We start from the raw sequence: 115343 nt of genomic DNA, 5'->3' as shown, positions 1-115343 counted from the left end.
AGCCCCACCAGTGCACGGATGTCTGTCAGCGAACTCAGATTCTTCAGCCATACCGACGCCAACGCGGCAAGTGTCTCGATGCCATCGAGGCTTTTGAGCTTCGTGCCACCCAACAGTCCCAGGCGTTCGAGGCCACCAGCCGATGCAGACAGGATGTTGAAGATCTCACCATCCACGGGGACATTCAGAATGTTCAGTTCTTCCAGAGGCAGGGCCAGGGCCTGCCTGAGATTCTTCAATGACTTGTCTGGATAGAGCGAGAGTACTTTCAACGCGGGGAAGCTTGATGTGTCGAAGCGCACCGGCACGTCGACATACAGCGTCCTGAGATTGGGTAGCACAACGCCCGGCCAGGCCAACGTCCCCGTGCCAAGATGGATGCTCAATGCCTCGATGCTCTCAGGCAGAAGTCCTTCCTCGAGTCCATCCATGATCGACGGTGCGATTGATCCCGGCCCAATGCTGAGCGTCTTGAGACCCCGCATTTCCTTGAGGATCTCCGGAAGCGCTTCGAGCTTGTCGCCGGGAGGTGACCAGAGGTGAACCCGCTCGATCCGGGCGAGCCTCTCAGTGTTGAAAGGGGCGTTGAAGAACACCAGCTCAGCACCCGGAGTCGGGAATGCTGCTTCGTGTCTGCCATGCATCAGAACAACTTTCTGCACGCGCTTTCCGATCTGGCCGATGCCCACGTGCTGCAGCCGCGTCTGCGCGCCAGCGGATGCTGCCGGTGCGCACCCGGCAACTAGCGCCCAAAGAATAGTTCGTCGTACTGGCCATTCATCGCCGCAGTGAGAAATTCGTCGAATGTCTCGGCAAGCCTAGTAACACTTTCAAACTCGGGCTCAACGCCGTGCACAACCGCCCCAGAGCTCCGGCCCAGCCCAACGAATTGATAGTCTCCGTCGACCGCCATAAAAATCGGCAAATACTCTGCCCAGAACTTTCGAACATCCTCGCCATCAGCATCCGTCATTGCAGCGTCAATGCTCATCTTCTCAAACTCATCCCAGGAGAACGCGCCATCCGAGACACCCGCAAACTCCTCGATTGAGACGAACCACCGTGACTCATCCTTGTTCGAGAGCGATGTGAAATTCGAAAGAAACTCCAAGTAAAAGGCCGGAACATCTGCATTTATCGAATCATCGATAACAGGTGGCGATCCATCACCACCATCCCTACCAACCAAAATCCAGCCCTTTCCCACAAGAAAATCCAGGAAATTCGAATACAGAATATTCATATCAGCTCCTACACTGCGCCTTTATCACATTTATTATTCTTCTCTGCAATCCAGTTGCAGCACTATGATTCGGATTCTTAATCTTTCTCGTTTCATTCGTAATCGTTAGTACCTGCCCCTCTGGCCCACCCAGCGCCAAGCCGTGAGGATGATGGCCACCGGATTCTCCAGGTTTAGCGCGAATAACGTCCACTTCCGATTTCGGCCGATAGAACACGGGCGTACTATCCGGGTCGATGCCCTGCCACTCAGGCGCGCTCTTGAATTTATCCCTAGCCTCCTGCAATAGATCTGGGTAATCCTTCAACCACTCAGCAAGTGTTTTTGTTACATAGAGCCCCAGCGCATCAAACCAGCGGAACGGATTCCTTGCATATCCATATATGTTTACTCCACCAGCAATAGAAATTGGATCCTCTGAAACATACGAACCCGCGTGCGGATCGTAATAGCGATATCTATTGTAGTGGAGGCCGGTTTCAAGGTCCGCGTACTGCCCTTGGAATCTGATGAAGTTGTGAACCCCGTCATCGAAGCGTTCCTCATGCAACTTGCCCCAACCATCATACGAGCCTGACCAGCCGCACCTCCCGTCGCGACAAAGCAGCCGGATGGGCCGTCCATTAGGATCAACTTGATAGACCCATACCTCCTTGCCCGGTTGGTTTTCCTTGACCTTGGCACCCGAAGATCCCAGCTCGTCCACTAGGCTTGAAACGGGATCGGCAAATGCCGCTTCACTGTGAAGCGGCTCGGGTGGCTTTTCACCGCGCTCGACCACCTCGGCGGCAATGATTAACCCACTTGAGCCCAATGATGCTCCACCGCCCAACAAACCGATACCGCGTTTACTGGCCCCAACTGTGGAACTCACTGGTATTGAAGCACGATTACGATGTAGCAGAGCATCTGCGCCGCTCGCTGCGGGAGTTGGAGCACTGCTAGTTGCGCTTACGCCCCTGCTGGAGCGCTCTACAACCAACGCCAACGGCACAAACGTACCCGGGTAGTACACATACTCCCGCACCCGCTCATGCAGCCTCTCCAGCTGCCGCTGCCGACGCCGTACCTCGACCAGGCTGCCCACATTCCCCACCCACACCGGCGCCGCCTCTTCGGCGTCATTGGCCTGCTGCACTTCGCCCAGCAACGCATCACCATCCCAGAAGAACCACGTCGTCTGCGTCGGGTTGCGCTTGAACACCCGCCGCCCCAGCGGGTCATAGCCGTAGTACGTTGACTGCCCGTTGCGGCGGCTCTCCGCCAACCGATGGTTGGCATCCCAGATCAGCGTCAGGTCATCCGGCGCATCCCCTTGCGGTGCGCCCTTGCGCACCAGATCACCCGCCCGGTCAAACACGTAGTGCACGCCCTGATAGGTGCCTTCGCGCGTCCAGGTGGTCAGGTCGTCGTCGTCGCCGCCTACCACCTTGCGCGCCTGCACCTGCTTCACTTCGGTGCGCAGCCGGTCGCCGGCCGGATCGTTGAAGTAGCGCTCGACCCTTCCCTTCGGGTCGATATGCTGCAGCAGGCGCCCGATCGCGTCGTAGCGGTACTCATCGACGCCCTGTGCGCTGTCGCTACGTTTGGTCAGGTTGCCACTGCGGTCGTAGTCGTAACGCGTCTCGAACAACGGGGCGGCATCTTTCAACACCGACTGTGAGGTCAGCAGGTTGCGGCTGTCGTAGGTGAACTCGCGTTGCAATTGCGGGCTCAGCTGCTCGCGCGTGGTGCGGCCCAGCGCGTCGCGCTCCATCGAGATCGGCGGCTCGTCATTGATGGCCACCGATACGGTCTGGTCGCGCAAGTCGTAGCCGAACGCTAACCGATTGCCGGCAGCGGTCTCGCGCAGTACGCGGTTGCCTACTTCATCATAGGCATAGCCGACGCGGAACCCGTCCTGCAGTTCCTCCAGCAATTGCCCCAGCGGGTCATACCGGCGCTTCACTGTACGCACCGGATTGCGCAGCTCGACAATCTGGCCCTGCACGTCGTAGACAAAGTGTTCCTGTACCTGCTGTCCAGGATGGCGTACATCCGGCAGCGTCTTGCGGGTGATGCGCCCGAGCTTGTCGGTGGTGAAGGCGATGCGCTGGCCCAGCGGATCCACGGTGGCGGTCAGTCGTCCGGCCGCGTCATAGGTATAGCGCCGCGACTGCCCCCAGTAGTCCACTTCCTCGACGATGCGGCCCAGCGCGTCGCGCACCAGCTGATAGGTTTCGCCGCGCTGGTTGATGACCGCGATGAGCTGCTCTTCGGTGTCGTAGCGGTACTCCACGCTGTGCCCATCGGCCTGCAGGCGCTTGCTGATCTGTCCGATGCCCACGTACTGCAGCCGCGTCTGCGCGCCCGCTTCGTCGGTATAGCGCAGCAGCTGATCTTCGGCATCATACTCGCAACGCACACCGTTGCCGTCGGGGCCAGCGGTGGCCAGTAGGCGTCCCTTGGCGTCGTACTCGTAGCGGCTGACCTGCCCCAGCGGGTCGACCTGGCGCAGCAGGTTGCCGAGTGGATCATGCTCAAACCGGCTCTGATGGCCCAGCGCATCGATAACCGCGGCCACCAGTCCATGACGGTCATAGCGCAGTTGCGTGACCGCGTGCCGTGCGTTGGTCTGCGCCTGCAACTGGCCCTGTGCGTCGTAGTCGAAGCGGGTGGTTGCACCCAATGGATCGGTCTGGCTGACCAGCAGGCCCTGGCCATTGTAGGCCTGCTGCCAGTCGACACCATCCGGCGTACGCAACGACACCATGTGGTCGTCCAGGTCGTACTCCATCTGGATCGACGTGCCATCGGCGCGGGTCAGGCAGACCAGGTTGCCATGCGCATCATAGGCAAACGCCGTGCGCAGCCCCTCCGGGTCGGTCACCGCCACGGTGCGCCCGAAATCGTCGTACTCGAACAGCGTCACGCCATCGAGCGGGTCGATCTCGCATAGCGGCAGCTGGTTCTCGTCGAACTTGACCACGCTCAGGTGCCCCAGCGAGTCGGTCACCCGGGTCTCGCGCAGCAGCGCGTCGTACTCGAAGTGATAATCGTAGAGACCACCATCGCCCCACGAATGCACCACCCTGCCCTGCGCATCGAACGCATAGTGGAACGACAGGCCCACGCGGTCGGTATGCCGCACCATGCGGTGACGTTCATAGGCAAACGTGCGTGGCGCCCCCAGTGCGTCGACTGCCGCCAGCAGGTCACCTTCGGCACTGTACCGGTAGCTCACCAGCGGATGCACCAGGCCGGTGGCCGGGTCATGCAGCGCCATGCGGTCGATGCGACCGTGCCGGGCCTCCACTTCGATGAAGCGGCCCTGCAGGTCACCGATACCGCTCTCGACGATGCGCACCAGATGGCCGTCGCGACGCTCGAAGCGCCAGTGGTTGCCATGCGCATCCTCGATGCGCTCGATCGGCCAGGACTGCGGACCCGGCAACGCGCTGACACCTGCAGGCAGCTCGCCACCGAACACGTACTGCAGGCCGTTCTTGAAGCGCACCCGCCACTGCCCGCGCCGCCTCAGCAGGCGCGCGCCATCGACGAAATCGAGAATCGCCCCGGCCTCTCCCTCGGCGGGCGGCAGCTCGGGGAAGAACGCGACCTGGTCGGGGCCGGACAGCCAGACGCTGCCGTCGGCCAGCAGCTCCAGGCGGATGTCTGCCGGCGTCTGCCAACCCGCGCCGCACAGACCCGGCGCGCCCGCGTGGCGCGAGCCGTAGCTGCGTTGCCAGGTGAGTGGCAAGCGGCCCGGAACATCGAAATCCTGGTGGTTGACCACCACGCTGCCATCACGGATGTCCACCGGCTCGGCGCGAAGCACCTTGCACTTCAGGAAACCCGAGGGCAGGTTTCCCCACTTGCCACGCCGCCAATTGGCAAAGGCATCCATCTTCTTGCGGAAGAACGCACTCTTGCGCAGCTTGCCCAGGCCTGCGAACGCCGCGCGGAACGCGAGCGCGGTCCATGACACCGTCGGTGGTCCTCCCACCTTGACGCTGGTGGGAATGGCCACGTTCAGGCCGGTCGGCAGTGACATCGCCCGAAGTGGCTTCTTCGGCTTCTTCACCCGGAACGGGTTGATCATGCCGGCCAGATTGCAGTCCAGCACCGGCATCGCCAGCCGCGAGAACGGCTCGCCATCGGCCGACACGGTACGACTGCCCATGAAGATCTCTTCGCCGTCGAACTGCGGCCCCATCGGTGCCGCCAACGGCGGCCCCCACACACCGAGCGGGATGTGGATGTCCAGGCCGCCGGTACCGGCGGTGCCGCGATGCACGCCGTTGACCTTGATGGTCGAACCGATGAACGGGATGTAGTCGAACGGATCGAGCACCAGGCCGATGTGCGGCGTCGGCAGCGGGCACGGCGGCACCGCATACATGTGGATGTCGATACCCAGCTGCGGATCGAAATGCTTGGCGGCGATGCTCACGGCAACACTCCCTGTTGCTTTACAAGGCGCGGAACAACGCGCGCAGGAACGCCTTTACTTCGTCACGGTACTCGGCGCTGATCCAGGTCACGACGATGATGCCAAGCACGATGGCCACCAGCATCACCACGGTCTTGTTCGACTTCATGCAACAGCCACTCCTGTAACGGCGGGCCCTGCAGGCGCCGCCACGGGCGGCTGCAGCAGGCCACTGGGATCGGGCAGCGGCTGCATCGCCGGGGGCTCGCTCCACACCGGAATCTCGTGGTCGAGCGGGTGTTCGATCGCCGGCAGGCCGTTCCAGCCCGGGTCGAGGAAATCACGGCCGACGGCCACGATCTTGCGGAAGAATTCGTCACCGCCCTGGATCAGCCGCTCGCGTTCCTGCTGCGCACGATGAAAACCGCGCTCCAGCGCGGCATCGAGCTCGGCGTCGATGGCATCCAGCGCCGGACGCGGAGGACGCGGGCCGAGTGCGCGCCCCTGCGCGTCCGCCTTCTCCAGCAGGCCGGTGCTGGCCTGCAGGTAGTCAGTGGCGACCTGCTGCAGTTGCTGGCAGCGTCGTGCGTCCTGAAGCTGCAGCAGATCCCACAATGCCTGCGGCAGCGTCGTCGCCTTGCGGTCGGCCGGCGCCAGCGGCTTGGCGATGCGGATCGCCTCCAGCAGCTGCGTGCGCGCAGCCTCTCGCTGGCCCGCCTGCACATGACACCAGCCCGCCATGCGCTGGCCCTCCAGTGCGAACATGGGGTGCGGAATGCTGGCTGCGGAAGCGGATGCCTGCAGGTAGGTCTGTGCCGCACGCTCGGGTTGCTTGGCCGCCAACCAGCAGCCCGCTTCACCGAACCAGCTCTGCATCACCAGTTCCGGCGCGGCAGGATTGCCGCTGGCACGTGCACCTTCGGCGGCGCTGCGTGCCTGCCGGTAGCTGTTGATCGCCTGACTGTGATCGCCATGTTTCAGCCAGGCACCAGCCACCATCATCTGCACCACCGACTGCTGGTCCTGCCAGCCATGCCGCTGCGCCAGGCCCTGCGCGCGTCCGGCGCGGGCCACCACCTGCGACGGACTGCCTCGCTCCAGCAGCAGCATCAGGTCCGCCAGCAGCTGCCGGTACAGCACTTCCGGACCGCGACCACCGGATTGCGCGGCGGTATCCCGGGCAATCGCAAACATGTCGACCGGTGCGGTGACCACCCGTGCGGTCCTGGCATGACGCTCCAGCAGCGGCTGCCAGCGCGGGTCCTCTTCGGTATCCACCAGCACCAGTCGCAGGCGCTCTCCCGGCGCAGCGGCCAGCGCCGCATCCAGCCAGCGCTCGAAGCCTTCACCGGGCACGCAACGCTCCGGTTCCAGCACGGCAGCCAGCAGGCGCAGATGCTCGCCGTGATGGTCGATGAAACTCTCCAGCACATCGACCACACCCTGCGCGCTGTCCGGATGCGCTTCGCTCGGGCCACGCCAGCCCAGTGGCACCTGCTGCGCGCGCAGATCGTCCTGGCTGGCCAGATAACGGTCGAGCAGATCCTGCTTGACCTGCCGGCTGTAACGGAAGCCAAGCTCATAGGCGGTATCGATGCGCAGGAAGCAGTCCGGCGTATCACGCCCTGCGTCGTTGCGCTGCATCTCGAAGAACGCGGCCAGCAGGCGGCTGGCGGCAGCCGGCAGACGCCATACCAACAGGCGCCTGCTGCTGTCGGCGCTGGCCTCCAGCCAGGCGTCGCGCAATGCGTTCAGGCCGCGCAGCATGGGGGTGTCCTGCATGGTGTATCTCCCGTGCTGTTCAGCAGTTGAGCTTGATCTCGCTGCCGTTGACTGACACACCGCCTGCGTCGATGACCACTTCCGAGCCACCGGCGGTGATCTTGATGGCGCTGTCGGTGATCTCGATGACCGAGCCACCCACCTTGGTGGACAGCTTGACCGCCGACTCCAGGCTCATCGCGCCATCCGAGCCCTGGCTGTGCGTACCGGTCACGTCCTGGCTGAAATTGCCGGTGACGTCGATCACCCGCTCGCCGACATTGCTGTCGTCGACCTTGCCCTGCACGCTGCGCTTGTCATGACCGGTAATGGTCACCTCCCGCGCGGCGTTCAGCGTCTCCGTCACCAGTCCGCCAACCGTGCGACTGGAGGTCGAGGTGACGGTCTCGGTCCACGTGCCGGTGCGCTGGCTGGTGAAGTTGCCGGTCAGGGTGGTCTTGAAGTCGCCGGTGATGGTTTCGGTATAGCCGGCCGCAGAGATCGTCTTGGTTTCCCCTGCTTCGTACTTCTCGGTCACCGCGCCGGTCACATTGGTGGTGCGGGTGCCGGTAACGCCGAGCGTGTCGGTGCCGGTGACCGTGATGCCACGGTTGCCGCCGACGCTGATGTCCTGGTTGGCGCCGACGTCCATTCGATGGTTGACCGACACCGATGTGGACTTGTTGTTCTTGACGCTGGCGTTCTGGTCGTTGAGCACGGTGGTGACCATGTCACGCTGCGCCCGCATGTTCAGCAGCTCGCCACCGGCGCCATCATGCATGGTGATCTCATTCCAGCCCGCGCCCTTGACCGTCTTCGACTTGAGGCCGCTCACCTCCATGCCGAACGGCGGCATGTTGTCCTCGTTGTAGACACGACCGGTGATGATGGGGCGGTCCGGGTCGCCATCGAGGAAATCGACGATCACCTCCTGGCCCACGCGCGGCGGCGACACGCCACCCATGTCGGCGCCTGCCCACGGACTCGCACTGCGGATCCAGCACGAGGCATTCTCGCGGCGATCCAGCTGGCGGTCCCAATGGAACTGCACTTTCACCCGGCCGTAGCGGTCGGCATGCAGCTCCTCCCCCGGCGGACCAACCACGGTGGCGGTCTGCGGACCCGGCATGCGTGGCCATGGCGTCCGCCGCAGCGGCCTGTAGGGGATGCGACGGCGCAGCACCTCGGCCTGCACTTCGACACTCGGGGCTTCAGCGCTGCCGAAATCGGCAGCGAAATTATTGTGGCCTTCCCGCTGCACGCTCACCACGAAGAAGCTGCGGTCGGTATCGTCACGTCCGATGAAATCCGGGTGCCGCTCCAGTTCGAAGCAGGCGCCGGCATCGAGCTCACCGGCGTTGCCCGCGCACTCGAACAGCTTGGTCGGCCACGCGACTTCCTCGTTGCGCACCGCCGCCAGCGCCTGGCCAATGCGGCTGTTGGTGAAACGCGCCGCACCGTCGTAGCGGTACTGCTCGAGCGGCGGCAGCAGGCCCAGCGGCACCTGGTTGCCCTGGTTGCCATCCAGCGTCTGGCCCGGCTGCTTGAAGTCGAAACTGCGCAGGGTCTGCACGCTGGGCCCGACGCGTCGGCGTGCACCCCAGCGGTGCAGACCGGTGCTGGCCAACGTGCCCTGGTCGGACACGAACGCGATGGGCTGCGGTTCGCCGTGCGCGGTGCTCAGCGTTGAATCGTCGCTGATCACCATCGTATGGCCCTCTTCGTCATGGACGAAGCTGTAGTACAGGCCGGCATCTTCCAGCAGGCGACTGACGAAGGCGAAATCGGACTCGTTGTACTGCACGCAGTACGGCAGCGGCGGCAGCTTGCCGGCATTGAGGTCGTAGCGGAACTTCGCCAGCTGTGCGTAGCCCTGGAACACCTCCTCGATGATCTGCAGCACGTTGCGGTCCTGGAAGATCCGGCAGTTGCAGGTGTAATCGAGGAAGGCGAACCAGGGCGCGAGCTCGGCCCGGTAGGCACTGAACTGGGCCTGTTGGCCGGTACTGGCGAACTCGCGAACGTAGCCGTGCACGCTGCGGTTGCCGAATTCATCGCCCAGCTGCAGGCGCAGCGGCTGCCCGACCAGCTGTTTCAGCTCCAGCCGCGGCTGGACCGACAGCAGTTCGATACGGTAGGCGAACGGGCTGGACACCGCCTCGCTGCCCTCGAAACGCTTGACCAGGAAAGTGTCCGGATCCAGAGCGGTTTCGACGCGGATCAGGCGTCGGTCCTGGTGCAGGCGCTGCAGTGCGGCGCCGGGAAGCAGTGATTCGGCGTACATCGGGCGTTCCGTCGTCCCATGTTGGTCGTGGCCCGACTTTGCCACCGGCAGGTGACATGCGCCAGCTTTTTGACGCTTTTGCCTCTGGATAAAGAGATGAATTCATTAAGGAAATTCAAGGAACTGCGAATTTCCTCACATTTCCTTCCCCGCGACCCCGTCGCCAACGCTGGCCCCGGCGTGAGTGCGCGAACGCTGCCTCACGCCGGCAGGCAATGCTCGACAATCAGCTGGATGGCGCTACCACCGCGATAGTCGTCGCAGGCCAGCCGGTAGGCCAGATGCACATGGCGGCTCGGCGCATTGCCGTGCCAGCCGCCAAAATGGATCGCGTTGATCGTGCCAGGCACGCCAGGCAGGCGCAGTTCCAGCTTGAGGTGGCGTTCCTTCAGCACGCGCCAGTTGGCCACTTCGAAATGGCCATCGAACAGCGGCTCCGGGAAGCCCTGCCCCCAAGGACCGGCCAGGCGCAGCGCATCGGCATGGCGATGGTCGAGCTCGTCCGCTGCCAGTTCGCCGTCGCTGAGCACCTGCTGTTGAAGTGCCGCTGGGTCGAGCATCTCCAGCACGACGGCAACGAAGGCCGCCTTGAAGGCGTCGACATGATCGAGCCGCAGGCTGAGGCCGGCCGCCATGGCGTGACCGCCGAAGCGTTCGATCAGGCCGGGATGTCGTGAATCGACCAATGCCAGCGCGTCACGGATATGCAGGCCCGGAATCGAACGCGCGGAGCCACGCAGGGTGTCGGCACCGGGCTCGGCCGGCGCGAAGGCGATCACCGGCCGGTGCAGGCGATCCTTCATCTTCGAGGCCACCAGACCGACCACGCCCGGATGCCAGTCCGCATCGAACAGGCAGGCGGCCACCGGACGCTGGCCGGAGGTATCCAGCACGACCCGCGCCAGCGCCTGCTCCGCGTCGTCGGTCATCGACTGCTGCACGGCGCGGCGCTCGCTGTTGATCTGCTCCAGCATCTGCGCGATGTCGCGCGCCTGCCGCGGGTCCTCGGTCAGCAGCAGCGCGATGCCCAGCGCCATGTCTTCCAGCCGACCGGCGGCATTCAGGCGTGGGCCCAGGGCGAAGCCGATGTCGGTCGCGGTCAGCCGCGCGGCGTCGCGCCCACTGGCTTCGATCAGCGCCTTCAGGCCGACACAGCCCTGCCCCGAACGCAATCTGCGCAGGCCCGCACTGACCAGTGCGCGGTTGTTCGGATCCAGCGCCACCAGGTCGGCGACGGTGCCGACCGCCACCAGGTCCAGCAGCGTGGTCAGGTCCGGGCCCTTGCCATCGGCGAACACGCCGGCCTCGCGCATCCGCCGGCGCAGCGCCATCAGCACGTAGAAGATCACGCCGACACCGGCCAGCGACTTGCTGGGAAATGCGTCGCCATCCAGGTTCGGATCGACGATCACGTCGGCCGCAGGCAACTGCGGGCCCGGCAGATGATGGTCGGTGACCAGCACCTGCCAGCCACGCGCCTTTGCGGCCGCGACGCCGGCATGGCATGCAATGCCGTGGTCGACGGTGACCAGAAGGTCCGGCTTCAGCGCGGCCAGTTCCTCCACCAGCGAGGGCGACAGTCCATAGCCGTGCACCATCCGGTTGGGCACCGCATGGAAGACATGCTGTGCGCCGAGCATGCGCAGGCCGCGCACGCCGACCGCACAGGCGGTAGCGCCATCGCAATCGAAATCGCCAACCACCAGGATGCGCTTGTCGTTGGCGATGGCTTCGATCAGCAGATCGACCGCAGCGTCGATGCCGGTCAGCAGTTCGGGGGCATGCAGATTGCCCAGCTTCGGCAGCGCCAGTTCCGGCGTCCCCGCGCCACGGCTGGCATAGAGACGTGCGAGCAGTGGCAGCGTTCCCTCCGGCCATGCAGCCGGCGTAGCTGCCTCACGGCGTCGGATTGTCGGCGTATCGGAAGACGGCAGCGCTGGATCGGCGGCAAGGGACATCGGCATCGCCGGTTACGAAAGACAGAGGGATGATACCGCGCGTGGGAGAGGCTGGCGGGATTGCGCCCGGCACCTGCGGTAGTGCCGGCCGCTGGCGGCAACCCCGGCAAACATCGGGGTCAGAGCCGTTCTCCGATGGAAAACGGACCCGACCCCGCTCGACCGAGGCCCCGCTCAATCGTGCAGCTGCCGCGGCTTCTTCCAGAAGTGCCAGCGCTGGCCACGGTCGAGCTGGAACTGCAGGCCGTCCTCGAAATCGAGCACCAGCCGCCGCAGTTCGCCACGCTTCAACGCGGCCAGCAGCGGGCGGATCGCCTCGTTGCCCAACTGCTGCAGCGAACGCAGCTGGCGCAGGTCAACCAGCGCATCGACAGCCTGCTCACCATCCACCGCCACGCCAGCGGCCTGCGCCAGGCTCTGCAGCAGCGCATCGCGGCTGCGCACCTGCGCATGCACCGTGCTGACCGACACCGGCATCACGCCACCGCCCCAGAACCACAGCGAATTGATCGGCTGCTGGCCCTGCGCGGCACGCTGCTGGTTCCAGGAGTGGTTGTGCAGCAGCACCTGCGCCTCGGTCATCAGCGCCCGCCAGCGGCGGCCGCCCTCGCCTTCCGGCAGGTGCGAGAACAGGTCATCGCCGAGCACCTCGTCGGGACCGTCGAACGCCGGCAGTGCGGTATCGATCGGCAGCCGCAGATACCAGCGCGACGGATCAGGCGCGTCGAGCACGAAGCCGGCCTCGGCGAACAACGGCTGCAGCACCGGCAGCAGGGCGAGGCTGTCTGCCAGGGTTGGTCGCAGGGTTTCGCCGTAGGCCATCATCCGCGCGCCATGCATGTCCGGCACCATGCAGGCCGGATCGGCGCGCAGCCAGCTGGCACCGGCCGCATCGCCCACGTCACGCTGGCGGGTCAGCGCGGCCACCGGCCAGTGCGGCGCGGCGACCTTGAAATGGCGCATCAGCTGCGCCCGTTCACCCGGCTCGACCTGCACCGCTGTGGCACGGCCGAGCGCACGTGCCACATCGTCCGGCAGCGCAGCCGCGGCAAAGCGGCTGCGTGCGGGCAACAGCAGGGTCGCCGTCGCCACGTGCTCAGTCCACGTAGCTGACGCTGACGATCTCGTACTCGCGCTGCCCAGCCGGGGCGTCGATCACGATCGAATCGCCTTCCAGCTTGCCGATCATCGCGCGCGCCACCGGCGAGGAAATCGCGATCAACCCCAGCTTGATATCCGCTTCGAGGTCACCCACGATCTGGTACTTCTTCTCTTCGTCGGTTTCCACGTCGGCCAGGGTCACGCTGGCGCCGAACACCACCTTGGAGCCGGCATTGAGCTTGCTCACGTCGATGATCTCGGCGTGCGACAGCTCGCCTTCCAGCTGCTTGATGCGGCCTTCGATGAAGCCCTGTTCCTCGCGCGCGGCGTGGTACTCGGCATTCTCCTTCAGGTCGCCATGCTCACGCGCTTCGGCGATCGCGGCGATCACCTTCGGCCGCTTGACCGACTTCAGGTGATCCAGTTCGTCGCGCAGCTTCTGCGCGCCCTTCATCGTGATGGGGGCTCTCATGCATTCAACTCCTTGTGCAGCTCCTGCAGCGACCAGACGGGGCCGGTGCCGCGGAATTCCAGTGAATCCACCAGCGCCTTGGCGCCGGCAATGGTGGTCGAGTAGGTGACGCGGTGCTGCAGCGCCTCGCGACGGATCGAGAACGAGTCGTTGATCGCCGAGCGACCTTCGGTCGTGTTGACGATGTAGACGATCTCGCCGTTCTTGATCGAATCGACGATGTGCGGACGACCCTCGACCACCTTGTTGATGATCTCGCACTGCATGCCATGCTGCTGCAGCCAGGCGGCGGTGCCACGGGTGGCCACCAGGCTGTAGCCGCGCGCCAGCAGCGCCTTGGCGACCGGCAGCACGCGCTTCTTGTCCGGGTCGCGCACCGACACGAAGGCCTTGCCGATCGGCGGGGCCTTGATGCCGCCGGCTTCCTGCGCGCGTGCGAAGGCGGCGTTGAAGCTGCGGCCGACGCCCATCACCTCGCCGGTGGAGCGCATTTCCGGCCCGAGGATCGGATCGACGCCCTGGAACTTGGCGAACGGGAAGATCGCTTCCTTCACCGAGTAGTAGTCCGGCACGATCTCTTCGGTCGCGCCCTGCTCGGCCAGGGTCTTGCCGGCCATGCAGCGTGCGGCGATCTTGGCCAGCGGCATGCCGGTGGCCTTGGACACGAACGGCACCGTGCGCGAGGCACGCGGGTTCACTTCAAGCAGGTAGACGGTGTCGTCGCCCTCGTCGCTGGTCTGGATCGCGAACTGGGTGTTCATCAGGCCAACCACGTTCAGCGCCTTGGCCAGTTCCACCACCTGGCGACGCAGCTCGGCCTGGGTCTCGGCCGACAGCGAGTACGGCGGCAGCGAGCACGAAGAGTCGCCCGAGTGCACGCCGGCTTCTTCGATGTGCTCCATCACGCCACCGATCAGCACGTTGCCATCCTTGTCGGCGATGATGTCGACATCGCACTCGACAGCGTTGTCGAGGAAGCGGTCCAGCAGCACCGGCGAATCGTTGGACACCTTCACCGCATCACGCACGTAGCGGGCCAGATCGGCTTCGCCGTACACGATCTCCATCGCACGGCCACCGAGCACGTAGCTCGGACGCACCACCAGCGGGTAGCCGATCTCGCGGGCCAGCAGCAGGGCTTCCTGGTCGTTGCGGGCGATACGGTTCGGCGGCTGCTTCAGGCCCAGCTTGTCCACCAGCTGCTGGAAACGCTCGCGGTCCTCGGCCAGGTCGATGGAGTCCGGGCTGGTACCGATCACCGGCACGCCATTGGCTTCCAGCGCGCGCGCCAGCTTCAGCGGCGTCTGCCCGCCGTACTGCACGATCACGCCCTTCGGCTGTTCCAGCTCGACGATCTCCAGCACGTCTTCCAGCGTCAGCGGCTCGAAGTACAGGCGGTCGGAGGTGTCGTAGTCGGTCGAAACGGTTTCCGGGTTGCAGTTGACCATGATGGTTTCATAGCCATCCTCGCGCAGCGCCAGCGCCGCATGCACGCAGCAGTAGTCGAACTCGATGCCCTGGCCGATGCGGTTCGGACCGCCGCCCAGGATCATGATCTTGTCGCGGTTGCTCGGCGCGGCCTCGCACTCGTCCTCGTAGGTCGAATACAGGTAGGCGGTGCCGGTGGCGAACTCGGCAGCACAGGAGTCCACGCGCTTGTAGACCGGGCGCACCTTGTGGGCACGACGCAGTGCGCGGATGGCCGCTTCGTTGGTGCCGGTCAGCTGGGCCAGGCGGGCGTCGGAGAAACCGGCACGCTTGAGCCTGCGCAGGCGGGCGGCGTCCAGTGCATCGATGCCATCGGCAGCGACTTCACCTTCGGCAGCGATGATTTCCTCGATCTGGTCCAGGAACCAGTGGTCGATGAACGACAGCGCATGGATCTCTTCCACGCTCATGCCGGCGCGGAACGCGTCGGCCACGTAGAACAGGCGCTCCGGACCCGGTGCCTTCAGCTCGCGGCGCAGGGTCTGCAGGTCTTCCTCGTTGGCCAGGTCCAGGCCGGTCGGGTCGAAGCCGACCTTGCCGGTTTCCAGGCCGCGCAGCGCCTTCTGTACCGATTCCTGGAAGGTGCGGCCCATCGCCATGACTTCGCCCACCGACTTCATCTGGGTGGTCAGGCGTGCATCGGCGGCCGGGAACTTCTCGAAGGCGAAGCGCGGGATCTTGGTGACCACGTAGTCGATGGACGGCTCGAACGACGCCGGGGTCAGGCCACCGGTGATCTCGTTCTTCAGTTCGTCCAGGGTGTAGCCCACGGCCAGCTTGGCGGCCACCTTCGCGATCGGGAAGCCGGTGGCCTTGGAGGCCAGCGCCGAGGAGCGCGACACGCGCGGATTCATCTCGATGACGACCACACGGCCGGTCTTCGGGTTGATGCCGAACTGCACGTTGGAGCCGCCGGTATCGACGCCGATCTTGCGCAGCACGGCGATGGAGGCATCGCGCAGGCGCTGGTATTCCTTGTCGGTCAGGGTCTGCGCCGGGGCCACGGTGATCGAGTCACCGGTGTGCACGCCCATCGGATCGAGATTCTCGATCGAGCACACGATGATGCAGTTGTCGGCGGTGTCACGCACCACCTCCATCTCGAATTCCTTCCAGCCCAGCACCGACTCTTCCACCAGCACTTCGGTGGTCGGCGACAGTTCCAGGCCGCGGCTGACGATTTCCACCAGCTCTTCGCGGTTGTAGGCGATACCACCGCCGCTGCCGCCCAGGGTGAAGCTTGGACGGATGATGGTCGGGTAGCCGACGCGGGTCTGGATCTCCAGCGCTTCGTCCAGCGTGTGGGCGACGGCGGCGGTCGGGCACTCCAGGCCGATCTCGCCCATCGCCACGCGGAACAGCTCGCGGTCTTCGGCCATGCGGATCGCTTCGCGCTTGGCACCGATCAGCTCGACGTTGTACTTCTCCAGCACGCCGTTGTCGGCCAGGTCCAGCGCGCAGTTCAGCGCGGTCTGTCCCCCCATGGTCGGCAGCAGCGCGTCGGGCTTCTCCTTGGCGATGATCTTCTCGACCGTCTGCCAGTTGATCGGCTCGATGTAGACGGCGTCGGCCATCTCCGGGTCGGTCATGATCGTGGCCGGGTTGCTGTTGACCAGCACCACGCGGTAACCCTCGTCGCGCAGGGCCTTGCAGGCCTGGGCACCGGAGTAGTCGAACTCGCAGGCCTGGCCGATGACGATCGGGCCGGCACCGATGATGAGGATGGTCTTTAGGTCAGTGCGCTTGGGCATTTTCTTCTCTAAGTCAGTACAGCGTGACAAGGGGGAGTGATCGCACGCTGTCGATCAGGAATCTCGATCCGCAGCGCCGCGCCGGGAGGCAGCAGCAATGCGGGGGCTTACGGTCCATCGCGGTGCCACCGGTGGCCGGTGGCCTGCGGATCACGCCTTGGCCTGTTCCATCAGGGTCACGAAACGGTCGAACAGCGGACCGACGTCGTGCGGGCCCGGCGACGCTTCCGGATGGCCCTGGAAGGAGAACGCCGGCACATCGGTGCGTGCGATGCCCTGGTTGGTGCCATCGAACAGCGACCGGTGGGTCACGCGCAACGTCGCCGGCAGGGTGGCTTCATCGACCGCGAAACCATGGTTCTGCGAGGTGATCATCACCCGGCCACTGTCCAGGTCCTGCACCGGATGGTTCGCACCATGGTGGCCATGGCCCATCTTGACGGTCTGCGCGCCCGAGGCCAGGCCCAGCAGCTGGTGGCCCAGGCAGATGCCGAAGGTCGGAATCTTCACGTCGATGAAGGTCTTGATCGCGGCGATCGCGTAATCGCACGGCTCCGGGTCACCCGGGCCATTGGACAGGAAGACACCGTCGGGCTTCAGCGCCAGCACTTCAGCCGCCGGGGTCTGCGCCGGCACCACGGTCACTTCGCAGCCGCGTTCGGCCAGCATGCGCAGGATGTTGGTCTTCACGCCGAAATCGTAGGCCACGACCTTGAAGCGGGCCGGCACGCTGACGAAGGCGTTGGCATCCAGGTCCAGCTGGCCCTCGGTCCAGACATAGGTCTTCTCGGTAGTGACGACCTTGGCCAGATCCATGCCCTTCAGGCCCGGGAACTTGCGGGCGGCTTCCAGCGCCTTCTCAACATCGATGTCACCTGCCATCAGCGCACCGTTCTGGGCACCGTTCTCGCGCAGGATGCGGGTGAGCTTGCGGGTATCGATGCCAGCGATCGCCACCACGCCACGCTGGATCAGCCAGTCCTGCAGCGACACCTGGCTGCGCCAGTTGCTGGGGCGGCGCGGCACATCGCGCACGATCAGGCCGGCCGACCACACCTTGGAGGCTTCGTCGTCCTGGTCGGTCATGCCGGTGTTGCCAATATGCGGATAGGTCAGCGTGACCATCTGCCGGGCGTAGGACGGATCGGTCAGCACTTCCTGGTAACCGGTCATGGCGGTGTTGAACACCACTTCACCGACGGACAGGCCGGGCGCGCCTACGGATTCGCCCTCGAATACGGTGCCGTCTTCGAGGACGAGGATTGCGGCTTGGGTCACGGAAATCTCACTTTGGCTACCGAGGGGGTGCCGAAGTCACGCCTGTGCTTCACGGAAATCCGGTTGCAAAAAAGCGCGGACGTACGGTTCAGGACCGGTCCGGCTTTGGTGATTCGGCGAGTGCGAATTGTAGCGCTGCCGGAGCGCTCGCGCCAGCGGTTGAATCGTTTCATGAACAGGCGACTGCGTATTCATTTCAATACGCCCGCGTGTGCAAAGCGCGATGGCCGGGGTCGGATCCCTTTTCATGCGGGAAAAGGGCTCTGACCCCAATCGCGGCGAGGGGTCAGATCCCTTTCCGTGGGAAAGGGATCCGACCCCGTGAATCAGCCCGCCGGGGTGTCCAGCAGGTCGCGCACCCGGTAGCTCCCGGGCGCCCGCCCCTGCAGCTGGCGGGCGGCAAACAGCGCACCGCGGGCGAAGATGTCGCGGTTGGTCGCCCGGTGGACCAGTTCGATGCGCTCGCCCAGGCCGGTGAACTGCACCAGATGCTCACCCACGATATCGCCGGCCCGCAGGCTGGCGTACTGCGGATCCGCCCCACCCCGCTGCGCGGCTGCGCCCAGGGTCAGTGCCGTTCCCGAGGGCGCATCCTTCTTCTGCGTATGGTGCGATTCCACGATGTCGCAGTCCCAGCCCGACAGGGCCTGCGCAGCGCGCTCGACCAGCTCGTCCAGCACCGCGACACCGAGGCTGAAGTTCGAAGCCCACACCAGCGGAATGCGCGCCGCGGCGGCGTCCAGCGCCTGGCGCTGCGCACTGGAGATGCCGGTGGTACCCGATACCAGGCCTGCGCCACGTTCAACGCACAGGGCCAGCATCGCATCGAAGCCTTCCGGCAGGCTGAAGTCGATGGCCACATCGAATGCCGGCGCCCCTGCCAGCTCGCTGGCGGCAAAGAACGGCACTCCGTCGACCACCCGCTGGGCCGGCGCGCGGCCGGTCACCGCCGCCACGATCTGCAGGGTTTCGGGATGATCGGCGGCCAGCCGCAGCAGGGCCTGGCCCATGCGCCCGGAAGCGCCGTGAATGAGCAATCGCAGGGGAGTCTGGTTCATGCCCCGCAGGCTAGCGGCAGCATGCCCGGTCCGGCAAGCATCATCGCTGCTACGCTGCAGGACTCTTCATGCGATGGACCGCATTTCCCATGCAGATCAGCGAACAGCTGGTACTGGTCACCGGCGCTGGCCGCGGCCTTGGCCAGCATATCGCCCGCGCATTCGCCGCGCAGGGTGCCCGGGTCATCATCAACTACCACCGCAGCGAGGCGGCCGCACGTGCATTGGCGGTGGAGCTGGGCGGGCAGGCACTCGCGCTCCGCGCCGACGTCACCGACCGGGGCCAGATCGAGGCACTCCTGCAGCAGGCGCTGGCGCATTTCGGCCAGGGCGTGACCACTGTGGTCAACAATGCATTGGCCGACTTCTCCTTCAATGGTGATGCGCGCGACGGCGCTGCCGACATTGGCTGGCCGGCGTTCCAGGCGCAGTTCGAAGGCAGCGTGCGCGGCGCGCTCAACACCGTGCAGGCCACCCTGCCCGGCATGCAGGCGCGCGGCTTCGGCCGCATCATCAACATCGGCACCAATCTGTTCCAGAACCCGGTGGTGCCCTATCACGACTACACGGCCGCCAAAGCCGCCCTGCTTTCGCTGACCCGCACCCTGGCCGGCGACCTGGGGCCGCAGGGCATCACCGTCAACATGCTGTCCGGCGGCCTGCTGCGCAGCACCGATGCCAGCGCGGCGACACCGCAGGCGGTGTTCGATTACATCGCCGCCAACACGCCACTGCGCAGCGTGACCACGCCGGCCGAGTTCGCCGACGCCGCGCTGTTCTTCGCCAGCCCCTGGGCGCGCGCGGTGACCGGCCAGAATCTGGTGGTGGACGGTGGGCTGGTGCGGGATTGACGCTTCGGCGAGCGCAGCAGCCCCCGCTCTCTCCCGCCATCGTCAGTGCTGCTTCGGCGGCGTCGGCCCGCAGCTGTCGCAGCCACCACAGGCACCGCCGCCGCCACTGACAGGGGGCGCGATCCTGCGGCCCAGCGCCTGCAGCCAGCCGGCGCGGCCGGGCTTGAGCAGCGCCAGTGCCAAGGCACCGCGCATCCTGCGCACGGTGCCGGGGAACTGCTTTTTCAGTACGACCCACGCGCTGACCAGCACGGCCAGCGCAACGAGCAGGTACTGGAGCAGCAGTCCTGCGTCCATCAGCCGCCTCCCAGCGCCACGGTCACCTGGTAGGTGATCAGCGCTGCAACGTAGGCCGCTGCGAACAGGTAGAACGCCGCGAAACCCATCTTCTTCCACGAGTTGGTCTCACGCTTGATGGTGGCCAGCGTGGAGATGCACATCGGCGCATAGATGAACCACACCAGCAGCGACAGGCCCGTGGCCAGCGACCAGCCATCGGCCACCACCGGCGTGAGCGCCGAGATCGCCGCATCGTCGTCGGCCGCGGACAGCGCGTACACCGTCGCCAGCGAGGAAACCGCCACTTCACGCGCGGCCAGGCCCGGAATCAGTGCGATGCAGATCTGCCAGTTGAAACCCAGCGGGGCGAAAACCGCGGTCATCGCATGGCCGATGCGGCCGGCGTAGCTGTAATCGATGGCCGGCAGCGTGGCGTCGGCGGGCGCACCGGGGAACGACAGCAGGAACCACAGCAGCACGGTCAACGCCAGGATGATGCCGCCCACGCGCCGCAGGAAGATCATGCCGCGCTCATACAGGCCGACTGCCAGATCACGCGGATGCGGAATACGGTACGAGGGCAGCTCCAGCATCAACGGATGCTCGCTCTTGTCGCGGCGCCACTTCTTCATGACCCACGACATCGCCAGCGCGCTGAGGATGCCGGCCACGTACAGTCCGAACAGCACCAGGCCCTGCTGGTTGAAGATGCCGACCTTGCCATCGGGAATGAAGGCGGCGATCAGCAGGGCATACACCGGCAGGCGGGCCGAACAGGTCATCAGCGGCGCCACCAGGATCGTCGCCAGCCGGTCGCGTGGATCCTGGATGCTGCGGGTGGCCATGATGCCCGGCACCGCGCAGGCGAAGCTGGACAGCAGCGGGATGAACGAACGCCCCGACAGGCCGGCCGCGGCCATCAGCCGATCGAGCAGGAACGCTGCACGTGGCAGGTAGCCGGACTCTTCCAGCGCGAGGATGAACGCGAACAGGATCAGGATCTGCGGCAGGAACACCACCACGCCTCCCAGGCCGGCGATGATGCCGTCGGTCAGCAGGCTGGTCAGCGGCCCCTCCGGCAGCGCGCCACCGACCACCTCGCCCAGCCAGCCGAAGCCGGCCTCGATGCCATCCATCAGCGGTGTCGCCCAGGCGAACACCGCCTGGAAGATCAGGAACATCACCACGACCAGCGTCACCAGTCCGAACACCGGATGCAGCAGCCAGCGGTCAAGCGTGTCGTCGATCTTCGCGGTGCGTGCCGGCATGCGCACGGCCACCGCCAGGATGTCACGTACCCGGGCGTGGTAGTCGATGCCGTCCTCGGCCGGCGGCATCGGCGCATCCAGGTGCGGCACCATGCGGTCCAGGCGCTCGACCAGCGCACGCGCGCCCTGCTTGCGTACCGCCACGGTCTCGACCACCGGCACGCCCAGCTCGCGCTCCAGCGCTGCCACGTCCAGCTGGATGCCACGGCGCTCGGCCGCATCCACCATGTTCAGCGCCACCACCATCGGTTTGCCCAACTCGCGCAGTTCCAGTGCGAAGCGCAGGTGCAGGCGCAGGTTGGTGGCATCGATCACGCACAACAGTACGTCCGGCGCGGCCTCGCCCGGATAGAAGCCGCGGCACAGGTCGCGGGTGATCGCCTCGTCCAGGCTCGCCGGGTGCAGGCTGTACGCACCCGGCAGGTCAAGCACGGCGAACTCGCGGCCGGAGGGTGCGCGCAGGCGTCCTTCCTTGCGCTCGACGGTCACGCCGGTGTAATTGGCGACCTTCTGCCGGCTGCCGGTCAGCTGGTTGAACAGGGCGGTCTTGCCGCTGTTCGGGTTACCGACCAGCGCGATGCGCAGGGGGGCAGCAGTGGCGGATGCGGTCATGCACGTCTTTCCTGGCTGGCAGCGTCGATCACGACGCGCTTGGCTTCACTGATACGCAGTGCGAAACGGGTGAACCCGACCTGCACCAGCAACGGCTCTCCCCCCAGTGGGCCCTTGGCCACCAGGCGGACCTCCTCGCCCTTGACGAAGCCCAGCTCGCGCAGGCGGCGGGCAATGGCATCGTTGGCATGCAGGTCCTGCACGGAGTCGACCACGGCCGAGGTATGCAGGGGCAGTTCGGACAGCGTCATCTAGCCTGTTCTCTGCTGGATGTAAATGGTTCTCGATTCTAACATTCCCGCGTCGCGTCATGGCCCATGACCAATGGCCCGCTATGATCCATACAGGTATGGAGTGACCCTGGAATCCCATGAACGATGCTTTGCAGATCGAGCGCAGTGGCGCCGTCCTCACCCTCTGGCTGAACCGGCCGGAGCTGCACAACGCCTTCGATGCCGGCCTGATCGCCCGGCTGACCGCCGCGCTGGAGGCGGCCGGGCGGGAAGACGCGGTGCGCGCGGTGGTGGTGGCCGGCCACGGCGCATCCTTCTCGGCCGGTGCCGACCTGCAGTGGATGCGGGGCATGGCCGCTGCCAGCGAGGCTGACAACCGCGAGGATTCGCTGGCCCTGGCGCGCCTGATGCGCACCCTGGACGAACTGCCCAAGCCGACCCTGGCCCGGGTCCACGGTGCCGCCTTCGGCGGGGGTGTCGGCCTGGTCGCCTGCTGCGACATCGCCATCGCCAGCACCAGCGCCCGGTTCGGCCTGACCGAAAGCCGCCTTGGCCTGCTGCCGGCCGTGATCTCACCGTACGTGATCGAGGCGATCGGGCCGCGTCAGGCCCGCCGCTGGTTCGCGACCGGCGAGCACTTCGACGCCGACACCGCGCTGCGCATCGGCCTGGTGCACCAGCTGGTGGAACCGGAGCGGCTGGACGAGGCGGTGCAGCGCCAGCTGGCCCTGCTCGACAAGGCCGGCCCGATCGCCTCAGCGTCGGCCAAGCGCCTGGTCCGGCAGGTCCGTGACAGCCATGACCGCGATGCGCTCGACCGCGACAATGCCGCCCTGATCGCGCGCCTGCGGGTCTCGGCCGAGGGTCAGGAAGGCCTGGGCGCCTTCCTCGACAAGCGCGCCCCCCATTGGGTCACGGAGGCCTGAACATGCTCGATCATCTTGGTTTGACCAGCGCCGACCTGGCGCGCAGCAGGGCGTTCTTCAGCCAGGCACTGGCCCCACTGCAGATCGGCGTGGTGATGGAAGTCACCGCGGAGCAGACCGGCACCCATGACCAGGTCGGCTTCGGCCGCGATGGCAAGCCGTTCTTCTGGATCGGCAATGGCGGCAGCGTCAGCCATGGCGTGCACGTCGCCTTCGCCTGTACCGGCCGCGCGCAGGTGGACGCGTTCCATGCCGCCGCCCTGGCCGCCGGAGGACGCGACAATGGCGCTCCCGGCGTGCGTCCCTGGTATCACCCGAACTACTACGCCGCCTTCGTGCTCGACCCGGACGGCAACAACATCGAGGCGGTCTGCCAGCGCCCCGCTGCGGAGACGGAGGCATGAGCGACTACGTCCGCATCGTCGAGGTCGGCCCGCGGGACGGGCTGCAGAACGAAAAGCAACCGGTCTCTACGGCCGACAAGATCGAGCTGATCAACCGCCTGTCGGCCACCGGCCTGCGCAGCATCGAAGCGACCAGTTTCGTCAGCCCGAAGTGGGTGCCGCAGCTGGCGGATGCCGCTGAGGTCTATGCCGGCATCCAGCGCCGGCCCGGCATCCACTATCCAGTGCTGGTACCGAATGAGCAGGGCTACGAGCGGGCGCTCGCGGTCGGCGTGGAGGAAGTGGCGGTGTTCACGGCCGCCTCCGAGGCGTTCAACCGCACCAACACCAACGCCGGCATCGACGAGTCGCTGGCACGCTTCGAGCCGATCCTGCGCCGCGCCGCCGCCGATGGCGTACGGGTGCGCGGCTATGTCTCCACCGTGCTGGGGTGTCCCTACCAGGGCGAGGTCCCCCTGGCCGATGTGGTGCGGGTGGCGCGCGCCCTGCACCAGATGGGCTGCTATGAGATCTCGCTGGGCGACACGATCGGCGTCGGCACGCCGCGCAAGGCGCGGGCGATGCTGCAGGCAGTCGCCGCGGAGATCCCGATGAGCGCGCTGGCCGTGCACTTCCATGACACCTACGGGCAGGCCATTGCCAACATCGCCACCTGCCTGGAAGAAGGCGTGCGCGTGGTCGACAGCGCCGTCTCCGGCGCGGGCGGCTGCCCTTACGCGAAAGGCGCCAGCGGCAACGTCGCCAGCGAGGACGTGGTCTATCTGCTGCAGGGCCTTGGCCTGGACAGCGGGGTGGACCTGCCGGCGCTGGCGGAAACCGGTCGTTGGCTGGCCGGCCTGCTCGGGCGTGCGACCGCCAGCCGCACCGGCCAGGCCCTCGCGGCCGTCTGATCCATCAGGGCGCGTCGCCCGGGCTCCGGGCGGCGCGGTGCACAACGGCAGCGGTCGTGGCTTCCGTTAGAATCGGCGGTTCTCGAACCTGCAGGACCGTGCAATGCAGCTGTCTTCCGTACGTGCCGTGATCACCGGCGGCGTTTCCGGCCTTGGCCTGGCCGTGGCCGAGCACCTCGTCGCCCAAGGCGGCAAGGTGGCCCTGTTCGACCTCAACGACGACAAAGGCAGCGCCGCCGTCGCCGCGCTGGGTGCCGACAACGCCCGCTATTTCAACGTCAACGTCAGTGATGAAGCTGCCGTGGCGGCGGCCATCGACCAGGCCCACGATTTCCTCGGCGGCCTCAACGTGGCGATGAACTGCGCCGGCATCCTCGGCGCGGGCCGTGTGCTCGGCAAGGAAGGCCCGATGCCGCTGGCCGGCTTCCAGGGCACGGTGATGGTCAACCTGGTCGGCAGCTTCAACGTGGCCAAGGCCGCCGCCAACCGCATGCAGCACAACGAGGCCGGCGCCGATGGCGAACGCGGTGTCATCATCAACACCGCCAGCATCGCCGCCTATGAGGGCCAGATCGGCCAGGCCGCGTACGCCGCCAGCAAGGGCGGTGTGGTGTCGATGACGCTGCCGATGGCCCGCGAGCTCTCGCGCTTCGGCATCCGCGTCAACACCATCGCCCCGGGCGTGTTCTGGACACCGATGGTCGATGGCATGCCCGAAGCCGTACAGCAGTCGCTTGCCGCCTCGATCCCGTTCCCGTCGCGGCTGGGCAAGCCGGAGGATTTCGCCAGCCTGGTCGGCTTCATCCTCGGCAACACCTACCTCAATGGCGAGACCATCCGCCTGGACGGCGCTACCCGCCTCGCTCCGAAGTGATTCCCCCGGGCGCCGGGACGGCGTCCACCCCCAACGACCCAGATCACCATGAAAGCCAACGACATCAAGAAGGGCAACGTCGTCGAGTACAACAACGGCGTCTACCAGATCCGCGACATCGAGCGCAGCTCCCCGCAGGGCCGGGGTGGCAACGTCCGCTTCCGCTTCATCATGTACAGCGTGCCGGGCGGCAACAAGCTCGATGCCAGCTTCGATGCCGACGACAATCTGGTCGAGGTCGAACTGCTGCGCCGCCAGTCCACCTATTCGTACAAGGATGGCGATGCGTTCGTCTTCCTCGATGACGAGGACTACACCCCCTACACCCTGGATGCGGACGTCATCGGCGACGACGCCGGCTACATCACCGATGGCCTGACCGGCATCTACGTGCAGGTGATCGACGAGCAGCCGGTGGCCATCCAGTTGCCGGCCTCGGTGGTGCTGGAAGTGATCGAGACCCCGCCGGAACTGAAGGGCGGCACCGCCACCAAGCGTCCGAAACCGGCCAAGCTCAATACCGGGATCGAGATCATGGTGCCGGAGTACATCGTCAATGGCGAACGCGTGCTGGTGAACACTGCCACCGGCGAGTTCGCAGGCCGCGCGGACTGAGCTGACCGCACGCGCCTGGCAGAGCCGAGCCCCGCTCGGCTCTGCCGACCAACTTACGGCTGCCTGGCGCCGAAATTGCCACACCCATGGTACTGGCGCGTGCCGACGGTCAGCATCGCCTTCGCCTCGAACGGCTCGCCGCTCATGTCGTCCGTGCACGTCGTGCGCTGGAAGGTGAGCTTGATGTCGGTACCGTCCGCAGCCTTGCCACTCCACCCGTCCGCCCCCTGGTTGGGCGCGCCCACGTCGAAGTGCCGCTGGCCATAATCGACCTGCACCTGCAGGCCCGGCGTGTCACCGTCGACCACCGCCAGCCAGCCCGGTTCGTTGCCGGTCGCCCTGAACGCGGCAGCACCGGCACGGCCGTCGCCTTCCGTGGTCTCCACCGCGCGGCACTCGCGGTCCACTTCGCCCTTCAGGCTGAGCAGCCCGTCGTCGTGGCCCTTCGTCCAGAAACTGTTGCCCTGCCCGTCGCCGTACTTCGCCCCCGAAGCAGCACGCTCGGAGGTCATGGCGAACGTGCGATCCCCGATCACCACGGTGGCTGCGTCCTCGCCGTTGAACGTCGCACGCACGGCCAGATCGCCACACTGATAGGCCGTCTGGCTGGCGGTCGAGTTCGTGGACAGCGGCTGCGGCTCCGGCGGCGCCGGGTCAGCCGTGCCACCTGCTGCGGCAGGCGGCGTCGATGGCTGGCAGGCCGCCAGCACCAGGGCCAGCGAAGCCGACGACAGACTGGAAACTACACGCATGACTCGACTCCTTGTCGACCGTACTGAAGATAACCACCCTATCATCCGGCGATGAGCCGGCGCTGAAACCGATGTGATCGCGTTCACGCCGCGAGCACCGTCATCGACAGCAGCTGCGCGCCCTCCCCGCCGGAACTACAGGCCCAGACCCGCAACAGACGCATCCGCAATGCCTGCTCCTTCCCGTGCCGGACGACCACCATCTGCACCGGGCTGGACAGCAGCGCCAGCCGACCGCACAGCAGGGTGTCCACCGCCTGCAGATGCAGCGCCCGCACCTGCAGGTGCCCGCCCAACCAGTCATCCAGCCAGGGCAGATCAAACAGACGCCCACCATCGCCATCCATCATGAACATCGCCGGCGACAACAGCAGCGACAGTGCCTGCCCATCACCATCGATCAGGGCCTGGCACAGGCGCCGTTCCAGCGCCTTCAGCTGTACGTCGTGCAGCGTTTGACCGTTATCCGTTCCCATCCACAGATCCTTCCGGCAGTGGCCGGCGCCTGCGCAGGCGCCGCGCGATCCATTGCCGCACCCCCTGCACCACCACATAGAACACCGGCACGAAGAACACCGCGAGCACGGTCGCGCTGACCATGCCACCGAACACACCAGTACCGATTGCCTGCTGTGTTTCCTTCGAGGCACCCTGCGCCACCATCAGGGGCACCACGCCGAGCGCGAACGCCAGCGACGTCATCACGATGGGCCGCAGGCGCAGGCGCGCTGCCTCCACGGCCGCTTCCACCAGCCCGCGTCCCTGCTGCTGCAGCTGTCGCGCGAACTCGACGATCAGGATCGCGTTCTTCGCCGACAGGCCGATCACCGTGATCATGCCGACCTTGAAGAACACGTCGTTGGGCATGCCCCGCAGCAGCACCGCCGCTACGGCTCCCAGCAGGCCCAGCGGCACCACCAGCATCACCGCCATTGGTATGGACCAGCTCTCGTACAGCGCCGCCAGGACCAGGAACACCACCAGCATCGACAGCAGCAGCAACCACGGGGCCTGCGCGCCGGACTCGCGCTCCTGCAGCGACTGACTGGTCCACTGCAGTGCGAAGCCCGCCGGCAGCTGCCGGGCCAGGCGCTCCATCTCGTCCATCGCCTGCCCGGTGGAAACGCCCGACGCGGGCGCGCCGGACAGATTCAATGCCGGGAAGCCGAGATAGCGCTGCAGCTGCAGGGGCGCTTCCGTCCACTGCGGATCGACCAGCTCCGACAGCGCCACCATGCCCCCTTCGCTGTTGCGGACATACAGCTTGAGCACGTCGCCCAGCTCCATCCGATACGGCGCATCGGCCTGGACGATGACCTGCTGCAGCCGTCCCTTGTTCGGAAAGTCGTTGACGTATTGCGAGCCCATTGCCGCCGACAGCGTTCCGCTGATCTCGCTGAACGCCACGCCCATCGCCTCGGCCTTGGCGCGATCGATGTCAAGCCGGACGCTGGTACCTGCGGGCATTCCATCGGCATGCACATCGGACAGCAGTGTGCTGGACTGGGCCAGCTGCAGCAGCTGCTGGAGGGCAGCGCGCAGCTCGGCCTGGGTCTGCCCGGTCCGCGCCTGCAGCGCCAGCGAGAAGCCTGACGAGCGGCCGAGGCTGTCGATGGCCGGCGGCATCACGCTCATGACTTCGCCCTCGACCAGCGTCGACATCGCCTTCCGTACCGCCTCCACTTCGCCGGCAGCCGTCGCACCGGCACGCTCCCCCCAATCCTTCAGCATCGTGTAGGCCAGTGCAGCACTCGGCCCCGAGCCGGAGAAGCTGTACCCGAGGATCGACTGGTTGGATGCAACGCCGGGGCGCGAGGCCACGTGACGTTCGTACGCTTCAACGACGGCAAGCGTGCGCTCGGTGGTCGCCTCGGCCGGCAGCTGGATCGAGGTCATGAAGTACCCCTGGTCCTCCTCCGGCAGGAATGCCCCGGGCAACCCGTTCAGGCCCAGCAGAAGCGCTGCCACCAGTGCGACGAACACCCCCATCACGCGCCCGCTTCGCTGCAGCACAGCGGCCACGCCACGCTGGTAGCGGCCGGTCATCCGCTCGAAGCCGCGGTTGAAGGCGCCGAACAGGCCACTGCGGCCATGATGCCCGCGTGTACTTCCGCGCAGCAGCGTGGCGCACAGTGCAGGCGTGAGGCTGAGCGCCAGCAGTGCGGAGAACAGGATCGATACCGACATCGCGACGGTGAACTGACGGTAGATCGCGCCTACCGAACCACTGGCGAACGCCATCGGAATGAACACCGCGGTCAGTACCAGGGTGATGCCGATTACCGCGCCGGTCAGTTCGCGCATTGCCTTGATCGTCGCCTCGCGGGGTGGCAACCCCTCCTCGGCCATGATCCGTTCCACGCCTTCGACCACCACGATCGCATCATCGACGATGATGCCGATCGCCAGCACCATGCCGAACATGGTGAGGACGTTGATCGAGAACCCCAGCGCCAGCATCGCCGCGAACGTACCCAGCAGCGCAATCGGCGCGACCATGGCAGGTATCAGCGTATAGCGCCAGTTCTGCAGGAACAGGTACATCACCGCGAACACCAGCAGCATGGCCTCCAGCAGTGTCTGCACTACTTTGCGGATCGAGATGCTGACGAAGGGTGCGGTATCAAACGGAATGCTCGCCTCGACACCACGCGGCAGCAGCGGCGCCAGCTCGGCCATCCTTTCGCGCACCGCTGCCGCAGTGCGTACGGCGTTCGCTCCGGGCCGCAGCTGGACGCCCGCCGCCGTCGCAGGCTGACCATCCTCTCGGGTACCCCAGGCGTAGCTCTGCGCCCCCAGTTCGACCCGGGCGACGTCACCCAGCAGTACCCGCGAGCCATCCGCCCGCGCACGCAGCACGATCGAAGCGAACTGCGCGGGCGTGGACAGCTGGCCATCGGCGGTCAGCGGCACGGTCAGGCGCTGGCCGGGCAGACCGGGGGAGTCGCCGATGCGACCCGGTGCGATCTCCAGGTTCTGCTGCTCGATGGCGCTGGCAACGTCACCGATGGTCAGGCCGTACCCGGTCAGCCGCGTGGGATCGAGCCAGACGCGCATCGCCTGCTCCGCGCCGAACAGCTGCACGCGCCCGACACCGTCGATGCGGCGCAGTTCCTCGATGATGTTGCGCGCCATGAAGTCACCCAGCGCGGCCTCGCTGACGCTGGCATCCGGCGAATGCAGGCCGACCAGCATCAGGAAACCGGAATCGGCCGCCTCCACGTACAGCCCGTTCTGGCGCACGCTGCGCGGCAACCGCGGCTCGATCGCCTTGATCCGGTTCTGCACATCGACCTGGGCCAGTTCGGGGTTGGTTCCCGGCTGGAAGGTCGCCGTGATCGACGCCTCCCCGGAGGTATCCACCGACGATTCGAAGTACAGCAGGTGCTTGACGCTGGACAGTTCGCGCTCGATCAGCGCGACCACCGCATCGTTCAATGTCTGCGGGCTTGCGCCTGGATAGCTCGCATAGATGCTGACACTGGGCGGAGCGACTGCCGGGTAACGCTCCACGGCCAACCGCGGAATCGCCAGGACACCGGCAAGGATGATGAAGATCGCCAGCACCCAGGCGAACACCGGGCGATCGATGAAGAAACGTGCCATGTTGGATTTTCCTGGATCGGCCGGGTCCTGGCGGACTCAGCCCTGACGACCTGACGGTGCAGCCCCGGCAATGGCGACGGGCCGTGACCAGTCGTGCATCTGGACCACCACGCCCTCCTGCAGGCGCTCCTGGCCTTCGACGACCACCTTCTCGCCCGCCTTCAGGCCATTCCGGACCAGCCACTGCCGATCCACGCTGCCATCGATCTCCAGCGTGCGGATCACCGCCTTGCCGTCACTGCCGACCACCCAGGCGTAGGCCTGACCACCGGCACTGCGCAGTACGGCCTGCTGCGGCAGAACCAGCGCACTGGACGGAGCACCGCGCGGCACTCTTGCCCGTACGTACATTCCGGGCAGCAGCTGGCGCTGCGGGTTGTTCACCAGGATGCGCAGCATCACATCGCCCGTACGCGCATCGACGCTGATGCCGGAGAACAGCAGCTCGCCACGTTCCGACAACGGCCGGCCCGCCGGGCCGATGATCGCCACCGACGACTGTCCACCGCTCGCGGCGCTGCGCTGCAGCGACTCCAGCTGGGACGCAGGCTGGCGAACATCCACGTAGACCTGGTCGATCTGCTGCACCACCGCCATCGGCTCGGCATCGGCCACGCCGACCAGCGCTCCCTCGGTCACCCATGCCTGATCGATGCGTCCGCTGATCGGCGCGCTGACCGTCGCATAGCGCAGGTCCAGCTGGCGGCGGGCAAGAATCGCCCGGGCTTCATTCACCGCGGCGCGCGCCTGCTCGTACTCGGCGCTGGCGTCGTCGCGATGCTGCTGGCTGACGGCCTGCGCCGCCGCCAGGGCGTGCAGCCGCTGCGACTGCACACGGCTGCGGGCAAGCGCCGCCTCGCTGCGCTGCAGGGCCGCCAGCGCCGAATCGACGTCCGCACGGAAGGCCGCCGGATCGATCTGGAACAACGCCTGCCCGGCGGTGACTTCGGCCCCCTGCTCGAACAGGCGACGCTGCACGATGCCGCCGACCTGCGCACGGATCTGTGCGGTACGCACGGCCGTCACGCGGCCCGGCAGCTCATCGTCGCGCTGCACGACCTGTGGGCCGACGGTGACCACACTCACGCGCGGTGCGGGTTCGGGGCTGGCTTCGGGCGAGGAACAGGCCGTCATGGCCAAGGCGAGGACCGCGATCAACGCGGCCGGGGTCCTGAAGGTTCTCATTGCTGTGCACAATGCCGCGGGCGCGGCGGATAGGTCATGAAGCGCGCAGTCTGCGCGGCGATGATGGGGTTTCGATGGAGGAAGTGTGGAGATACGATGGAGGCAAGCACCTTATGGCCTGATCCACGCATGCACGCCTCCACTGCCCTCGCCGCCCTGGTCCTGATCGTGGAGGACGAGGCCGAGATCGCCGACATCCTCACTGCCTATCTTGAACGTGAGGGCCTGCGCACCCTGCGCGCCGGCGACGGCCACAGTGCACTGGACCTGCACCGCAACATGCGTCCGGACTTGGTCCTGCTGGATGTACAACTACCGCGGCTGGACGGATGGAGCGTGCTGAGCCAGCTGCGCCAGCGCGGGGAAACGCCGGTGATCATGCTGACCGCGCTCGACCAGGACCTGGACAAGCTGACCGCGCTGCGCATGGGTGCCGACGACTACGTGGTCAAGCCGTTCAACCCGGCCGAGGTGGCTGCGCGCGTGCGCGCGGTGCTGCGGCGGACGCTCAGATCCTCACGCGTGGATGCACCGGCGGCACTGCGCATCGGGCAGCTGCTGATCGATCCGGCAACCCATGCCGTGCATGTGGAAGGCGATGGCTACAGCCATGAAGTCCTGCTGACGCTGACCGAGTTCAAGCTGCTGCACTGCATGGCTCTGGCACCGACCCGCATCTTCAGCCGCAGCGAACTGATGCATGAATGCCTGCCTGAGAGTGAAGCGCTGGAGCGCACGGTCGACAGCCATGTCAGCAAGCTGCGCCGCAAGCTGGACGACGTGGGCATGGTCAACATCCCGGCCAGCGTGCGCGGCGTCGGTTACCGCCTGATGGCCGACCGCTGATGCGCCGGTCCGGGCTCAGCCGGCACATCGTCGTCTCGATGTCGCTGATGGTGATCGGCGTCATCGTGATGATGATCCTCTCGTCCTGGCTGCTGTATGCGGTGCTGGTCGAGTTTTCGCCGGCCAGTACGGTCGAGCCGGAAAGCTGGCTGCCCACCGGTCCCGAACTGGCCTGGATGGTCGGTGTCATCCTGACCGGGCTGGCCCTTGCGATCGCCGCATCGTTCCGCCTCGCCCACCGTATCCTGTCCCCGTTGAATTCGCTGGTCGACAGCGTGCGCGCGCTGGCCAGCGGCGACCTGGGCGCACGTGCCAGCGCCGACGGCAACTCTCCCGGCGAGGTCGCCGCGCTGGTCGACGACTTCAACGCGATGGCGCGCCGCCTGCAGCACATGGAAAGCGAACGGATGATGTGGCACGCCGCCATCGCCCACGAACTGCGCACGCCGGTCACCATCCTGCGCGGTCGCCTGCAGGGCCTGGCCGAAGGCGTGTTCCACCCCGACGAATCGCAGTTCCGCAGCCTGCTGGCGCAGGTGGAAGGGCTGTCGCGGCTGATCGAGGATCTGCGCGTGCTGAGCCTGGCGGACAACGCCCGGCTGGACGTGCGCCGCGCCCGTACCGATGTGGTGGCCGAAGTGCACTCGGTGATGACCCTGGTCGATCCCCAGTTCCGCGCGGCCGGCTTCGTGCTGGAACTGGAGACCAGCCGCGAGGAGCACAACGCCCACTGCGATCCGACCCGCCTGCGGCAGGCGCTTCTTGCGTTGCTGGAGAACGCACGCCGCTACGCCAGCCCGGGCCGGGTGCGGATCGCCGTGCATGACACCCCGGGACACGTGCAGGTTGCCATCGAGGATGAGGGCCCCGGCATCGATCCGGCACTGCACGCGGACATCTTCAGCCCCTTCATGCGCGCCGACGGTTCACGTTCGCGCCAGGGCGGTGGCAGCGGCCTGGGCCTGGCCGTGGTCAAGGCCATTGCCGATGCACATGGCGGAAAGGTCTACTGCGCGCCCGGTGGCAGCGGCGGCAGCCGCTTCGTCATCGAACTGCCGCGTCAGTAGGCGTCGCCTGCCGTCGCAGACGCTCACCCAGCGCCGCCAGGTTCGCGTCGATGTCATCGAGTTCCCCCCGCTGCGACGCCGGCAGCTGCTGTCGCAGCTGCATGCGCAGGGTCCGCCATGCCGGCACCGCCTGGGCGCTGGCCAGCGCAACGCGGTCGGCCAGCAGTACCTGTTCCTCGGGCAGCGGCAAGCCGTAGCCGCCGTCCGCCAGCAGCTCCCCAGGACGCAGCCACTGCCCGCTCAGGTCCAGCAGTTCACGCAGACTGCGTGCCTCAGCGCTCTCCGGCGCCGCCAGCAGACTACGCTTCAGCACGTCACGCGCGCGCAGCTCCGCGCGTCGCTGCGCGGCCTGTTCCAGCAGCAGCAGGCCAGCACTTGCGCGCAGATCACCCTGCAGCAGCCAGGGGCCGCGCTCGCGCGCGGGCAGATTCAGCCATGCGCGCACGTCGCGCGCCGGCAAGGCGAGCTGGGTGGCAGCCACGGAAAAAAGCTGCTGGTAATGATCACGCGCGGAAGCAAAGTAATACCCCTGCGCCTGCGCACCCGCCCGATCCGCCAGGACCTGGTCGTCCAGAACATGCAGCCGTGCCAGCCGACGCCGCAGTCCCCGCGGGGTGAGCTGGGCGAGCCCGGCCTGGCCGAGCCGGGGCACGCCGGCCTGCAGCAGTTTCGCAGTCTCCACCGCGCAGTTGTTGCTGACGAAGTAGTAGCGTCCATCATAGGTCCAATGCACCTGCGCGGTGCGTTCCAGCAGGCTGGCGATTTCTTCGCGCTGCAGGCGCAGGGGCAGCGACTGCAGGCCACGCAGCTCGACCTTGGTGTATTCATCCACCACCTGTTGCAGCGGCAGCACGAACAGGCGCGAAGGATAGTCGCCGGTCAGGCCACGCCAGTTGGAAATCTGCACATCGCCCACGAACGCGCGGAAGGACAGCACGCGGTGATGTTCGAGATCCAGCCGGCACGCCGGTCCCGGCGTCCGGCCCGGCCGGCAGATGACAAGCCGCAGCATGCTGTGGCCCCAGCGGCTCATCGGCTGCCGGCTGCCTTCGGCGAACAGGTAGTCCACCGCATAGACGCGCGCGGGATCCAGCTGCAGCAACGAGGCTGCCCCCTCCTCCGCTTCGGCCTGCAGCAGTGGGAGGGTTGCCTCACAGTGCGGGCGTGGCAGCGATGGCGGCGTGCCGAAATGCGCCCGGTACCACTGCGCCAGGGCTGGACGGCGGCAGGCGAACGCACCATCGAGCACGAAATGCTCGGCATTCACTGCCAGGTACTCGGCCGCATCCGTCAGCTCGTAGGGATCCGGGCTGCGGTCACGGAAATCATTGTCACCGCGGCCCAGATGCCACGGCCTGCGCTGCCAGCCGGACAGATCGCGCCAGCGCGCGCTGCGCGACCAGCCTGCACCGTTGCGGTCGGCAACGTGGGCCAGTTCGTGCACCAGCGCGCTGCGTCGCGCGCGGCGGGCGCCGGGCACCTCCTCATCCAGCAGGTCGCGACGCAGCGACACGCGTCCGCCAAAGGCCCGACCGTGCACATCGGCCGGCAGGGCCTCACTCCAGCGCACCTGCACCTGCGGCGGCAACGCGCGCAGCAGCCCCTCGGGCAGCAGCGACTGCACGTCGGCCAGGGTCTGCCGGGCCAGCCGTTGTTGTGTTGGGTCCAGGCCTGCGGGGTCCAGCTGCAGGCGGTCGGTCGCATGCGCCACCGGTATCGCCAGCCACGCCAATGCGATACCCCATCCTGCATGCAGGGCACGCTTGGACAGCGCCGGGTCGCGGCCGGCATCTGCTGCTGCCCGCGTACGCAAGACGTTCAGCCGTGCATCGGCCGGCGCCACGGCAAGCGAAACCGCGGGCGGCATGCGGCCCGGATCAACGCGCCAGCAGGGCGCGCGCCAGTTCCAGATCGCTCTGCTGCTGCGCGGCAGCGTCCTGCTCTCGCAGATGGACCAGCGCGGCCTGCAGGCGCGCGCCACGGATCTGGCCGTCGCTGGCGACAAAGGCCGCGGCATCATCGCGCGCTGCGCGCACGACCTTGTCGTCACCCGAGCTGCTGCCCGACGAGCCGGACGATGCACCGGTTGCCGAACCGGCCGAGGTGCCGGCGAAGCTGGAAGCGAAGCCGGCCAGCGGCAGGGACAGCAGGGCAATCAGCAGGAACGGTCGGATCATCGGTCGAAGGCCGGTTGAAGGAATGGGTGGAGCGTAACGGGTGCGTGAAGGGTTTGCCCAGATCAGGCGTCGAACAGCTTGCCCGGGTTCAGCCGCCCTTCGGGATCGAACGCACGCTTGACCGCCTTCATCAACGCGATTTCCGCCGGTCCGCGCGTGCTGTCCAGGTAACCCTTCTTGACCAGGCCGATCCCATGTTCGGCCGAAATGCTGCCATCGAAACGCGCCAGCACCTGCGCCAGCAGCTTGGTCACCTGCTCGCACTGGGCAAGGAACTCGGCGTCGCTGGTGTCGTCCGGCTTCAGCACGTTGATGTGCAGGTTGCCGTCGCCGATATGGCCGAACCAGACCACATCGAAGTGTGGATAAGCCTGGCCGATCAGCGCCTGGGTCTCGGCCAGGAATGCCGGCATCGCCGAGATACGCACCGAGACGTCATTCTTGTAGGGCTTGTAGCGCGCCAGTGATTCGGTGATGCCCTCCCGCAGGCGCCACAGCTGGGCCGCCTGTGCGTCGCTGGCGCTGATCACGCCGTCGCTGACCCAGCCGTTGCCCATGCAGTCCTCGAAGGCCGCCATGGCCGCGGCTTCCTGTGCCTCGTCATTGGCAGCGAACTCGGTCACGACATAGTACGGATGCACTTCGTCGAACGGCGCCTGCGCACCATGTGCCAGCACGTGTTCCAGCGCCCGGTCGGTGAAGAACTCGAACGCCTGCAGCTGCAGGCGCGCACGGAAGGCGGCGAATACCTGCATCAGCACCTCGAAGCTGGGCAACGCCAGCAGCATCACGTTGCTGGCCGGCGGGGGATCGGTCAGCTTCACCGTCGCCTCGACGATCACGCCCAGCGTGCCTTCTGAACCGATCAGCAGCTGGCGGAAGTCGTAGCCGCTGGAGTTCTTGATCAGGCCCTTGTTCAATTCCAGCAGTTCGCCGCTGGCAGTGACCACCTTCAATCCGGCGATCCATTCACGGGTGTTGCCGTACCGGATCACGCGGATGCCGCCGGCATTGGTGGCGATGTTGCCGCCGATCGAACACGATCCGCGCGCGGCGAAGTCGACCGGATAGATCAATCCATGCTCCAGCGCGGCGTTGTGCAGCGCTTCGAGCGGCATGCCGGCCTGTACCACCAGGGTCCGGTCGACCGCGTCGTAGGCCAGGGCCTTGTTCATCCGTTCCAGGCTCAGCACCAGTTCGCCGTGGGCGGCTACCGCGCCGCCGGACAGCCCGGTACGGCCGCCGGAGGGCACGACCGCAACCGCTTCGGCCGCGCTCCAGCGCATCACCGCCTGCACCTCCTCGACCGTGGCCGGCAGCGCGATCGCCAGCGGCGCCGGCGTCCAGCGCCGGGTCCAGTCGCGACCGTAATGCTCCAGGTCGGATGGGTCGGTCTTCAGCTTCAGGCCGGGACAGGCCTGCAGCAGCGAGGCAATGCGGGAATCGGTCATGACGGTCCAGCGCGGTGCGTGACGAACGGGCAAGCGTGCCAGTGGCACGCGCCAGCGTCCAGCCCCGCAGTGCCGCACAGATAGCTACGGATGCAACCAATTGCGCACTGCACCATGGGCGGTCCGATCTGGCATAGTGGTCAGCCCCTGTCCCACTGGCCGTGTTGCCCCATGTCGCCGAAGAAGACCTCGTTCCCGAAGCAGGATATCCGCGTGCTGTTGCTGGAGGGGGTCAGCCAGACCGCCGTGGAGGTATTCAGCGCCGCCGGCTACAGCCAGATCGAGGCGCACACCAAGGCGCTGCCCGAGGACGAACTGAAGGCGCGCATCGCCGAAGCGCATATCGTCGGCATCCGTTCGCGCACCCAGCTCAGCGCCGAGGTGCTGGCCGAGGCAAAGCGCCTGATCGCGGTGGGCTGCTTCTGCATCGGCACCAACCAGGTCGATCTGGACGCGGCCGAGCTGGCCGGCATCCCGGTGTTCAACGCGCCCTATTCCAACACCCGCAGCGTGGCCGAACTGGTGATCGCCGAGGCGATCATGCTGACCCGTGGCATCCCGCAGAAGAACGCTGAATGCCACCGCGGCGGCTGGTCGAAGTCCGCCAGCGGCAGCCATGAGGTACGGGGCAAGACGCTGGGCATCATCGGCTACGGCCACATCGGCACCCAGGTCGGCGTGCTGGCCGAATCGCTGGGCATGCAGGTGATCTTCCACGACGTGGAAACCAAGCTGGCGCTGGGCAATGCGCGTGCCGCGGCCAGCCTGGACGACCTGCTGGCACGTGCCGACATCGTTACCCTGCACGTGCCGGAGACCCCGGCCACGCAGTGGATGATCGGCAGCACCGAGCTGGCGAAGATGCGCAAGGGCGCGCACCTGATCAATGCGGCGCGCGGCACCGTGGTCGACATCGATGCGCTGGACGCAGCGCTGGCCAGCGGCCATGTCGGTGGGGCTGCACTGGATGTGTTCCCGGTGGAGCCGAAGGGCAACGGCGACATCTTCGAATCACCGCTGACCCGCCACGACAACGTGATCCTGACCCCGCATGTCGGCGGCAGCACGCTGGAAGCGCAGGACAACATCGGCGTGGAAGTCGCCGCCAAGCTGGTGCGCTACAGCGACAACGGCAGCACCCTGTCGGCGGTCAACTTCCCGGAAGTCACCCTGCCCGAACACGAAGACAGCCTGCGCCTGCTGCACATCCACCAGAACGTGCCGGGCGTGCTGTCCAAGGTCAACGAGATCTTCTCGCGCCACAACGTCAACATCGACGGCCAGTTCCTGCGCACGGACCCGAAGGTGGGTTACGTGGTGATCGACATCACCGCCAGCGAGGAGCAGGCCGCCGCGGTGCGCGAAGAACTGGCGGCCATTCCGGGCACGTTGCGCACCCGCATCCTGTATTGATTGAAGGTTCGCCGGGCACGGCCCGGCGCTGTCCACGCGATCACGGTAGCGCCGGGCGATGCCCGGCGGCCCGCGCATGAGGTGGACGTCCCCGTCAGCGCGCCAACCACCGGCGCGCCATGCGCTGCATCGATTCGTCCGATTCCGGGTCGGCCGCGACTTCGGTCACCGGCCGCCAGGCCAGGTCCAGCGATTCCTCGCTGAGCACGAAGTCCTCGCCCCCCAGCGCCCGGATCACGAAGCGCACGTCGTAGTGCCAATGCCCCGGCACCTCCCCGCGTTCGGGGATCCAGTGCTTGTCCAGGTCGAAGATCGCCGGATCGTCCAGCACCAGCCCGGACAGCCCCGACTCCTCCTCTGCCTCCTTCAGCGCCACCCGGGCCAGGTCGCGGTCGCCGTCGGCGTGGCCGCCCAGCTGCAGCCAGCGCTGCAGCTTGCGGTGGTGGGTCAGCAGCAGGCGCTGGCCATCGGCGCTGACCAGCCAGCAGCTGGCGGTGAAGTGGCCGGCCAACCGCTCGCGCCGGAACGGATCTTCCGGATCGTCCAGCAATGTGCCGAATTCGGCAGCCAGGGCGTCGTGGGCGGGCTCGAGGCGCGCATGGTCCCGCAGCAGACTGCGCAGGCGATCATCAAGCGCGGCAAGGGTTTCGGCGGTGTGGCTCATGAATGGGGGTGGTTCGGAAAAATACTGTTCATTATCGCCGCTCATTGTTGCGATTGCGCTTGTGCGTTGGCTTCAGCTTTGGCTAAGGTACAGCGGGCCGTTCGCGCGGTCTTCACCATTCAGGGCTGCCGGCAACGTATCGACGGCCCCCAAACCGATCATTAGGGAAGTACTGCATGCTGAAAGCTCTGTTGAGGGTCAAGCCGGTGCAACCGGCCGGGCACGTCGATGCCGGCGAACCCATCGAAGGCAGCCTGGACGGCGAAGCCACGCTGAAACGGACCCTCACGGCGAAACACCTGATCCTGCTTGGCGTAGGGGCGGTGATCGGTGCAGGCATCTTCGTACTGACCGGTCAGGCCGCGGCCAACCACGCCGGCCCGGCAGTGATGCTCTCGTTCGTCTTCGCCGGCATCGCATGTGCACTCGCCGGCCTGTGCTACGCCGAGTTCGCCGCGATGATGCCGGTATCGGGCAGCGCCTACTCCTACTCCTACGCCACGCTCGGCGAGGGCATGGCCTGGTTCATCGGCTGGTGTCTGGTACTGGAGTACCTGTTCGCCTCGGCCTCGGTCGCGGTGGGCTGGTCGGCCTACCTGATCAGTTTCATCACCACCACGCTGCACATGCCGTTCCCTGACGCACTCAGTGCGGCACCGATCGCATGGACCGACAGCGAGTTCATCTCTTCCGGCAAGCTGTTCAACCTGCCGGCGGTCCTGATCGTCGCTGCGGTCTCGGGCCTGCTGTATGTCGGCGTGACCCAGTCGGCCTTCGTCAACGCCATCATCGTGGCCATCAAGGTCACCGTGATCTGCCTGTTCATCGGCTTCGGCGCCGCCCACATCGATCCGGCCAACTGGCAGCCCTTCATTCCGGAGAACACCGGCGTATCCGGCGAGTTCGGCTGGAGCGGCGTGTTCCGTGCCGCCACCATCGTGTTCTTCGCCTATATCGGCTTCGACGCGGTTTCCACCGCAGCCGGCGAAACCAAGGACCCGCAGCGCAACATGCCGATCGGCCTGCTCGGGTCGCTGGCCGTGTGCACCCTCGTCTACATCATCGTCTGCGCCGTGCTGACCGGCATGATGCCGTATCACCTGCTGGGCACCGACAAGCCCGTGGCCACCGCGCTGGAGCCCTATGCCAGCCTGTCCTGGCTGAAGACCGCAGTCGAGATCGGCGCCATCGCCGGCCTGTCCTCGGTGGTGCTGGTAATGATGATGGGCCAGACCCGCATCGCCTACACGATCTCCCGCGACGGCCTGCTGCCGAAGTTCTTCGGCAAGGTCCATGCCCGCTTCCGCACCCCATACTGGGCCACGATCGTGGTCGGTGTGATCGCTGCGGCACTGGCCGGCCTGATGCCGCTGAACGTGCTGGGCGAACTGGTCTCGATGGGTACCCTGCTGGCGTTCGCGACCGTATGCATCGGCGTGCTGGTTCTGCGCTATACCCGCCCGGAGCTGCATCGTCCGTTCCGCGTACCGGTGGTGTGGATCATCTGCCCGCTGGGCGCGGCGGCCTGCCTGTTCCTGTTCTGGCAGGCCTTCGTGGTGCACTGGCATCTGTTCGTCGGCTGGACCGTGCTGGGCCTGCTGATCTACTTCGGCTACGGCATGCGCAACAGCAAGCTGGCCAAGTCCGCCTGAACCTGCGGGCCGGCCCTGCGCCGGCCCGTCTGCTCCTGCCAGTGTTTCCGCCCGCGCGCCCCCCGGCGCGCATCGACAAGATCCCCACACATGTTCAAGCAACTCTGGGCCACCAAGCACCCGCATGCCGCCCATGAAGACGCCAATGGCCTGAGCCTGCGCCGCCACCTCGGACCCTGGGGGTTGACCGCCCTGGGCATCGGCGCAGTGATCGGCGGCGGCATCTTCGTCATCACCGGGCAGGCCGCAGCCAACCATGCCGGCCCGGCCATCATGCTGTCCTTCGTGCTGGCCGCCATCTGCTGCGCGTTCTGCGCCATGGCCTACGCCGAGTTCGCCTCGATGGTGCCGGTCTCGGGCAGCGCCTATACCTACACCTATGCCACCTTCGGCGAGCTCTCGGCCTGGTTCATCGGCTGGATGCTGGTGCTGGAGTACGGCGTGTCCGCCTCGGCAGTGGCGGTCAGCTGGACCGGCTACTTCCTGAGCCTGCTCAGTCACTTCGACATCCACCTGCCGGCCGCACTGGTCAGCGCACCGCTGGACGGGCAGCTGCGCCCGACCGGCGCGATCGCCAACCTGCCCGCGGCCATCCTGGTGCTGCTGCTGACCTGGCTGTGCTACGTGGGCATCAGCAAGTCCTCGGCCATGAACATGGCCATGGTGGTGCTCAAGACCGGCCTGATCGTGCTGGTGATCGTGGTTGGCTGGAAGTACGTCGATCCGGCCAACTGGACCCCGTTCATTCCGGAGAACCAGGGGCCCGGCAAGTACGGCATGGAGGGCGTGCTGCGTGGCGCTGCCATGGTGTTCTTCGCCTATATCGGTTTCGAGGCGGTCTCGGTGGCGGCACAGGAGTCACACCGTCCGCAGCGCGACATGCCGATCGGCATGATGCTCTCGCTGGTGGTCTGCACGGTGCTGTACATCGCCATGGCGGCCGTCATGACCGGCCTGGTACCGTACACCCTGCTCGGCACCGATGAGCCGGTGGTCACCGCCGTCGCGGCGCATCCCCAGCTGGGCTGGCTGCGGGTGGTGGTGGAAATCGGGGCACTGGTCGGCCTTTCTTCGGTCGTACTGGTGATGGTGATCGCGCAGCCGCGCATCTTCATGATCATGGGTCGCGATGGCCTGCTTCCGCCCGTGTTCACCCGGATCCATCCGAAGTACCGCACTCCGCATATCAATACGGTCATCACCGGAATCGGCATCGCCCTGCTGGCTGCGCTGTTCCCGCTGGACGTGCTCGGCGAACTGACCTCGATGGGCACGCTGATCGCCTTCGCGGCGGTGTGTGCGGGCGTGCTGATCCTGCGCCGCACCCAACCGGACCTGCCGCGCCCGTTCCGCATGCCGATGGCGTGGCTGATCTGCAGCCTGGGCGTGCTCAGCTGCCTGGCGCTGCTGTCGGCGATGACCATGCACAACTGGATGCTGATGGGCGTGTGGACGTTCTTCGGGTTCGTGATCTATTTCTGCTACGGCTTCCGACACAGCCGCCTGCGGGGTAAGTAAGAGGATTGCGGGGCCTGCGGCCCTGCACCCGCCGTTGAAGCCGGAGCAACGGCAACGGCAACAGCAACAGCGGGGCCGAGGGTTTGGCGGGACGGGTTGGGTTCGCGGGGGACGCCGTGAATCCATCCCTGGAGGCTTGGCCGCGGCATCCATGCCGCGGACACCCCCGCGAACCCAACCCGCCCCACCTCCGACAGTCTCCTGGCGCGTCTGGTTGGTCCACGTCTTGCGTGGATGAATTCGTCCAGGGAATGAATTTTCGTAGGTCGATGAATCCTCTGTAGAGCGGAGCCATGCTCCGCTCCGAGCAAGCGCAGCGAAGCGACCCGCTTTTCGCTTTTCCTTCTTCACTCCGTGGCTGACGCGCACGGAACCTGTCCGTGGCCGGGCGGGTGGGTTGTGCAGGGGTGTCCGCGGCAGGGATGCCGCGGCCAAGCCCCCAAGGATGGGTTTACGGCGTCCCCTGCACAGCCCACCCGCCCGGCCAAAGCAAGAAATCCCGCCCGGCGAGACAGCCACGAGGGGCTCAGCCGTTGGCCGAATCCAGTAAAATCGCCCGCATGAACGCCGCCCCCCTCCCCTACGACACCGCGCGCCTGAGCGAGCTCGCCCAGCTGCTGATCGACAACGTCCGCGAACTGGCCCAGGCCGGCTGGACCCCGGCCACCAGCAGCAACTTCTCCCATCGCCTCGACGACCGCCATGCGGCAATCACCGTCTCCGGCAAGGACAAGGGGCGGCTGATCGAGGACGACATCATGGTCGTGGACTTCGATGGCCAGGCCGTCGGCCGTCCGCTGCGCCCGTCCGCCGAGACGCTGCTGCACACGCAGCTGTACCGGCGTTTCCCGGAAGTCGGCTGCGTCCTGCACACGCATTCGCCGGTGCAGACCGTCGCCTCGCGCCTGTATGCACCGCAGGGGCACATCCGCCTGGAAGGCTATGAGCTGCTGAAAGCCTTTGCCGGCAACAGCACGCACGAGATGGCCATCGACGTTCCGGTGTTCGCCAACACCCAGGACATGAACGTGCTGTCGGCCCAGGTCGAGGATCTGCTGGACCGCCAGACGCTGTGGGGCTACCTGATCGATGGCCACGGCCTGTACGCCTGGGGCCGCGACATGGCCGAAGCGCGCCGCCACCTTGAGGCATTCGAGTTCCTGCTGCACTGCGAACTGGAACTGCGCAGGCTGCGTGGCTGAGCAGATTCCAAACCGCAATCTGCGCCCGCCCGCCACCCTGCTACCCTGTCCTCCCCCCGAGACGTTCAAGCTGCCGCCATGAGCCGACTGCGCATCTACGACGACACCCGCCCCGAATCCCCGCTGCTGGACAGCCAGGACGGCGCCATCATCGCTGCCGAGCTGCAGAAGATCGGCGTGACCTTCGAGCGCTGGCAGGCCACCGCACCGGTCGCGCCGGGCGCCAGCCAGGACGAGGTGTTCGCCGCTTACCGCGCCGACATCGATCGCCTGGTCGCCGAACGCGGCTTCAAGAGCGTGGATGTGGCGTCGATCGCGCCGGACAATCCCAACCGCGCCGAGCTGCGCAGGAAGTTCCTCGACGAGCACTTCCACAAGGAAGACGAAGTGCGCTTCTTCGTTGCCGGCTCGGGGCTGTTCACCCTGCACGTGGGTGACAAGGTCTACGAGATCGAATGCGTGAAGGACGACCTGATCGCCGTGCCCGATGGCACCACGCACTGGTTCGACATGGGCGAGGAGCCGAGCTTCGTGGCCATCCGCTTCTTCACCGAGCCGGATGGCTGGGTCGGCCACTTCACCGGCACCGACATCGCGCAGAAATTCCCCCGTTACGTTCCGACCCAGGCATCCTGATCCATGCAGCCCCGCGTCATCCTGACCGACATCGAAGGCACCACCAGCAGCATCTCGTTCGTCAAGAACGTGCTGTTCCCCTATGCGCGCCAGGCCCTGCCCGGCTTCGTGGCCGAGCATGGCCAGCGACCGGACGTGCGCCGCTGGCTGGATACGGTGGCCAGCGAAATCGGCGGCGCCTGCCAGGACAGCGTGGTCGCCGAGACCCTGCAGGGCTGGATCGACCAGGACCGCAAGCACACGGCGCTGAAGGCGCTGCAGGGCCTGATCTGGGACGCCGGCTATCGCCGTGGCGACTACACCGCGCACTTCTATCCGGAAGTGGCGCCGGTGCTGAAGGGATGGCAGGCCTCGGGCCTGCCGCTGTACGTCTACTCCTCCGGTTCGGTGCCGGCGCAGAAGCTGTTTTTCGGTTTCAGCGACGCGGGCGATCTCAGCCCGCTGGTGTCAGGCTGGTTCGACACCGAGATCGGCGGCAAGCGTGAGGCCGACAGTTACCGCCGCATCGTCCAGTCCATCGGCGTGCCGGCAGGCGAGATCCTGTTCCTGTCCGACGTGGTGGAAGAGCTTGATGCCGCGCGCGAGGCGGGTCTGCAGACCCGCCTGCTGGACCGTCTGGACGACTACCCGATGCCGCGCGTCGGCGACGCCGCCCACGGTCACGAGCGGGTCGAGAACTTCCAGCAGATCCAGCTGTAACACGATCCCTTTCTGGTCGCAGCCAACCCGGGTTGGCTGCGGCCCAGGCCAGGTACCGCCGACGGCGCCCCTCAACGATCGTTGAGGCTGCGCACCTCCAGCGCCTCGCGCAGCGTGGCCAGATCCACCGGGCCGCGCACGCTGATGTCGCGGCTCTCGCCCGGCAGCAGATCGAGCAGGTTGTCCTCCAGTTGCACCTCCAGGGCACCGAAGTCCACCCATGCCGCGCGCACGAATGCCCTGCTCTGCAGCCGCAGCCGGTAGTGGTCCCCCTCGATGTCCAGCGTGGCCCTGAGCGCCTGGCGGGGCAGCACCTGATCCTTGGCCTCGACGAATCCCACGACCTGACGTGCAGTCGTCTTCCCTCCCTGCAGCACCTCGAACACGGCAATCGTGCGCTTCGGATCGGCACCCGCCAGCAGTTCGGCATCACTGAAATCGCCGACCGCCGTCACGCCCGCGGCCGCCAGGGTCACCGCCTGCTCGCGACGACGTAGCACTTTGCCGTCGACATCCATCACCCGCAGCCGCCAGCGCGCCTCGCCGGCGTCGCCATCGTTGAGCAGACGCACGCGTGTCGTGCCCTCGTCACGCAGCGCCGCCACGGCAACGGGAGCGAAGAAGCGCCGCGCCTGGTAGTGCAGCGCCTTCCAGCGCCCGAAGTAGTCCACACTCGACCAGGACGCACCCGGCCATACGTCATTGAGCTGCCAGTAGAGCGAGCCCATCGTGTAGGGGCGTGAGGCGCGATGGTGCAGCGCTGCCAGAGCGATGCCATCGGCCTGCATCACCTGGCTGAGATACACGAAGTCCCCGAAATCCTTCGGCGTACCGTAACCCTGCTCGATATAGTGCAGCAGACGGCTGTTGCCCTCGCCCGCCATGAATTTCTGGTGCGCGCGAATCACCGGGCTGTCGATCCGCTGCTCGGCGCGGGTTGCGATCTGGTCCACCGTAGCCACGGCCGGCCACGCCTGCAGGCCGTACTCGGACATGAAGCGCGGCGTCTCGCGCAGATAGGCCTGCACCGGCAACGCCGGATTGCCCCACACCTGCCAGTAGTGCTTGTCGCCACGGGTGGAGTCGTTGGCCTTCTCGTCGAGGTCGTTGCTGGGCGAACTGGACCAGTACGGCACCCCCAGCCCTTCTTCACGGACCACCGCACGCAGGTCATTGCCGAACAGGTCCACATAGCCCTGCCAGACCTTTGCGGCGAAGACCGGATCCGCGGCCTTCAGGTCGCGGCCATGGCCCCAGTCCTTCCACGCGGTTTCCTCTTCGTTGTTGCCACACCACAACACGATGCTGGGGTGATGGCGCAGGCGGCGCACGTTGTCGCGCGCTTCGGCAACGACGCTGGCGCGGAATGCCGGGTCGTAGCCGGGCTGCATGCCGCCGCCGAACATGAAGTCCTGCCAGACCAGCAGGCCCAGTTCATCGGCAATATCGAAGAACACATCGTTTTCGTAGTAGCCGCCGCCCCAGTTGCGCAGCATGTTCATGTTGGCGTCGCGCGCGGCGGTCAGCACCTGGCGCACGCGCGCGGAATCCACATGGGCCGGGAACGCGTCGAAGGGAATCACGTTCGCGCCCTTGGCGAAGACCGGCACGCCGTTGATCACGAATGCGAAGCCCTGGCCGCCGTCAGCGTCCTTGTCGCGGCGCAGTTCGACCGTGCGCAGGCCGATGCGCTGCTCGCGCGCGAGCGACTCGCTATCGCCGCCGTCCAGGCGGACCGCCACCACGTAGCGATCCTGTGCCCCGTAGCCGACCGGCCACCAGCGGCGCGGCTGGGCAAGCGCCACCGGCAGCTCCACCGTATTCGCTCCCGGGGCCACCGCAACCTGCCGCTGCACCCGCGCGACACTGCGCATCTCCGGATCGAACACCTCCACATCGACGGCCGCGGTACCCGCGGCAGCGTCCTGTTCCACCTGCAGCACGACCGCAAGCTTCGCCTGCTGCGCGTCCAGCATGTCGGTGCGTACGGCCACATCGCCGAGGAGGCGCTCCCCCCAGGACTCCAGGTCGATGCCACGCCAGACCCCGGCGGTGACATAGCGCGGACCCCAGTCCCAGCCGAAATGGTAGGCCGGCTTGCGCGCGAAATTACCGACCATCGCATCCTTCGGCTCGTCACCGTAGGGCGAAGGATAATTGCCAGCAATCCTGTGCGGCATCGCCTGGACAGCGGGCAGCAGCGTGCGGATCGGCGAACGGAACACGATCTGCAGCGTGTTGCCCGTCGCCTTCAGGCGGCCGTCCACGCGCACGCGCCAGCTGCGGTGAGCGTTGTCGGCGCGCAGCAGCGGCCTGCCGTTGAGGGTGACTTCCGCGTACGTATCCAGACCGTCAAAGCGCAGTTCCGCGTTCGGCCTGGCCAGGGTCGCGGCGTCCACATCGAAGCGTGCACGGTATTCCCATGCCGCCAGGCCGATCCACTGCAGCTCGGCCTCGGCGGCGCCGACGTAAGGATCACGGATCAGTTCATGCGCCAGCAGGTCGGTGTGGATGCTGCCCGGCACCTGCGCGCTGCGCCATTGCTGCAGGCCGGGATGCGCCGCGCCCTGCGCGTCGCCCGGCAGCATGCGGAACTCCCAGCTTGCCTGTAACGGAGCGGCCGCTGCCGGGAATACGAGAGTGGCAATCCACAACAGGGCCAGAGAGGCGAATGGGCAAACGGCACGGAAAGGGCGATGCACGGGCGGGACTCCTGTTGTGTCCGCCGGGCATGGCCCGGCGCTACCGATCATGCTTCCGCCGGGCATGGCCCGGCGCTACCGATCATGCTTCGCCGGGCATGGCCCGGCGCTACCGGTCATGCTCAACGCACGACGTTCAGCACTTCGTAGCAGGCACCCATGGTGTGGTAATCCACCTTGCCTGCGGGGCTCTTTTCATCGCTGTACTTGCGGTTGTCTGCATCGAGGATGCGGAACCAGGCGCCGTAGCGGTGATCGACAAAGTGCTCCCAGGAATAGGCCCAGATGCGGTCGTACCACTGCCAGTAGCGGTCATCACCGGTGCGCGCAGCCATCAGCGCAGCGGTTGCCAGGGTTTCGGCCTGTACCCAGAAGTACTTGTCGTCGTCGCAGACGAAGCTGTCGCCGCCGATCGGCGCGCCGTCCATGCCCGGCTGCCGTCGTGACTCCGGCGCGAAACCGTAGTACAGGCCACCACGGGCCTCGTCCCAGCTGCGCTCCACGGCCACGTCGAACAGATGACGCGCCGTCGGCACCAGCCAGTCGGCCTGCACGTGCCGATCCAGGATCAGCAGCAGTTTGGCCCACTCCGTCTGGTGGCCCGGCTGGAAGCCCCAGGGACGGAACAGATGCTTGGGGTCGTCCAGGTTGTAGTTCCAGTCGATCTCCCAGTTGGAATCGTAGTGCTCCCATACCAGGCCACCGGCCTTGGCTGCCTGGCGACGGGTCATGTTGTCGGCCAGCTGCAGGGCACGTTCCACATAGCGCTGTTCGCCACTGGCCTCGAACGCAGCCAGCATGGCCTCGCACATGTGCATGTTGGCGTTCTGTCCACGGTAACCGGTGAAGTTCCACTGGCCGTCCGCCTCGTCCCGGTACAGACCGTGCTGCGGCTCCCAGAAGCGCGCCTCCAGCAGCTGCCAGGTCTCATCCATCCACGCGCGGGCCTGCTCGATGCCGGCCTTCAACGCGCAGCTGTAGGCCAGCAGGACGAACGCCACGCCATAGCAGTGATTCATGTCGTCCTCGACCTGGCCATCGCGCAGGGTCCAGGCATAGCCACCGGTGGCCGGATTGCGGTGCACCTCACGCAGATAGCGCACGCCATGCTCGACGGCCTCGCGGTACTCGGCCTTGCCGAACTCGCGATAGGCCATCGCGTAGTTGAAGACGAAACGGGTGCTGCTTACCAGATGGCGATGGCTGGCATCGTAGACGCTGCCGTCGTCACGGAAATAATGGAAGAAGCCACCGGCCGGATCGATGCAGCGCGGATGATAGAACGCCAGGGTGTCGGCGATATGCGCGCGCAGGAACGCGGGCGAACGGAAGTCGGGCGAGGTGCTCATGCGGTAATGTCCTGTGCCTGCAGCAGCTGCTGCACTTCGTCGAGCGAGGGCATCGCGGCGAACGCGCCCTTGCGGGTAACGGCCAGCGCGCCGACCGCGGCACCGAAGCGCAGCGTGGCGTCGATGGCCTGCGGATCCCGGCAGAACGCATTGAATCCCGCGCCTGCGCCACCCCGCTCCAGCAGTCCCACCAGCACACCTCCCACGAAGGCATCACCGGCTGCGGTGGTATCGACAGCCGCGACCTGGAAGCTGGTCACCGTGCCCTGCGCCTGGCGGGTGTACCAGTGCAGCGTTGCCGCACCATCGGTCACGATCACCCAGCGAGCCTGCGCCGCCAGCAGCCGCTGCAGCACCGCGTCGTCGCCGCCGTCGCCCAGGGGCGCCGCCAGGTAGTCCAGTTCTTCGCGCGACAGCTTGACCAGGTCCGCGCGTTCGAGCGCCTGCCACAGGCGCGGCGACGGATCGACATCGGCCGGCCACAGCGCCGGCCGCAGGTTGAGGTCGAGACTGACCACAGCCCCGGCAGCGCGCGCGCGCTCCATGCCCGCGAAGGTTGCGTCCGCGATGGCCGCCTCGGTCAGGCTGTTGGAGCAGACGTGGAAGCACTGCGCACTGTCGAAGCAGGCGGCCTGGAAATCACTGTCGCGGAACAGCAGATCGGCCGCCGGCGGACGGTAGAAGCTGAAGCTGCGCTCCCCCTCTGCATCGAGAGCGACGAACGCCAGCGCGGTCTTGGCGGCATCGGTGCGGACGATGTAGTCGGTACCGACACCGTGCTCGGCCAGGCTTTCGGCCAGGAAGTCGCCGAACATGTCGCGGCCCAGCATGCCGACGAACTGGGTCTTCGCGCCCAGCCGCGCGGCAGCCACCGCGACGTTGGCCGGTGCCCCGCCGGCGTATTGCAGGAACGCGCGCGGCGTGTCCGCATTGGCCGGCGGCTGCGCCAGTAGATCGATCAAAATTTCGCCGAAGCAGACAATCGCACCCATTCCGGACTCAGCCTCCCTGCGTTGCGGAGGCCGGCGTACGTGCGCCGACCAGTCCGTAGAAAATGATGTAGACGTAGCACAGCAGCGGCAGGATGAAGCTGGCCTGCACCCCGATGTGGTCGGCCAGCACGCCCTGCAGGTACGGCACCACGGCGCCGCCGACGATGGCCATGATCAGCAGGCTCGAGCCCTTATTGGTCAGCGGCCCCAGGCGCTCGATGCTGAGCGCGAAGATGGTGGGGAACATGATCGAGTTGAACAGGCCGATCGCCACCACCGAGTACAGCGCGACACTGCCGGCGCTGGCCATGGTCAGCGCCAGCAGGCCGACGTTGACCAGTGCGAAGATCGCCAGCAGGCGGCTCGGCGAGAAGCGGGCCAGCAGCGCCGAGCCGGCAAAGCGGCCGACCATCGCCATCGTCCAGTAGGCGGAAACGTAGTGTGTGGCCTCCTGCTCGCTGAATCCGCCGATGTCGGGCATCGACAGGTAGTTCACCAGGAAGCTGCCGATCGACACTTCCGCACCGACATAGAAGAAGATGCCAAGCACGCCCAGCAGCAGATGACGCTGGCGCAGCGCATCCAGATAGCTGTGGTGATGCCCCTGGTCGGCCTGTTCGGTCGCATCGCTCAGCGCCGGCAGGCGGAACAGGAACACGAACAACGCCAGCAGCACCAGCGCCACCGCGAGGCCCACATACGGGCCCTGCACGGCCTGCGCCTCGGCAGCACGATAGGCCAGCTGTTCGGCGGCCGGCATCGCCTCCATTTCATCGGCGCTCTTGACCGTATTGGAAAGAATCAGCATGCCGCCGAAGATCGGCGCGATCGCCGTACCCAGCGAGTTCAACGCCTGCGCCAGGGTCAGCCGGCTGGAGCTGGTCTGCTCCGGGCCCAGCAGCGCCACATAGGGATTGGCCGCCACCTGCAGCACGGTGATGCCGGTGGCGAGCACGAACAATGCACCCAGGAAGGCGCCGTAGATCCGCAGTTCGGCCGCCGGCCAGAAGCCCAGCGCACCCACACCTGCAATCAGCAGGCCGGCCACGATGCCCTTCTTGTAGCCGAGAGCCGCGACCAGGCGGCCAGCGGGCAGCGACATCAGGAAGTACGTACCGAAGAAGGTGAACTGCACCAGCATCGCCCGCGCGTAGTTCAGCTCGAACACCGCCTTCAGGTGTGGAATCAGGATGTCGTTGAGGCAGGTCAGGAAGCCCCACATGAAGAAGATGGTGGTCACCACGGCCAGGGCCTTGCCGTTGGTGACGGCCGGTGCGTTGCCCGGGGAACCCGACGGACGGGGCGTTGCTGAGATCGGCATGCGGAACGCGCCTCGTTGCGCGGAATCGTTGTTGCGTGGAAGGAGTAACGGCAGTGAAATCAGGTCGGCCGGGCGGCACTGCTTTCGCGGATCCGCAGCTGCACCGGAGCCACCGTGCGCCGTGGCGGCGCATCCGGTTCGTCCAGGCGCTGCAGCAGCAGTGCCGCCGCCTGCCGGCCACGCTCGCGCGGGTCGGCGGTCAGCGTCGTCAACGGTGGCACCGCCACCGAAGCCTCGGAAATATCGTCGAAGCCGGTGACAGCGAAATCGCCGCCCGGCCGGATGCCGCGCGAGTTCAGGCCCAGCATCAGCCCCAGCGCGACGGTGTCGTTGTAGCAGACCGCTGCGCTCGGCCGATGGCCATCGGCGAACAGTTCGTCGGTGCGTGCAGCCGCCTCCAGCCGGTTCGGCGCCGATTCGATCATCCAGCCGGGTGGCAGCGACAGTCCAGCCTCAACCAGCGCCTGCTGGAAGCCGGCACGGCGCTGGTGGCAGGAACTGGACGCCGCGTGGCCGCCGAAGAAGGCGATATGGCGATGGCCGCGCTCGATCAGGTGGCGGGTGGCCAGATAGGCCCCATGCTGGTTGTCCAGCGTCAGGAAGTCCCAATCAGCCCCGTCCAGCTCACGGTTGAACAGCAGGACGTTGGCATTGGCTCCCAGTGCCTGGCGCAGCTGCGTGGCATCGCTGCCTTCGGCCGGCGACAGGATCAGCCCCGCCGGGGTGTGTTCCATCAGCGTGGACAGCACCGCCTGCTGGCGTTCCGGCGATTCGCCGGTGCTGCCCAGCAGGGTCACGTAGCCACGCCCACCCAGCGCCTCGTCGACGCCGGAGGCGAATTCGGCGAAGAATGGATTGGACAGGTCGTTGATCACCAGTGCGATGCTGGAGGACGTGCGCCGCCGCAGGTTGGCTGCTGCGCGGTTGTAGACATAGCGCTGGCGCCGCAGCTCGGCCTCGACCTTGGCCCGGGTATCGACGTTGACCAGCGGGCTGCCGCGCAGCACCAGCGACACGGTCGCCCGCGATACGCCGATGGCGCGCGCGATGTCGGTCACCGTCACTGCCTTGCCGGCGCGTTTGCTGGAAGTGCTGCTGCCGTTGTCGTTCATCGTATTCCCGGGCTCCGCTGAGGGCTCAAGCCTAATGGATCGCGGCCGTCTCGTGCCGTGCCGTTCGCTGGGTCGCCGCGAACGGCACAGCCCCGATCAACGCAGCTGGCTGCCAGGTGCCGCGCACCAGGACACCGGCAGATCCTTCACCGCCGTGCCCCACCCCTGGGTCGGCGCCTGCGCGTCGAGGGCGAAGTGCAGGCGCGGGCCCTGCTGCAGGCGCTCCCAGTCCAGCCAGACCGGGGCATGCGCCTGGCCATCGACCTGCACGCCCTGCACGTACTGCAGGCGGCGGCCGTCCGCCCCCGGGGCATTGATGCGCAGGGTGCGGCCATTGCCCATGTCGACCTCGACCAGGGCAAAGCGCGGCGTATGCAGCAGGAACTGGCCACTGCCCGGTACTGCCGGGTACATGCCGATCGCACTGAACAGGTACCACGCCGACATCGTTCCAAGATCGTCGTTGCCGGTCACGCCATTGGGCGCATTGGTGAACAGCTGCTGCGCGGCCCGCACCACCGCGGCGGTCTTCCACGGCTGGCCGATCAGGGTGTAGAGCCACGGCGCGTGCAGATCGGGTTCGTTGTTCGGGTTGTAGCGGAACTGGTTGTAGTAGCTGTAGGGTCCGACCACCCATTCGCGCCGCGCGGCATTGAGCGGGTCGGCCTGCAGTGCATCCATCGCGAAGAAGGCATCGAGCCGGCGCCCGGCCTGCTCACGACCGTCCATCGCCTCGACCAGCCCCGGCATGTCCTGCTGCGCCAGCCACTGGTACTGCCACGCGGTGCCTTCATGGAAGCCGTGGTGGGAACGTGGGCTGTAGTGCCCGTCGGCCGGGGTGTACCACTGCCCGTCCTCGGTGCGAGGCCGCGGGAAGCCGCTGAAGCCGGTCTCGGCGTCGCGGACCTGCGGGTCCCACACCTTGCGCCAGTTGCGGCCGCGCTCTCGCAGCGTCGCCGCATCCCGGGCGTGACCCAGGCCATCGGCCATCTGCGAAAGCGCGCAGTCGGCCAGTGCATATTCCAGAGTGGCCGAGCCGCCGTGATGCGGATCGACGTCCATGCCCTTGGACGGGAACGCACGGTCGTAGACCACGTAGCCCTTGTCCAGATAGGTCGGATTGCCCGACCGGCCCGCATGACGGGAATTCAACGGCGGGGTGCCGAACGCATTGCGGCGCAGCGCATCCCACGCCTGCGATTCACGGCCCTTGAACGCACCGAAACGCCACAGGTCGACCATGAACGGGGTCACCGGATCGCCGGTCATGATGTTCGTCTCAAAGTTGGCGTAACCCCAGCGTGGCAGCCAGCCCCCCTGCTCGTCGATCGCCAGCAGCGTGCGGCCGATGTCACGCGCCACATCGGGGCGGGTCAGCGCCAGCCATTGGTTCTGCGCACGGTAGGTATCCCACAGCGAGAAGTACTCGTAGTAGGTCCAGCCATCCGCGCGATGGATGCCATCGTCGTAGCCGCGGTAGCGGCCGTCGGCATCGCTGCCGGTCAGCGGCTGCAGCAGCGCGTGGTAGGCGGCGCTGTAGAACACCGTGCGGTCATCAGCACTGCCGCCCTGCACGCGCACCCGGCCCAGCTCCTCGCGCCACGCCTGCTGCGACAGCGCGCGCATGCGGTCGAAGCCCATCAGCGCTCCGCCCTGCATGCCCTCGGTGCGCAGGTTGGTGCGCGCGCCTTCGGCATCGACATGCGAAATCGCGCTCACCGCCGTGACCGACTGCCCCTTGGCCAGGTCGAAGCTCAACCAGGCACCGTTCGGCTTCTGCTCGCCTTCCATGCTGTGGCGCGCCCCCGGCAGGCCACCGGCCTCGCCCCAGGTCCCATGCGCCTTGAACGGGCGATCGAACTCGATGCGGAACCACGTCGTGTACTGGTGGCCACCGCAGAAACTCTTGGTGACCAGCTTGCCCTCGACCACGCGGTCGCCGACCACGTCGATCACGCTGCCGATCACCGAATGGCGTTCATTCGCCTGGCCGACATTCACCAGCACGTGGCCATCGCCGCTTCGCTGGCTGAAGGTGTAGCGCTCGGCGGCGGCACGGGTGCGCGCGGTCGCCTCGGCATCGATGCCACCGTAGCTGGTCAGGCGCACCTTGTAGTAGCCGGCCTGGCCGATTTCGCCGTCATGCGTGTACGACGCGGCATAGGTCTTGTGGTTGAAGCTCTTGGCGTCGGCGGTGTCGAAATCGCCACCGGGACCGATGCTGCCGGTCACGGGCAGGACCGAGACCTGGCCGCCCTGCTCCCAGCACCCGGCACCGGACAGGAAGGAGTGGCCGAAGCCACGGATCTTCTCGTCGTCGTAGCGCCACCCCGAATAGTGGCTGCCGATGGGGCTGACCTGGATCAGGCCGAAGGGTGCCGAGGCGCCCGGGAACGTGTTGCCATCGTCCTTGCTGCCGATGAAGGTGTTCACCTCGCGCTCGAGTGCGGCCGGGGCGGCCTGCAGCAGCACCGGCGACATCGCCAGAGCGAGCAGCCAGGCCAATCGCGTCAACGGGCGCGGCGTCGAGGGGACAGCGGGAGCGGACGGCACTGGGCGCATGTCGGGTTCCTGTGGTCGATGGTGCGGTGGCAGACGGCTGGAGCCTGCAACGCCTTCCGCTGAGCGCTGCCTGCAGGCAGCCTGCTCCCCGTGGAATGGCGCGAGACCCGCGCAACCGTGAATTTAGATCGATTCAAGTAGAGCATGGCGATTCGCGCCAATGCATTCTGCGCCGCAGCATACGTCCCGCCGCGCGGCCTCTTGGCCGACCTGCCGGGGAATCGCGCGAGAAAACGTTTCCAGCCGATTCAGAAAAACGTCATGCCCCCGCCACGGCAATACCATATTGCGCAGCAGCATGCGCCGACGGGCAACCCATGCTAAAAAACGCCCGCCCATCGCTTAGATCGATCCAAGACGACGTTGCGGTGGCCGGGAGTTTGGGGAAGCAGCGACAGGACGGGCCGGCACAGACACAGGATGCAGTCGCAACTGCGTAGCGACCGCACCGGCATCACCACAGATTAGATCGATTCAAGTCATCCGCACCACGTCACGCGTCAGCGGATCAATCCAGGAGAGAGGGAGAGATGGGAATGAGTCACTCAAAACGCATGCATGGCCAGGACGCACTGTCGCTGGCCATCGCGCTGGCATTGGCCGCTGCCGTCCTGCCGGCGGGCGCCGCGGCGCAGCAGGCCACCACTGGCACGCCCGATGCCACCACCCTGGACAGCGTCCAGGTCACCGGCTACCGCTACGCCATCGAAAAGAGCCTTGAGCAGAAGCGCGACGCCAACGCCGTGGTCGAAGTAATCACGGCCGAAGACGTCGGCAAGTTCCCCGACAAGAACGTGGCCGACGCGCTGCAGCGCGTACCGGGCGTGGTCATCACCCGCGACGGCGGCGAAGGCAAGACGGTCAGCGTGCGCGGCCTCGCTGCAGACCTGACGCTGACCCAGTTGAACGGCAACTACGTCGCCACCTCCGAGACCAACGACGAGGCGACCCGCTCTTTCAACTACACCCTTCTGCCGTCCAACATGCTGTCCAGCGCCGAGCTGTTCAAATCGCCGGAAGCGCGCATCGATGAAGGCGGCATCGGCGGCACGGTCATCCTGCACACCCGGCGCCCTCTGGACATGGAGTCCAACTCGGGCTTCGTCACCCTTGAAGGCACCTCGTCAGACACCAGTCACGACATCGATCCGCAGGCCTCCGCACTGTACTCGTGGCACAGCAGGGACGAGCGTTTCGGCGTGCTGGTCGGCGTGACCCAGCAGAAACGCACCAGCCGCACCATGGAAGTCACCACCGAGAACTATCAGTGGTACGGCACCGATACCGATGCGCGCGACGTGCATGGCAACCCCATGCTGCAGGACGGCATCGAGTACTGGTGGGGCAACTCCGGCTTCAACAACCAGAACGGTCGCAACTACACCGACTTCTTCATGCCGACCTCGGTCAATTTCGCGGTGAAGGAGGAAACGCGCGAGCGCAAGGGCGGGCAGCTGACCTTCCAGTTCAAGCCGGTCGACAACGTGACCATGACGGCCAACTACTTCCGCTTCGAGCTGGAGGGCAACTACGCCCAGCACATGCTGAAGGTGCCGGAGTGGAGCATGGCCCGCTTCAATGGTGACGGCAACTGGGCCGGCGGCCGCATGCTCAACGGGCTGGACTTCGATCCCAGCGGCACCGTCGTCACCGGCGCGCAGTTCGAGAAGCTGGCCGGCAAGACCTATTACTGCAATGAAGCCGAGGCCGAAGCGGCCGGGCTCGAGCCGGGGGGCTGGGGCCCCGATGACTGCACCATTCCGACCCCGCAGCTCACCGGCGGCTACAGCCGCGAAAAGGCGCTCTCGCAGACCGCCGACCTCAGCATCGACTGGGATATCAGCCCACTGTGGAAGGCGTCGTTCACCGGCGGCCGCACCTGGTCCGAAGGCGGTCCCTCGATGAACTTCCGCATGTCGGCCAAACCGCGTCGGCAGACCAATGGCGTGTGGGAATCGTCCAGCAGCACCTCCTGGGACCTGACCGGCACGCCGTCGGGCACCTTCGCTCCCGACCTGCAGCAGCAGCTCATGGCCGGCATCGCCGAGATCGACACCGGTTCGACCGACTCGTCCTGGAAGCAGACCGAGATCAAGCAGAACTATTTCCAGGCCGATGTCACCAAGCTGTTCGAATCCGGCTGGCTGGACTCGATCCAGTTCGGTGCCAAGTATCGTGACGGCACGGTGCACCGCAACACCGGCAATACCTACTGGGTGTGCCAGGGCCGAGACCCGTCGGACTACGACAACAACCGCTACCAGAGCGGCTGCGACCCTACGGCCACTATCGCCCAGCCCGGCTTCTTCCTGTCCAACCCGATCAGCAACATCCCCGGCGGCTTCAATACCAACGTGTTCCCGGGCATCAACTATCCGGCCTACATCGATTACCTGAACAAGACCTACGGCGGTTCGCACAACCGTGTCGAGGACGACTTCATCTACAACGTCAACGAGAAGATCTACTCGGGCTACTTCCAGGCCAACTTCCGCACCGAGCGGGTGCGCGGCAACGTGGGCGTGCGCGTGGTGCGCACCAAGCAGCTGGCGCAGTCCACCGATTCGATCGAGCGTTTCGACGACTACTTCCTCGACAACGCCGCAGGCGCACCGATGGCGTGCTCCGACCCGGCCGCGGCGGCCTACCCGAACTACAGCTGCGAGAGCGGTTTCGTGCGCCTGCCCTACAACCTGGCACAGAGCAAGAGTTTCGAGCTGCTGGGCGTGGACCGCACCTACACCGACGTCCTGCCGAGCTTCAACATCGCCTGGGACATCACCGATACCCTGCTGCTGCGCGGCGCCGCCTCGAAGGTCATCGCACGCCCCGGCTACACCGAGATCGGCGCTCCGGGCAGCCTGCGCTACTACAGCGAGGAGTACGTCAATGACCGCCGCGTGGCCGGCGGTGCACCGACCCCGGGCTGGACCGGCGACGGCAGCAACAAGCAGCTTGAACCCTTCGAGGCCACCCAGTTCGACCTCGGCCTGGAGTGGTACTTCCAGCCTGGCGCGGTGGCCGGCGTGGGCCTGTTCCGCAAGAACGTGGACAACTTCACCGTGCCTGTCGTGCGCGACATGCAGATGCAGGTCGGTGGCGAAACCGTGACCGTGCAGGACTACGAGACCCGTGCCAACGGCCAGGACGGCGTGTCGCAGGGCGTGGAGCTGTACGGCCAGTACACCTTCGATTTCGGCGTCGGCGTGCAGGCGAACTACACCTACAACGACACCAACCTGGCCTCGATCGTGCTGGATGGGCAGAACATCGGCTCGTCGCCGCTGGTCGGCAGCGCCAAGAACCAGGCCAACGTGACGGTGTTCTACGAGAACGACAAGTTCCTTGCCCGCGCCTCGTACAACCGTCGCGGCCAGGTGGTCGGCGGACTGAACAACGGCATGACGGTCTACACCGAGCCGTACGACCAGCTTGATCTCAACGTGGCCTACAACCTCACCCCGGAGTGGACCCTGACCGCGTCGGTGATCAACGCCACCAAGTCCGAGCAGCGCGTGCATCTGGGCAATGACACCAAGGCCCGCCTGATCTCCAATACCTACGCGGGCCGCCAGCTGTACTTCGGCGCGACCTGGAAGTTCTAAGGCAGTCGCCCCGCCCGGCGCGGGGACATTCCTCCACGGCAGCCACGCTGGTACAGGTGGCTGCCGTTTTTCATGGGCACCGCGGAGGCATCACTTGACCCTGCCATCGTTGGAAGGTGCACACTGGCTGCATTCCCCGGAACCGAAGGAGCTACAGATGGACTTCCATGTTGACGGCATGACCTGCGGCGGATGCGCGCGCAGCGTGACCCGCGCGATCCAGAGCGTTGATCCGCAGGCCCGCGTGGTCGCCGATCCGCCGACAGGCCGCGTGCAGGTGCAGACCACGGCCAGCGAAGCGGAGATCTTCGCCGCTGTGAAGGACGCAGGCTTCCCGCCGCGCACCGCCTGATCGCCCGGCTCCGGGCGATGCTCACGTCCTTCTGAAGGAGCCACAGCACTCCCGCCGCGCAGGTGCGAAGGCCCCTGCGCCCCGCGGCTCAGCTCCGGCGCGCCTGCCGCCGCCGCGCCGCGACTGGCTCCGCGCCTTCCTCGCCCTCCTCCAGCCGCTGCAGGATCGGGCACTCCGGCCGCTCGTCGCCCGCACAGCAGCTGATCAGCGACTTCAGCGTATCGGCCATCTGCCGCATGTGGTCGATGCGCTGCTCGAGATCATCGATGTGCTGCTCGGCCAGGCGCTTGACGTCGGCGCTGTGGCGCGAGGTATCGTTCCACAGGCCCAGCAGATCCGTGATCTCGGCGACCGAGAATCCCAGGTCCCGCGCGCGGCGTATGAACCGCAGTCGATGCACGTCGGCGTGCGAATAGGCCCGGTAGCCGGATGCCGTACGGTCGGCAGCAGGAATCAGCCCGATCTGCTCGTAGTAGCGGATCATCTTCGCCGAAACGCTCGATGCCTTCGCGGCCTCACCGATGTTCAAGACAGTCTCCTTTTCAGTGGCTGGCGGCGTCGGCCATCGGCGCCCGGAAGCGACGCAGGCGCAGTGCATTGCCCAGCACGAACACGCTGGACAGTGCCATCGCACCGGCGGCGAATACCGGCGACAGCAGGATGCCGAAAGCCGGATACAGCACGCCGGCGGCCACCGGAATCAGAGCGGTGTTGTAGGCGAAGGCCCAGAACAGATTCTGCCGGATGTTGCCAAGGGTGGCCCTGGACAGCGCGATGGCATTGGGCACGCCCAGCAGACTGCCGGACATCAGCACTACATCGGCCGATTCCACCGCCACATCGGTACCGGTGCCGATGGCCAGGCCCACATCCGCCTCCGCCAGCGCCGGCGCATCGTTGATGCCGTCGCCGACGAAGGCCACGTGACCATGCGCAGCCTTGAGGCGTCGCACCGCCTCCACCTTGCCTTCGGGCAGCACTTCGGCCACGACCTCGTCGATGCCCAGCTGGCGTGCGATCGCCTGTGCGGTGCGCGCATTGTCGCCGGTGATCATCGCCACCTTCAGTCCCAGCTCATGCAGTGCGGTGATGGCGGCCGGCGTGCTCGTCCTGATCGGGTCGGACACCGCGATCACCGCTGCCAGCCGGCCATCGAAGGCGGCGTACAGCGGCGACTTTCCTTCACCTCCCAGACGCTGCACCAGCGCGGCAACGCCATCGATATCAACGCCCTGCGTTCGCATGAACCGGTCGGCCCCGACTTCAATGCGGCTTCCCTGCACGATCGCACGCACCCCCATGCCGGTGACCGATTCGAACGCCTGCAGGGCCGGCACGGAGATGCCCTCCTCCTCGGCGGCCATCACGATCGCGCGTGCGATCGGATGCTCCGAGCGCGATTCAACGGCCGCGACCGCGCCCAGCACCGCCGCTCGCGCAAAACCGTTGCTCAGTTCCAGATCGGTCAATCGCGGGCGGCCCTCGGTCAGGGTTCCGGTCTTGTCCACCGCCACCACCCGCGCATCCTTCAGCAGCTGCAGTGCCTCGCCCTTGCGGAACAGCACGCCCATCTCCGCGCCCCGCCCGGTGCCGACCATGATCGAGGTCGGCGTTGCCAGCCCCATCGCACAGGGGCACGCAATGATCAGCACGGCCACGGCATTGACCATGGCGAAGGTAAGCGCCGGGGACGGCCCGAGCAGCAGCCACGCCACGAAGGTGGCCAACGCGGCCAGCATCACTGCAGGCACGAACCACAGCGTGACCCTGTCGACCACGGCCTGGATCGGCAGTTTCGACCCCTGTGCCTGTTCAACCAGGCGGATGATCTGCGCAAGCACGGTCTGCGCACCTACCGCCGTGGCACGCACGGTCAGTGCTCCCTGCTGGTTGACCGTACCACCGACCACGGCCGCGCCCGATGCCTTTTCAACCGGAACCGGCTCACCGCTGATCATCGACTCATCGACGAAGCTGCGCCCCTCGACCACCTCGCCATCCACCGGGACGCGTTCGCCAGGACGTATTTCCACGAGGTCGTCACTGACCACCTCGCCCACCGGGACGTCGACCACCCGACCATCGCGTACTACGTGGGCGACCTTGGCCTGGAGCTTGACCAGCCGCTTGATGGCTTCCGACGTACGGCCCTTGGCACGCGCCTCGAGAAAGCGGCCCAGCAGGATCAGCGCGACGATCACCGCCGCAGCTTCGTAATAGACGTTCACCGTGCCGGGCGGCAGCAGCCGCGGTGCGAAGGTCGCGATCACCGAGTAGCCGAACGCCGCCGCGGTGCCCACCGCGACCAGCGAGTTCATGTCCGGTGCCAAACGCAGCAGTGCCGGAATGCCCTTCTGGTAGAAGCGCCGGCCGGGAATCACCAGAACCAGCGTGGTCAGCACGAACTGCACATACCAGCTGGCCTGCAACCCGATGGTCGACATCACCCAGTGGTGCATGCCCGGGATCAGATGCGATCCCATCTCCAGTATGAACACCGGCAGGGCCAGCACGCTGGCCAGTATCAGCGCGTGTTTGAGTTCAGCACGCTCGGCGTCCTTCTTCTCCCCGCCGTCATCGGCCTGCGCGCTGCCATCGAGAAGACGAGCGCCGTAGCCCGCCCTGTCGATCGCCGCCAGCAGCGCCTCCACGTCTGCTGCGCCGCGAACGGTGGCACGCTCGGTGGCCAGGTTGACGCTCGCCGCGCTCACGCCCGGCACGGCCAGCAGTGCGCGTTCGACCCGGCCCACGCAGGACGCGCAGGTCATGCCCTCCACGGCCAGCTCCAAGGTTGTGGCCGCAACCTCATAGCCGACCTTGTGCACCGCCTGGATCAAGGCGGCGCGGTCCACCGACCCCGACGGACGGATATCGGCACGTTCCGTGGCCAGGTTCACCGAGACGCTGCCGACCCCCTCCACCTTGGCCAGCGCGGCCTCGACCCGGCCTACGCAGCTCGCGCAGGTCATGCCTTCGATGGGCAGGCTGATCGGATCAGGCACGGAAGCGGCGGTGGTGGCGTGCGGCAGGCTCATGACTGGATTCCCGGGTTCCTTCTGGACCGGAACAGGCTAAACCTTGCCATCGTGGGAAGGTCAAATCCAGCCTGTCCTGTCCGGCGGCCCAGCGGTCAGTTCATCCGCGGGGCATGGATCCACCGGTCGAGGGTGGATCCATGGCGCGGGCTCAGAACGTGAACACGTATTCCAGCGCGAACTCGCGGCCGACCGCACCGAGCAGCCGGGTCGGCGCGAAATCGTAGTCCAGCTTGTAGGGATCCTTGTGGTTCCAGCTGGCCGAGTTGAAGACGTTGTTGACGTACACATTGACCTTGGCGCGTTCAGTCACCTGATAGCCCACATTGACGTTCCAGGTGATGAACGGTCCAACCCGGCCGTAGTAGCGCGCCGTGCGCTGGCCGGCGTTCGGATTCGGATTCGGCGAACCATCGGGACGCGTGGCAGGTTCCAGGCAGTCCAGCGAAGGACTGTCGCTGGGTACGTAGCCATCGGCGAACGGCAGGCAGCCGCCGGGATTGTCCAGGCGGTCGGTGCCCCAATGGTAACGCACGCCCGGCACCGAGCCTATGCGGTCGGCGTACACATTCGCGTTCCAGTGACCACGCTGCCAGGCCAGGCTCGCTCGCAGCTTGCTGCGCAGGTCGCGGTCACGGCGCTGCGGATTCGGATCCGCGGCATAGCGCTGCTCCTTGGTCGACAGCTGGTTGGTGTAGTTCACGCCGAACTGGAAGCTTCCCCATGCCGCGCTGTCCCACCGGTAACGCGCGGTCAGGTCGATACCGCGGACCTCCCGGCTGGCCAGGTTGAACGGCCCCCGCTCGATCGACACCAGGCGGCCATTGCTGTCGCGGTTCACGCGCGCGAGGATGCCGGCGCAGTAGTCCGCACCGGCCGGATTGGCCCACGGCGTGCCGTCGATGTTCAGGCCCGTGCGGCAGCCCGCTTCGCTGGCCAGCACCTCGTCGGCGCCGACATCGACGATCATGTCCTCCAGCTTGATCGCCCAGTAGTCGGCACTGATCGAAAGATTGGACATCACATCCCAGACGAATCCGACCGTCCATGAATCCCCCGTTTCCGAGCGCAGCAGCGGAGTACCGCGACGATTCACGTCGAACGTGTACCAGACATCGGTATTGCCCACTCCACAGTTGTTGACCAGATAGGCACCGCTTTCGATGCAACGCAGGCGGTCATAGGTCTGCACCTCGGAACTGCTGGGCTGCCCCAGCAGGTAGTGCATGTCAGGCGCGTGGAAGCTGGTGGCGTAGGAACCGCGTACCAGCAGCGACTCCACCGGCCGCCATTCCAGACCGACATTCCAGGTGGTCTCCTTCTGGCTGCCGATGTCCAGCGCCTCTACATTGGCGTCGGCCTTGTAACTGCCGTAACGGTCATAGCGTGCCGCCGCGGTGGCGATCACGCTGTCCAGCAGTGGAATCTTGAACTCCACGCCCGCCGAGTAGCGCGTGCGCTCGCCGCCACCGCGATCAACGTTCTGCAGGTCGAAATCGATGCCGGCGCGAGGGTCGGGAGCGAGGTGATATCCCTGTTGCGCCACCTCGGCCACCGCCGCGAACGAAACAGGCCCGGCCCAGCCCTGGAACAACTCACCGGTGATGTCCGCCGACGCCTGGTTGACCCAGGAAGACGCACGGTTCTTCGCCACCGTACCCATCTGCCAGTACTGGTCCGGCGTGAGCGGGTTCCACCAGCGTGCTTCGTCCAGTGCGTAGATCGCTTCACCATCCGCCGTCGTACCCAGGCGCGGGCCGAGGAAGAAGTCATAGGACTTCTGCTCGTCCACTACATTCTGCCGCTCTTCCACGCGGTAGTAGGAACGGCCGATGGTGGCACTCCAGTCGAAGCGGTCCGCCAGGCGCCCGCGCAGGCCTGCACTCCAGTCCCAGGACAGCTCCCGGTTGGTGTTGCGCAGGGTGTCCAGGCCGCCCACTTCGTTGGGCGTGAACTGGCGCACGCCCAGGATCGCGCGGTTGCGGTTGGCATCCCAGTAGTAGCCGTTGTCATCATCGATGAGCGTCACGCTGGGCGGATTGGTCCCCCAGATCGCCTCCGACCGGTACACCGCCAGGTTGGTCCAGCCCTGCAGGTCGCTGTCGAAATCGAACGTGGCATACAGATTGCCGGACACATTCTCGGCACCACCGGTCAGCAGCCAGTTGGCATAGTCGGCCGTCATGCCACACAACTGCCCGGTATTGGTGATCGTATCGGTGTTGTAGTTGTAGACCAGTCGATCGGCGGTGTAGTACTCGCCGTCGAACTTCTCGCAGGTGCCGGTCGGCGGCGCCAGTCGCTGGCCGGTACCCGGGTCGATCAGGGCCAGGCCGGCGGTAGGACGGAAACCGACCTTGCGCTGTTCCATGTTCCAGGAGGGGCGCGGCGCATCATCGGCATCATCCATCTGCGGCCGGTCACGGCCGAACAGCGGATCGCGCTTGGTGTACTGCAGCGCGTAGGTCACGCTCCAGTTGTCTCCGGTCCTGCCACCCGCCCACGACAGATCCCAGGTATCGCGACCACCTTCAGTGGAGGTGCCGCCGCGCACGCGCACTTCGTCGCCGTCGTAGTGGGTCTTCAGGATGACGTTGACCACGCCTGCAATGGCATCCGAGCCGTAGATCGCAGAGGCGCCGCCGGTCAGGACCTCGATGCGCTCCACCGCAGCGGCGGGAATGTTGCCGTAGTTGGAGAAATTGGTCTCCCCGCCATAGGGCAACGGGTAGTCGGCCACGCGACGGCCGTTGACCAGCAGCAGTGAGCGGTTGGGGCCCATCCCGCGCAGATTCAGGCCGCTGGCGTTGGGCGTGTGCGAGCCCCACTGCGACGCCGCCTCCACGGTGCCGGTGGCTTCGGTCAATGTCTTCAGCGCATCGTACACGCTGACAAAGCCTTCCTTCTGGATCTGCTGCGCGGTGATCACGTTGACGGGAGCTGGGCCTTCGACGCTGGCGCGCTTGATGCGCGAGCCAGTGACGGTGACCGCGTCGAGATCCTTGGTGGACGAACCTGAGACTTCCTGTGCATTGGCAGCCAGCGGAAGCAGGGCCAGGACCAGGGCCTGGGACAGCAGGTGACGACGATTGCGGACGAACTGAGCCATGTGGTCGCTCTCGGAGGGTGTGGTCGCACGGATGGGTGGTGGCGCGGCACTACGGAAGATCCAGGTGCCGGGTCGGTTCAAGCCGGTTCCGGCGCCCCCCTGTGGATCGATCCAAACTAAAGCACGGCTGAACCGGAGAGAGCATTCCGCGGCGCAACACGCCGCTGCGGATCCGCTGCCATCCCCGCTTGAAAAGTCGATGAATCAGTGGCTTGCGCAGGTTGGCCGCCGCAGGCCGGAGATGAACTGATGACACGCGAGCGGCAGACCCGCGCGGAACCGACTTCGCCCGGTATCAGGACAGATCGCCGTCCAGCGCCCGCCGCAGCCCCGCCACGATTGCGGCATCGGTCTGATCCCAGTGCGGGTCCAGCCCGCGCAGTGCCGGGTTGTGGAACTGCATGGCCGAGTGCCGGCGGCTCTTGGCCGACGCGTGCAGCTCAACGCAGCCGCTGTGCCGCGCCACCGCAGCGATGTTGGCCGGGTCCAGGCCAGCACCCGCCATCACGCTGATGCGCCCCGCCGCCCGGGCGACCAGGCCTTCCAGCACGTCGACACCGGCAACCGCGCTGGCCTGTCCGCCGGACGTCAATACACGGCGGCACCCCAGAGCGATCACCTGCTCCAACGCCGCCGGAAGGTCGCGCGCGGCGTCGAAGGCACGGTGGAACGTCACCTGCAGCGGACCCGCCGCCTGGATGAGCGCGCGGCACAGGGGCAGATCGATATCGCCCTGCCGGTCCAACGCACCGATCACCACGCCATCGCAGCCCAGCGCACGGCACTGTGCGATATCGCGCAGCATCAGCTCGGCCTCCAGGGCGTCGTAGTGGAAATCACCCGGCCGCGGCCGCACCAGCACGAACAGCGGAATCGACAGGCGTTCGCGGGCCATGGCGATGCTGGCGAACGACGGTGTGGTGCCGCCCTCGGCAAGGTTGTCGAACAGTTCGATGCGGTCGGCGCCACCGGCCTGCGCGGCCAACGCCGAAGCCAGCGAGTTGCTGGCGATCTCCAGGGTGAGCCGCGTGCTCACGCCTGTGTGCTCGTGTAGATCGACGGTGAATCGCGCAGGTCGTCCTGGCGCTGCGCATCGCAGACGGCATAGACGAAACCGCGATGCAGCGCATAGGCGCCCACCTCGCCCTGCTTGTTCATGGCCAGGAAGCACACCTGCAGGGTCCTGCTTGCCTCGGGACGCTTGCGTACCACGCGGTCGATCGCCTCACGGCAGGCCTGGGCGGGCGTTCGACCCTGGCGCATCAGCTCGACCACCAGGAACGAGGCCGCATTGCGGATCATCTCTTCGCCCACGCCCGATGCGGTGGCGGCACCGACCTCGTTGTCGACGTACAGGCCGGCGCCGATGATCGGACTGTCGCCGACCCGGCCGTGCAGTTTCCAGGCCATGCCGCTGGTGGTACACGCACCGGCAAGATGGCCCCGGGCATCCAGTGCCAGCATGCCGATGGTGTCGTGGTTGTCGCTGTTGCCGGGAAGGCCACGTCGCTCGGCGTTGATCTGGGGCTGGTACTTCTCGGTCTTCAACCACTCGCGCCAGGCCGCTTCGGCCTGCGGCGTCAGCAGACGCCTGCGCTCGAAGCCCTGCTGCACGGCGAACTGCTGCGCCCCTTCACCCACCAGCAACACGTGCGGGCTGTTTTCCATCACTCTGCGGGCCACCGACACCGGGTGCGGGATGTCGACCAGCGCGGCCACCGCACCGCAGCGGCCATCTCCGTCCATGATGCTGGCGTCCAGGCTCAGCACGCCGTCCCGATCAGGATTGCCGCAATGGCCGACGGTGGGATTGCACAGCTCGCTCTCGGCCCAGCGTGCGCCGGCCTCCACTGCGTCCAGGGCACTGCCGCCCTGCGCCAGGACCTTCCATGCCGCCTGGTTGGCCGGCACACCGAAATCCCAGGTCGAGATCACTTTCGCTCCGCCCTGCGGACGTGCCTGTACGCCCGGCAGGGCGGCCATGCCTGCGGCCAGCGCTCCGGCCTGCAGGAACTGCCTGCGATCCACCATGTTGCCTCCCAGTCTGCAACGTGTCGCCGGCCCGATGCCGGCAGCACCGATCAATCGTGTACGGGGTACCGCGCCGCATGCCAGACGGCGGCGCCCAGCACGCCCAGTTGGCCGTGTTCGACCCGCCATACCGGCACCTGCCGCAGCACGTCGGCCAGCACGCCCTTGTTGAGGAAGCGCTCGCGGAAGCGGCCATCGGCAAGGAAATCCTGCACGTGGGTGGAAATGCCGCCCGCCAGGTACACCGAGCGGGCCCCCACGGCGATGGCGGCATCGCCGGCCAGGCTGCCCAGCCAGGCGCAGAACACCTGCAGCGTCTCCACTGCAAGTGCGTCTTCGCCGCTGCGTGCGGCGCCGATCAGCGCTTCGGTGCTGGACCACACCGGAGTGACGCCACGCAGCTCGCACAGGCACGGATACAGATTCATCAGACCGCTGCCGGACAGCACACGCTCGTTGTCCACATGTGGCCACCGCTGCAGCAGCCTGCCCAGCACCTCCAGCTCCAGCGCGTTGCCGGCCCCCAGGGCAGCGTGGCCGATCTCGCTGGGCAGCACCGGACGCCCGCCATCGGCGAAGCGCAGCGCCGCGCCCAGGCCGGTACCGGCCCCCAGCACCAGCGCCGGGAACGCCATCGCCGGGTCGGCATCGCCGTTCAATGGAACCAGGGTGTCGGCCTGCAGGTAGGGAATGGCCAGTGCCACCGCCTCGAAATCATTGATGAGCTGCAGATCGTCCAGACCGGACTGTGCGCGGGTGGCGGACAACGACACCGTCCACGGCAGATTGGCATTGATCAGCACATCGCCATCGAGCAGGCCGGCGATGGCGACCACCGCCGACCGCACCGGCAGTGCGAGGCTCCGGGTGAAGTCGGCCAGAATCGCCGCCAGGCTGGAATGATCGGCACACGCGTAGGTGCGATGACTGCCCAGCCGTGGCGCCTGTCCCGGCAGCGTTTCAGCCAGCGCCAGGCGGGCAAAGGTACCGCCGACATCGGCGACGACCAGGCTTCGCGGAAGACCGCCGCGGGAGGAGTCGGTGGAAACCGGGGGCACTGCTGCGATGGTCACTCTGGCCTGCTTGAATCGATTGAATCGCACCGATTCTCAGGCATCAGGGTCGCTTTGCCTAGCGCGGCGCAGCGCCGGCAGCCGACCCTGCCATGGCCTTGTCCGCAGCGTCCGGGTGGCGGCAGCCGGGACGCAGCGCGCAGCGGCACCTGCGGATCAGGGCTCTGCGGTCTGCAGACTATAACGGGTGGTGGCGGTGAATACCGCACCATCCGGCTGGGTCGAACGCACGTCGATCCTGTGGTCGCCCACGGCCAGGTGGGTGGGCAGCGCGCCGCGCCACAGATGCGGCGAAGCGGTGGCCTCCGGCGAGCGATCGTAACCGCGCAGCACGCTGGACAGGTCGTCCGCCGCATTCTCCACCAGCAGCCGCGGGTCGGGCTGGCGGACCTGCTTCATCGGCTGCCATGCCCCACCGTCCACGCGGTACTCGACCACGCTCGCGTCCTCACCCATGTACACGTTGGCGTACACGCCCCACGCCGGATACGCGCCCTGGCGCAGCACCTTCGGCGCATGCAGGCCGATCTGTTCGCTGGCTGGCGCGCCGGCCACGCGATACTGCAGGCGATAGCTGCCGTTGCCAGCCACATCCAGCAACGCGTAGCCCTTTGGCGTGCCGTCGCTCATGGTGCTGTCCGGCACACCGGCAGCATCCTTCACACCGGACCAGAACGCGCCGCAGTTGGCACCGACGTTGTACTCGTGCAGCGGTTTTTCGCCGTGCCAGCCCTCGGCCTTGCCATGGTAGACATGCTGCTGGGTGTGGCTGTGGCCGCTCAGGACCAGCACGTTGCGGAAGTCCTTCAGCAGGTCGAACAGGCGCTGCCGGTCGGCGTGCCGGAAGCTCTCGCGACCCGGCGCCGCATCGAACAGCGGAATGTGCATGCCCAGCACCAGCAGGCGGTCGCGATGCAGACCCTTGAGGTAGGCGGCAAGGAACGCGAACTGATCCTCGCGCAGGCCACCGACATAGCTCGGCCTCGCCTTCGGGTCGTACACCACATCGTCGAGGAACACGAAGCTGGCACCGCCCTCCTCCACGGCGTACGTGTCCGGGCCGTAGACGTTGCGCCAGCTGTCCAGCGAATGCTCGTCGACGGCGGCATCGAAATCGAGATCGTGGTTGCCCGGCACATGGAACCACGGCACGCCCAGCTGCGTGGTGACCTTGTTGATGGCCGGATACAGCGTCAGGTCATCATTGACGATATCGCCGAGCGTCGTGCCAAGCCGCGCCCGGGTCTGGCCGACCAGCGGCGCCACGATGGACTGCTGGTAGTAGCCGATGTCCTTGAGGCTTGCGGTCTGTGAATCAGTGAACACCAGCATCTGGAAACCACGCCGGTTGTCATGACGATCCGTCTGCAGCGCGAAGTCCCAGTTGCGGGTGGCATCGCCGGTTGCGGCGATGCCACCGTACTTCAGTGCAGGCGAGCCGTTGGGCTGGAAATGACGCCAGAACGACGGCAGCCCGTCGCTCGCCTTCGGGAACGCGTACGCATCCGGCTTGATCACGAACACCGTCTGGCCCTCGCGCACGGGCAGGCTGTAGCTGCCATCGGCTGCGGTCTTCACGATGCGCTCGCCGTTGGACACCTGCACCCCGGCCAGGCCCGGGTCGGTCGCACCACGGCCGGGCCTGCCGTCGCGTTCCAGGTAGACCTTGCCGCTGACAACCGCATCCGCAGCCCAGGCCGGCGAGGTCAGCAACAGGCAGCACAGCCACGCAGCGGGCGATTTCATGGGCAATCCGGCAAAGAAGAGGACTGCCTATTGTAGAGCGGAGCCATGGCTGTCTGCCGCGCGGATGCAGCCGGGCCGGCGCCGGCGCCGAAAGCGCGTGCGGACCGCAGGCCACATGCAGCCATCAACGATGGCGCGTTTCCAGCACCCGGCGCGCGTCGTCAAGCGACAGGCCGCGTGCGCGCAGCAGCACCAGCAGGTGGTACAGCAGGTCCGAAGCCTCGCCCAGCAGCGCCGCGTCATCCTGCGCGACTGCGGCCAGAGCGGTTTCCACGCCCTCCTCGCCCACCTTCTGCGCGATACGGCGGATGCCGTCCTCGAACAGGCGGGTGGTGTAACTGCCGGGTGGACGCTGTGCTTCACGCGTGGCCACCAGTTGCCCCAGCCCGCCCAGGAAATCCTTCGGCGCCTGGTCGAAGCAGCTCTCCGCACCGGTGTGGCAGGTCGGTCCTGCCGGGCGGGCCAGCACCAGCAGCGTATCGGCATCGCAGTCCACGCTGATGGACTGCACCGCCAGCACGTTGCCGGACTGCTCGCCCTTGGTCCACAGGCGCTGCCTGCTGCGGCTGTAGAAGGTCATGTGCCCGACGGCAAGCGTCGCGGCCAGCGACTCCGCGCTGACGTAACCCAGCATCAGCACCTGCAGGGTATCGGCGTCCTGCACCACCGCGGGCAGCAGGCCGTCCCCCTTGCTCCAGTCCAGCCCCTGCAGGGCCTCCAGCGACGGTCGCACCTCAATAGACATCCCGTACCTCGATCTGCTGTTCGCGCAGGTAGCGCTTCAGGTCTGCAATGGCGATGGCGCCGCTGTGGAACACGCTGGCGGCCAGCGCACCATCCACGTCGGCGCGGTCGAAGGCCTCGGCGAAATGCTCCATCGTGCCCGCACCGCCCGACGCGATCAGCGGCACCTGGCACAACGCACGCGCCTGCTGCAGCTGGGCCACATCGTAGCCGCGGCGCACCCCATCGCTGTCCATGCAGTTCAGCACGATCTCGCCTGCGCCGCGGCGCTGTGCCTCGACGATCCAATCCAGCGTCCGTATGGGTACCGCCCGGGTCTTGTCCGGGTCGCCGCTGAAGCGGCGCACCCGCCATTCGCCATCGGCCTCGCGCACCGAGTCGACGCCGACCACCACGCACTGCACGCCGAACTCGGCAGCCAGCTCGTCGATCAGTGCGGGACGGCCCAGTGCCGGCGAATTGATCGAGATCTTGTCGGCACCGGCAAACAGCACCCGCCGCGCGGTTTCCACGCTGTCGATGCCACCGGCTACGCAGAACGGGATATCGATCAGCCGTGCGATGCGCTCGACCCAGGCCACATCGACCGAACGCGCCTCGGGGCTGGCGCCGATGTCGTAGAACACCAGCTCATCGGCCCCCTGGTCGCGGTAACGCTGCGCCAGCTCGGCGATATCCCCCATGTCCACGTGGTCACGGAAGCGCACCCCCTTGACCACCCGTCCTTCGCGCACGTCCAGGCAGGGAATGATGCGGCGACTCAGCATGCCAGCGCCTCCGCCAGGTCCATGCGCTGTTCCAGCAGCGCCTTGCCAAGGATGGCGCCGCCACAGCCGGCAGCACGCGCATCGGCCACGTCGGCCACATCGCGGATGCCACCGGAGGCCTGCACCTGCACGCCCGGCAGCAGCGACACCAGGTGCTGGTACAGGCCGATGTTCGGCCCGGCCAGCATGCCGTCGCGGGCGATATCGGTACACAACAGGTGGCGCATGCCCGCCCGTGCATACCGCAGCGCAAGGTCATCCAGGGTCACGCCCGCGTTCTCGGTCCAGCCATGCACCGGCAACTGCCACTGGCCCTGAGGGTCCTGGCGTGCATCCAGCGCGATGGTGATGTGATCGGCACCGAACGCCTGCAGCCAGCCGACCACTTCATCGGGCCTGCGCACTGCCAGCGACCCTACCACCACCCGGCTCGCGCCCGCATCGAGAATGCGCGCCACATCATCACGCCCACGCACACCGCCGCCGGTCTGCACCTGCAACGTCGTCTGCGTGCGAACCGCCGCCAGCAGCGGGGCCAGCGTGTAGCCACCGGCACGCGCTGCGTCCAGGTCGACCAGGTGCATCCAACGCGCGCCCTGCGCGGCGAATGCCTGCGCGCGCGGCAGGGGATCGTCGCCGTAGTGCGTTTCCTGCGCGTAATCGCCCTGCCGCAGCCGCACCACACGGCCTTCGCGGATATCCAGTGCGGGGTAGACGGTGAAACTCATGCAGCGGTGCCCTCGAGGAAGTTGCGCAACATCAGCGATCCGGTATCGCCGGAGCGTTCGGGATGGAACTGCGCACCGAAGTAGCGCCCCTGCTCCACCACGGCAGTGAACAGGCCGCCGTGATCGCAGGCGGCCACCGTGTGGCTGTTCAATGGCGCCGCATAGCTGTGCACGAAGTAGGCGCTTGCACGATCAGGCACATCGCGCAGCAGCAGCGAGGACCGCAGTGGCAGCAGGCGGTTCCAGCCCATGTGCGGCACGCGGATGCCGCACGCCGGTACCAGCTTGCGCACCACCCCGGGAATCAGGCCGAGCGCTTCCACGCCGGCTTCTTCCGAGCGCTCGAACAGCAGCTGCATGCCCAGGCAGATGCCCATCAACGGCACCTCGATCCGTCGCAATGGCTCCACCAGTCCCTGCGCATGCAGGCGCTGCATGCCCGGCCCTGCCGCACCGACGCCGGGCAGGATCACCCGCCGTGCGCCCGCCAGCCCCTCTGCGTCGCGTACCAGGCGCACACTGGCGCCCAGCCGTTCCAACGCATAGCGTACGGAACCCAGATTGGCACCGCCGGCATCGATCAGCGCGACTTCGCTCACAGGGCCCCCTTGGTCGAGGGCAGCGCCGTACCCTGGCGCGCCAGCGCCGGGCGCAGCGCGCGGGCCAGCGCCTTGAAACAGGCCTCCACCTTGTGGTGGTCATTGTCGCCACGCACCTGCAGATTGAGGTTCAATCCACTTGCATCGCACAGCGAGCGGAAGAAATGCGGCACCAGTTCGGTCGGCATGTCGCCAACGCGCTCACGCTTGAACTCGCCCTCGAAGACGAAATAGGGCCGGCCACTGAGGTCCAGCGCTGCGCTGGCCAGGGTCTCGTCCATCGGCAGGGTGAACCCGTAGCGGCCGATGCCGCGCTTGTCACCCAAGGCTTCGCGCAGCGCCTGGCCCAGCGCCAGCCCGGTGTCCTCGATGGTGTGATGCTCGTCGATGTGCAGGTCGCCCTCGGCGCGGATGTCCAGCGCAAAACCACCGTGCTTGCCGATCTGTTCCAGCATGTGGTCGAAGAACGGCAACCCGGTGCGGATGTTGGCGTCACCGGCGCGATCCAGATCCAGCTCGACGCGTATCTTCGTTTCCTTCGTGTTGCGCTGGACCACGGCCGTGCGCGGCGCATCGGCCAGTGCGTGGGCGATGCCCGGCCAGTCCCAGTCACCGCCGAACTGCTCCGTGCGCAGCTGGAAGCCACGGATGTTGAGGTTGTCGGCGAACTGCAGGTCGGTGATGCGGTCGCCGACCATCGCCGAGCGTGCCCAATCGATGCTGCGGTCCTGCAGGTAGGCCGTCATCAGGCCGATGCCGGGCTTGCGGGTCGGGGCATTGTCCTGTGGCCAGCTGCAGTCGATCAGCACATCACGAAACACGATGCCCTGGCTTTCGAAGATCTGCAGCATCAGATCGTTCGGTCCATCGAAGCTGGCGCGCGGATAGCCCTCGCTGCCGAGCCCATCCTGGTTGGTGACGATGACGAACTGGTAGCCTGCATCACGCAGCTTCAGCAGTGCCGGAATCACCTGCGGCACGAAGCGCAGCTTCTCGTAGGCGTCGATCTGGAAGTCGGAAGGTTCCTCGATGAGGGTACCGTCGCGGTCGATGAACAGGATCGGGGTCATGCAACGGCCCTCCGGGCCGACAGGGCCGCAAGCACGCGGTCATTCTCTTCGGGGCTGCCGATGCTGATCCGCAGCGCATCGTCCAGCTGCGGGGCTGCACGCTGGTCGCGCACCACCACGCCGGCCGCCAGCAACGCATCGAACGCGCCCTGGGCATCGGCAAAGCGCACCAGCAGGTAGTTGCCTGCGGACGCATGGACCTGGCGTACGCCAGGCAGGCCCTGCAGCGCAGTACGCAGGCGCTCGCGTTCGGTGATCACGGTGGCCACGCGCTCGCGTGTGCGTGCCAGCGCTCCCGGCTGCAGCGCCTGCACCGCCAGTTCCGCGCACGGCGTCGGCACCGGATACGGTGCCTGGCAGCGACGCAGCACCGCGATCAGTTCCGCTGCGGCGATCAACGTTCCGATCCGTGCGGCCGCCAGCGCATGGGCCTTTGAAAGCGTACGCAGCACTGCCACATTGGCGTGCGTGGCAAGCAGGGAGGTCGCCGAAGGACGCTGCGCGTACTCGACATAGGCTTCATCGACCACGACAAGCGCCCGACCGCGCAAGGCTTCGGCCACACGCTCGATGTCGGCCAGGGCGATATCGCTGCCGGCCGGATTGGAGGGCGCGCACAGAAACACCAGCTTCGCATTGCGTGCTCTGGCCGATTCGATCACCGCATCCAGGTCGGCGTGCAGGCCGTCGGCGGCATCGACCAGGGGCACTTCGATCAGAGGCGCGCCCTGCAGCCGTGCACAGACTGCATACATACCGAACACCGGCGGCGTGACCAGCACACCATCGCGCCCCGGCACGCACAGCGCACGCACCAGCAGGTCGATGGCTTCATCGCTGCCACGCCCGACCAGCACCTGTTGCGGCTGCACGCCGTACAGCGAAGCCAGTCCATCGCGCAACGCCTGTGGCTGGGGCTCTGGATAGCGCCGGCTGCGGCCCTCGGCGTCCGCGGGGTTGGCCCAGGCCGATTCGTTGGCGTTCAGCCAGACATCGCCCTGCACTGCCGCACTGCGCGCCGAGCTGTAACCTGCAAAGGCCTGCAGGTCGGTGCGCACCAGCGCCAGTACCTCGTCGATCCCGGCATTCATGCAGCCACCTCCATGCGCAGGGCAACGGCGCGCTCGTGCGCGTCCAGCCCTTCGGCGCTGGCAAGGGTGCGCGCGCAGCCGCCGATCGCCGCCAACCCGGCGGCGCTGGCACTCTGCACGCTGATGAAGTTCTGGAAGCTGGCCACGCTGACACCACTGTACGCACGTGCGGCGCCTGCGGTGGGCAGCACATGGTTGGTACCACTGCAGTAGTCGCCCAATGCCTCGGGGGTGTAATCACCCAGGAACACCGAGCCTGCAGCCTGCACCCGATCAAGCCAGCCGCGTGGTTCGCACAGGGCCAGGATCAGGTGCTCAGGGGCGTAGCGGTTGCTGATCGCGAAGGCATCGGCCAGCGTGTCGACCAGGATCAGGCGCGACGCCGAAAGCGCCTGGCGGGCGATATCCTGCCGCGGCAGCAGCGCGACCTGGCGTTCCACTTCGGCCTCGACCGCGGCCAGCATCGCGGCATCATCGGTCAGCAGCAGCACCTGCGAATCGGGGCCGTGTTCGGCCTGCGACAGCAGATCGGCAGCCACAAACGCCGGATTGGCACGGGCATCGGCAATCACCAGAACTTCCGACGGCCCTGCAGGCATGTCGATCGCCGCTGCACCGTTCTGCGCGACCTGCTGCTTGGCTTCGGTGACGAAGCTGTTGCCGGGCCCGAACAGTTTGTCGCAGGCCGGAACGCTGGCGGTGCCATAGGCCATCGCAGCGATCGCCTGCGCGCCGCCCAGCTTGAAAACGCGTTGCACGCCGGTCAGCCGGGCAGCCACCAGCACCGCCGGATCGGCGCTGCCGTCGGCGCGCGGTGGTGTGCACAGCACCACCTGCGGGCACCCGGCCAGCTGCGCCGGCACGCCCAGCATCAACGCCGTGGACGGCAACGGTGCGCTGCCGGCCGGCACATACAGGCCGACCCGGCCGATCGGCCGCAGCATGCGTTCACAGACCACGCCCGGCGCGGTCTCCACCGCATAGCCCTGGCCCATGCCTGCGCTGTGGAAGCGCGCGATGCGCCCGGCCGCTTCCACCATGGCCTGGCGCAGATCGCCTGGCACCGCCGCTTCGGCAGTCGCGAATTCGGCGTCAGACACTTCAAAAGACGGCAGTTGCACACCGTCAAAGCGTGCGGTGATCACACGCAGCGCCTCGTCGCCCTGCGCGCGCACCTGCGCGATCAGGGTCGCGACCGCATCGCGCGTCTGCTGGGCCACGGCCTGCACCGGGCGGGTCAGTGCCGCGCTGCGCGCAGCCTCATCAAGTTGCGACCAGATCAGACGATTCATGCCAGCGACCGCTCCACGCTCAACACCATCAGGCCCTGCGCGCCCGCACGCTCAAGCTCTTCCATGCGCTGCCAGCTCAGTGGTCCGGGGCACATGGTCTGCAGCCGCAGCGTGCCGCCGTCAGCCGGCAGGCGCTCCAGCGGCCCGGCATCGGCCAGCAGCTGGGCCAGGGCATCAACACGGTCTTCGCTGGCCCGGAACATCAGCAGCTTGCGGTCCTGCTTCTGTACCACGCCATCGAGACGGCGCAGCAGCATCGCGCGCAGGCCCGCTCGAGCGTCATCGGGCACGCGCACCGCACCGGCCAGCACCGCCTCGCTGTCCAGCAGGTTGTGCACCGGCACAAGCTGGTTGGCACGCAGGGTGGCACCACTCGACACCAGATCGCAGATCAGGTCGGCCGTGCCCAGCCGTGGGGCGATCTCAACCGAACCGGACAGCTCCACCACCTGCGCGTCCACGCCCTGGTCAACCAGCCATGCCTTGAGGATGGCGGGATAGCTGGTGGCGATCCGCATGCCGGCCAGCTGTGCCGGCCCCTGCCATTGCCAGTCCTCCGGCACCGCCAGCATCAGCCGGCACTGGCCGAAACCCAGCCCCCGCAGGGCCTGATAGGCATCCGGCAGGCCGATCTGGCGACGCGCGGCGGCCTGCTCGTCCAGTTCGTTGCGACCGACGATGCCCAGGTCGCAGACACCGTCGGCAATCAGGCCAGGAATGTCGTCGTCGCGCACCAGCAGCAGGTCCACCGGCAACGATTCTCCGTAGCAGAACAGCTTGTCGCGGCTTTCGCGCCAGCTCAGGCCGCAGGCACTGAGCAGGTTGCGGGCGGGCTCGGCAAGCCGCCCGCTCTTCTGGATGGCGATACGCAGCCGGTCTCGTGCCGGGGCTGCCTGGGTTGCACTCATGGGAAGGTCTCGAAGTTCGGTACGGGGCGCGGATCAGCGCGAGGCCAGACGGTCGATGGCAGCGGCATAGCCTCGATGGCCATGCTCGAGCGAGCGCGCCACCCGTCCGGTGGTGGTCACGCTGACCCCGGTGCGCTCGTGGATCTCGCGGTATGGCACCCCCTGCTGCAGCAGCGGCACCACTTTCCAGCGGTCGGCCATGGCCTCCAGCTCGGCCGGAGTACACAGGTCACGCAGGAAAGCCATGACCTGCTCCGGCTCACGCAGGGCCGCGAACGCCTGAGCCAGGGCTTCCAGATCGGCCTGGGGGTCTTTGGCGGCGATGTCGGGGCGGGCTTTCACGGGGCGGATCTCTTGCATCAATGTAATAGCGCGCTAGTACATTAGCGCATTCTTGCGCAGTGCGTCAAACCACCCCATCGCCTCCACCCGTGCATTCAGGTTCCGGAAACGAAAAACGCCCGCCAGAGGCGGGCGTCTTCCAGGTCAGCGCCGCCCCATCAGGAGAGCGGCGGCACGGCAATGTCAGTTCACACCATCACCTTCGACTGTTCCAGTTCCACCTGCAGGGTGCTGGCCAGCTCCTCGCGGGATACCTCGAACTGCTGCTCGCGGAGCAGATCCTTCACCGCCACCACCCCCCGCGCCAGTTCGTCCTCGCCGGCGAGCGCCACGAAGCGGATGCCCGCCTTGGCCGCGTACTGGAACTGCTTGCCGATCTTCTTCGGCTCCATCTGCACTTCGGTGTTGATGCCACCGGCCCGCAGGCGGCGGGCGATATCCAGTGACTGCGCCATGCCCTGCTCGTCCATCAGCGCCACCAGCGCCTGCACGCTGCTGGCCTCGATTCCGTCGATCAGGCCCGCCTCACGCAGCTGCCAGAACAGGCGCGACAGGCCGATCGAAATGCCGACGCCGGGCAGCTTCGACTTGCTGTAGTGGCTGGCCAGGTCTTCATAGCGGCCGCCGGAGCAGATCGAACCGATCTGCGGGTGGTCGGTCAGCGTGGTCTCATAGACGGTGCCGGTGTAGTAATCCAGGCCACGGGCGATGGAGAAGTTGAGGCAGTAGGCACTCTCCGGCACACCCAGCGCCTGCACCAGCTGCAGCACTTCGCGCAGCTCTGCCACGCCGGCACGCAGCGTTTCCGAGGACCCCGCAGCGTCCTCCAGCGCCGAAAGCTGGGCCAGCGCATCGGCATGCCCCTGCGAACGCACGGCCACGAATGCCAGGATCTTCTCGACCTGTCCGGCCGGAATGCCGAACCCGTCGCCCACCAGCGTCTCGCGCACGTAGTCGGCGCCCCGCTTGTCCAGCTTGTCCACTTCACGCAGCACCGCCAGCTGGCGCTCGCCCTCGGCCACGCCCAGGCTTTCGAAGAAGCCACGCATCAGCTTGCGGTTGTTCAACTGGATGCTGAAGTCTCCGATGCGCAGCTCCGAGAACACCGCGTGGATCACCGCCAGCACTTCGGCGTCGTACCGCACGCTCAGGCTGTCCTTGCCGATCACGTCGATGTCGCACTGGTAGAACTCGCGGAAACGGCCGCGCTGGGCACGCTCACCACGGTACACCCGCTGCATCTGGTAGCGCCGGAACGGGAACGTCAGTTCGTGCTCATGCTCAGCCACATAGCGCGCCAGCGGCACGGTCAGGTCGAAGCGCAGGGCCATTTCCGGAAGCGAGCGGTCACCCGACTCGGCGGCATTGGCCAGCGCACCGGTGGACTGCACGAAGTACACCTGGCGCTCGGTCTCGCCACCGGACTTGGTCAGCAGCACATCGGACAGCTCGAACACCGGCGTCTCCACCGGCAGGAACCCGAAGCGCTCGTAGTTGCGGCGGATGACGTCCAGCATGCGCTGGAACGCAATCTGCTCGCGCGGCAGCAGCTCAAGGGTGCCGGGCGGGGTACGGGGCTTGATCACGGGAGCAACTCCTGCTGGAACGGGACGTGGGAGGGGGCGACATTCTAGCGCCCTGGAGCGCGCGGCCGCCTGACGCAGGGTCGAACAGCCGCTTGAAGTATCATAAGGCCCTCCCCGCCCGCGATACGCCCACGCACCATGTCCCGGCCTTCCGGCGCCCCGTCCGCCAACAACGACACCGCCGGGCAGTCCTGCTCCACGCTGGACTGCCTGCACTGCTCGGTCCGCCACCTGGCGGTGTGTTCGGCGCTGTCTCCTGATGAAGTGCAGGCACTTGAACAGGTGACCGTCTCGCAGGCGGTGACGATGGGCAGCACCCTCGCCCGCACCGGCGAAGAGCGCCAGCATGTCTATACATTGACCGCCGGCGCACTGCGCCTGGTGCGGACGCTGGCCGACGGCCGCCGCCAGATCAATGGCTTCGTGCTGCCGGGCGACTACCTGGGCCTGAGCGGCAGCGACCATCACCGCTACGACATCGAGGCGATCGCTGACAGCCGGGTCTGCCGCGTCGCGCTGCCGCAGATGAAGGCGCTGCGCGGGCGTTATCCGCACCTGGAGCGCAAGCTGCTGCAACGCGCCTGCCAGGAGCTGGACGCTGCGCAGGATGCGGCCCTCGCCCTGGCGCGGCTGCAGCCTGCGGAAAAGCTGGCTGACTTCCTGCTGCGCCTGGCCGCGCGCGAGGCGCGACTGGGCGGCGACGGCCTGCGCGTCTCGCTGCCGATGGGGCGCGGCGACATCGCCGACCACCTCGGCCTGACCATGGAGACGGTCAGCCGCACTTTCACCAAGCTGCGTCAGCAGGCGCTGATCGCGCTGCCGCACCTGAACGTCGTGGAGATCCTCGACGAGGACGGGCTGCGCCAGCTGGCGGGCGACGTCCAGGGTTGAGCGTCGCGCCACGACCTGCGCCCGGTGGTACCGGGCGCCCCACCCTGCCCCTTGCTTCAGACGACACCGCGCCATGCCCGGCACCTGTCCGTCAGCGCAGCAGCACCTCGCGCAGCGCCGCATAGTCGGCAGCCAGCGGTTCCGCATGCGCGGGACGCTGCAGCAGCGCCGCCAGCGCCGGCGGCACCGGCACTGCTTCGCCGATCAATGGCTCCACCACCGCCTCGAACTTGGCCGGGTGCGCGGTTGCCACCACCGCCCAGTCGCCCTTCGCCCCGCCCGCGCGGAGGTCCTGCAGCACCTTCACTGCCGTCGCGGTATGCGGGCAGAACAGCTCGCCCCCGCTGGCGTGCGCACTGGCGATGGTGGCGCGGATGGTCACATCATCCACCGCGAAAGCACGGAGGGCTGCGCGCAGTTCGGCATCGTCGCCGTCGTACAGCCACCGCAGGCGCTCGAAGTTGCTCGGCGCGCCCACATCCATTGCATTGGCGACCGTGGCGACACTGGCCTGCGGCTGATACGCGCCGCCCTCGAAGTACTTCGGCAGCACATCATTGGCATTGGTGGCCAGCACGATCTGGCCGATGGGAACCCCCAGCGTGCGTGCGAGCACCGCAGCCATCGCGTTGCCCAGGTTGCCGGTCGGCACCACCAGATTGAGCCGGCGCCGATGCTGCCCATGATGGACGAGTGCCGCATGCGCGTAGTAGCTCATCTGTGGCAGAAGACGCCCCAGGCTGATGCTGTTGGCCGAACTCAGCGGCACGTCCGCCTGCAACGCCCGATCGGCCAGCGCCTGCTTGACCATGGCCTGGCAGTCGTCGAACGAACCCGCCACGCGCAGCGCCTGGATGTTGTCGCCGAAGCAGCCGAGCTGGTGCGCCTGGCGCGGCGATACCCGGCCATCCGGATACAGCACCACCACGCGCACGCCCGGTTGGCGATGGAAGGCCGCCGCCACGGCGGCACCGGTATCACCGGACGTGGCAACGACGATCGTCAGGTCGCGTCCCTTGCCCGCCTGCAGCCTCGACAGCGCGCCTGCCAGGAAACGTGCGCCGATGTCCTTGAAGGCCGCAGTGGGACCATGGAACAGCTCGAGGACGTAGTCTCCACCGCCAAGCGGACGCAACGGCACCGGAAAATCGAACGCCTCACGGCAGATCGAAGGCAGCGCCTCCTGCAGCGCGTCGCCGTCGAAGAAGGGTGCCAGCAGATCGGCGGCGGTTTCGGCGAGGGTCTCGCCCTGCTGCACATGATGCGGCGCAGGCAAGGCGCTGGGCACATACAGCCCCCCATCGGGGGCGAGGCCGGCGGCGATGGCGGCACTCAGGCCGACGGCCGGCGACTGGCCGCGGGTGGAAACGAATTGCATGGGATCGGTATCCAATGAGAGGAAAGAAGTCAGCACAGTCGTGCTCCCGCCGCGTCCAACGGCGAGACCCAGGCGTCACTGTCGAAGCCGGCAGCCGCAAATGCCGCCCGAACCTGCCCTGCGGCAGCCTGCGCCTGCATCGCGTCCTCGAACCAGGCAAACACACTGGGACCGGCACCGGATATACCCGCGCCCATCGCGCCCGCCGACAGCGCGGCGTCACGCGCTGCCTCGAATCCCGCGATCAGGCCGGCACGTCGTGGCTCGATCAGCACATCGCGCAAGCCTGCGCGCACCAGCGTGGCATCGCCGCGATGGCAGCCGCTGAGGACCAGGGCCAGATTCGCGCTCTGGGCGACAAACTCGCGCAGCTCATAACTGCCCTGCAGCGCCTGCCGTGCCCTGCGCGTTTCCAGCACGGCATGCGGATGCACCAGCAGGCTGTGCCAGCACGCAGGCACCGGTACCGACACCACCCTGTCGGCGGTGCACAGCGCCAGCCCGCCCGCCAGCAAGGGTCCGACGTTGTCGCCATGGCGACCGCCGCTGGCCACCGCTTCGCCGTCGAGCGCGTGCGGATACAGGGCGGCGCGTGGCAGCGGCGCATCCAGCAGCGCGTTGGCTGCAACCAGTGCCGCGACGCAGGATGCTGCTGAGCCACCCATGCCGGAGCCGAACGGAATGCCCTTGTCGATCTCCAGCTCGAACCCGTAGCCCAGGCCCAGGCCCTCGCGCAGTGACAGCAGTGCCGCGCCAGCCGTGTTACCCGCTGCCTCCAACGGAAGCTCGACCGCACTGCCACGGATCGCCGCGATACGCACCACAGGCTCATCGATGCGGCGCACGCTGACCGTGTCGCCGATACCGGCGATGGCATGGCCCAGAATGTCGAACCCCACTGCCACATTGGCCACTGATGCCGGTGCGAATGCACGTGCGATCACAGGCGCGCCCCTTCACCGGCCGCCACCCGCAGCAGGTCGGCAAACACGCCTGCAGCCGTGACCTCCGGTCCCGCGCCGGGCCCCTGCACCACCAGCGGATTGTCACAGTAGCGGCGGGTGCAGAACTGCACCACGTTGTCGGTCAGGCGCAGGTTGGCGAACGCGTGTGCCGCCGGCAGCTCGTGCAGACCCACCGACGCGCCGTCCGCGTCAAGCCTGGCCACATAGCGCAGCACTGCGCCGCGCTCGCGCGCGTCCTGCAGGCGTTGCTGCAGTGATGCATCAGACTCGCCCAGGCGGGCCATGAAGTCCTCGACGCTGCCTTCGCGAAGCAGCGCCGGCACCAGGCTTTCCACCTGCACCTGTTCAAGACTGAGTGCGTGGCCGGCCTCGCGCGCCAGGATCACCAGCTTGCGCGCGACATCCACGCCCGACAGGTCATCGCGGGGATCCGGCTCGGTGTAGCCCATCGAACGCGCCTGCGCCACCAGCGAGGAGAACGGCTGGCTGCCGTCGAAGCGGTTGAACAGCCAGGCCAGCGTGCCCGAGAAAATGCCTTCGATGGCCAGCACCTCGTCGCCGGTATCGACCAGGTCGCGCAGCGTGGTGATCACCGGCAGGCCGGCGCCCACCGTCGCCTCATAGCGGAAGCGCGCGCCGCTGGCAGCCGCCGCCGCACGGATCCGCTGGTAGCGCGACAGCGGGCCGGCGCCTGCCTGTTTGTTCGGGGTGACCACATGGATGCCCGCGGCCAGCCAATCGGCATAGCGCTCGGCGACCTCGCTGCTGCCACTGCAGTCGATCACCACCGCATGCGGCAGGTGCGCGGCCAGCAGGTGCTCAGTGAAGCGGTCGAGATCGCTGGCCTCACCGCCCGCCTGCAGCGCCTGCAGCCAGTCGGCATGCAGACCATCGGCCTCCAGCCGCATCCGCGAACGCGATGCCAGTGCACGCAGGCGCAGATCGACATTGGCCTTGGCCAGCAGCTGCGGGCGCGCCGCCAGCAACTGATCCAGCAGCGCGGCACCGACGTTGCCCGGCCCGATCACGCCCACCGCGAACGTCTGCGGCGACAACCAGAATCCGGCGTGGGCGGCGCGCAGCGCGCGCGTCGCGTCAGCGCTGTCCACGGCCACCGAGATGTTGCGCTCGGAGGAACCCTGGGCGATCGCCAGGATATTGACCTGCGCCCGGCCGAGCGCCTCGAACAGGCGCGCAGCCACACCGGGCTGGCCCGCCATGCCATCGCCCACCGCCGCCAGCACGCTGACCCCTTCGTGGACCTGCACGCGCTGCACCTGGCCGACCGACAGTTCATGGGCAAAGGCCTGCAGCAACGCCCCGCGGCCACGGCCCGCTTCGGCAGCCCGCACCACGCAGCAGATCGAGTGCTCCGAAGAACCCTGCGAGATCATCACCACCGACACCTGCGCCTGGCGCAACGCTGCGAATACGCGCTCGGCGGTGCCAGGCACGCCGATCAGGCCGGTCCCCTCGAGATTCAGCAGGGCCAGGTCGGGACTCAGCGTGAGCCCCTTCACCGGTCCGCGGGGCGAGCGCTCGGCGCTGATGCGCGTACCCGGATGGGTCGGCTGGAAGGTGTTGCGGATGAAGATCGGCAGCCCCAGCCGGATCGCCGGCGACATCGTCTGCGGGTGCACCACTTTCGCGCCGAAGTACGCCAGCTCACAGGCTTCGTCGTAGCTCAGCGACTCGAGCTGCACCGCCTCCGGCACCAGTCGCGGGTCGGCCGACAGCACACCATCGACATCGGTCCAGATGTGCAGCTCGTCGGCATTGAACAGCGCGGCGAAGATCGCGCCGGAGTAGTCACTGCCGTTGCGGCCAAGCGTGGTGATGCGGTCGTTGCGGTCCCGGGCAACGAACCCGGTGGCGACCACGCGCGCCTGCGGATGCTGCAGGCGCCACTTCGCCAGACGGTCGGCACTGGCTTCCCAGTCCACATCCACACCCAGCTCGCCGTGGCCGACCACGAGCACGTCGCGTGCATCAAGAACGGCGCAGTCCTCGCCGCATGCGCGCAGGTACGTACCCAGCAGCTGCGCGGAGAACACCTCGCCCAGGCCCTGCACGCGGTCGAGCACTTCACGCGGCAACTCGCCGATCACGGTCAGCGCGGCCAGTACTTCGGACAGCTGCTCGAAACGCGCATCGATCCACTCCACGGTGTCGCCCACCTGTTCGCCGAGCAGGGCCACCGCGGCCCCACGATGGCGGGCACGCAACGCATGCCAGGCCTCGCGCCACCCCTCGTCTCCCCGCGCCGCAAGCTGGGCCAGTTCAATCAACGCATCGGTGACGCCCTTCATGGCCGAGACAACGGTGACCTGCTGCGATTCGGGGCGGGCCCGCAGCAGGCTGCCGACATGGCGGTAGCGCTCGGCGTCGGCCACCGAAGTGCCGCCGAACTTGTGCACGACCGTGGACGGCGCGGCCAGCTCGGCCGGGGCAACAGGAGGGGGGAGAACGTGGGAAGACATGCAGACCTCGGCAGGAGGCCCCGTCGCATGCAGGTGTCGAGTTTCCCCGCCACCTGGATGGTGCGGGGCCGTGGTTTTCGGGAGTTACACGAAGACGACGGGCCGCACCAGGGCAGTGGTGACGGTGGTGGTGGTAATGGTGGTGATGGCGACCGGTGCAGTCGGACGCCCCGCAGTAGCGGGTGCGATCAGGCTGGCGGTGGCGGCATCAAGGACCATGGCGGACAGAAAACACTGTTCGCCCCGCTACTGTCAAGTGCTGCAGCGCAAAAATTCCCTGCGCCGATCATCTGTCAACGTGCCGTCATTTGGTTGCAACTGAGACAAAGCAGCGATCGTCGACTCTGAGATGTCCATTCAGCCGGCATGTTCGGCGATCGCGCGTGGCGCACGGTGGGCGTGCGCGCACAGCATCACCCCGGCCACCAGGAACACGATCGCCAATGCCTCCAGCACGGTTGGCCAGCGCTGCTGCCAGGCAAATGCGTACAGCAGCGCGAACAGGGTTTCGAACACGATCATCTGCCCGGTCAAAGTCAGCGGCAGCAGACGGCTGGCACGGTTCCAGAATGCGTTGCCCACGATCGACGCCACGACCGCGACACCTGCGCTGATGGCCCAGAATGCGCCCCATTGTGCGGCCGTATGGCTGCCGGCGGACCCGGCAAAGGCCATCGGTACCAGCAGCAGGGACAACCCGCCGGTGGTGACACCCGTCAGCAACGACCAGTCATGGCTGGACAGATCCGGGCGCCGCGCCAGCCAGCGGCTGTTGCCGATCGAGTACAACGCCCACGAGAACAGTGCGCCGAAGGCACACAGCAGGCCGATCAGGCGCTGCCGCCAGGGCGTCGCCAGGTGTTCGGACATCAGCGCCTCCCACCCGACCAGGGCCACGCCGAGCACGCACAGCGCCAAGGCGGGCAACAGCTGCTTCAGGGGCACCGCCCCCTGCTCGCGCACGCCCACCAGGGTCACCACGACCGGAATCAGGCCGACGATCAGCGAGGCCGCAGCGCCACCGGCCCACTGCACGGCCGTGGCCAGCAGCAGGAAGTACACCAGGTTGCCCGCCAGGCTCAGCCACAGCAGGCCGTACCATTCTGCGCGCCCCAGCCTCGGCGCCAGCCGCCTCCAGCGCGGCAGCAGCAGGATCACGGCGATGAGGCCATAGACCAGATAACGGCCGGCAGACAGCTGCAGGGCGTTGAACGTGTGCAGCACGGCAGGCGCCAGGAACACCACGCCCCACAGCGCGCCCGCGGCTACGCCATTGGCGATGCCCAGGACCATCGGATTGTTGCGCATTGCGGATTCTTCGGGGGAGAAGAGGCCGCGCAGTGTAGCCGCCCACCGGACGACCTCTCTTGACCCAGGCTATTGCTGTCCCGGCAGCGCCGGACGCACTCGGCGGCGTTCCCGCAGCGCCATGGATCAGAGGCTGCCCCGCCGCCAGGCCGCAGGGGTTACGCCGCTCTCCCGGCGCAGCGCTCGGGTCAATGCGCTCTGTTCGGAATACCCCGCGGCCAGCGCAATCTCGCTGATCGGCAGCGCAGTGGTCCGCAGCTGGTGCTTGGCCCAGCGCAGGCGGCAGGCACTGACCCAGGCCTGCGGACTCAAGCCGAATTCGCGCTGGAACAACGCATGCAGCCGGCTTTCGCTGACGCCGACGAATGCCGCCATGCGCGCGACCGGCCAGGGCTGCCCCGGGTCGGCCTGTACCGCCGTGCACAGCCCCTGCATGCGCGCGCCACTGCCTGCTGGTGCAAACACCCTCAGCAAGGCAGGCAGCAGCAACGGCAGCGGCTGCCCCTGCCGCACCTCGGCCAGCCCCTGGCGCAGGGCCAGCGGCAGATGCAGCCACCGCTGCCTGCACAGGTGCTCCTGCGTGTCGTCGTCCAGAACATCCGGACCGCAATCAACGATCACGAAACCGTTCGGACCCTCCGCCATCTGGTCATGCGCCTCGCCGGCGGCCACGAATGCGCCCTGCAGAAGGTCCAGCCGGCCGCCCCGCCCTTCCAGCTCGAACTGCAGCTCGCCCTGCAGTGGCAGCACCCATTGCGCGTAGTCGTGGCGATCCAGGCCGGTGGCCTGGCCATAGTGCCGGAGGTGGAAAATGGCGCCCATTCGGCAAGTCTGCGCGCCTGGCACCGGCGGTGCAATTGACTGCTATAGTCGGGCCGTCTATCCAGCAAGGAGTGCAGGTCATGGCATATCGACAGGTTTCCCTGGCTCTGGCCGCGAGCATCGGCCTGGCCCTTTCCGTCACCGCCAGCGGGCAGGAACGCCGGGCGCCGGCACCGCACTGCCTCGACGCCGTGGGCGTGCAGGAGGTGGAGCAGGCCTCGCCGCGCTCGATCGCCGTCCGTGCCGCTTCCGGCCAGGCCTATCGGATCGACTTCAGCGAAGACTGCCCGAACGTGCGTGCGGCCACCTCCCTGAAGCTGGAAGCGCCGGCAGGCTGGGCCTGCGGCCGCCCCAGCGAACGCGTTGTCGTGGACGGGCACAGCTGCGCGGTCAGCGCGGTCAGTCCAGTGCAGAACCGCGACTACGCCACTGTCGCCCGTGACAGTGACCGCCTGAGCACCGCGACCCTGCCTGCGGTGACCATCAGCGAGCGACGCGAGCAGCGCCGCAGCTTCGGCGGATCGCCCTCCTACTGTTTCGCAACCCGCAACGTCCGTGCCTGGTCCTCCGATCAGCAGGGACTGCTGGTGGAGACCAATCCACGCCGCAATGGCGGCCACCGCTACTACCGCGTCGAACTGGGCGGCAGTTGCCGCCAGCTGGACCGCGCGCCTCAGGTCAGCTTCCAGTCCGGGCTGCAGAACGGCCTGATCTGCGGCAATCCCGGCGATCGCATCCTCAGTGCCGAGTTCGAGCCCGGCGACGAGCGCGGCCTGGGGCCGCTGCCGCTGTACACCCGCGGCAGCTGCCAGATCCAGGCGGTCTACCCGGCCGCGACCCAGGCGTCGAACTAGCTCCCGACACCGAGGAAGGTGAACGGTGCGCTGGGAACGAAATGCTCCAGCGCATCGCCGGAGAAGGTGTTGCGCTGGTCCTTGCCCAGGTCCAGCTTGAGCACCTTGCCACCGAAGTCGATCCTGTTGAGGTCCACCCAGAACGTATTCGGCGTCATCGCGGACTCGAAGAAGTACAGGCGTCGCTTGTGGTCGGCCACGGTGCGCCAACGCGTGGACGAGATATTGGGCTCGCCCGGCGTGGTGATTCCGTACGGCACCGAGACATTGCGGATCACACTGAACACACTGGCCAGTGCCACCACGGGGTCTTCCGCCTTGGGAATCGCATTGATGTAGAACGACGCGCGTGCAAAACGGTCGGCCGATCGGTTGGTGCCCGGCAGCATCACCGTGCCGCCGATCTGCTGCCAGTAGCTGTTGAGCGCAAGCTGATGCTCGAAGATGGGCGAATTCGTCATCACCTGGTAGCGGCGATCATGATGGATGACCTGACGGCCACCGATGTATTCCACGATCGCGCTGTCGCCGCTGGCATCGGACAGAGAGAGATGCAGGGTCGCCTGCCGGTCCTCGCCGGGCACCTTGTCGGTGACGATGGAGTACGGCTCGCGCTGCAGCGCCGCCACGGCCTCTGCAACTGTCGCGAAATTATCCAGCACGTACTGCGCCCACAATGAAATGGCCAGGCCGGGCTTGCTGCCGCGCTGCTGCGGATACTCCGATTCCACCAGCCATAGCAGATTGGCGACCAGCCCCTTCTCGTTCATGCCATCGGTGGTCGACACGTCGTAGCCGGTGGCCACCACGCTGCCGTACCGTGCAGTCCAGGCCAACGACTTCGGCCCGGCCTCGCCGGTCCGTGCAATTCCGCGCGGCAACACGTACAGGTTGGTCGCCACATCGACCTTCCAGTCCATCGACCGCGCCGTGATCACATCGCCGTTGTCACCCAGATAGACCGCACGTGTGCAGGCCAAGGCAGGCATTACAGCGCCTGCCAGGGCCGCCACCAGCAGCGCGGCCCCTGTGTGCTTCATCCGTACCATGTTGCCCCCTTCCATGCCCTGGAGATCCAATCTCAGCGCATGCAGGGTGAGACAGCGGTGAAGCCCGGCGCCCCTGCCGCGACTCAGCCGGCGTGGAGCGCCGGCTGCACGATGTCGGCGAGCAGGTCCACCGCCGTCGGCGCCGCGCGGTCGCCCTGCAGCGCACGGCTGAATCCGGCCCAGTCGCCCACCGTGAGTCCATGCAGCATGGACGCCTCCACCTGCAGCACACGCATCGCCCAATAGGGAAACTGGCGCTGGCCAAGCCGGCTGCGCGCCAGCTCGACGATGTCGACATGGCTGCCGGCCTGCAGGATGCGCTCATAAACCGAATCAATGCCATCCGGCGGCCCTTCGATGTACTGCAGGAAGCGCCCGCCATCATGCAGCAGCACCCCGGTCACGCCAGCCAGCTTGTTGAAACGGGCGGCGTCGTCCACCAGCGCCTTCAGGCGATCTGCGGAAAGATCCGGCAGCGCCTGGCTGACGTAGGCGATGGCTCGCAATGGCATAGCGCTTCCCTGGCAAGATATGCAGCCACGGTAGCAGTTGCGGATGAGCCCGTCATAAGGCTGCGCCCCGCTTGCTGAAGAATTCAGGTTCAGGCCATGTCCGGTCCACCGCACCGCCGTGGCAGTGCCGCCTCCAGCACAACCTGCCCTGCGTCGTTGCGCGCGGTCAATCGACCGCCGTGAGCGCGCACGAACTGATCGACGATGTACAGCCCCAGGCCGAGGCCCTTGCTCTGGTGGAAGCTGGCCTTGAAGGGCTCGAACAGCCGCGGCAGCAGCGCCGCGTCGATGTGGCCGGCATTGCTGACCCGCAACACCACCCGCTGCGGGTCACGCCCGTCCAGTTGGACATGTGCTTCGCCGGCATGCGTCAGTGCGTTGCCGATCAGGTTCGATGCGACCTGCCCCAACCGGTCCATGTCGCCCTGCAGGACGGTATCGCCCTGCGCCTGGAAGCGGATCCGCTCGAGTCCGTGGGCACTGCCCGCCTCCGCAATGACCGCGCGGGCCAGGGCGTCGAGGTCGCAGGTCGTGGTCTGCAATCGCAGGCCGCCGCTGCGGATGCGCGAGAAGTCCAGCAGCTGCTCGACCATCCGTGCCATGCGCAGCGTGCTTGCTTCCAGGTGCTGCAATGTCTGCTGTGCAGCGGAATTGCCCGCAGGCAGTTCCAGGCTGAGCTTGTCCGCGCAGAGCAGGATGGCTGACAGCGGCGTCCGCAGGTCGTGGGTAAGCACCGCGGCCATGGTCTCGTTCAACTTCAGCGCGCGCTCCAGGGCTTCGTTGCGCACCTTCAGCAGCTGCCGCTGCTGGTACAGCTCGATGAACACATTGACCTTTCCGAGGATCACCTGCGGCGCCACCGGCTTGTGCAGGAAGTCCACCGCGCCGGTTTCGTATCCCTTGAACGCGCGCACCGGATCATCCGGCGACGCGGTGAGGAAGATGATCGGCACGTCGCGGCTGCGCAGCGAGCCCCGCATCAGTTCCGCCAGCGTGAAGCCATCGATCTCGGGCATGTGCACATCCAGCAGCGCCAGCGCCACCTCGTGCTCGAGCAGCAGTTCGAGCGCCTGGGCGCCGGAGCTGGCCAGCAGCAGGTTGACGCCCTCGCGCTGCAGCAGTGCCTGCATCGCCACCAGGTTCTGTGCAACGTCATCGACGATCAACAGGTTGACCGGGGCCTGGGCCTGCGCAGGGTCCGGTGGCAACAGGTTCATGAAAACAACTCCTTCAAGCGGCGACACATCAGTTCAAGGGGCAGCACCGCATCGGCGCCGGCATGCTGCAGGGCCGAGGCCGGCATCATCGAAGCTTCGGCCTCTTCGGGGCATTGCAGCCAGGCGCGACCTCCCGCCTCGCGCACTGCCGCCACGCCTTCGGAGCCGTCACTGCTGGCGCCGGTCAGCAGCAGTGCCAGCACGCGCGGACCAAACACCGCCGCGGCCGATTCAAACAGGGGGTCGATGGCCGGACGCGAATACAGCACAGGGGGATCGATCGACAGGGCAACCGAGGATCGGTCTTCCACCAGCAGGTGATAGTCCGGCGGCGCAAACGTCACCGTACCGCGCTCTATCGGCTGCTTGTCCTCCGCCTCGCGCACCGGCACCGCGCAATGCGGCGCCAGCACCTCGACGATGCGGCTGTTGCGGTCACGGGGCACATGCAGAACCACCAGCACCGGCACCGACAGGCCCGCCGGCAGCGCCTGCACGATGGCCTGCAGGGCAGCGACCCCGCCAGCGGATGCACCGACCACTATCACCTCCGGCAGACCGGCGTCATTCATCAGGCGACCTTCCGGTACAGCCGATGTTCGCGCGAACACACGTCGAACGCGTCGTGATGGCAACCGAACTGCAGCGACTCCTTGCTGCCCAGGCCGAGGAAGCCACGATGCACGAGCGCTTCCCGGAACAACCCCACGGCCCGGTCCTGCAGGTCCCGGTTGAAATAGATCAGCACATTCCGGCACGACACCAGGTGCACCTCGGAGAACACCGTGTCCGTCGCCAGGCTGTGGTCGGCGAACATGATGTTGCGTCGCAGGTGACGGTCGAACACGGCCCCGTCATACGCCGTCGAATAGTAGTCCGACAACGACGCCCTGCCCCCCGCCGCCAGATAATTGCGGCTGAACTGCGCCAGGCGATCGATCGGGTATGCGCCGGCCTCGGCGGTCACCAGGGCCCCGGGATTGATATCGGTGGCATAGACGATGCTGCGCTCCAGCAGCCCTTCTTCGTGCAGCAGCACCGCCAACGACCACACTTCCTCGCCCGTGCTGCAGCCCGCCACCCACAGCTTCACCGAAGGATAGGTGCGCAGCACCGGCACCACCTGCTCGCGCAGGGTGCGGAAATATGCCGGGTCCCGGAACATTTCCGAGACCTGCACGGTGAAGAACTGCATCGCCTGAGTGAAAAGCTCCGGCTCGTGGAGCAGGCGATGCTGCAGGTCCGACAGCTTCTCGCACTCGTAGCGCTGCATGGCCTGACGCATGCGCCGTCGCAGCGACGACACCGCGTAGCTGCGGAAGTCGTAGTGGTAGCGCTGATAGATCGCCTCCAGCAGCACCTTCAGCTCCAGGTCGAACAAGGCCTGCTCGTTCATTGACGCGAGCACCACACCCGGCACAGCGAGACCAGCTTGTCGACATCGATCGGCTTGGCGATGTAGTCGTTGGCGCCGGCCTGCAGGCAACGCTCGCGGTCATCGGGCATGGCTTTCGCGGTCAACGCGATGATCGGGAGGTCCTGCAGGTGGCGCTGCGCCCGGATCTCGCGCATCGCCGTCAGACCATCCTTCTCCGGCATCATGATGTCCATCAGCACCAGGTCCACCTCGCGCTGCGCCAGCCGATCGACCGCCTCCTGGCCGTTGCGCGCGATCTCGAGGTTGACGCCCAGCGGCTCGAGCACGCTCGACAGCGCGAAGATGTTGCGCACATCATCCTCGGCCAGCAGTACGGTGCGCCCATCAAGGATGGTGTCGCGCCGGCGCGCCTCGCGCAGCAGGCGCTGCTGATCGGTCGGCAGGCTCGCCTCCACGCTGTGCAGGAACAGGGTGACCTCGTCCAGCAGGCGCTCGGGAGAGCGCGCACCCTTGATGATGATGCTCTTGGAATAACGACGCAGCCGTTGTTCTTCCTCGCGGCTGAGCGCACGTCCGGTGTAGACGATCACCGGCGGGAAGCCGACGTCATCATTGCCGGCCATGTGTTCAAGCAGGTCGTAACCGCTGCCGTCCGGCAGGGAAAGATCCATCACCATGCAGTCGAACGTGACACTGCTGAGCTGCTCCAGCGCTGCGGCCAGTGTGCCGACGGCGACGATCTGCAGTTGATCACGCCCCAGCAGCAGCTCCAGGTTGCGCCTCAGCTCGCTGTCATCCTCGACGATCAGCAGGCGCCTGACATCGCGTTGGCTGGTCTGCTCGAGCTGCTCGATGGCCGCCGCCAGCCGCTCGCGCGTGGTCGGCTTGATCGCATAGCCGATCGCGCCCAGCTCACGGGCCACTTGGCTGCGGTCCATCGCCGAGACCACGTGCACGGGGATGTGCCGCGTGTCCGGGTTGCGCTTCAGACGCTCCAGCACGCTCAGACCTGACACGTCGGGCAGGCCGATGTCGAGCAGGATGCCGTTCGGCCGTAGTTCGGCAGCCAGCGCCAGCGCTTCCTCTGCCGTGCCGGCAACCACGCAGTCGAAGTCCAGTTCATGCGCCAGCACCACCAGCGCTTCGGCGAATGCCACGTCGTCCTCCACCGCCAGGATCAGGCGTCCCATGCGCTGCCGCCGGCCACGATCATCTGGAACGTGTGTGGCAGCTGCGGGCGGGGGCGCAGGCGCAGTCGGCGCCATCTGTGCAACCACCGGACGCGCTGCCGGAGTGGCCACGCGCGCGGGCTCCGCTCCCGGCTCCGGCGCGGACACGGGGGCGCCCTGCAGCGGAAGCTCCAGCACGAAGCAGCTGCCACGCCCCGGTTCGCTGTCCACCTGGATTTCACCGCCCATGCGGGCAGCCAGGTCGCGCGAGATCGACAGGCCCAACCCGGTGCCGCCATAGCGCCGGCGGGTACTGCCATCAGCCTGGCGGAAAGCCTCGAAGATCACCTGCAACTGCTCGCGCGCGATGCCGATGCCCGTATCACAGACCTCGAAGCGGATGCGGCCACTGCCGCCGGGACGCACCTGCAGGCTGACCTTGCCGTGCTCGGTGAACTTCAGTGCATTGGCCAGAAGGTTCTTCAGAATCTGCTGCAGGCGCTGGCTGTCCACCACCAGCTGACCCGGCGCCAGCGCATCGGCGCTGATCTCCAGGGCAAGCCCCTTCTGCCGCGCGAGCGGATCGAAGGTCTCGCGCAGCCGCTGCAGCGCGCTGTCGACCGCGACCACTTCATCGCTCAGTTCGACATGCCCGGCTTCGATGCGCGACAGGTCGAGAATGTCATTGATCAGCGCCAGCAGATCGTTGTTCGACGACAGGATTGCCCGTGCGTACTTCACCTGCTCTTCGGTGAGCGTACCATCCTTGTTGTCGGCCAGCAGCTTGGCCAGGATCAACGAGCTGTTCAGCGGCGTACGCAGCTCGTGCGACATGTTGGCCAGGAACTCGGACTTGTAGCGCGACGTCGCCGCCAGCTCGTTGCTATTGCGCACCAGCTGGCTCTGCGCAACCAGCAGGGCCTGCTTCTGCGCCTCCAGCTCGTGCGTGCGCTCCTCAAGCTGTACGTTGCTCTGCTCCAGTTCGGCCTGCTGCTGTTCCAGATGGGTCTGCGACTGCAGCAGGCTGCGGCTCTGCTCTTCCAGCTCCTCGTTGGCCACGCGCAGTTCTTCCTGCTGGGCCTGCAGCTCCTCTCCCTGGCGCTGCGACTCCTCCAGCAGCACGACCAGCTGCGCGCGCAGCAGCGACGCCCGCAGGGCCATGCCGATGGTGTCGCCACAGCGGTCCAGCAGTTCGCGGTCCAGATCACGCTGTTCGCCGACGCTGGATCGACCCAGCTCGACGATGCCGACCACGGCACCGTCACTGGTGATCGGTGCAAGGATCCGCTCACGCACCGGAACCCGCCCCAGGCTGCTCTGGAGTTCAAGTACCGAGGCCTCATCGCCCTGCAGGTGGCGGGTGCGCAGGTCGCGCGCGACCTGTCCGGCCAGCCCCTCCTGCAGTGCCAGCGACGCCGGCATGCCGGCCGGCAACGCCAGTCCACCCGTCAATTGCAGGCGGCCGCCCTCAAGCCGGTACACGGCGCCGACATCGGCCTGCAGCTGCGAGGCCAGGCTGGTCGCCGCCGCCTCGGCGATCTGCTCCGGCCCCAGGTCTCCCCGCAGGCTCATGGCCACGGCGTTCTCCGCCTCCTGCAGCCACAGGGCGCGCATGGCCTGCCGGCGCGCCTGGATGGCGCGGGACACGATCAGCGCGATCATCAGGAAGGCCGCACCGCCGATGGTGCGATTCACCAGCGAGAACGCCGAATTCGTGCTTGCCGGGGCAATGTGATAGCCCACCATCAGCAGCGCGCAGGCCAGCACCGCGACCACGAACGGTGCGCGTGCACTCCGCTGGAACACCGTCACGCCAACGGCCAGGAAGTAGGCCAGCCACACCGCATAACCCAGAGGCACGACAAGTTCCAACGCGATGGTTGCGGCCAGCAATGCGGCGGCAGTCATCCATATCCAGCGGTCGCGCGAGGTTGCACCGGGACGCATACGGGGCGATTCCAGAAGGCAAAGAAGTGCGTGATGGTACCCCGTGTCGTATTCAGCCGCATACGACCAATGGCACGGGCAATCCCTGCACACATCCTTCACACTGCAGTGCCTAGCTTTCCGGCCCTCACAGGGGTAATGCTCATTTCCACGTGGACGCACCCGCTTCTACGAGGTCCGCTCTGACGGACACTTCCCAACAGCTGCGCCTGCTGATAGACAGCGTGCGGGACCATGCGCTGTATCTGCTCGATCCCGAGGGCATCGTCTGCAGCTGGAACCCCGGGGCCGAACGCATCAAGGGGTATGCAGCCGACGAGGTCATCGGCACCCACTTCGGACGCTTCTACCTGCCTGCAGACCGCGAAGCCGGCGAGCCGCAGCGCCTGCTCCGGCTGGCCGCGCAGCAGGGTCATTGCTCCGCCGAAGGCTGGCGCGTCCGGCGCGACGGTGCCTCGTTCCGCGCCAGCATCGTGATCGAGCCGGTCCTGGAGAACGGCGAGCTGCTCGGCTACGTCAAGATTACCCGCGACATCACCGAACAATGGCAGGCGCAGCGCCTGCTGCGTGACGCACAGCGTGCACTCCGGCAGACCCAGCAGTTCGAGACGGTCGGCCGGCTGAGTCGTGGGCTCTCGCATGAATTCAATAATCTGTTGACCACCATCGGCAACGCACTGGATCTGCTGGCGCTGCGCGTGGGCAGTGATCCGCGGGCCCACGAACTGCTTTCCACTGCACAGACGGCGACCGACCGCGGCGCATTGTTGACCCGCCAGTTGCTTGCCTTCAGCACCGGGCAGACCCTGATCCGTGAACCGGTGGACGTCAACGAACTGATCGTCGCGTCCTTGCCGGGCCTGCGGCGCGCGCATGCCTCGGGTACACTGCTGGGCACGGAACTGGCTCACGATCTGCCGCCGGTCTGCACCGACGCGCTGCAGCTGCAGACCGCCCTGGCGAACCTGGTCGCGAACGCTGTCGAAGCCACGGCCGATGGCGGCCACGTGCTGATCGCCACCGCACTGGAGCATCGCCTTGATCCGGATGGAGAGGCTGGCCAGCAGCGCCGATACGTGACGGTGAGCGTGCGTGACCAGGGGCGTGGCATGCCCGTCGATGTGGCGGAACGCGCGACAGAGCCTTTCTTCACCACCAAGGACATCGGCAAAGGCAGCGGACTGGGCCTGAGCCAGGTGTTCGGATTCACCACCCAGAGCGGCGGCTTCGTCGATGTCTCCACCACGCCAGGCGTCGGCACCACAGTCAGCCTGCTGTTACCCGCACTAGAGGAACCCGCCCCATGACCGATGATCCGATCCGCGTGCTGATGGTGGAGGACCAGACCGACCTGCGCGAAATGATAGGGCTGGCCCTGCGCGATTTCGGCATCGACGTGGCGACCACGGCCGACGGTCATGAAGCAGTGGCCCTGCTGCGCGGCGATACCCGCTTCGACGTGGTGTTCAGCGACGTCAGCATGCCCAATGGCATGTCCGGCATTGAACTGAGCGAACACGTCGCGCGCGACCAGCCGCACGCCCGCATGATCCTCTCTTCCGGCTATGCGCGTTCGCAGCTGCCCCCCCTGCCCGAACAGGTCGAATTCCTGCCCAAACCCTATCGACTGCGGCAACTGGTGGAGCTGCTCAGGCAGGACTGAGCCTCGCCAAGTGCGTCAGGGGAGTTTTTCCCTGTCCGCACGCCTGCTGCGGCCCCTGCGCCGACGGTGAAGCCGGCTGCAGATTTCAAGAATTCCGAGCACGCAGGCGAACACCGCGGCCACTTTGCCAAGGGCGATCAGCAGGTGCATGGCGACTCCCGTCTGGACCGAAGGCGTGCAGGTGGCCGGGTACCCCTCCCGGCATTGGGGGCCACTGTAGGCCCGGCAAACCCATGCAGCCCGCAGACTGCTATGCGTTTCCGGCAAGAATCACCCGCGGACTCAGTCATCCAGAGAGTCGGCCTCGCCCGGTTTCCGGCTGATCCGTGATCTTCGCCAGCCGCCGTGGGAACGGAAGTAGCCGGTATCCCCGCTCACGGTATAGCGCAGCGCTGCCCACGCGGCGGCGACCAGGGAGGCCTGCCAGCCCCGCGCCTTGCGGAAGGCGTACTGGAAACGCCCCATCACCCGGCCGCCGGGGGGATGATCGGGAAGGCGGGGCGGCGTGCGCGTCCAGGGAAGACGGCATGGCCCACCCGGCAGCACAGGGGGACGGCGCCCGGTCCGACGCCAACGGACGTCACGGCATTGCGATTCATTCGGATCCTGCTGGTCATGGGGGAAGCGCTGCGCACGGCAGGTTCAAGGCCTGCCACGAGTCCCCCTGCCGACCCGTCACGCTGCAGTGAAACTGGGCGCTGAGCAGTTAGCCTTGTGTGAAAACGGCTTGCTTACCTGACTGGATGTTCAGGCTCCCCGCCCCTCTCGCGAACCCTCGGCCCTCACCAGAACGAAATAAGGGCTGTCAAGAACGAGAGTCTTAACAGTTCATGCTGTATGGTCACTGCATTCGGCTTCTCTTCGGCGCGAAATTCCTCGCCTCCGTGTCCAGCCCCTGACCGGCAAGACACATGACCACTCCTGTTGCATTCCGGATCCTGCGGATCCGCCCTTTGCTGCGCCTGGATGCCACCATCGAACGGCTGGATTCCGTGCAGGCCAAGTGCAAGTCATGTGGGGACGAATCACGGATGTCGCATGGGTGCGGGCTCACCGATGTGCACGGGGGTGTGCAACTGAGGTGTCCCGCCTGCGGCTCGATCGATGTCTTGACGGCGGCGGATGCCTGGGGCCACTGGGTGGAGCAGATCAGGCACGATCGAATACTCGCACTCGCTGGCCTGTTGCCAGAGGACCTGGATCGCCCCTAGGTGGGCCTGGCGGAAGGCAGGCAAGGCCGCCGCACGCCCTTTTCCAACGCACTGTGGCGGGTGGCAAGCACGCCGCAGCAAAGACAGCACGCCGCAAGCAGAAGCGGCACCCGCCTGATCATCTGCGGGCAATTGACCGATGGTGACCCCGGCCCGATTCGAACGGGCGACCTTCCCCTTAGGAGGGGGACGCTCTATCCAGCTGAGCTACGGGGCCTTGCGCAAGCGGTAAAGCATACCGCGTCCAGCTGAATGGACCAAGCCACCGACGATCGCCGCGCCATCGGCGGCAGGTATGCTGGCCGCCCCCACATCAGTCCCACCGGATGTCCGAGTTCTGGCTTTTCCTCTCCAATTTGGGCGACAGCCGCTGGCTGCTGCCCATGGCCATGGTGCTGCTGCTGGCATTGCCGCGAAGCGAATCGTCCTTGAGGCGACGCTGGGCCGTCGCCATCGCCGTGACCGCCGGGCTGACCTTGGCCTCCAAGCTGGCGTTCATGGGCTGGGGGCTGGGCATTCAGCGTCTGGACTTCACCGGCATTTCCGGGCACGCCGCCATGTCCAGCGTGGTGTACCCGGTGGCTCTATGGCTGACGGTGAGCACTGGCGAACGCAGGGACCTTCGCTGGTTCGCTGCAGGCTCTCTGCTGGCCGGTGCAATCGGGTATTCGCGACTGCCTATTCAGGCGCATTCGACATCGGAGGTCATCTCCGGCCTGGCTCTGGGCCTGGCTGCAAGCTGCGCGGTGCTGGGGACATCGGTCACCCCCTCGCGGCCGAAAGTCCGGGTGCTGTTGCTGGCCGGTCTGATGGGGCTGGCGGTTCCGGCGATCATGTCTGATCTTCGGACACACGACATCATCAAGGACGCCGCCAAGCTGCTGTCGGGACGAAGCAGCACGCATGAGCGGCATGACCTCGGCAACTGAACCCCGCGCTTGACACTGCGGGCCTTCGGCCGCAAGATTGCGGTGAAATTTTCCCTAACGGAGTAGGTGCCTCTCCCATGTTCAAGAAGACGATCGCCGTTCTGGCCCTGGCGGCATTCTCCGCCTCCCCGATGATGGCCTTCGCGCAGGACGCGCAGGCAACCACTGACGCCGAGACCCCGGCTGCCGAAGTGACCGCGGGCGCTGAAGCCGCTGGCTATTCGAACGCTGCCATTTTCGGCACCACCGTAGTCGGCATTGCAGCAGCAGCTGTGGCTTACAGCATCGGTGGCGACAGCAGCAGCGGCAGCAACGACAATGGTGGCGGCGAACCCGGCGGCCCGGGTCCGGGCGGCCCAGGCACTGGCGGTACGGGTGGCACCGGCGGCACGGGTGGCACCGGCGGCACCGGCGGCTGATACATCCCGCTGTTTGAGCAAGCCCTCGCCGGGCAGTGCACGGCGGGGGTTTTTTATGCCTGTCGGAAACTCAACACATGAACATGAAGCCTATCCGTATTTTCGCCGCTGCACTCACTGTGCTGGCCATTTCCGGCTGCGCGTTCGCGCCGGGTCAGCACCTGCGTCGAAGTGATGTCACTTCGCAGAGCAGCGACGATGGCCGACTGGAAATCATCACCATCACCTCCAAGCTGATCGCCCAGGAGGCGGCAGCCCGCAACGAACAGACGCTTCCTGCGGAACTTTTCAATTACCAGCCCTCCCCCTACCAGGTCGGCGTCGGGGACATCCTGTACGTCACGGTCTGGGATCATCCTGAGCTCACCGTACCCGCCGGCCCGCAGCAACAAGGCACGCTTGCGGGTCGTCTGGTGCAGAGCGACGGCGCACTGTTCTACCCCTACATCGGCAAGGTCAAGGCGGCGGGCAAGACCCCGGTTGAGATCCGCGAGGAAATCAGCCGGCGCCTCGCGCAGTATGTCGAATCCCCGCAGGTGGACGTGTCGGTCCTTACCTATGGCAGCCAGCGGGTGTGGGTCACCGGCGCGGCCGAGCGCTCCTCGCCAGTCGCATTGGGTACCTCGCCGCTTACCCTGACCGATGCCATCAGTCAGGCCGGGCTGAACGCAGCCCAGGCGGATCTTTCCGGCATCCAGTTCAGCCGTGACGGAGTGAGCTACACCATCAATCTGGAAAGTCTGGCCAAGGAACATGGTGGACGCCAACTGTTCCTCAAAGACGGCGATTCGATCTTCATCCCATATCTGGATCGCAAGGAGATCTTCGTCGTTGGCGAGGTCAACCTGCCAGGCGCGTACAGCTTCCGGACTGGCGACGTCACATTGAACCAGGCGCTCGGTCGTGCACGCGGGCTGCTGCAGCAGACGGCCAATGGCAATGCGGTGTACGTCATCCGCGGCAGCACCGATCTGCAGCAGGAGCCTTCGGTGATCTATCAGCTGGAAGCACGCTCACCGACAGCATTTGCCGTCGGCAGCCAGTTCAAGCTGCAGCCCGGAGACGTGGTGTTTGTCGGCGCCGCAGGTGTGAGCCGCTGGAACCGCTTCGTCAACCAGCTGCTGCCCTTCACCAATATCCTCTACACGGCCGCGCGCACCGGAACCGAAGTCAGGGACAACTGACATGGCGCGCACGGAAGCAGCCTCGGTGCGTTCATGCCGACGCACTTCAGCCTGTCTATTGCGCATGGCGTTGATCGCCGTGGCGCTCGTGCTTGCCGGTTGCACCACCGGCAGCCGGGCAACGGCGGACAGCTTCCGCCTGTTGCTGCACAAGCCCGTTGAGGTCAGCCCCGATTCCGTGGCGGCAAATCGCTTCCCGCAGGTGCTGGTCGAGACACGGGACCTGACCGCGGTGGCCGTTCTTGGCTACGTTGATGGTGGCCGGCAGCAGTGGTACGCCGGCACGCATGCCGTGATCGAGCTGGACGGCAACGGCGTGCTGCTGGGCTCAAGCGGGCTGGGACGTCAGTTGCAGACGCGGATCATCGGCGCGTCCCCCTTCGACCGCCTGACGTCGTTAAGCGGACCGGCACAGTTGCAACGCCAATACGACTGGATGTCGTCGTATCAGCTCGGCGTTGTCGTCACCGGCACGCTGACACCCGGCGCCACCGAGGAGGTCAGGATTCTCGGCCGCACCCGCACCCTGCAGCGATTCGTCGAGCATCTCCAGGGCGGCGGAATGGACGCGCAGAACATCTACTGGGCGGACCCGGCGACCGGATTCATCTGGAAGAGCCGGCAGCATCTTGCCCCCGGGTACGTCGTGGAACTCACCCAGCTCAAGCCCTACCGTGCCCCGAAGGGATGACAGGCATGAACACTCGAATTCTCTGCCTGATGCTGTCGGCGCTACCGTCACTGTGCTGGGCGCAGGCGCCGTCGGTCGTGCGCGTCGAGGGTGCGGTCGCCCATCCCGGTGACCAGGCCATCCAGCCGGAGCGGCGACTGGCCGATGCGGTTGTCCAGGCCCAGCCTGCGGCCGACGCCTATCTGCTCGGCAGCAGCTATCTTCGCCGCCAGGCGCTCGTTGAACAGGTCCGACTGCGTGCCGGAATCCTGCATGGCCTGACGCAGCTTCAGCTCAACGCGGATCCGGCCGTCGTCGAAACCGCGGCGGCCATCCAGCAATGGGTACAGGCGCACGCTGCAACCGGACGTGTACCGACGGTGATCTCGCCACGCCTGATGCAGGTGCAGCCGCAGAGCAATCCGGTGCTCATGGCCGGCGATGTACTCCGCATTCCCGTCCGACCTGATCACATCACGGTCCTCGGCGCGGTCCGAACCAGCTGCACTGTCCACCATTCCCCGCAGCGCGACGCGCGGGACTATCTGCGTGACTGCCCACCCAGCGCGGCCGCCGATCCCGACTCGCTCTACATCGTGCAACCCGATGGCCGGGTTCAGCAACAGGGCATTGCACTCTGGAACCGCGCGGATCCCCAGGCGGTCGCCCCTGGCGGTTCGATCTATGTTCCGTTGCGCGAATCGGTGCTGAAATCCATCGACCCGGCATTCAACAACGATCTTGCCACCTTCATCGCCACCCAGCCTGTCAGCCCGTAATGACCGACATTCCCCAGCGTGCACGCGTGCCGCGCCCAGCCCGCTTTGCGCTGACCGCGCTTGCCCTGTCACTGAGTGCCGCGTTGCAGGCGCAGGACGCCCCTCCGCCGACCGCCAACGAATGGGGTGGCATCGGCCTCCTGCAGACACCGACGGCACGCATGGCATCCGACGGCGACCTCAGCTTCACGGCCTCTCACAACTCCCCGTACAGTCGCTACAACCTAACGCTGCAGCCGTTCCCCTGGCTTGAGAGCACGTTCCGCTACATCAACGTGTCCAACATCCGCTATGGCCCGAGCATTGCGGGAAACCAGAACTACAAGGACAAATCGATCGACTTCAAGCTGCGGCTCTGGCAGGAGTCGCGATGGTTGCCGGAAGTGGCCTTCGGTGTACGCGATCTAGGTGGCACCGGCTTCTTCTCCAGCGAATATCTGGTTGCCAACAAGAATCTTGGCCCCATTGATGCCTCGATCGGCCTGGCCACCGGCTACATCGGAAACCGTGGCGATTTCGCCAATCCGCTGGGCGCCATCGATGACAGATTCAAGAATCGACGCCCCGTTGCCAGCAGTGACATCAACAACGCCGGTCGCTTTGGACTCAGCAACATGTTCAAGGGACCGGTCGGCATCTTTGGCGGCATCAGCTATCAGACGCCGCTGGATTCCCTGTTGGTCAAGGTCGAGTACGACGGCAACGACTACCGCCGCGAGCCGCGCGGGAACAACCTGGAACAGCGCACCCCCATCAACGTGGGGCTGGTCTATGTCCCCAACCGCAACGTGGAACTCACCGCCGCGTGGGAACGCGGTGACGCGGCGATGTTCTCGCTGACCTGGCGCGGCAATCCCGGCCATGCAGTGTCTGCGCCCAAGCCTTTCGATCCTCCGCCGCAACGGATCGTGCCTCGCGACCCGCAGGCATCCGCCGTTGCGGCGACCGCAGCGCCCGACGCCGGCGCCACGACAGCAGAAGGCGGCCCGGACTGGGCTGCCATCAGCGCCGACCTCACCCAGAACGCGGGCTTCCGGGTCGAGCGCATCTCCCGTCGCGGCGATGAGCTCTACGTGGACGGCTACCAGAACCGATACCTCCACGCCGCCAAGGGCTTGGGCCGAGCCGGTCGCATCCTGGCCAATGCGACGGGCGACGAGTACGAGTGGTTCACGCTGCGGACAACACGACTGGGAATGCCCATCGTGGACACGTCCGTCGCCCGCAGTGCCCTCGTGGGCTATCTGGATGGTCGGGTCAGCGAGGACGTGCTACGTCGCAGCACCGAGGTGCAGTCTCCCGACGACGTCACTCGCCAGACGTTGTATGAACCCAGGACACGCCCCTATGGCGGCGGCTTCAACATCGGCTACCGACAGAATCTCGGTGGCCCGGATGGTTTCATCCTTTACCAGATTGCCGCCAATTATTCCGGAAGCCTGTTCGTACGCCCCAACATGTGGCTTACAGGAACCGTCAGCGCCAATCTGATCAACAATTACGACAAGTTCAAGTACAACGCCCCAAGTCGACTCCCGCGCGTGCGCACCGATTTGCGCAGGTACATGGTGGACTCGGATGTGGTGCTGCCAAATCTGCAGTTCAATGTGGCTGGACGTCTGGGCCGCGATCTCTATGGCATCGCGTACGCGGGTTACCTGGAGTGGATGTATGCCGGCGTAGGCGGTGAACTGCTGTATCGTCCTGGCGGTGAGCGATGGGCCGTCAGCGCGAACCTGAATCGCGTGCAGCAACGCGGCTTCGATCAGCGCTGGGATCTGCGCGACTACAAGGTCACGACCGGGCACGCCACCTTCTACTACAGTTTCGACGCCCGCGAGCGCATCGTGGGCTCGCTGTCCGTCGGCCAGTATCTGGCGGGCGACAAGGGCGCAACCCTGGATGTCGCCCGCGTCTTCGACAATGGCGTCACGATGGGAGCCTATGCAACGAAGACCAACGTTTCCGCACGCGATTTCGGCGAAGGCAGCTTCGACAAGGGAATCTACATAAGCGTCCCGCTGGACGGATTCCTGCCACGGTCGACACGCGGACGAGCCGCGTTCAACTGGAATCCCCTGATCCGCGACGGTGGCGCGATGCTCAGCCGCAAGTATTCGCTGTACAGCATCACCGGCGATCGCGACGAGCGATTCTTCTACGACAACATCCGCTCGATCGACGATTGACCTGCCGGAACGCAGCAGGGCGGCCAAAGACCGCCCTGCTGCACGTTCACCCGCTGAGGACCTACAGGTATCGGACCCAGCTTTCGATGCCCTCGGCCATCAATCTGTAGACATGCTCGAAAGCAGGACGCTGCTGGCGATAGGGATCGGGGATTTCCCGATCCTGCTGCCATTTGCCCAGCAGGAAGGTCTTGCCCGACGCCTGCGGCGCAATCTCGGTGATGCGGTGAATGTGCTTGCGCTCCATGGCCAACACCAGATCGGCCGCCCCAAGGATGGCATCATCGATCTGGCGTGCGCGGTGATCCAGCCCATCCATGCCCTGCTCCGCCAGCAGCGCTTGGGCAGTTGCGTCGATGCCATGTCCGACGAGCGCCCCCAGACCTGCGGAAGACACCTGGATGCCTCTACCCTGCACTGCCTGCCGAAGCATTACTTCAGCCGAGGGACTGCGGCAGATATTGCCGACGCAAACAAAAAGTACGTTATTGAACACTGACCTGGATCCTGTGGCATTCCACGCAGGCCCACCCGCCGAGCAGACGGAGCACTGACAGCTGCACAGAGTACCCTACAGCACCGCTGTTGGCGAGAAAATAGCCATGAAATTCATGGAATTACGTCTCAGTTCCAGCGTCCGACTGTCAATAGGCCGACTTCTGACCAAGAACCTTGAACGCCGTCAGCATGATGATTCGCACATCAAGCACCGGGCTCCAGCGACGGATGTAGTCGATGTCGTACTGCACGCGCTTCTTCATCGACCGCAGTTCCGGCGTCTCGCCCCGCAGCCCGTGCACCTGCGCCCAGCCGGTGATGCCCGGCTTGACGTAATGGCGGTGCATGTAGCGTTCGATCACCCGTTCATAGTGATTGTTGTGCTGGATCGCATGCGGACGGGGGCCCACCACCGACATGCTGCCGCCCAGCACGTTGAAGAACTGGGGCAGCTCATCCAGGCTGCTGCGCCGCAGGAAGGCACCGAACCGGGTCACCCGCGGGTCGCCCCGGGTCGCCTGCGTGATCTGCCCCGTCCCTTCCTCATGCACGCGCATGGAGCGGAACTTCAGCATCCAGAACTCCTTCCCGCCCAGGCCGTGGCGGCGCTGGCGGAACAGGATCGGGCCAGGTGAACTGAGCTTCACGCCGATCGCCAGCACCACGAACAGCGGCGCCAGCAGGACGACCGCCACGCCGGCCACGAGGATGTCCTCGATGCGCTTGAACAGGCGGAAATTGTGGTCCACCAGGCCCTGGCGCACGCCGATCATCGGCACATCGCCCACCTGGTGCACGCCCGGGTTCAGTGCTCCCAGGCCCGTGGTATCGGGAATCAGGCGGATCGGCACCGGGAACCGCTCGATCTGCTTGAGCATGTCACGGATGGGTGCGGTATCTCCCAGCGGCAGGGACACCCAGACCTGGTCGAACTCCCCCCGGTGCGCATCCAGGTAGCGCGGCACATCATCCAGTGCGCCCAGGCGCTGCGGGGCATCGCCGCCACGCCGGGTGGCAATGTCGCCCTTGCTGGTGAAGTAGCCGATCACTTCCTTGCCCATCTCCGGCTTGCCGCGCAGCAGGCGATGCAGCCTGAGCGCCGGCGCCCGGAGGCCGACCAGCAGGATCCGCTCGTGATCCAGTCCCCGCGAACGCAACCGATGCAGCTGGACACGCAGCAGTACGCGCAGGCCGACCATCGAGGCCAGACCGCCGATGTACCAGCCCACCAGCCAGCGCGACGGAACGGCATCGGCCAGCCCCACCAGCACGGCATACAGGGAGAACAGGGCGAAGCTTCCGGACCAGGCCAGCAGCAGCAGCCAGAGGTCGGCCAGCAGGCCACGCAGGCGCCAGTTGCGGTAGACCGGTGCGATGGAGAAGCAGACGATGGCGCTGAGAATCACCGCACCGAAGACGATGCGCTGGGACTGGTTGGGCGCCGCCGTCCCGTAGCACACGACGTGGGCCAAGGCAGCCATGCCGGGCAGGAGCAACAGGTCTCCGAGGCGAAGCCCCAGTTCCAGGGCCGCCCGGGCTTCGACCCGGCGGCGGCCGGCGTCGGCACGCTCTGCGGGGAGGTCATCTACCGATCCATGTAGCACTGCACTTCTCCAAGCTGTTTTCCGATCCAGCACTACAATTGTGATGGCTGTCGCATACCAGGCCTCCCCAAGCCGGTGCGAACAGACGGAATTGCGTCAATAAGTCGAACGTGATTGTGGATGATGTGAAAGGCAATTGGTAGGAAGCGGCAGCCCGTCGCGCCCCCATTCACCCGCCCGACCCACCCTAAGTCATTAGAACTATTCCTATTTTTTAATATTTCAAAATGCGTCAAAATGATTCGCACTACGTCCGACAGCGTCCAGAAATTGACGTTTGATGCACGGAATCATCCCATCACGCCCCGAAGGATCAACCCGATTGGCGCCCCCGGGACGTCCCGTCCCAGCACGTCCGCCAGGCCTGGCACCCTGCACTGCACCAAGGCCGCTCATCGCCCTCTGCTACCATCGGCGGTTCTGTTCATCGCCCCCCACCCGCCCGCGATGACGCCAAACAACGTAACGAAACACAGGAGTCTGCATGTCTTCCGAGCTGCTCAAGTCCCTTGGCCTGGACGCGATCAACGCTGGCACGTACCTGGGCAACGGGGAGTGGTCGAGCGCTGCCAGCGGTGAGCTGATCACCCCGGTCAACCCGACCACGGGCGAGCCGATCGCACAGGTGCGTGCGACCACCGAGACTGAATACGAAACGGTGATCGCCCGCGCCCAGGAAGCGTTCAAGCAGTGGCGCACCACCCCTGCCCCGCGCCGTGGCGAAGCCGTGCGCCTGTGCGGCGAGGCGCTGCGCAGGCACAAGGACGCGCTGGGCTCGCTGGTTGCCCTGGAGATGGGCAAGAGCAAGCCGGAAGGCGATGGCGAGGTGCAGGAGATGATCGACATCGCCGACTTCGCCGTCGGCCAGAGCCGCATGCTGTATGGCTACACGATGCACTCGGAGCGCCCCGGCCACCGCATGTACGAGCAGTACCACCCGCTGGGCCTGGTCGGCATCATTTCAGCCTTCAACTTCCCGGTCGCGGTGTGGAGCTGGAATGCATTCCTGGCGGCGATCTGCGGCGACGTGTGCATCTGGAAGCCGTCCAACAAGACGCCGCTGACCGCCATCGCCTCGATGAAGATCTGCAACGACGCGCTGCGCGAAGCCGGCTTCCCGGACATCTTCTACCTGGTCAACGATGCCGGCACCGCACTGTCGGAAAAGCTGGTTGATGATCGTCGCGTGCCGCTGATCAGCTTCACCGGCTCCACCCAGGTCGGCCGCACCGTCAATGAAAAGGTGGCGCGCCGCCTGGGCCGCTGCCTGCTGGAACTGGGTGGCAACAATGCCATCATCCTCGACGAGACCGCCGACCTGAAGCTGGCTGTGCCGGGGATCGTGTTCGGCGCCGTCGGTACGGCCGGCCAGCGCTGCACCACCACCCGCCGCCTGATCGTGCACCGCTCGATCTACGCCGACGTGCTGGCCACGCTGGTCAAGGCGTACAAGCAGGTGGAAGGCAAGATCGGCGACCCGACCGATGCCGCCAACCTGATGGGTCCGCTGAACAGCGAAGGTGCCGTGCAGCAGTTCCTCGACGCCATTGCCCAGGCCAAGGCCGCCGGCGGCACCATCGAGACCGGCGGCACCCGCATCGACCGCGCCGGCAACTTCGTGCTGCCGGCCATTGTCAGCGGCCTGAAGAACAGTGATGCCGTGGTCCAGCACGAGACCTTCGCGCCAATCCTGTACGTGATGCCCTACGACAGCATCGACGAAGCCATCGACATGCAGAACGGGGTACCGCAGGGCCTGTCCTCGTCGATCTTCACCCAGAATCTGAAGACCGCCGAACGCTTCCTGTCGGCTGCGGGCTCGGATTGCGGCATCGCCAACATCAACATCGGCACCTCCGGTGCGGAGATCGGTGGCGCGTTCGGTGGCGAGAAGGACACCGGTGGTGGCCGCGAGTCGGGCTCGGACGCATGGAAGGTCTACATGCGCCGGCAGACCAACACCATCAACTACTCCGATTCGCTGCCGCTGGCCCAGGGCATCAAGTTCGACCTGTGATGCATCCCGGCCCGGACGTCGCCGAGAGTGGGGCCCCGGCGGGGGCTCCAATCCTCGACTTCAGCGGCCGCCGGGTGCTGGTTGCCGGCGGCAGCAAAGGCATCGGCCGTGAGATGGCCCTGGCCTTCGCTGCGGCCGGCGCCCATGTCTCGGTCTGCGCACGAGGTCAGGCGGGGCTCGACACCTTGCTGGCCGACGCAGCGGCCCAGGGGGCATCACTGCACGCCTTTGCCGCCGACCTGGCCGACCCCGGCCAGATCGACGCCTGGCTGCATGCGGCCGCAGCGTCCCTGGGCGGCATCGACGTGCTGGTCAACAATGCCACCGGTTACGGCATGGCAGACGATGAAGACGGCTGGGCCGCCAGCCTGCAGGTCGACCTGATGGCCGCGGTGCGGGCCTCGCGGCTCGCCCTGCCCTGGCTGCGCGAATCGAGCGACGCCTGCATCCTCAATCTCTCCTCGATCGCCGCGCAGCAACCCCGGCCGGGGGGCGCTCCCTATGCGGCTGCCAAGGCCGCTCTTTCGCACTACACCACGTCGCAGGCGCTAGCACTGGCGCCGGACCGGATCCGGGTCAACGCCATCGCCCCCGGCTCCATCGAGTTTGCCGACGGTCTGTGGGACCGGCGCAAAACCAGCGACCCGGCGCTGTATCACGGCACCCTGGCAAGAATTCCGTTCGGCCGCTTCGGCCAACCGCGCGAGATTGCCGATGCCGCGCTGTTCCTGTGCTCGCCGCTGGCGCGCTGGATCACCGGTCACGTGCTTAACGTCGATGGTGGCCAGGTACTGATGGGCTGAACCGCTCGGGCCGGGCACTGCCCATGGGATTGCCCGGACGGAGGCACTATCATGTGCGTACTGCAAGGAGGACCCGATGAGCGTGGCACCCCGACAGACAAGCGCCCTGGCCGTGGTCAGCCTGGTCATGGGCATTGCCGCCTGGACTGTCCTGCCCTTCGTGGCCAGCATCGTCGCCATCGTCACCGGCCACATGGCCCGCGCCGAGATCCGCCGCCGCCCGCATGAACTCGAAGGCGATGGCCTGGCCGTCACCGGGCTGGTGCTGGGCTGGGTGATGGTGGCAGCCGCCCTGGCGGCAGTCCTGGCCTTCATCCTCTTCTTCGGTGGCCTGGCTTGGCTCGCCGCACTGTCGAACTGAACGCCATGACCTCCTCCGACAGCACCGAACGCTTCAGCAGCCGCGTCGCCGATTATGTCCGTTATCGGCCTGACTACCCGCCGGCGTTGATGGAATGGCTGCATGGACCGATGGGCGTGGACCACGATGCACGGGTGGCCGACATCGGCGCCGGTACCGGCATTTCCAGCCGTCTGTTCCTCGACACCGGCCATCCTGTGGTCGCGGTCGAACCCAACGCCGCCATGCGCGCCGCCGCCGAAGGCTGGCTGGCTGCATATCCGTTGTTCCAGGCCGTCGATGGGCGTGCCGAGGCCACCGGCCTGGCAGAGCACAGCGTCGATCTGGTCAGTGCCGCGCAGGCCTTCCACTGGTTCGACACCGACGCCGTCCGTGTTGAATGGCAGCGCATCCTGCGCCCCGGCGGACTGGCGCTGATCTACTGGAACTCACGCCTGCTCGATGCCAGCCCGTTCCTGGTTGGCTATGAGCAGCTGCTGCTCGATTACGGCACGGACTATTCCGCCGTGGCCGAACGCTACCAGGATGACGCCACGATGCAGGCATGGTTTGGCGCCGGGTTGCGCGGCCAGGTGGAACTGCCGAACGTGCAGCACCTGGATCTGGACGCCCTGCGCGGCCGCCTGCTGTCGTCCTCCTATGCGCCACAGCCCGGGCATCCGCGCCATGCGCCGATGCTGGCGGCACTGCAGGATCTGTTCGCGGCCCACGCGGTCAACGGTCAGGTCGCCTTTGAATATCGAACCCGAGCCTTCCTCGGCACGCTGGACTGAACCGACGCATGTATTCGCTTGCCCGCCCCTTCCTGTTCTCGCTCGACGCCGAGCGCGCCCACGGCCTCGGCCTGTCCGCATTGGACGTGGCCTATCGCACCGGCACCACGCCGCTGCTGGCCGCACGCATCGCGCCGCTGCCGAGCACCGTGTTCGGGCTGACATTCCCCAATCCGGTCGGCCTGGCGGCCGGCCTGGACAAGAATGGCGAGCACATCGATGCGCTGTTCGCGCTGGGTTTCGGCTTCGTCGAGATCGGCACGATCACGCCGCGGCCACAGGCGGGCAACCCGACGCCGCGGCTGTTCCGGCTGCCGGCGCACAACGCCATCATCAATCGCATGGGCTTCAACAACGCAGGCGTGGATGCACTGGTGCGCAATGTCGAGCGCGCGCGCAACCGTCGCGGCCTGCTCGGCATCAACATCGGCAAGAACAAGGACACCCCCAACGAGCAGGCCGTCGACGACTATGTGGCCTGCCTCGACAAGGTGTACCCGCTGGCTGACTACATCACCGTCAACATCTCCTCGCCCAACACCGCCGGCCTGCGCGAGCTGCAGGAGGAAACCGCACTGCGCCAGCTGGTCAGCCAGCTGCGTGATCGCCAGGAAGACCTGGCCGCGCGGCACGGCCGGCGCGTACCGATGCTGGTGAAGGTGGCGCCTGACCTCAGCGAGCGCGACATCGACGCTGCTGCGCGCGTGCTCGGCGAGCTGCAGGTGGACGGCGTGATCGCGACCAACACCACGATCGACCACAGCAAGGTGGCCGGCGATCCGCTGGCGAACGAAGCCGGCGGTCTGTCCGGTGCCCCGGTCCTGGAACAGTCCACCCTGGTCCTGCGGCGGCTGCGCTCGCGCCTGCCCGAGTCGGTGCCGCTGGTCGGTGTCGGCGGCATCCTGTCCGGCGCCGACGCAGTGGCCAAGATGGCGGCGGGCGCCTCGCTGGTGCAGTGCTACAGCGGCCTGATCTTCCGCGGGCCGGCGCTGGTATCGGAATGCGTGGAGGCGATCCGCCGCCGCCGCGAAGCGCCCAGCCGTGGCGCGGTGGCGCCGCTGTGAGCGCCCCCATGGATGGACTCGACACCGCCGCGCCGCTGCGCTGGACACTGACCCGGAACGCGCCGCTGCAGGCGCTGAACACCTTCCACGTGCGTGCCAATGCCGCGCAGCTGCTGGAGCTGCATGACGCATCGCTGTTGCCGGACGTGCTGGCGCTGCCGGAGGTTTCCGGCGGACCGCTGCTGGTGCTGGGCAGCGGCAGCAATGTGCTGATCGCCGACGATGTGCCTGGCACCGTGCTGGTGTTCGGCAACCGCGACATCAGTTTCCTGGAGCATCGCGCCGATCATGCGGTCATCCGCGCCGGTGCCGGCGTGCCCTGGCACGGCCTGGTGATGTGGTCGCTGCAGGAAGGCCTGTCCGGGCTGGAGAACCTGGCCCTGATTCCAGGCACGGCCGGTGCAGCGCCGATCCAGAACATCGGCGCCTATGGCGCACAGGTCGGCGAGTTCATCCAGGCAGTGGAAGCCTGGGACTGCCACGAGCAGGCCTGGGTGCGGCTGGACAACGAACAGTGTGGCTTCGCCTACCGCGACAGCGTGTTCAAGCAGCAGGCAGACCGCTACCTGATCACCGCCATCGAGCTGAAGCTGCCCTTGCTGCACGACCTGCGCATGGACTATGCCGGCATCCGCGAAGAACTGCAGGCGCAGGGCGTGGAGCTGCCCAGTGCCGTGGACGTGGCCAACGCAGTCATCGCGATCCGCCGCCGCAAGCTGCCCGATCCGGAGGTGCTGGGCAATGCCGGCAGTTTCTTCAAGAATCCGGTCCTGCCCCTGGAGCAGGTCGACGTGCTGCTGCAGCATTTCCCGGACCTGCCGGTGTTCCCGGCCGATCGTGAGGACCGGCGCAAGGTCTCCGCAGCGTGGATGATCGAGGCCTGCGGCTGGAAGGGCTTCCGTGAGGGCGATGCAGGCGTTGCTGCCAGCCATGCGCTGGTCCTGGTCAACCATGGCAACGCCACCGGGGCCGAGCTGCTTGCGCTGGCGCGGCGCATTTCCGCGTCGGTGCTGGAGAAATTCGGCGTACCGATCGAACCGGAGCCCCGCCTGCTCGGCGCACAGTGGTGAACACCCCCGCCCTTTCCACCGGCGCCACCCCGATGCGGGCGGCGCTGCTGATGCTCGGCAGCACCCTGGCGTTCGGCATGATGGCGGTGGCGATCCGTTACGCCACCCGTTACGTACCGACCCAGGAGGTCGCCTTCTTCCGCAACGCGTTCGGCCTGCTGGCACTGCTGCCGATGCTGCTGCGGCCGGGCCATGCGCCGCTGAAGACCCAGCAGCTGCCACGCTATTTCGTGCGTAGCGCGATCGGCCTGGGTTCGATGCTGTGCGCGTTCTGGGCGTTGGGCCATCTCCCACTGGCGCAGGCGGTATCGCTCTCGTACTCCACACCGTTGTTCGTCACCATCGCCGCCGTGCTGTGGTTGGGCGAAACCGTGCGTGTGCGCCGCTGGGCCGCAGTGGTGGTCGGTTTCATCGGTGTGCTGGTGATCGTGCGGCCGGGCACCACCGGCTTCACCGCTGGCAGCCTGGTCGCCGTCGCCGCTGCGGTGCTGAGTTCACTGGTGGCCATCCAGATCAAGCAGCTCACCCGCGTGGACAGCGCCGATACCGTAGTGCTCTATACCTACGTCTTCTGGGTGCCGCTTTCGCTGGTTCCGGCAGTGTTTGTCTGGGTCTGGCCCAGTGGCGTGGCCTGGCTGTGGCTGCTGGTCACCGGCGTGATGGGCACGGTCGGCCAGCTGCTGTGGACGCGCGCGCTGCGCCTGGGAGAAGTGTCGGCGCTGACGCCGATCAGCTTCCTGCAGCTGCCGCTGGTGACCCTGTGCGGGTGGCTGCTGTTCAACGAGACCGTGGACCGCTGGACCATCGTCGGTGCGGGCATCATTCTGGCCGCCAACGCTTACATCGCCCACCGCGAGGCCGTGCTGTCGCGGCGGGCGGCGACGGCGGCGGCGTCAGCGGCGGCCAAGCCCGCCGAATGATCCACCGTCAACGCTGCAGCGGCGACGCATCCAGCGCGCGATACGCGCGTTCGGCTGCGTCGAACACATTGCCCGGCGCGAACTGTTCGCCCAGGTAGTGCAGCGACTGACGGCGCAGCTGCGGCGAGCGCTCCAGCGCGTCGCCCCCCAGCAGCACCTGTTCGAACTCGATCAGGTCCTGCAGGATCCGCCAATGCCGGTACCAGGCGATCCAGCGTGGGTCCCCCAGGTCCGGGCCATACCCTTCCACGAAACCGAGCGGACGTTCGCGCCCCCAGCGTCCACCCACCGCCGCGCCGGGGAACATCAGATCCCGCTCGCGCGGCGCCAGGGACAGGCCATCCCAATCAATCAGGTGCAGGTTGCCCTCGTTACCCATCAGCAGGTTTCCCGCATGCAGGTCGGTATGGCACAACCGCAGCGGCGGCCGTTCGTCGCGCAGTTCATCGTGCAGTTCCGACGCGCGGCGGTGGACCTCGGCAATGCGTTCGCGGCGCAGCTCCCAGACGGCCAGGAACGCGCTGCCCAACCGATCCTGCGCGACCGGCAAGGCATCGCCCGGCTGCAGCCAGCGCCCAACGGTGGTCAACGCATCCGCTTCAAGGCGCAGGGTCGGCAGCGCGCGTTGCAGCGATTCGGGCACCTCAGCGTCATGCAGCCGGCGCAGCACGTTGCCCAGGCGCAGCCACTGCGCATGGCTGAGCGGCGCCTCGAAACCGGACTGGCCCTCGATGTAGGGAAACAGCGTGAACTGCAGGCCCCAGCGCTGGACCGACGCGCCGCCGGTCAACGCCGGCCAGGGCGCCACGATCTCCTCGATGCCCAGGGTGCCCCGCAGCCAATGCAGCGTGTCCCAGACCGCCGGTTGCACCTGGTAGGTGCGGCATTTCAACCACCACTGACCGCGTCGCGCGTCGATGCGGTAAACGCTGGCATTGGCGTCTGCGCCAACCGGGCGAGGCACCACGGCGGCGGTGGTGATGCCATAGGACTGTTGCAGGACTTCGCCGATATGGCGCGCCGAAGCGGATGACATGGAAGCAATCGTGCATTGATACCCGACGTCACTATCGCAGATGGCGCATCGACGGCACAGACATGTCCGTCACAGCACTGTGCTTGCGAGCCGGGCGAGCCATGCCGACGCGGTTGCCACGGCGTCAGCGCGCGTAGTGGCCCAGGAACATGGCGACCGCCGATGCCGCCACCCGCGCGCGCTCGTCGGCCCCCAGCGGCGCCTGCCCCATCGTTACCTGCGGCCAGAAGGCGAAACTCTTCACCAGTCCATGCAGCTGATGGGCGGCGAATTCGGGATCGACCGCACGCAGCCGGCCATCGGCGATCGCTGCACGGATCCAGGCGCTTTCCCCACTCTCCTTCTCGCCCATGCGACAGACGATTGCCTGCGCACGTTCGGGTGAATGGATGATCTCCGCCATGGCAACGCGGGCCAGGTCGATGAAATTGGCATCACCCAGCAGTTCCAGCTTCTGCTCCAGCAACGCGAGCAGCTGCGGCTCCAGTGGCTGCTCCGCACGGTAGGGCAGCTCGACGCCGGCCATGCTGCGTTCCCAGAGTTCCTCCAGAATCAGCGAGAACAATTCTTCCTTGCTGGGGAAGTGGTTGTAGACCGTGCGTTTGGATACACCGGCCGCTGCCGCGATCCGGTCCATGCTGGTGGCTTCATAGCCGGCCGTGCGGAATTCCTCCACCGCCGCGCGCACGATGGCCTCGCGTTTGCGGTCGGTCAGGCGCTGCGGCGGACGGGACATGGCGACACCAGATAACTGAACGGATACCCCATTTTACACCGATGAGTATACTTTTCCGCAGCAGGAAACTACACTGTGCAGTGTACCCTGCGGACGTCACCCATGAAGCGCCTGCTCCTTGTCCTCCTGCTTGGAATCCTCGCCGTGACCGCCTACACCTTCTGCAAGTCCTGGTCCCTCCCCGACTTCCCCGACTCCCCGCAATACCGCGAGGGCAAGTTCCACAACGTACTGCCGCGGCCGGCGATGGGCCTGCGCAACGGGCTGGAGATCTGGTGGACCTTCCTGTTCAACAAGCCGAAGGGGACCGTACCCGCGGGCGCCATACCGGTGCAGGCGCTGGATCGTGCCGCGCTGGAAGCCGCGCCGGATCGCAGCCTGTTCCGGCTGGGGCACTCGACGATCCTGCTGAAGCTGCGCGGCCAGTACTGGTTGACCGACCCGGTCTTCTCCGAACGGGCGTCACCGGTGCAGTGGATGGGCCCTGCGCGCTTCCACGCCCCGCCGATCAGCATCGAACAGCTGCCGCCGATCGCCGGCGTGATCCTCTCGCACAACCATTACGACCACCTGGATCACGCTGCGGTGATGCAGCTGGCGGGCAAGACCGCGCGCTTCATCGCGCCGCTGGGTGTGGGTGATCAGTTGATCGCCTGGGGCGTGGACGCGGACAAGGTCGAACAGCTGGACTGGTGGCAATCGGCCG

At 66.7% G+C, this 115343-nt stretch carries 98 protein-coding genes and 1 tRNA gene (2 of these 99 only partly in view); 34 read left to right on the top strand and 65 right to left on the bottom strand.

Annotated elements, in window-relative coordinates:
* From AC5P5M_RS10690 to dapB, 12 genes are all read right to left on the bottom strand, one after another.
* Positions 1-689, bottom strand: the 5' portion of a protein-coding gene (locus AC5P5M_RS10690; RefSeq protein ID WP_495205847.1) for a hypothetical protein. The gene continues 178 nt to the left of window position 1, outside the view; 689 of the gene's 867 nt are visible here — the first part of the coding sequence; the start codon lies at positions 687-689; its stop codon lies off the left edge, out of view.
* A 53-nt stretch (positions 690-742) separates the two neighbouring features.
* Positions 743-1243 carry an SMI1/KNR4 family protein gene (locus tag AC5P5M_RS10685; RefSeq protein WP_053519334.1) on the bottom strand — a complete coding sequence of 167 codons (501 nt, stop codon included), beginning with the start codon at positions 1241-1243 and terminating at the stop codon, positions 743-745.
* A gap of 1 nt (position 1244) precedes the next feature.
* Positions 1245-5675, bottom strand: coding sequence for an RHS repeat-associated core domain-containing protein (locus AC5P5M_RS10680; protein WP_495205846.1), 4431 nt, complete (start codon positions 5673-5675; stop codon positions 1245-1247).
* 19 nt (positions 5676-5694) lie between these two features.
* Entirely contained in the window at positions 5695-5823 is a 129-nt protein-coding gene (locus AC5P5M_RS10675) for a hypothetical protein (RefSeq protein ID WP_006441023.1), read from the bottom strand.
* Positions 5820-7436, bottom strand: coding sequence for a hypothetical protein (locus tag AC5P5M_RS10670; RefSeq protein WP_495205845.1), 1617 nt, complete (start codon positions 7434-7436; stop codon positions 5820-5822). Before AC5P5M_RS10670 ends, AC5P5M_RS10675 begins: the two co-directional genes overlap by 4 nt.
* A 19-nt stretch (positions 7437-7455) precedes the next feature.
* Positions 7456-9699 carry a type VI secretion system Vgr family protein gene (locus tag AC5P5M_RS10665; protein ID WP_065175609.1) on the bottom strand — a complete coding sequence of 748 codons (2244 nt, stop codon included), beginning with the start codon at positions 9697-9699 and terminating at the stop codon, positions 7456-7458.
* 200 nt (positions 9700-9899) lie between these two features.
* Entirely contained in the window at positions 9900-11657 is a 1758-nt protein-coding gene (recJ, locus tag AC5P5M_RS10660; RefSeq protein ID WP_445394518.1) for a single-stranded-DNA-specific exonuclease RecJ, read from the bottom strand.
* 174 nt (positions 11658-11831) lie between these two features.
* Positions 11832-12749, bottom strand: a complete 918-nt coding sequence (locus AC5P5M_RS10655; protein WP_495205844.1) for a phosphoglycerate mutase — start codon at positions 12747-12749, stop codon at positions 11832-11834.
* A gap of 4 nt (positions 12750-12753) precedes the next feature.
* Positions 12754-13218, bottom strand: a complete 465-nt coding sequence (gene greA, locus AC5P5M_RS10650; protein WP_026347191.1) for a transcription elongation factor GreA — start codon at positions 13216-13218, stop codon at positions 12754-12756.
* Between the two features lie 8 nt (positions 13219-13226).
* Complete coding sequence (gene carB, locus AC5P5M_RS10645) at positions 13227-16469, bottom strand: carbamoyl-phosphate synthase large subunit (protein ID WP_053519344.1); 3243 nt, start codon at positions 16467-16469, stop codon at positions 13227-13229.
* A 150-nt stretch (positions 16470-16619) separates the two neighbouring features.
* On the bottom strand, positions 16620-17747 hold the full coding sequence (gene carA / locus AC5P5M_RS10640; RefSeq protein ID WP_053519346.1) for a glutamine-hydrolyzing carbamoyl-phosphate synthase small subunit: 1128 nt from the start codon (positions 17745-17747) through the stop codon (positions 16620-16622).
* A 326-nt stretch (positions 17748-18073) separates the two neighbouring features.
* Positions 18074-18805 carry a 4-hydroxy-tetrahydrodipicolinate reductase gene (gene dapB, locus AC5P5M_RS10635; RefSeq protein WP_128988716.1) on the bottom strand — a complete coding sequence of 244 codons (732 nt, stop codon included), beginning with the start codon at positions 18803-18805 and terminating at the stop codon, positions 18074-18076.
* An 89-nt stretch (positions 18806-18894) separates the two neighbouring features.
* On the opposite strand from dapB, the gene AC5P5M_RS10630 reads away from it, so the two are divergent.
* Entirely contained in the window at positions 18895-19656 is a 762-nt protein-coding gene (locus tag AC5P5M_RS10630; protein WP_053519517.1) for a 3-oxoacyl-ACP reductase, read from the top strand.
* A 42-nt stretch (positions 19657-19698) separates the two neighbouring features.
* Here AC5P5M_RS10630 and AC5P5M_RS10625 read toward each other — a convergent pair whose 3' ends face one another.
* The 3 genes from AC5P5M_RS10625 to AC5P5M_RS10615 are packed head-to-tail and all read right to left on the bottom strand — an operon-like array spanning position 19699 to position 22066.
* Positions 19699-19953 (bottom strand): DUF6587 family protein, encoded by a 255-nt coding sequence (locus tag AC5P5M_RS10625; RefSeq protein WP_065175605.1) that lies wholly within the window; start codon positions 19951-19953, stop codon positions 19699-19701.
* Complete coding sequence (gene feoB / locus AC5P5M_RS10620; RefSeq protein WP_065175604.1) at positions 19953-21815, bottom strand: ferrous iron transport protein B; 1863 nt, start codon at positions 21813-21815, stop codon at positions 19953-19955. Before feoB ends, AC5P5M_RS10625 begins: the two co-directional genes overlap by 1 nt.
* Complete coding sequence (locus tag AC5P5M_RS10615; protein ID WP_053519514.1) at positions 21812-22066, bottom strand: FeoA family protein; 255 nt, start codon at positions 22064-22066, stop codon at positions 21812-21814. Before AC5P5M_RS10615 ends, feoB begins: the two co-directional genes overlap by 4 nt.
* Before the next feature lie 119 nt (positions 22067-22185).
* Here AC5P5M_RS10615 and AC5P5M_RS10610 point away from each other — a divergent pair, with 119 nt between their 5' ends.
* The 5 genes from AC5P5M_RS10610 (at position 22186) to yeiP (ending at position 25757) form a co-directional block, all read left to right on the top strand.
* Positions 22186-22974, top strand: a complete 789-nt coding sequence (locus AC5P5M_RS10610) for an enoyl-CoA hydratase/isomerase family protein (protein ID WP_053519513.1) — start codon at positions 22186-22188, stop codon at positions 22972-22974.
* 2 nt (positions 22975-22976) lie between these two features.
* Positions 22977-23378 carry a VOC family protein gene (locus tag AC5P5M_RS10605; protein ID WP_053519512.1) on the top strand — a complete coding sequence of 134 codons (402 nt, stop codon included), beginning with the start codon at positions 22977-22979 and terminating at the stop codon, positions 23376-23378.
* Entirely contained in the window at positions 23375-24268 is an 894-nt protein-coding gene (locus tag AC5P5M_RS10600) for a hydroxymethylglutaryl-CoA lyase (RefSeq protein ID WP_053519511.1), read from the top strand. Before AC5P5M_RS10605 ends, AC5P5M_RS10600 begins: the two co-directional genes overlap by 4 nt.
* A 103-nt stretch (positions 24269-24371) precedes the next feature.
* A complete protein-coding gene (locus AC5P5M_RS10595) occupies positions 24372-25142 on the top strand; it encodes an SDR family oxidoreductase (RefSeq protein WP_128988706.1) in 771 nt (256 codons plus the stop codon).
* Positions 25143-25190: 48 nt separating this feature from the next.
* Positions 25191-25757: an elongation factor P-like protein YeiP gene (gene yeiP / locus AC5P5M_RS10590; RefSeq protein WP_005409468.1), complete on the top strand. Its 567-nt coding sequence runs from the start codon at positions 25191-25193 to the stop codon at positions 25755-25757.
* Positions 25758-25810: 53 nt separating this feature from the next.
* On the opposite strand, the gene AC5P5M_RS10585 is transcribed toward yeiP, so the two are convergent.
* The 4 genes from AC5P5M_RS10585 to AC5P5M_RS10570 all read right to left on the bottom strand — a co-directional run bounded on the left by AC5P5M_RS10585 (position 25811) and on the right by AC5P5M_RS10570 (position 31300).
* The gene (locus AC5P5M_RS10585; protein WP_180876010.1) at positions 25811-26509 is read right to left on the bottom strand and encodes an MliC family protein; all 699 of its coding nucleotides are present in this window, start codon (positions 26507-26509) and stop codon (positions 25811-25813) included.
* 83 nt (positions 26510-26592) lie between these two features.
* Complete coding sequence (locus tag AC5P5M_RS10580; protein WP_495205843.1) at positions 26593-26985, bottom strand: nuclear transport factor 2 family protein; 393 nt, start codon at positions 26983-26985, stop codon at positions 26593-26595.
* Positions 26972-30115 carry a multidrug efflux RND transporter permease subunit gene (locus AC5P5M_RS10575; RefSeq protein ID WP_495205842.1) on the bottom strand — a complete coding sequence of 1048 codons (3144 nt, stop codon included), beginning with the start codon at positions 30113-30115 and terminating at the stop codon, positions 26972-26974. Before AC5P5M_RS10575 ends, AC5P5M_RS10580 begins: the two co-directional genes overlap by 14 nt.
* A gap of 36 nt (positions 30116-30151) precedes the next feature.
* Entirely contained in the window at positions 30152-31300 is a 1149-nt protein-coding gene (locus tag AC5P5M_RS10570) for an efflux RND transporter periplasmic adaptor subunit (protein ID WP_111186469.1), read from the bottom strand.
* Positions 31301-31429: 129 nt separating this feature from the next.
* Here AC5P5M_RS10570 and AC5P5M_RS10565 point away from each other — a divergent pair, with 129 nt between their 5' ends.
* Both AC5P5M_RS10565 and AC5P5M_RS10560 read left to right on the top strand, forming a co-directional pair.
* Positions 31430-32146, top strand: coding sequence for a response regulator (locus AC5P5M_RS10565; RefSeq protein WP_180876004.1), 717 nt, complete (start codon positions 31430-31432; stop codon positions 32144-32146).
* Entirely contained in the window at positions 32146-33213 is a 1068-nt protein-coding gene (locus AC5P5M_RS10560) for an ATP-binding protein (protein WP_053519504.1), read from the top strand. The genes AC5P5M_RS10565 and AC5P5M_RS10560 overlap by 1 nt, the downstream gene beginning before the upstream one ends.
* On the opposite strand, the gene AC5P5M_RS10555 is transcribed toward AC5P5M_RS10560, so the two are convergent.
* The 3 genes from AC5P5M_RS10555 to AC5P5M_RS10545 form a co-directional block, all read right to left on the bottom strand.
* Positions 33191-35080, bottom strand: coding sequence for a DUF7844 domain-containing protein (locus AC5P5M_RS10555; RefSeq protein ID WP_081284437.1), 1890 nt, complete (start codon positions 35078-35080; stop codon positions 33191-33193). The two genes, AC5P5M_RS10560 and AC5P5M_RS10555, sit on opposite strands and share 23 nt — an antisense overlap.
* A gap of 10 nt (positions 35081-35090) precedes the next feature.
* Positions 35091-35390, bottom strand: a complete 300-nt coding sequence (locus tag AC5P5M_RS10550; RefSeq protein ID WP_053519503.1) for a DUF2388 domain-containing protein — start codon at positions 35388-35390, stop codon at positions 35091-35093.
* Between the two features lie 62 nt (positions 35391-35452).
* Complete coding sequence (locus AC5P5M_RS10545; protein ID WP_053519502.1) at positions 35453-36841, bottom strand: FAD-binding oxidoreductase; 1389 nt, start codon at positions 36839-36841, stop codon at positions 35453-35455.
* A 171-nt stretch (positions 36842-37012) separates the two neighbouring features.
* Between AC5P5M_RS10545 and serA the strand changes: the two genes are divergently transcribed.
* Positions 37013-38254: a phosphoglycerate dehydrogenase gene (gene serA / locus AC5P5M_RS10540; RefSeq protein ID WP_053519501.1), complete on the top strand. Its 1242-nt coding sequence runs from the start codon at positions 37013-37015 to the stop codon at positions 38252-38254.
* 94 nt (positions 38255-38348) lie between these two features.
* Here the strand turns inward: serA and AC5P5M_RS10535 are convergent, their stop codons facing one another.
* The gene (locus AC5P5M_RS10535; RefSeq protein ID WP_080375326.1) at positions 38349-38963 is read right to left on the bottom strand and encodes an NUDIX hydrolase; all 615 of its coding nucleotides are present in this window, start codon (positions 38961-38963) and stop codon (positions 38349-38351) included.
* A 131-nt stretch (positions 38964-39094) separates the two neighbouring features.
* On the opposite strand from AC5P5M_RS10535, the gene AC5P5M_RS10530 reads away from it, so the two are divergent.
* The 5 genes from AC5P5M_RS10530 to mtnC all read left to right on the top strand — a co-directional run bounded on the left by AC5P5M_RS10530 (position 39095) and on the right by mtnC (position 44625).
* A complete protein-coding gene (locus AC5P5M_RS10530) occupies positions 39095-40570 on the top strand; it encodes an amino acid permease (RefSeq protein ID WP_495205841.1) in 1476 nt (491 codons plus the stop codon).
* Positions 40571-40660: 90 nt separating this feature from the next.
* Positions 40661-42088: an amino acid permease gene (locus AC5P5M_RS10525; protein ID WP_197571283.1), complete on the top strand. Its 1428-nt coding sequence runs from the start codon at positions 40661-40663 to the stop codon at positions 42086-42088.
* A 560-nt stretch (positions 42089-42648) separates the two neighbouring features.
* Positions 42649-43290: a methylthioribulose 1-phosphate dehydratase gene (locus AC5P5M_RS10520; RefSeq protein WP_053516701.1), complete on the top strand. Its 642-nt coding sequence runs from the start codon at positions 42649-42651 to the stop codon at positions 43288-43290.
* A gap of 78 nt (positions 43291-43368) precedes the next feature.
* Positions 43369-43926: a 1,2-dihydroxy-3-keto-5-methylthiopentene dioxygenase gene (locus AC5P5M_RS10515; protein WP_053516703.1), complete on the top strand. Its 558-nt coding sequence runs from the start codon at positions 43369-43371 to the stop codon at positions 43924-43926.
* Positions 43927-43929: 3 nt separating this feature from the next.
* On the top strand, positions 43930-44625 hold the full coding sequence (gene mtnC, locus AC5P5M_RS10510; RefSeq protein WP_495205840.1) for an acireductone synthase: 696 nt from the start codon (positions 43930-43932) through the stop codon (positions 44623-44625).
* A 71-nt stretch (positions 44626-44696) separates the two neighbouring features.
* On the opposite strand, the gene AC5P5M_RS10505 is transcribed toward mtnC, so the two are convergent.
* From AC5P5M_RS10505 to AC5P5M_RS10480, 6 genes are all read right to left on the bottom strand, one after another.
* On the bottom strand, positions 44697-47213 hold the full coding sequence (locus AC5P5M_RS10505) for a beta-mannosidase (protein WP_495205839.1): 2517 nt from the start codon (positions 47211-47213) through the stop codon (positions 44697-44699).
* Between the two features lie 236 nt (positions 47214-47449).
* Positions 47450-48676, bottom strand: a complete 1227-nt coding sequence (locus tag AC5P5M_RS10500; protein WP_065182689.1) for an AGE family epimerase/isomerase — start codon at positions 48674-48676, stop codon at positions 47450-47452.
* Positions 48673-49668, bottom strand: coding sequence for a carbohydrate kinase family protein (locus tag AC5P5M_RS10495; RefSeq protein WP_065182690.1), 996 nt, complete (start codon positions 49666-49668; stop codon positions 48673-48675). Before AC5P5M_RS10495 ends, AC5P5M_RS10500 begins: the two co-directional genes overlap by 4 nt.
* Before the next feature lie 7 nt (positions 49669-49675).
* The gene (fucP, locus tag AC5P5M_RS10490; RefSeq protein ID WP_065182691.1) at positions 49676-50989 is read right to left on the bottom strand and encodes an L-fucose:H+ symporter permease; all 1314 of its coding nucleotides are present in this window, start codon (positions 50987-50989) and stop codon (positions 49676-49678) included.
* 59 nt (positions 50990-51048) lie between these two features.
* The gene (locus tag AC5P5M_RS10485; protein ID WP_065182692.1) at positions 51049-52101 is read right to left on the bottom strand and encodes a LacI family DNA-binding transcriptional regulator; all 1053 of its coding nucleotides are present in this window, start codon (positions 52099-52101) and stop codon (positions 51049-51051) included.
* A 96-nt stretch (positions 52102-52197) separates the two neighbouring features.
* Positions 52198-54663: a GH92 family glycosyl hydrolase gene (locus AC5P5M_RS10480; protein WP_495205838.1), complete on the bottom strand. Its 2466-nt coding sequence runs from the start codon at positions 54661-54663 to the stop codon at positions 52198-52200.
* Positions 54664-55193: 530 nt separating this feature from the next.
* Here AC5P5M_RS10480 and AC5P5M_RS10475 point away from each other — a divergent pair.
* Together AC5P5M_RS10475 and AC5P5M_RS10470 are read left to right on the top strand one after the other, a co-directional pair.
* The gene (locus AC5P5M_RS10475; RefSeq protein ID WP_495205837.1) at positions 55194-58268 is read left to right on the top strand and encodes a TonB-dependent receptor; all 3075 of its coding nucleotides are present in this window, start codon (positions 55194-55196) and stop codon (positions 58266-58268) included.
* Positions 58269-58425: 157 nt separating this feature from the next.
* Positions 58426-58620 carry a heavy-metal-associated domain-containing protein gene (locus AC5P5M_RS10470; protein WP_053516712.1) on the top strand — a complete coding sequence of 65 codons (195 nt, stop codon included), beginning with the start codon at positions 58426-58428 and terminating at the stop codon, positions 58618-58620.
* A gap of 88 nt (positions 58621-58708) precedes the next feature.
* Here AC5P5M_RS10470 and cueR read toward each other — a convergent pair whose 3' ends face one another.
* The 17 genes from cueR to hisS all read right to left on the bottom strand — a co-directional run bounded on the left by cueR (position 58709) and on the right by hisS (position 78741).
* A complete protein-coding gene (gene cueR / locus AC5P5M_RS10465) occupies positions 58709-59149 on the bottom strand; it encodes a Cu(I)-responsive transcriptional regulator (RefSeq protein WP_053516714.1) in 441 nt (146 codons plus the stop codon).
* A gap of 13 nt (positions 59150-59162) precedes the next feature.
* Positions 59163-61655 carry a heavy metal translocating P-type ATPase gene (locus tag AC5P5M_RS10460; RefSeq protein WP_495205836.1) on the bottom strand — a complete coding sequence of 831 codons (2493 nt, stop codon included), beginning with the start codon at positions 61653-61655 and terminating at the stop codon, positions 59163-59165.
* A gap of 151 nt (positions 61656-61806) precedes the next feature.
* Positions 61807-64764, bottom strand: a complete 2958-nt coding sequence (locus AC5P5M_RS10455; RefSeq protein ID WP_476341702.1) for a TonB-dependent receptor plug domain-containing protein — start codon at positions 64762-64764, stop codon at positions 61807-61809.
* 295 nt (positions 64765-65059) lie between these two features.
* Positions 65060-65800 (bottom strand): copper homeostasis protein CutC, encoded by a 741-nt coding sequence (locus tag AC5P5M_RS10450; protein ID WP_180875959.1) that lies wholly within the window; start codon positions 65798-65800, stop codon positions 65060-65062.
* Positions 65797-66795: a glycosylasparaginase gene (locus tag AC5P5M_RS10445; protein ID WP_495205835.1), complete on the bottom strand. Its 999-nt coding sequence runs from the start codon at positions 66793-66795 to the stop codon at positions 65797-65799. Before AC5P5M_RS10445 ends, AC5P5M_RS10450 begins: the two co-directional genes overlap by 4 nt.
* Before the next feature lie 50 nt (positions 66796-66845).
* Positions 66846-67868 carry a glucokinase gene (locus tag AC5P5M_RS10440; RefSeq protein ID WP_053516768.1) on the bottom strand — a complete coding sequence of 341 codons (1023 nt, stop codon included), beginning with the start codon at positions 67866-67868 and terminating at the stop codon, positions 66846-66848.
* 156 nt (positions 67869-68024) lie between these two features.
* Complete coding sequence (locus tag AC5P5M_RS10435) at positions 68025-69614, bottom strand: calcineurin-like phosphoesterase C-terminal domain-containing protein (RefSeq protein ID WP_253118761.1); 1590 nt, start codon at positions 69612-69614, stop codon at positions 68025-68027.
* A gap of 124 nt (positions 69615-69738) precedes the next feature.
* Positions 69739-70359 carry a bifunctional phosphoribosyl-AMP cyclohydrolase/phosphoribosyl-ATP diphosphatase HisIE gene (gene hisIE / locus AC5P5M_RS10430; RefSeq protein ID WP_053516720.1) on the bottom strand — a complete coding sequence of 207 codons (621 nt, stop codon included), beginning with the start codon at positions 70357-70359 and terminating at the stop codon, positions 69739-69741.
* The gene (gene hisF, locus AC5P5M_RS10425; protein WP_053516721.1) at positions 70349-71125 is read right to left on the bottom strand and encodes an imidazole glycerol phosphate synthase subunit HisF; all 777 of its coding nucleotides are present in this window, start codon (positions 71123-71125) and stop codon (positions 70349-70351) included. The genes hisIE and hisF overlap by 11 nt, the downstream gene beginning before the upstream one ends.
* Positions 71119-71853: a 1-(5-phosphoribosyl)-5-[(5-phosphoribosylamino)methylideneamino]imidazole-4-carboxamide isomerase gene (hisA, locus tag AC5P5M_RS10420; RefSeq protein WP_053516723.1), complete on the bottom strand. Its 735-nt coding sequence runs from the start codon at positions 71851-71853 to the stop codon at positions 71119-71121. The genes hisF and hisA overlap by 7 nt, the downstream gene beginning before the upstream one ends.
* Positions 71850-72452: an imidazole glycerol phosphate synthase subunit HisH gene (gene hisH / locus AC5P5M_RS10415; RefSeq protein ID WP_053516724.1), complete on the bottom strand. Its 603-nt coding sequence runs from the start codon at positions 72450-72452 to the stop codon at positions 71850-71852. Before hisH ends, hisA begins: the two co-directional genes overlap by 4 nt.
* Positions 72449-73522, bottom strand: coding sequence for a bifunctional histidinol-phosphatase/imidazoleglycerol-phosphate dehydratase HisB (gene hisB, locus AC5P5M_RS10410; protein WP_262218452.1), 1074 nt, complete (start codon positions 73520-73522; stop codon positions 72449-72451). Before hisB ends, hisH begins: the two co-directional genes overlap by 4 nt.
* Positions 73519-74613, bottom strand: coding sequence for a histidinol-phosphate transaminase (gene hisC, locus AC5P5M_RS10405; protein WP_128988655.1), 1095 nt, complete (start codon positions 74611-74613; stop codon positions 73519-73521). The genes hisB and hisC overlap by 4 nt, the downstream gene beginning before the upstream one ends.
* Positions 74610-75905, bottom strand: a complete 1296-nt coding sequence (hisD, locus tag AC5P5M_RS10400) for a histidinol dehydrogenase (RefSeq protein ID WP_495205834.1) — start codon at positions 75903-75905, stop codon at positions 74610-74612. The genes hisC and hisD overlap by 4 nt, the downstream gene beginning before the upstream one ends.
* Positions 75902-76813, bottom strand: a complete 912-nt coding sequence (gene hisG, locus AC5P5M_RS10395) for an ATP phosphoribosyltransferase (RefSeq protein ID WP_495205833.1) — start codon at positions 76811-76813, stop codon at positions 75902-75904. The genes hisD and hisG overlap by 4 nt, the downstream gene beginning before the upstream one ends.
* Before the next feature lie 33 nt (positions 76814-76846).
* A complete protein-coding gene (locus tag AC5P5M_RS10390; protein ID WP_074901503.1) occupies positions 76847-77155 on the bottom strand; it encodes a YerC/YecD family TrpR-related protein in 309 nt (102 codons plus the stop codon).
* A gap of 188 nt (positions 77156-77343) precedes the next feature.
* Positions 77344-78741 (bottom strand): histidine--tRNA ligase, encoded by a 1398-nt coding sequence (hisS, locus tag AC5P5M_RS10385; RefSeq protein ID WP_053516730.1) that lies wholly within the window; start codon positions 78739-78741, stop codon positions 77344-77346.
* Between the two features lie 138 nt (positions 78742-78879).
* Here hisS and AC5P5M_RS10380 point away from each other — a divergent pair, with 138 nt between their 5' ends.
* Complete coding sequence (locus AC5P5M_RS10380) at positions 78880-79632, top strand: Crp/Fnr family transcriptional regulator (protein ID WP_053516731.1); 753 nt, start codon at positions 78880-78882, stop codon at positions 79630-79632.
* Between the two features lie 91 nt (positions 79633-79723).
* On the opposite strand, the gene thrC is transcribed toward AC5P5M_RS10380, so the two are convergent.
* The 6 genes from thrC to AC5P5M_RS10350 all read right to left on the bottom strand — a co-directional run bounded on the left by thrC (position 79724) and on the right by AC5P5M_RS10350 (position 86585).
* On the bottom strand, positions 79724-81010 hold the full coding sequence (thrC, locus tag AC5P5M_RS10375; RefSeq protein ID WP_340044752.1) for a threonine synthase: 1287 nt from the start codon (positions 81008-81010) through the stop codon (positions 79724-79726).
* Positions 81011-81039: 29 nt separating this feature from the next.
* Positions 81040-81954, bottom strand: a complete 915-nt coding sequence (locus AC5P5M_RS10370; protein WP_279942139.1) for a homoserine kinase — start codon at positions 81952-81954, stop codon at positions 81040-81042.
* On the bottom strand, positions 81951-84455 hold the full coding sequence (gene thrA, locus AC5P5M_RS10365) for a bifunctional aspartate kinase/homoserine dehydrogenase I (protein WP_495205832.1): 2505 nt from the start codon (positions 84453-84455) through the stop codon (positions 81951-81953). The genes AC5P5M_RS10370 and thrA overlap by 4 nt, the downstream gene beginning before the upstream one ends.
* An 84-nt stretch (positions 84456-84539) precedes the next feature.
* The gene (locus AC5P5M_RS10360) at positions 84540-84674 is read right to left on the bottom strand and encodes a hypothetical protein (RefSeq protein ID WP_258391179.1); all 135 of its coding nucleotides are present in this window, start codon (positions 84672-84674) and stop codon (positions 84540-84542) included.
* A 138-nt stretch (positions 84675-84812) separates the two neighbouring features.
* The gene (locus AC5P5M_RS10355; RefSeq protein WP_128988648.1) at positions 84813-85763 is read right to left on the bottom strand and encodes a DMT family transporter; all 951 of its coding nucleotides are present in this window, start codon (positions 85761-85763) and stop codon (positions 84813-84815) included.
* 126 nt (positions 85764-85889) lie between these two features.
* On the bottom strand, positions 85890-86585 hold the full coding sequence (locus AC5P5M_RS10350) for a helix-turn-helix transcriptional regulator (RefSeq protein WP_414487904.1): 696 nt from the start codon (positions 86583-86585) through the stop codon (positions 85890-85892).
* Between the two features lie 80 nt (positions 86586-86665).
* Here AC5P5M_RS10350 and AC5P5M_RS10345 point away from each other — a divergent pair, with 80 nt between their 5' ends.
* A complete protein-coding gene (locus tag AC5P5M_RS10345; RefSeq protein WP_495205831.1) occupies positions 86666-87439 on the top strand; it encodes a DUF6491 family protein in 774 nt (257 codons plus the stop codon).
* Here the strand turns inward: AC5P5M_RS10345 and AC5P5M_RS10340 are convergent.
* The 6 genes from AC5P5M_RS10340 to AC5P5M_RS10315 form a co-directional block, all read right to left on the bottom strand.
* Complete coding sequence (locus tag AC5P5M_RS10340; RefSeq protein WP_317233197.1) at positions 87436-88488, bottom strand: linear amide C-N hydrolase; 1053 nt, start codon at positions 88486-88488, stop codon at positions 87436-87438. The two genes, AC5P5M_RS10345 and AC5P5M_RS10340, sit on opposite strands and share 4 nt — an antisense overlap.
* Before the next feature lie 83 nt (positions 88489-88571).
* The gene (locus tag AC5P5M_RS10335; RefSeq protein WP_128988643.1) at positions 88572-89000 is read right to left on the bottom strand and encodes a BLUF domain-containing protein; all 429 of its coding nucleotides are present in this window, start codon (positions 88998-89000) and stop codon (positions 88572-88574) included.
* 89 nt (positions 89001-89089) lie between these two features.
* The gene (locus tag AC5P5M_RS10330; RefSeq protein ID WP_053516742.1) at positions 89090-90217 is read right to left on the bottom strand and encodes a hybrid sensor histidine kinase/response regulator; all 1128 of its coding nucleotides are present in this window, start codon (positions 90215-90217) and stop codon (positions 89090-89092) included.
* Positions 90214-90789: a chemotaxis protein CheB gene (locus AC5P5M_RS10325; protein ID WP_128988641.1), complete on the bottom strand. Its 576-nt coding sequence runs from the start codon at positions 90787-90789 to the stop codon at positions 90214-90216. The genes AC5P5M_RS10330 and AC5P5M_RS10325 overlap by 4 nt, the downstream gene beginning before the upstream one ends.
* On the bottom strand, positions 90789-91613 hold the full coding sequence (locus AC5P5M_RS10320; protein ID WP_065175572.1) for a CheR family methyltransferase: 825 nt from the start codon (positions 91611-91613) through the stop codon (positions 90789-90791). Before AC5P5M_RS10320 ends, AC5P5M_RS10325 begins: the two co-directional genes overlap by 1 nt.
* Entirely contained in the window at positions 91610-94711 is a 3102-nt protein-coding gene (locus tag AC5P5M_RS10315) for a response regulator (RefSeq protein ID WP_495205830.1), read from the bottom strand. Before AC5P5M_RS10315 ends, AC5P5M_RS10320 begins: the two co-directional genes overlap by 4 nt.
* Before the next feature lie 152 nt (positions 94712-94863).
* On the opposite strand from AC5P5M_RS10315, the gene AC5P5M_RS10310 reads away from it, so the two are divergent.
* A complete protein-coding gene (locus tag AC5P5M_RS10310) occupies positions 94864-96018 on the top strand; it encodes a two-component system sensor histidine kinase NtrB (protein WP_495205829.1) in 1155 nt (384 codons plus the stop codon).
* Complete coding sequence (locus tag AC5P5M_RS10305; RefSeq protein ID WP_053516753.1) at positions 96015-96374, top strand: response regulator; 360 nt, start codon at positions 96015-96017, stop codon at positions 96372-96374. The genes AC5P5M_RS10310 and AC5P5M_RS10305 overlap by 4 nt, the downstream gene beginning before the upstream one ends.
* A gap of 15 nt (positions 96375-96389) precedes the next feature.
* Here AC5P5M_RS10305 and AC5P5M_RS10300 read toward each other — a convergent pair whose 3' ends face one another.
* From AC5P5M_RS10300 to AC5P5M_RS10290, 3 genes are all read right to left on the bottom strand, one after another.
* Positions 96390-96524 carry a hypothetical protein gene (locus tag AC5P5M_RS10300; RefSeq protein WP_262218444.1) on the bottom strand — a complete coding sequence of 45 codons (135 nt, stop codon included), beginning with the start codon at positions 96522-96524 and terminating at the stop codon, positions 96390-96392.
* Positions 96525-96656: 132 nt separating this feature from the next.
* Positions 96657-96839, bottom strand: a complete 183-nt coding sequence (locus tag AC5P5M_RS10295) for a hypothetical protein (protein WP_053516755.1) — start codon at positions 96837-96839, stop codon at positions 96657-96659.
* An 886-nt stretch (positions 96840-97725) separates the two neighbouring features.
* Positions 97726-97802 (bottom strand) — tRNA-Arg (locus AC5P5M_RS10290).
* Between the two features lie 109 nt (positions 97803-97911).
* Between AC5P5M_RS10290 and AC5P5M_RS10285 the strand changes: the two genes are divergently transcribed.
* The 6 genes from AC5P5M_RS10285 (at position 97912) to AC5P5M_RS10260 (ending at position 103755) form a co-directional block, all read left to right on the top strand.
* Positions 97912-98514: a phosphatase PAP2 family protein gene (locus AC5P5M_RS10285; RefSeq protein WP_476341728.1), complete on the top strand. Its 603-nt coding sequence runs from the start codon at positions 97912-97914 to the stop codon at positions 98512-98514.
* Between the two features lie 77 nt (positions 98515-98591).
* The gene (locus AC5P5M_RS10280; protein WP_253118774.1) at positions 98592-98933 is read left to right on the top strand and encodes a hypothetical protein; all 342 of its coding nucleotides are present in this window, start codon (positions 98592-98594) and stop codon (positions 98931-98933) included.
* Positions 98934-99016: 83 nt separating this feature from the next.
* Positions 99017-100117 (top strand): polysaccharide biosynthesis/export family protein, encoded by a 1101-nt coding sequence (locus AC5P5M_RS10275; protein ID WP_253118849.1) that lies wholly within the window; start codon positions 99017-99019, stop codon positions 100115-100117.
* 64 nt (positions 100118-100181) lie between these two features.
* The gene (locus tag AC5P5M_RS10270; RefSeq protein WP_495205828.1) at positions 100182-100808 is read left to right on the top strand and encodes a YjbF family lipoprotein; all 627 of its coding nucleotides are present in this window, start codon (positions 100182-100184) and stop codon (positions 100806-100808) included.
* Positions 100805-101566, top strand: coding sequence for a capsule biosynthesis GfcC family protein (locus AC5P5M_RS10265; protein WP_495205827.1), 762 nt, complete (start codon positions 100805-100807; stop codon positions 101564-101566). Before AC5P5M_RS10270 ends, AC5P5M_RS10265 begins: the two co-directional genes overlap by 4 nt.
* Positions 101566-103755 (top strand): YjbH domain-containing protein, encoded by a 2190-nt coding sequence (locus tag AC5P5M_RS10260; RefSeq protein ID WP_253118777.1) that lies wholly within the window; start codon positions 101566-101568, stop codon positions 103753-103755. Before AC5P5M_RS10265 ends, AC5P5M_RS10260 begins: the two co-directional genes overlap by 1 nt.
* Before the next feature lie 61 nt (positions 103756-103816).
* Here the strand turns inward: AC5P5M_RS10260 and AC5P5M_RS10255 are convergent, their stop codons facing one another.
* Positions 103817-104251, bottom strand: coding sequence for a low molecular weight protein-tyrosine-phosphatase (locus tag AC5P5M_RS10255; protein ID WP_253118778.1), 435 nt, complete (start codon positions 104249-104251; stop codon positions 103817-103819).
* Between the two features lie 148 nt (positions 104252-104399).
* The gene (locus tag AC5P5M_RS10250) at positions 104400-105857 is read right to left on the bottom strand and encodes an undecaprenyl-phosphate glucose phosphotransferase (protein WP_495205826.1); all 1458 of its coding nucleotides are present in this window, start codon (positions 105855-105857) and stop codon (positions 104400-104402) included.
* Between the two features lie 484 nt (positions 105858-106341).
* On the opposite strand from AC5P5M_RS10250, the gene amaB reads away from it, so the two are divergent.
* From amaB to AC5P5M_RS10215, 7 genes are all read left to right on the top strand, one after another.
* Positions 106342-107874 carry an L-piperidine-6-carboxylate dehydrogenase gene (gene amaB, locus AC5P5M_RS10245; protein ID WP_065175566.1) on the top strand — a complete coding sequence of 511 codons (1533 nt, stop codon included), beginning with the start codon at positions 106342-106344 and terminating at the stop codon, positions 107872-107874.
* Positions 107874-108677: an SDR family NAD(P)-dependent oxidoreductase gene (locus AC5P5M_RS10240; protein ID WP_481526442.1), complete on the top strand. Its 804-nt coding sequence runs from the start codon at positions 107874-107876 to the stop codon at positions 108675-108677. The genes amaB and AC5P5M_RS10240 overlap by 1 nt, the downstream gene beginning before the upstream one ends.
* A 76-nt stretch (positions 108678-108753) precedes the next feature.
* A complete protein-coding gene (locus AC5P5M_RS10235; protein WP_053517549.1) occupies positions 108754-109038 on the top strand; it encodes a DUF4190 domain-containing protein in 285 nt (94 codons plus the stop codon).
* A 5-nt stretch (positions 109039-109043) separates the two neighbouring features.
* Positions 109044-109811: a class I SAM-dependent methyltransferase gene (locus tag AC5P5M_RS10230; protein WP_053517550.1), complete on the top strand. Its 768-nt coding sequence runs from the start codon at positions 109044-109046 to the stop codon at positions 109809-109811.
* An 8-nt stretch (positions 109812-109819) separates the two neighbouring features.
* Positions 109820-110875, top strand: a complete 1056-nt coding sequence (locus AC5P5M_RS10225) for a quinone-dependent dihydroorotate dehydrogenase (RefSeq protein ID WP_065181373.1) — start codon at positions 109820-109822, stop codon at positions 110873-110875.
* Positions 110876-110883: 8 nt separating this feature from the next.
* Positions 110884-111945: a UDP-N-acetylmuramate dehydrogenase gene (murB, locus tag AC5P5M_RS10220; RefSeq protein ID WP_263178003.1), complete on the top strand. Its 1062-nt coding sequence runs from the start codon at positions 110884-110886 to the stop codon at positions 111943-111945.
* 32 nt (positions 111946-111977) lie between these two features.
* Positions 111978-112865: a DMT family transporter gene (locus tag AC5P5M_RS10215; protein ID WP_065175629.1), complete on the top strand. Its 888-nt coding sequence runs from the start codon at positions 111978-111980 to the stop codon at positions 112863-112865.
* Positions 112866-112872: 7 nt separating this feature from the next.
* Here the strand turns inward: AC5P5M_RS10215 and AC5P5M_RS10210 are convergent, their stop codons facing one another.
* Both AC5P5M_RS10210 and AC5P5M_RS10205 read right to left on the bottom strand, forming a co-directional pair.
* Positions 112873-113901 carry an aminoglycoside phosphotransferase family protein gene (locus AC5P5M_RS10210; protein WP_053517554.1) on the bottom strand — a complete coding sequence of 343 codons (1029 nt, stop codon included), beginning with the start codon at positions 113899-113901 and terminating at the stop codon, positions 112873-112875.
* A gap of 124 nt (positions 113902-114025) precedes the next feature.
* Entirely contained in the window at positions 114026-114637 is a 612-nt protein-coding gene (locus AC5P5M_RS10205; RefSeq protein WP_065175563.1) for a TetR/AcrR family transcriptional regulator, read from the bottom strand.
* Between the two features lie 102 nt (positions 114638-114739).
* Between AC5P5M_RS10205 and AC5P5M_RS10200 the strand changes: the two genes are divergently transcribed.
* Positions 114740-115343, top strand: the 5' portion of a protein-coding gene (locus AC5P5M_RS10200; RefSeq protein ID WP_495205825.1) for an MBL fold metallo-hydrolase. The gene runs 476 nt beyond the window's last position; only the first 604 of its 1080 coding nucleotides appear in the window; the start codon lies at positions 114740-114742; its stop codon lies off the right edge, out of view.

The organism is Stenotrophomonas sp. YJH_SMC_106-19, from assembly GCF_059368375.1.
The sequence above is the reverse complement of the archived record's forward strand: the minus strand, read 5'-3'. Positions and strand labels throughout refer to the sequence as shown.

Bases quoted from the DNA above. Each gene is read 5' to 3' on its own strand.
- serA (WP_053519501.1), top strand. From the start codon at position 37,013: ATGTCGCCGAAGAAGACCTCGTTCCCGAAGCAGGATATCCGCGTGCTG.
- AC5P5M_RS10575 (WP_495205842.1), bottom strand. From the start codon at position 30,115: ATGGCACGTTTCTTCATCGATCGCCCGGTGTTCGCCTGGGTGCTGGCG.
- AC5P5M_RS10275 (WP_253118849.1), top strand. From the start codon at position 99,017: ATGAAGCCTATCCGTATTTTCGCCGCTGCACTCACTGTGCTGGCCATT.
- AC5P5M_RS10675 (WP_006441023.1), bottom strand. From the start codon at position 5,823: ATGAAGTCGAACAAGACCGTGGTGATGCTGGTGGCCATCGTGCTTGGC.
- AC5P5M_RS10380 (WP_053516731.1), top strand. From the start codon at position 78,880: ATGTCCCGGCCTTCCGGCGCCCCGTCCGCCAACAACGACACCGCCGGG.
- AC5P5M_RS10340 (WP_317233197.1), bottom strand. From the start codon at position 88,488: ATGGTACGGATGAAGCACACAGGGGCCGCGCTGCTGGTGGCGGCCCTG.
- amaB (WP_065175566.1), top strand. From the start codon at position 106,342: ATGTCTTCCGAGCTGCTCAAGTCCCTTGGCCTGGACGCGATCAACGCT.
- AC5P5M_RS10285 (WP_476341728.1), top strand. From the start codon at position 97,912: ATGTCCGAGTTCTGGCTTTTCCTCTCCAATTTGGGCGACAGCCGCTGG.
- AC5P5M_RS10585 (WP_180876010.1), bottom strand. From the start codon at position 26,509: ATGCGTGTAGTTTCCAGTCTGTCGTCGGCTTCGCTGGCCCTGGTGCTG.
- AC5P5M_RS10435 (WP_253118761.1), bottom strand. From the start codon at position 69,614: ATGAAATCGCCCGCTGCGTGGCTGTGCTGCCTGTTGCTGACCTCGCCG.
- hisA (WP_053516723.1), bottom strand. From the start codon at position 71,853: ATGAGTTTCACCGTCTACCCCGCACTGGATATCCGCGAAGGCCGTGTG.
- AC5P5M_RS10345 (WP_495205831.1), top strand. From the start codon at position 86,666: ATGGCATATCGACAGGTTTCCCTGGCTCTGGCCGCGAGCATCGGCCTG.
- AC5P5M_RS10210 (WP_053517554.1), bottom strand. From the start codon at position 113,901: ATGTCATCCGCTTCGGCGCGCCATATCGGCGAAGTCCTGCAACAGTCC.
- feoB (WP_065175604.1), bottom strand. From the start codon at position 21,815: ATGACCGCATCCGCCACTGCTGCCCCCCTGCGCATCGCGCTGGTCGGT.
- AC5P5M_RS10355 (WP_128988648.1), bottom strand. From the start codon at position 85,763: ATGCGCAACAATCCGATGGTCCTGGGCATCGCCAATGGCGTAGCCGCG.
- AC5P5M_RS10600 (WP_053519511.1), top strand. From the start codon at position 23,375: ATGAGCGACTACGTCCGCATCGTCGAGGTCGGCCCGCGGGACGGGCTG.
- AC5P5M_RS10305 (WP_053516753.1), top strand. From the start codon at position 96,015: ATGACCGATGATCCGATCCGCGTGCTGATGGTGGAGGACCAGACCGAC.
- AC5P5M_RS10500 (WP_065182689.1), bottom strand. From the start codon at position 48,676: ATGAGCACCTCGCCCGACTTCCGTTCGCCCGCGTTCCTGCGCGCGCAT.
- AC5P5M_RS10480 (WP_495205838.1), bottom strand. From the start codon at position 54,663: ATGCGCCCAGTGCCGTCCGCTCCCGCTGTCCCCTCGACGCCGCGCCCG.
- mtnC (WP_495205840.1), top strand. From the start codon at position 43,930: ATGCAGCCCCGCGTCATCCTGACCGACATCGAAGGCACCACCAGCAGC.
- AC5P5M_RS10235 (WP_053517549.1), top strand. From the start codon at position 108,754: ATGAGCGTGGCACCCCGACAGACAAGCGCCCTGGCCGTGGTCAGCCTG.
- hisC (WP_128988655.1), bottom strand. From the start codon at position 74,613: ATGAATGCCGGGATCGACGAGGTACTGGCGCTGGTGCGCACCGACCTG.
- AC5P5M_RS10350 (WP_414487904.1), bottom strand. From the start codon at position 86,585: ATGGGCGCCATTTTCCACCTCCGGCACTATGGCCAGGCCACCGGCCTG.
- AC5P5M_RS10330 (WP_053516742.1), bottom strand. From the start codon at position 90,217: ATGAACCTGTTGCCACCGGACCCTGCGCAGGCCCAGGCCCCGGTCAAC.
- AC5P5M_RS10685 (WP_053519334.1), bottom strand. From the start codon at position 1,243: ATGAATATTCTGTATTCGAATTTCCTGGATTTTCTTGTGGGAAAGGGC.
- hisB (WP_262218452.1), bottom strand. From the start codon at position 73,522: ATGACCCCGATCCTGTTCATCGACCGCGACGGTACCCTCATCGAGGAA.
- AC5P5M_RS10560 (WP_053519504.1), top strand. From the start codon at position 32,146: ATGCGCCGGTCCGGGCTCAGCCGGCACATCGTCGTCTCGATGTCGCTG.
- AC5P5M_RS10315 (WP_495205830.1), bottom strand. From the start codon at position 94,711: ATGCGTCCCGGTGCAACCTCGCGCGACCGCTGGATATGGATGACTGCC.
- AC5P5M_RS10475 (WP_495205837.1), top strand. From the start codon at position 55,194: ATGGGAATGAGTCACTCAAAACGCATGCATGGCCAGGACGCACTGTCG.
- AC5P5M_RS10240 (WP_481526442.1), top strand. From the start codon at position 107,874: ATGCATCCCGGCCCGGACGTCGCCGAGAGTGGGGCCCCGGCGGGGGCT.
- AC5P5M_RS10325 (WP_128988641.1), bottom strand. From the start codon at position 90,789: ATGAATGACGCCGGTCTGCCGGAGGTGATAGTGGTCGGTGCATCCGCT.
- AC5P5M_RS10215 (WP_065175629.1), top strand. From the start codon at position 111,978: ATGCGGGCGGCGCTGCTGATGCTCGGCAGCACCCTGGCGTTCGGCATG.
- AC5P5M_RS10665 (WP_065175609.1), bottom strand. From the start codon at position 9,699: ATGTACGCCGAATCACTGCTTCCCGGCGCCGCACTGCAGCGCCTGCAC.
- AC5P5M_RS10605 (WP_053519512.1), top strand. From the start codon at position 22,977: ATGCTCGATCATCTTGGTTTGACCAGCGCCGACCTGGCGCGCAGCAGG.
- hisIE (WP_053516720.1), bottom strand. From the start codon at position 70,359: ATGTCTATTGAGGTGCGACCGTCGCTGGAGGCCCTGCAGGGGCTGGAC.
- AC5P5M_RS10625 (WP_065175605.1), bottom strand. From the start codon at position 19,953: ATGGACGCAGGACTGCTGCTCCAGTACCTGCTCGTTGCGCTGGCCGTG.
- AC5P5M_RS10320 (WP_065175572.1), bottom strand. From the start codon at position 91,613: ATGAACGAGCAGGCCTTGTTCGACCTGGAGCTGAAGGTGCTGCTGGAG.
- yeiP (WP_005409468.1), top strand. From the start codon at position 25,191: ATGAAAGCCAACGACATCAAGAAGGGCAACGTCGTCGAGTACAACAAC.
- AC5P5M_RS10630 (WP_053519517.1), top strand. From the start codon at position 18,895: ATGCAGATCAGCGAACAGCTGGTACTGGTCACCGGCGCTGGCCGCGGC.
- AC5P5M_RS10460 (WP_495205836.1), bottom strand. From the start codon at position 61,655: ATGAGCCTGCCGCACGCCACCACCGCCGCTTCCGTGCCTGATCCGATC.
- AC5P5M_RS10270 (WP_495205828.1), top strand. From the start codon at position 100,182: ATGGCGTTGATCGCCGTGGCGCTCGTGCTTGCCGGTTGCACCACCGGC.
- AC5P5M_RS10225 (WP_065181373.1), top strand. From the start codon at position 109,820: ATGTATTCGCTTGCCCGCCCCTTCCTGTTCTCGCTCGACGCCGAGCGC.
- AC5P5M_RS10205 (WP_065175563.1), bottom strand. From the start codon at position 114,637: ATGTCCCGTCCGCCGCAGCGCCTGACCGACCGCAAACGCGAGGCCATC.
- AC5P5M_RS10335 (WP_128988643.1), bottom strand. From the start codon at position 89,000: ATGCCATTGCGAGCCATCGCCTACGTCAGCCAGGCGCTGCCGGATCTT.
- AC5P5M_RS10545 (WP_053519502.1), bottom strand. From the start codon at position 36,841: ATGACCGATTCCCGCATTGCCTCGCTGCTGCAGGCCTGTCCCGGCCTG.
- AC5P5M_RS10570 (WP_111186469.1), bottom strand. From the start codon at position 31,300: ATGAGAACCTTCAGGACCCCGGCCGCGTTGATCGCGGTCCTCGCCTTG.
- AC5P5M_RS10515 (WP_053516703.1), top strand. From the start codon at position 43,369: ATGAGCCGACTGCGCATCTACGACGACACCCGCCCCGAATCCCCGCTG.
- fucP (WP_065182691.1), bottom strand. From the start codon at position 50,989: ATGCCGATCTCAGCAACGCCCCGTCCGTCGGGTTCCCCGGGCAACGCA.
- AC5P5M_RS10615 (WP_053519514.1), bottom strand. From the start codon at position 22,066: ATGACGCTGTCCGAACTGCCCCTGCATACCTCGGCCGTGGTCGACTCC.
- AC5P5M_RS10260 (WP_253118777.1), top strand. From the start codon at position 101,566: ATGACCGACATTCCCCAGCGTGCACGCGTGCCGCGCCCAGCCCGCTTT.
- AC5P5M_RS10595 (WP_128988706.1), top strand. From the start codon at position 24,372: ATGCAGCTGTCTTCCGTACGTGCCGTGATCACCGGCGGCGTTTCCGGC.
- AC5P5M_RS10670 (WP_495205845.1), bottom strand. From the start codon at position 7,436: ATGCAGGACACCCCCATGCTGCGCGGCCTGAACGCATTGCGCGACGCC.
- AC5P5M_RS10445 (WP_495205835.1), bottom strand. From the start codon at position 66,795: ATGGTGGATCGCAGGCAGTTCCTGCAGGCCGGAGCGCTGGCCGCAGGC.
- recJ (WP_445394518.1), bottom strand. From the start codon at position 11,657: ATGTCCCTTGCCGCCGATCCAGCGCTGCCGTCTTCCGATACGCCGACA.
- AC5P5M_RS10230 (WP_053517550.1), top strand. From the start codon at position 109,044: ATGACCTCCTCCGACAGCACCGAACGCTTCAGCAGCCGCGTCGCCGAT.
- hisD (WP_495205834.1), bottom strand. From the start codon at position 75,905: ATGAATCGTCTGATCTGGTCGCAACTTGATGAGGCTGCGCGCAGCGCG.
- AC5P5M_RS10535 (WP_080375326.1), bottom strand. From the start codon at position 38,963: ATGAGCGGCGATAATGAACAGTATTTTTCCGAACCACCCCCATTCATG.
- hisG (WP_495205833.1), bottom strand. From the start codon at position 76,813: ATGAGTGCAACCCAGGCAGCCCCGGCACGAGACCGGCTGCGTATCGCC.
- AC5P5M_RS10295 (WP_053516755.1), bottom strand. From the start codon at position 96,839: ATGGGGCGTTTCCAGTACGCCTTCCGCAAGGCGCGGGGCTGGCAGGCC.
- AC5P5M_RS10455 (WP_476341702.1), bottom strand. From the start codon at position 64,764: ATGGCTCAGTTCGTCCGCAATCGTCGTCACCTGCTGTCCCAGGCCCTG.
- carB (WP_053519344.1), bottom strand. From the start codon at position 16,469: ATGCCCAAGCGCACTGACCTAAAGACCATCCTCATCATCGGTGCCGGC.
- AC5P5M_RS10520 (WP_053516701.1), top strand. From the start codon at position 42,649: ATGAACGCCGCCCCCCTCCCCTACGACACCGCGCGCCTGAGCGAGCTC.
- AC5P5M_RS10470 (WP_053516712.1), top strand. From the start codon at position 58,426: ATGGACTTCCATGTTGACGGCATGACCTGCGGCGGATGCGCGCGCAGC.
- AC5P5M_RS10265 (WP_495205827.1), top strand. From the start codon at position 100,805: ATGACAGGCATGAACACTCGAATTCTCTGCCTGATGCTGTCGGCGCTA.
- AC5P5M_RS10505 (WP_495205839.1), bottom strand. From the start codon at position 47,213: ATGCTGCCGGGCGACGCGCAGGGCGCGGCGCATCCCGGCCTGCAGCAA.
- AC5P5M_RS10550 (WP_053519503.1), bottom strand. From the start codon at position 35,390: ATGATCCGACCGTTCCTGCTGATTGCCCTGCTGTCCCTGCCGCTGGCC.
- AC5P5M_RS10580 (WP_495205843.1), bottom strand. From the start codon at position 26,985: ATGGGAACGGATAACGGTCAAACGCTGCACGACGTACAGCTGAAGGCG.
- dapB (WP_128988716.1), bottom strand. From the start codon at position 18,805: ATGAACCAGACTCCCCTGCGATTGCTCATTCACGGCGCTTCCGGGCGC.
- AC5P5M_RS10280 (WP_253118774.1), top strand. From the start codon at position 98,592: ATGTTCAAGAAGACGATCGCCGTTCTGGCCCTGGCGGCATTCTCCGCC.
- AC5P5M_RS10530 (WP_495205841.1), top strand. From the start codon at position 39,095: ATGCTGAAAGCTCTGTTGAGGGTCAAGCCGGTGCAACCGGCCGGGCAC.
- AC5P5M_RS10525 (WP_197571283.1), top strand. From the start codon at position 40,661: ATGTTCAAGCAACTCTGGGCCACCAAGCACCCGCATGCCGCCCATGAA.
- murB (WP_263178003.1), top strand. From the start codon at position 110,884: ATGGATGGACTCGACACCGCCGCGCCGCTGCGCTGGACACTGACCCGG.
- hisF (WP_053516721.1), bottom strand. From the start codon at position 71,125: ATGCTGAGTCGCCGCATCATTCCCTGCCTGGACGTGCGCGAAGGACGG.
- thrA (WP_495205832.1), bottom strand. From the start codon at position 84,455: ATGTCTTCCCACGTTCTCCCCCCTCCTGTTGCCCCGGCCGAGCTGGCC.
- AC5P5M_RS10300 (WP_262218444.1), bottom strand. From the start codon at position 96,524: ATGCACCTGCTGATCGCCCTTGGCAAAGTGGCCGCGGTGTTCGCCTGC.
- AC5P5M_RS10565 (WP_180876004.1), top strand. From the start codon at position 31,430: ATGCACGCCTCCACTGCCCTCGCCGCCCTGGTCCTGATCGTGGAGGAC.
- AC5P5M_RS10485 (WP_065182692.1), bottom strand. From the start codon at position 52,101: ATGAACGACAACGGCAGCAGCACTTCCAGCAAACGCGCCGGCAAGGCA.
- thrC (WP_340044752.1), bottom strand. From the start codon at position 81,010: ATGCAATTCGTTTCCACCCGCGGCCAGTCGCCGGCCGTCGGCCTGAGT.
- AC5P5M_RS10360 (WP_258391179.1), bottom strand. From the start codon at position 84,674: ATGGTCCTTGATGCCGCCACCGCCAGCCTGATCGCACCCGCTACTGCG.
- AC5P5M_RS10495 (WP_065182690.1), bottom strand. From the start codon at position 49,668: ATGGGTGCGATTGTCTGCTTCGGCGAAATTTTGATCGATCTACTGGCG.
- AC5P5M_RS10610 (WP_053519513.1), top strand. From the start codon at position 22,186: ATGAACGATGCTTTGCAGATCGAGCGCAGTGGCGCCGTCCTCACCCTC.
- AC5P5M_RS10555 (WP_081284437.1), bottom strand. From the start codon at position 35,080: ATGCCGCCCGCGGTTTCGCTTGCCGTGGCGCCGGCCGATGCACGGCTG.